The sequence below is a fragment of the Streptomyces sp. NPDC053560 genome (assembly GCF_044544605.1).
Lineage (GTDB): Bacteria > Actinomycetota > Actinomycetes > Streptomycetales > Streptomycetaceae > Streptomyces.
On record NZ_JBITXI010000008.1, the window covers coordinates 86192 to 197690 of the forward strand.

Sequence of the window (111499 nt, forward strand, 5' to 3'; positions counted from 1 at the left end):
GCCGCGTGCCCCGCTCGGGGGTCGGGGCCTCCTTGCACCCGCCCCGCCGGTCGGGCGGGGCGGGGGGCGGGGGCCGGGCGGCGGGGGGGGGGGGCCCCGCCCCCCCCCCGGGGGCCCCCCCCCCCCGCCGGCAGCTCGTACCGGAGCGACCTGCCGCTCTCGGTGACGGAGAAGGCCCGTGCCGAGCCGGTGGCGTTGAGCACCACGGAGACCCGCGAGCCGTCCGGGTTCTCGAAGGTCACGTTCTGCACCCCGCCGGAGCCCTGGCTGGTGGAGGCGATGCGGTGCGCGCCGCGGTCCACGAACTTGGCGACGTGGCCGAGGGTGTAGAACTCGGCGTTCCTGGTGACGGTGGAGCCGTTCACCTCCACGACGCCGTTGCAGCGGGTACCGCAGTTGCCGTAATGCGGTCCGCCGTTCTTGTCGAGGGCCACGTTCCACAGCACCACGGTCTCCGCGCCCGCGCGCATGCTGCGGATGACCAGGTTCTCGGTCTGCCACTTCAGCGAGTCCGCGAAGGTGCGCGACGGGTCGTCGCTGTCGGTGCCGGAGCACTCGGTGAAGAACACCCGCTTGCCCGCGTCCCGCACCTGCTGCTGGGCCTCGGGGCTGCCGCCGTAGCAATGGAAGGCCGCGCCCTGGACGCGGGCGATGTCCTTCGTGCGGTCCAGGACGGTGAGCGGGAAGTCCGAGCGGTCCCAGTTGTGGTCGTAGGCGAAGAGCTGGGTGGGCAGCCCCGCGGCGGTCAGCCGGCCGTCCAGGACCCGCAGGAAGTCGGCCTGCTCCTCGGCCGACATGCCCATCGAGGGGTACGTCGTCTGGAACAGCGGCTCGTTCTGCACGGTGAGGTCGTCGACGGCCACGCCGGCCCTGCCGTACGCCTGGACCGCCTTGACCAGGTAGTCGGCATAGTCCCCGTAGTGCTCGGGGGTGAGCTTGCCGCCCTCCAGCTTCCCGCTGTCCTTCATCCACGCGGGGGCCGACCAGGGCGTGCCCATCACGCGGATGCCGGGATTGATGCCCTTGGCCTGCTTCAGCAGCGGCAGGATCTCCTCGCCGTCCCGGCCGATCGAGAAGGACCCCTTGGTGTCCTCGTACGTGTAGTAGGGCAGCCGGGCGACGAAGTCCGTGCCGCCGAGGGGCTGGCGCAGGTAGTCCAGGCCGATGCCCGCGCCGTCCCGGGAGAAGAGGTCCTTCATCAGGGTGGTGCGCTGCCCTTCGGGCAGCCCGGCCACCAGGTGTGCCGAGGCCTCGGTGAAGGAGGCGCCCGCACCGGTGAACTCCTGGCTCTTCTCGCGGGAGTCCACGCTGATGTCGATCTGCTGCTTGCCGCCGTCGAAGGACACGTCGCCGGCTCTGCTGAGCTTCTTCGTGCCGTCCGCCGTGGTGACCCACACCTGCGCCGTGGTCGCGGCGGTCCGGCCGGGCCCGGGGGCGGCGTAGGCGTAGCCGGCGGCGGTCACGACGAGCGCGGCCGAGACGGCCATCACCCTCCTCCACCGTGTCCCGGGCGATCTTTTTTGGGCATGCTGATGGTGCCTGTGTTCCATGATGCGGCTCCTCCGACAGATGCGGGCCGTGTTGTGTACAGGCGTTGCAGAACCGCCCGGGCGCGTCGTGGCAGGGTTTGACGATCCGATGTGACGACGCGCCCGCGCGGGGCTTGTGGGGGTTATGCCGCGCGGCGCTCCCGGTTCCGGTGGGCGCGGACGATGTCGGCGTACCGGCGCCCGCTGTCCTTGATGGTGCGCCGCTGGGTCTCGTAGTCGACGTGGACGAGGCCGAAGCGCTTGTCGTAGCCGTAGGCCCACTCGAAGTTGTCCAGCAGCGACCAGGCGAAGTACCCGGCGAGCGGCACGCCTTGCGACACCGCGTCGGCGCACGCGGCCAGGTGCTCCTCCAGGTAGCGGACCCGCTCCGGGTCGTGCACCTGCCCGTCGGGGCCGACGGTGTCGGGGTAGGCCGAGCCGTTCTCGGTGACGTAGAGGCGCCGGGCGCCGTAGTCCTCCGTCATCCGCAGCAGCGTCTTCGTCAGCCCGGCCGGATGCACCTCCCAGCCCATGCCGGTGCGGCGGGAGGCCGGCAGCTCGATCTGCCGGGCGTACGGCAGCGAGCCGGCGGGATCGTCCGCGACGACGTTGCGGAAGTAGTAGTTCAGGCCGAGCCAGTCCAGGGGAGCTGCGACGGTCTCCAGGTCGCCCGCGCGGGCCGGCGGCTCGGTGCCGTACAGCTCCACCATGTCCTGCGGGTAGCCGCGGCCGTGCAGCGGGTCCATCCACCAGCGGTTGGTGTGCCCGTCGGAGCGGCGTGCCGCCGCGTGGTCGGCGTCGCTGTCGCTCGCCGGTTCGCAGTGCGTGAGGTTGTTGACGATGCCGACCTGCGCGCCGGGCACCGCGGCGCGGATCGCCTGCACCGCGAGGCCGTGCCCGAGGTGCAGGTGGAAGGAGGCGCGGACCGCGGCGGTGACATCGGTCAGCCCCGGCGCCATCCGCCCTTCCAGGTGGCCGATCCACGCGGAGCACAGCGGTTCGTTGAGGGTGCCCCACTGCGTGACGCGGTCGCCGAGCCGCTCGGCGACGACCGCGGCGTACGCGGCGAAGTGCTCGGCGGTCTCCCGCTCCGGCCAGCCGCCCCGGTCCTGGAGCGCCTGCGGCAGGTCCCAGTGGTAGAGCGTGACGTACGGCGTGATGCCTGCTTCCAGGAGGCCGTCGGTAAGCCGGTCGTAGAAGTCCAGGCCCGCCTTGTTGACCGGCCCGTCGCCGCCCGGCACGACCCGGGGCCAGGCCACCGAGAAGCGGTAGGCGTCGGCGCCGAGCTGCCCCATCAGGCCGATGTCCGCGCGCCAGCGGTGGTAGTGGTCGCAGGCCACATCGCCGGTGTCGCCCTTGTGGACCTTGCCGGGGGTGTGGCTGAAGGTGTCCCAGATGGACGGCGCGCGGCCGTCCTCGGCCGCCGCGCCTTCGATCTGGTACGCGGCGGTGGCCGTTCCCCACACGAAGTCGTCGGGGAGCGAGTCGAGGTACGAGTCGGACACGGAGTTCCTTTCCGCGGTGGTCACTTGACGGCGCCGGCCGTGAGTCCGGCGACGAGGTAGCGCTGGAGCAGCAGGAAGCCCGCGACGACGGGGACGCTGACGACGAGCGAGGCGGCCATGATCTGGTTCCAGTACACCTCGGTCTGGGTGGCGTAGCCCTGAAGGCCGATCGCGAGCGTGCGGGTGACGTCGTTGGTCATGACCGAGGCGAAGAGCACCTCGCCCCAGGCGGTCATGAAGGAGTAGATGGCCACCGCGACGATGCCGGGCACGGCGGCCGGCACGACGACCCGTACGAGGGCGCCGAGCGGCCCGCAGCCGTCGACCTGCGCCGCCTCGTCCAGGTCGCGCGGGATGGAGTCGAAGTACCCCACCAGCATCCAGATGGACAGCGGCAGGGTGAACGTCATGTACGTGAGGATCAGGCCGCCGCGCGAGCCGTAGAGCGCGACGCCGGTGGCGTTCCCGATGTTCACGAAGATCAGGAACAGCGGGAGGAGGAAGAGGATGCCGGGGAACATCTGGGTGGACAGCACCGTGACGGTGAACAGCTGCTTCCCCCGGAAGCGGTAGCGGCTGACCGCGTACGCCGCGAACACCGCGATCACCACCGAGCAGGCGGTCGCCGCGCCCGCGACGATCAGGGAGTTCACGAAGTACCGGCCCAGCGGCACGGTCTCCCAGATGTCCAGGTACGGCTGGAACGTCACCCGGCTGGGAAACCACCGGAAGGCCCCGGTCACGTCCTGCAGCGGCTTGAGCGAACTGCTGAGCATCACGTACAGCGGGGTGGCCGTGAAGAGCGTCAGCAGGGTGAGCAGTACCCGCCGGGTCCAGACGAAGGACCGGGGCGGCGCGGTGGGCGACTTGCCGGCCTCAGCCATGCTCGCCCCTCCTTCCACGGCCGGTGACCAGCAGGTACGCGGCCGTCACCACGAGCAGGAAGAGCAGCAGCAGGACGGACATGGCCGACCCCGAGCCGAAGTTCCAGGTCTCGAAGGACGCCTGGTAGATATGGATCGAGATCAGGTCGGCGGCCTCCGGGGCCGCCTTGCCGAAGAGCACGAACGGCACGTTGAAGTCGTTGAAGGTCCACAGGAAGAGGACCAGTACCAGGACCTGGTTGACGGGGCGGAGGGCCGGCAGGGTGATGTGCCGGATCTGCTTCCAGATCCCGGCGCCGTCCAGCTGCGCCGCCTCGTAGGACTCCCGCGGGATGTTCTGCAGCGCCGCCGTCAGCATCAGGAACGCGAACGGCCAGGTGCGCCATACCGACGTCACCACGAGCGCCGTGAAGCTGTTGTCGCCGACCAGCCAGAACGTGGCCGTCTCGGTGAGACCCAGCTGATCGTGGAGCACGTGGTTCACCAGCCCGTTGTCCCGCTGGAGCAGGAAGGACCAGGTGATGACGGCGGTGTAGACCGGTAGCGCGTACGGGGTGAGGAACAGGGCCCGCAGCAGACCGCGGCCGCGGAACCGGTCCTGCATGAGGATCGCGGCCGTCACGCCGAGCAGCCAGGCCAGCCCCACGGCGAGCGCGGTGAAGGCGCAGGTGACCGCGAAGGAGTGCAGCAGTGCCTTGCCGACCGGGGCGTCGAAGTCGACCGCGATGCGGAAGTTGTCCAGCCCTGCCCAGGGCGCCGCGCCCCAGTTGCGGATGTACTCGTGGGTGAGCTGCTTGAAGCTCATCGCGATGCCGATGACCATCGGCACGATGTGGATCAGCAGTTCGAGCGCGAGGGCGGGGAGCAGCAGGAGGTAGGGAAGGCCGCCGCGCCTGATCCGGTCGGGGAGGAGGGACCTGCGCGGCGGCCGGTGCTCGGGGGCGGTGCCGGACAGCGGCGTGCCCGGCGCCGCTGTCCCGGCCGCTTCGTGCTGTGCGGTGGTGGTCATGGCGGCGGATCTCACTTCTGCATCTGCTGCTGAGCCTCGGTCAGCTTCGCCTGGACCTCAGCGGTGCCGATCTTCTTGCCCGCCGCCGCGTCGGCCAGCAGTTCCTTCATCGCGCCGCCGACCAGCGTCTCGAACTGCGACTCGTCGGGGACCTGCGGCAGCGGCGCCGCGCTCTTGGCGAGCACCTCGCGCTGCACGGCCTCGTCCGGGTCCCGCGGCTTGCTCTTCTGCGCGTCCAGCACGGGGGAGAGCGCCCCGAACTTGGAGGTGAGGATCTGCTGTTCCTCGGTGGAGGTCATGAACTTCACGAACTTCAGCGCGCCGTCGATGTTGTCGGTGTTCTCGAAGACGGCCATGTTGATGCCGCCGACCATGGAGTTGACGTTGCGCCGGCCGCCCGTGTCGCCGGACTGGAAGGGCACGGGCGCCACCCCGTACTCGTCCGCCTTCATGCCGTGCGCGAGCAGCGAGGTGCGCGCGGCCTGCCACAGCAGCATTCCGGCCTTGCCGGTGGCGAAGTCCCGTACGGACTGGTTCTGCGCGTACTCGGCGTTGCCGGGCGCGGCGATCTTGTCCTTCGCCAGGAAGTCGATGTACTGCTTGACGGCCTTGACGTTCGCGGGCTTGTCGAAGGTGGGCTTTCCGGCGGCGTCGAAGAAGTCGGCGCCGTGCTGCTTGCCGAAGGCGAAGGCGTGGTGGGAGTTCTCCGCCACGTTGCCGCCCTCGATGGCCAGCCCGTACTTGCCGTCCTTGGTGAGCTTCTTCCCGTCGGCCACCAGCTCGTCCCAGGTGGTGGGCGGACGGGAGATGCCCGCCTCCTTGAACATCTGCTTGTTGTAGTACAGCGCGTACGTCAGCGAGTACAGCGGCACCGCCGCCGGGTCCTTCTTCGCCTCGCCGGTGGCGGCCATCGGGGCCGGTGCGAACCGTTCCTTGCCGCCGATCTTCTTGAAGGTCTTGTCGTCGAAGGCCAGCAGCGCACCGCTCTTCTGCAGCGACGAGGACCAGGTGTTGCCGATGTTGAGCACGTCCGGGCCCTGCCCGGAAGAGGTCGCGGCGAGGATCCGGTCGAGGATGGTGGCCCAGGGGATGACCTCCAGCTTGACCTTGATTCCGGTCTGCTGTTCGAACTTCTTCAGCTCCGGACCGAGCACCTTCTTGTCCGCCTCCAGGCTGGACCCCTGGTTGGTCGCCCAGTAGGTCAGCTCCTTCGGACTGTCGTTGTTGGCGCCGCCTCCGAGGGCGGTGCCGCCGCCACAGCCCGTGGCCAGGGCGGCGGTCAGTGCGGTGGTGAGCGCGGCGACTGCCGCCATACGGGTTCTACGCATGGTCGTTGTGGCCCCTCCGGGAGGCGAGCATCAAAGCTCTGAACGCGGCTCCGTATTAACTTAAGGCGTGAGTTAAGTAGTGAAAGAAGGGGTCGTCAAGACACTCGGCACCGGTAAGTTGCCGGGAGAGGAAGGAGCCACATGCCCGAACGCCACCGCCGGACGGTCCGTGATCTGCGCCGCGGCAACCGTGCGCGGCTGCTGCGCCGCCTGTATCTGGAGGGTCCGCTCAGCCGCCAGGAACTGGCCGCGCGGACCGGCCTGAGCTCGGCGTCCATCAGCAACGTCACGTCCGAACTCCTCGCCGACGGCCTGCTGGAGGAGGCCGGCTCGGTCGACTCCGACGGCGGGCGCCCGCGCATCCTGCTGCGGGTCGCGCCGGGCGCCGGATCACTCATCGGGGTGGATGTCGGCGAGACACGAATACGCGTGGAACTCTTCGACCTGTCGATGGCCGAGCTGGCCCGCTGCGAACATCCCTTGAAGGACGAGGGCCACAATGTCACCCACGTTGTCCGCCTGATAGCCGAAGGCCTGAAGGCGGTGAGCCGTACCGACGTCCCGCACGGACCGCTGCTGGGCATCGGCGTCGGCGTGCCCGGCATCGTCGAGGACGACCCGGCACGCGGCGGCGCGGTGGTGCACGGCCAGACCGTCGGCTGGGACGCCGTCCCGCTGGAGGCCCTGCTCCGCGAGGCCACCCAACTGGGCGACGCCGCGCCGCTGTTCGTGTCCAACGGTGCCAAGACGCTCGGTCAGGCGGAGATGTGGTTCGGTGCCGGGCGGGGCGCGCGCGACGCGGTCATCGCCCTCATCGGCTCCGGCGTCGGCGCCAGTGTGATCACCGACGGCAGCGCGTACGGCGGCGCCGCACACGGCGCGGGGGAGTGGGGCCACACCACCATGCAGCTGCGCGGCCGCCGCTGCCGGTGCGGCGCCCGCGGCTGCCTGGAGGCGTACGTCGGCGCCGAAGCGGTCCTGGAACGGTGGCGGGAGGCGGGCGGCGCGGCACCCTCCGGCGCCGACGAGGAGAGCGCGCTGGCCGCCCTGCTCGCCGCCGACGACCCGGCCACCGCCGAGGTGCTGGCCGAGACCGCCGAGTACCTCGGCGCGGGCATCGCCGACCTGGTGAACCTCTTCAACCCCGAACGCATCGTGCTGGCCGGCTGGGCCGGCCTCCTCCTCGGCACTCGCCTGCTGCCCGCCGTACGCGAGGCCACCGCGGCCTACGCGCTGCGCTATCCGGCGGCCCGCGCCACCATCGAACTCGGCCGCCTCGGCGCGGACGCGGTCACCGTCGGCGCCGCCACCCTGCCCCTGAGCCGCTTCCTCGACACGGGAGGGACCGCACCCGCACACGTGCCACGGACCGCACCCGCACCGCGCCGCGGCCCGGCCGCACAGCCCACCGCCGGCCTCGGTACCTGACGGGCTCCTCCCGTGCGTACCAACCGCTTTCGTGACGTGCGCGAACCGGACAGAGCGTCAGCGTGACCGTCATTCGTGTCACTCGTTTGCCTGGTGCGGAATTCGTCGTATCCGCCGGAGGGGGCGATCGGCATGTGGGGGCGAGGAGGGCGGCAGGCCAAAGGGACTGCCGCACGGATCAATGCGGAGCGGGCCGAGGCCGCGCTCATGGAGGCGTATCCGCAGCTCGTGCGGATCGCCTTCGTGGCGCTGCCGCCGGCGCTGGGCCGCCATCGGCGGGTGCTCGTGGCCCACGGGCTGGTGCAGCGGGCGCTGCCCGGACCGCTCGGCGCCGCGCTGCCGGCCGCCGGCGGCCCGCCCGGTGACCCGGCGGACCCCGGGCCGAAGCCCGAGTACGCCTGGGTGCGCGAGCGCGTCCTGACCGCGTGCCTGTCGTACGGCGCCCGGCCACGGCGCTGGCCGCGTCGGCTGCCGTGGCCACGGGCCCTGCGGCCCGCGCTGCCGGCCGTCTGGGGGCTGCGGCTCTTCCCGCGTGCGGGCAGCGGGGACACCACCTCGCTCGACCGGGCGCTGGCCGCGGCCTCCGCCCCGGCACGCGCGCTGTTCGCGCTGTGCTCGCTGGAGGACATGCCGAAGGAAGCGGCCCGCGAGCTGCTCACCCGGCTCGGTACACCGCCCGACGCGGCGGCGCGCCGCGACGCCGAACAGCTGCTGTACCTGAGCGCGCGGGCGACGGCGGACCTGGGCAACGCCTCCGAGTTCGACCCGTGCTCCGTGCAGACCCGGCCGACGGATCTGCTGCGCCGCAGACGACGGCGGCGGCTCGCCGGCCTCACCGCCGCACTGCTGGCCCTGGTGACGATATCCGTGCTGCCCGCCACGTCGGGCGACGGTTTCGTCGGGACCCCGAGCGCCGGCGACGCCATATCCGCGGACCTCGCCCCCGTCACGGACGCCGGCCGCCTGGTCCGGGCCCCCGGCGACCGGTGGGCCGACACCTCGCGCGTCGACTTCACCGCCTGGGCCCCGCGCGGCGCCCGCGTGGACGACACGGAACTGCTGCACCGCGCGCTCGCCGCCTGGGCCCACCCGGCACCCGGCACCGAGGTCACGTCGGCCGCCGCGACCACCGAAGAACTCCCGGCCACCCCACCCGCGTTGCTGTACGCCGGCGACATCGACGGCCGCGCTGTCGTCGTCCTCCACGACGGGCGCCGCATCGTCCGCTACACCGAGCCGAGCGACGGCGACGGCACGGCCGCGCTGGACTTCGCGCGGGCCGACGACGCCGATGTGACCACCGCGGCGGCGGTGGTCGTCAGCCGCACCGCGCGGCAGGTGCGCTTCCTCACCGCCCCCTGGATCGCCACCGCCGAACGGCGGGACCTCCGCCGCCCCGACACCCCGGCCCGGTCCGTACGCGTAGCGCGCGACGGCGTCACGGAGCCGGTGGCCCGGCCGAAGTACGGCGACTGCGGCGCCCGCCCCGCGCTGCAACTCAAGTCCTCCGCACGCATCGTGGAGCACCACACCTTCGTCGTCGCCGACCTCGGCGACCTGCTCCCGGCCCACCTCACCTACATGCCGCTGCCGGGCCGCGAGCGCCCGCGTCCCCCGCGCGAGGCCACGAGTACGGAGTCGCTGCGCGCCTGGGCGGCCTCGGCGTGCGGGATGAGCGGGTTGCGGGGCAAGGGAGTGCGGAGCGTCAGCATGTGGGACTTCGCCCGCCAGCGGCTGCCGGAGGACGGCGGCCAGGCAGTGTGGTCCTGCCGCCGGGCGGACACCTGGCGCGGCCCGGGCGACATCGAAGTGGGGCTGCGGCGCCCCGAGGCCGCGCCGGACGCCGATACCACGGTGGTCGCCCGGGACCGGGACACCGCCGCGTGCAGCCGCTTCGGCCAGCACGTCGTGGCGAGCACGCGATGGCGCAGCCCCTCGAAGAAGTGGTACCTCCTCGCCGCCGGCAGCCGCGCGGTCACCGGGCTGGAGGTGACCGGCGACGTACGGGCCACCACCGAAGAGCCGACCCTCGCCCGGCGCGCCCCGAAGGACGCCCGCACGCAGGTGACCGCCGACCTCCCGGAAGGGGAGCAACTCCGGCCTCCGGGCAGCGAGTAGAGCACATCTCCCGCCGGGGGCCGGGCGCCTGACCGACAGGCACCCGGCCCTCGGCGTTGTCGTCGAGTCCGTACTGCCTGACTGCGACGGCCCGTGCCGCCCGATCGCCCATGCCGTCGGGCGCATGATGCTTCCCCCGCGTCGTCCCGCGGGTGCCGCGCCGTACCCGCCGCCCTCCCGTGCCGCCGTACACCCCACCGGAGTGCGGCACGACGTCCGTGGCCGCCGTCGGCGCCTCGCTCGCCGGACTCTCCGCCGCCCGCTCGCTGCGCAAGCAGGGCTATGACGGACCCCTCGTCCGGCGCCGCGCCGACTCCGCGATGCTGCCGCTGGTGGCGCGCGCCGGGGTGCCGTACGTGGCGATGCACTGGCGCGGGCATGCCGACGGCATGCAGGCCAACGCGGGCTACGACGATGTCGCCGCCGGTGTGGCCGACGAGTTGCGGCTGCGCGTCGAAGCGGCTCTGCACGCCGGGATCGCGCCGGACCGCCTCGTCCTCGATCCGGGACTGGGCTTCGCCAAGACCCCCGAGCACAAACGGCAGTTGCTGGGCCGTCTCCGGGAAGTGACCGCGCCCGGGTACCCGGTCCTGGTGGGCGCGGCCCGCAAGTCCTTCCTGGGGGAGCTGCCGGCGGACCCGGCGACGGGCCTGGCCCGGCCGCCGCAGCAGCGGGACGCGGCCACCTCCGCGGTGACCGTCCTGGCCGCTACGCAGGGTGCCTGGTGCGTGCGTGTGCACGACGTGGCCTCGACTGCCGACGCGGTACGCGTGACCGCCCGCCGGGGGCTCGAAGCTTAGGGCGCGACGGTCCTGCCGGATTCGCCTGCGCAGAATCACACGGGCACCGGAGCGGGGCGGCCGGTCAGCGCAGGACGACCGTGCGGCTGCCGTTGACCATGATCCGGCTCTCGGTGTGCCACTTCACCGCGCGGGCGAGGACCTGCGCCTCGACATCGCGGCCGAGGGTGACCAGGTTGTCGGGCCCCTGCGCGTGGTCCACGCGGACGACGTCCTGCTCGATGATGGGCCCCTCGTCGAGGTCCGGGGTGACGTAGTGCGCCGTGGCACCGACGAGCTTGACGCCGCGCTCGTGCGCCTGGGCGTACGGCCGCGCGCCCTTGAAGCTCGGCAGGAACGAGTGATGAATGTTGATCGCCCGGCCTTCGAGCTGCTTGCACAGGTCGTTGGAGAGGATCTGCATGTAGCGGGCGAGGACCACCAGGTCGACGTCGAGTTCGTCGACGAGCTCCAGCAGCCGCGCCTCCGCCTCGGGCTTCGTCTCCCGCGTCACGGGGATGTGGTGGAACGGAATCCCGTGGCTCTCCGCGAGCGCTTCGAACTCCCGGTGGTTGGAGACGATCGCCGGGATGTCGATGTTGAGCGCACCGGTGCTGCGCCGGAACAGCAGGTCGTTCAGGCAGTGGCCGTACTTCGACACCATGATCAGCGTACGGGTCGGGGTCGACGCCTCGTAGAGGTTCCAGGAGATCCGGTACGCCTCGGCCACGGGGGCGAAGCCGGAGCGCAGATCGTCCAGCGACGTGCCCGGATCCGGGATTTCGAAGCGCATGCGCAGGAAGAAGCGGTCCTGGAGCCGGTCGTCGAACTGCCGGCTTTCCTGGATGTTCCCGGAGTGCTGGACGACGAAGCCGGTGACGGCATGGACGAGGCCGGAGCGGTCGGGGCACGAGACGGTGAGGACGTACTCGCGCTCGGGCTGCGGTCGAGGGGACATCGGGCCTCCAAGTAGAAGCGCAATACGCAACAGCGTGTTTGATGCGCAACATGGTCCGGGCGTGGCCGCCCGCGGTCAAGCCCCCGTTCCGACCTTGCTCACCTGGGAGTTGGTGTGCCGCGTACGTCGACGGATGCCGCTCCAACTCGCCTGCGGAGTACCGGGGATCACCTCTTGTTCCCGACGAGCCCGTGTGATGCCTCGCGGTTGAAGGCCGGCGGTCTGCCGCCAGCTCGTCCGCGCTGCCGCCGGTTGGCCCGCTGGTCGGCCCGTTCCGGAATCACCGCGCGGATGCCGCGGTTGCGCGGGTGGTCGCGGATCGCGCGGGAGGAATACGCCTTGTCGGCCAGGACCAGGTCCGGCCTGGTGCGGGGCCGTCCAAGAGGGCGGGGAACACGCAGGCGGGCCATAACGTCCGTGAAGGCGGGACCATCGCCGGCTCGACCGGCGGTGAGGACGAACGCCAGCGGCCGGCACCGGCCGTCGGTCACGAGGTGAATCTTCGTGGTCAGTCCGCCGCGGGACCGGCGATGGCGTGATCGTCCGGCTCGCCGGCCGGGGCGACGGTCCCGCCAGCGGCCACCCCGTTTCGGCGTTCGGTCCGGGAGCAACGGATCGATCCGTGCCCACTGCGCATCAGTCAACGGCACATCCGGACCAACGACCGGTTGATCCAAACAAAATGGCCTAGCGGACCCCTCGGAGGGGGCGCAGTCGGAAGGAGCCCGGTCCCGAGAGGGTGGATGCAGGCATCGAACGCTCCTGGAGGTGGGCACGGCCGGGGAGGGGCGGGCGATGCCGGGTCGCCCGTCCCTCCGTCATGGGGCCGGTCGGCTCAGACCGTCACGGGCTGCGGTTCAGGCGTGGCCGGTGCCGCGAGGCGGCCGGTGCGGTGCAGTCCGAAGAGGGCGGAGGCGCAGGCGAGGCCGAGGGCCAGCAGTACGAGCCACGGCAGCGCGGACATCCCTGCGGCCCGGGCGGCGTCGAGGGCAGCGCCGGTGAGCAGGTTTCCGAGCGTGATGCCGACACCGCAGATGGTGTTGTAGAGCCCGTAGTGGGTGGCCACGAGGCGGTCGCCGGAGAGCCGGACGATGGTGTCCATCTCGAAGGGGTACGCGACCATCGTGCCCAGCGCGAGCAGCAGTGCGGCGAGCGCCGGCGGGACGGCCGCCAGCAGCCACCGGCCGATGCCTGCCTCCGGCACGGGCAGGGCGGTGGCCGCCAGGAGCGGCAGGAACGCGAGCCCCATGAGGGCCAGGCCCCAGGTGAGTGCGCGCCCGGGGGCCATTCGGGCCTTGCAGCAGGCCGTCACCCTGGTCTGCAGCAGGATGGTGCTCAGTCCGGAGACGGCGAAGAGCAGTGCTACCGCCGCCGTGCCGGCCTCGCCGTCACCACCGAGCCGTCGTACCTCCAGCGGCAGGGACAGGTAGACCTGGAAGGACAGCACGTACGAGCCGATCATGGCGACCGAGAAGAGCAGGAACGGCGGGTTGGCCACCACCGAACGCCACTCGGACAGCACGCTCTCGCGCTTGCCGCCCTGCTGCTTGCCCGCGTCGTCGGCCCGGCGGGCGGGCAGTGCCCTGATCTGCACGATGCTCAGCAGAGCGAAGATGACCGCCGAGACCAGGCAGGTAACTCGGAAGTCGACGCCGGTCAGCACCATGCCCACCAGTGGGCCGAGCAGAATGCCCGCCTGGTAGAAGACGTTGAACAGCGCGAACGCCTCCACCCGGCGTTCCCCGGCGTCGGCGGCCAGGTAGGCCCGGACGGCCGGGTTGAACAACGCGCCGGCGAAACCGGTGGCGGCGGAGGCCGCCACCAGCGCGGGCAGCGAGTCCACCAGCGCGAGCGTGGCGAAGCCCAGGGTCCGCAGCACACAGCCGGCGACGATCAGCGGCTTGTAGCCGAACCGGTCGGCCAGCGTCCCGCCGACCAGGAACATCCCCTGCTGGCTGAAGTTCCGTACGCCCAGGACGAAGCCGACCAACCAGCCCGCCAGGCCGAGCGTCCCGGACAGGTGCGCGGCCAGGTACGGCATGAGCATGTAGAAGCCGAGGTTGATGGTGAACTGGTTCACCATCAACAGCTGAACGCTGCGTTCGTAGGAGCGCAGCTGCGCGAACGTGCCCTTCACCGGGTCTCCTCCTGGGTGTTGTCGGAGACGAGCTCGACGTCGGTGGGCCCCGCGGCTTCGGCCGGCGTCAGCGGGTCGACCACATCGGCGCACCGCGTCCAGCGCGTGACCTCCTTCTCGTCCAGGCGGCCCACCACCTCCGGTTCGGCGGCCGGCGAAGAGCCCAGCAGACCGTGCGCGGCGCAGTAGTCGTCGTCGTACACGGTGCCGAGGTAACGCTGCGGACCGTCCGGGAAGACCGCGGCGATGCGGGTGCCCACGGGCTCGGTGCGGGCCAGCCAGCCGGCGACCAGCGTGACCGCACCCACGCTCCAGCCCCCGGTGGCGTAGTGGGACGTGGCCAGCTGACGGCAGGTCCACACCGCCTCCGACGGAGCCACCCAGTGCACCTCGCTGAAGGCGTCGTAGGCGACGTTGCGCGGATAGATGCTCGATCCGAGACCGCGCATCAGCCGGGCCCTGGCGGGCTGCCCGAAGATCGTCGACCCGATGGTGTCCACGCCAATGACGCGCAGCTCGGGGTAGAGCTGGCGCAGGACGCGGGAGATGCCCGCGGAGTGGCCGCCGGTGCCCACGCTGCACACCAGGACGTCGATGTGGCCCAGCTGGGCGGCGAGTTCGAGGGCCAGCGGGGTGTAGGCCGTGGTGTTGTCGGGGTTGTTGTACTGGTCGGGGCACCACGAACCGGGGTGCCGGTCCAGCAGCTGGGTGACGCGGTCGCGGCGGGCCTGCTGCCAGCCGCCGGTCGGGTGCGGTTCGGAGACGATGTCGACCTGGGCTCCGTAGGCGGTCAGCAGCCGTGTCATCGACGGCTCCAGCCCCGGGTCGGTCACCAGCGTCACCGGATGCCTGTAGGTCATGCCGGCCAGGGCCAGGCCCAGCCCGAGCGTGCCGCTGGTCGATTCGATGATCCGACCGCCCGGGAGCAGTTCACCGCGGGCGCGTGCCCGCTCGACCATGTGGAGGCCGGGCCGGTCCTTGATCCCGCCCGGGTTGAAGCCTTCCAACTTGGCCCAGAAACCGCGGCCGGACGGGGTCAGTGGTTCGGAGACGTGCAGTACCGGTGTGTTGCCGACCAGTCCCGCCAAGCCCGGGGTGGTGTGGGAGGAGGGGTGGAGGCGCGGCCCGGCGGCAGCGGGACGGGTCGGAGCGGAAAGTGTGGGGGATTGCGAGTTCATGAGATGTGCCTTCAGTCGCTGTACGAGTGTGCGGGCAGCTCATTCGCGTGCGGCACGTGGCGATACGCGCGGCACGCGGCAGCGGGATCTAGATGAGCCACCGGCAGACCTGAGCGAGGGCTCTCTGCCCGGTCACGGATGCGTACGGAGCGGGCGGTATATGATCACGCGCCAGTTGGTGGGCAGGGAACGCGACGGCGCTTGAGAAGGGCGGACAAGGCGGCGTGGGGTGAGCCGTCGGTCCGAGCGGTGTCCCCGTCCGGCTGCGGGCAGGGTCTCCGCAGGCCGGGTCATGGTGAGAGTGCGGATCGTCGGGGACCGCCGCCTCCACGGGCGGTGCCGTCAGCGCCTCCCGTGGGGCAGGGGAGTGGCTGTCCCCGTGTGCGGCCAGCGGGCAGCCGAGCAGCAGAAGCAGCAATCCGCCCAGGACGATTCCCCACCGATGTCGTCGTCGCTGCGGCTGAGGAAACCCAATGCGGGACGCTCGGCTATTCGCTCGCGCGGCACAGGAAACCGACCGTTGAGAAGGCAAGGGAAAGGAGGAAAGGCGGCGGGAGAGATGTGTCACAGCACTCCGTACGTAACCACGCGACCGGATATCCGGGCGGCGGCAGGCAGGGACAAGCGGGGACGACGAAAGGGACCGACGGACAGCCGCTCGGTCTTTATCCATCGATTACATGGGGAGAAAGGCGGCCGAATAGGCGTCGGGAACTGGTGCATTCTGCAGGCAGCTCAAAGAGGCGGCCTGAGATTCCTCCCGAGAACCGGGAACCAGTTCGAAAAAGACAATCTACACCCGCAAAATGGCGGGATCCCTCGGCCCGTCTGACGCGGCGCCCAGCTCGGTCGTCCGGGCGGCGGCGAGGGTGCGGACATGCGTGACGGGCGTGACGTCGAGCGGCGTCATGCAAGGAGTCGGCAGGTCGGCGCCGTGCGGGGGCTGGCCGGACGCGCAGTGGTCCGCGGTGTGCCCCGTACCGTCGCCATCGTGGTGATGAGAGTCGCCATCGTGGTGGTGCGAGGCGGCGGGCTCCTGCGTGGCGGGCACTGTCGACGATGCGGATGCAGTGGCGCCGGGAGCGGCATGGGCTGCGGCGCTTTCGCCGCTCACGCCGTGCGTATACAGCAATCCCAGCAGGAGTGCGGCCAGCCAGAACACTCGCAGCGGGCCCGCCATCTGAGGGCGGGCCCGAAGCAGCGCTGAACTCCGGAGGGCCGTGACCATGCCGTGATCCTAGCGTCATGCCGGGGGTGCTGCGCAACGAAGTCGGTGAACGGGGAGTGAATTGGCCTATTGAAGTGACTGAAAGTGGACACATGTGCTTGCGCGCCCAGGTTCCGATCAAAGGGACCTGCATCCTCTGAATTGCGGGCGGCGGGTCGGGTGGGAACCGGCCGGCGTTATTCATTCGCCATTCATCGGCTGTCTGGGCCGGTACTCCGGATAGTGGCATCACTGCCCCGGCATCCGTGATCGCGACGGCAAGCCGGCGCTGCGGCTCCAGGGGCGCATCCCGGTATCGGCGGGTGTCCAGCACCGTCCTGATCGGCGGCGCGGCTCCGAAGAGAGACACCGCCACCGCCGTCTCGACGGTGAGGGCATGCGTGGCGGACTCCCCGACTCCAGCTGAACGACACGCACTTCGAGTTCGAGGGGCTCTTGGGGCCCATGGCCGCGGAGGGCGCGGTGCCGGTCCATCCCGGAGCGTCGGCGACCTTCATCAGTGCGCCCGCGACAGTGCGCCCGCGACCGCGCGAGTGCCGCAGCGTGAGACCGCGCAACGGTCCGCTGCCAGTTCCCGAGTCGCGAAGGCCTCGCGCAGGTGGGCGAGGAGCGGCGCCACGAAGAACCGTGCCGCGGACGTGTCGGTGCTGAGGGTCCTGAGCGGATCGCGGCCGCGCACATGTTCCTGTTCATGGGCGAGCGCCGCGCTCAGCTCCTGCGCTGTGGTACGCCTCAACGTGCCGCTGCTGACGGCCCCCTGGGACACAGCAGGCCATACGTGAACGCGCACGGCGCCGCGGCGTCGAACACGACCACTTCACTCTGCATCCCCGCCCGGAGAACCGCAGCCTTGAGCGCCCCGGCTTCGTCCGGCGTGCGCGCCGCGACCCGTTCCTGCAATTCGCGCCGCAGTCGCCGGCTCGCGCGCAGCCCCTGCCGCAGCCGTCCGGTCGGGCGGGCGGAGCCACCGACGGACAGCGCGAGCAGTGCCGCTCCCGCCCAGAACGGGAAGAACGGGCCGGAGCGGGGCGTATCCACTCCGCGGTGCGCGATCTGCCAGGCGAGAGCCATGACGAGACAGCATGTGACGAAGGTGATCGCAGCGCAGAGCCCGACGGTGACCAGCAGTCAGAACGCCCTGTTCCCTCCGCAGCGCACTGGCGGTGTGTCCGTCACGGGGTCTCCTCCAGCAACCGACGCAGCCGCTCACCCAGCTCCGGATCGAGGGAAGCCTCGGCCGCGAAGTGCGCGACCGCGTTCTCCCCGTGCGTGCGCAACACCTCTCGTACGGCGAGCGCAGCCTCGTCGGCGACGGCCGGTGTGTACTCGTACCCGCGGCCGTGACGCGACCGGTCGAGCACACCCTTCTCCGCAAGACGGGTCATGACGGTCATCACCGTTGTGTACGCGAGCGGCCGCGGACGGCTCTCGTTCAGCACGTCCAGCACCTGACGCACGGACATCGGTCGCTTCTCGCGTCAGCACGCCTGCATGACGTCGTTCTCCAGTGCCCCCAGGGCCACCGTGATCACCTTCCCGGGCCAGTGCCTACTATGCGAGCGCAGTACGCGGTTCGTGCGGGGAGGAGCTCCAGTTCAGCGGACGGGCGGCCCGCCGAGCAGTTCGAGCACCGGGCGGCCCGCCGAGCAGTTCGAGCACCGGGCCGCCCACGATGCCGAGGAGCACGGAGGCGCCCGCCCCCCCCACGGCACCCTTTTTCCTCTCGACCGGCGCGCTCAGCCGCCTTGCTCATCCCGACTCCCGACGAAGCCCTCGACCCTCTCCTGGGCCTCTCCACCGGCACACCTGGTGACCAGCAGGGAGCCGGCCGGAGTCCTTCGGTATGGTCGGGTGTGGAGGTCATATCTGTGCGTGTGAGCCGGAAGACGCAAGCGGCCGGTGCCTGGGGGCATCTGCTGCTCGTCGTCGTGCTCGCGCTGGGGATCTTCGTGATGCACACGCTGGGACACCCGAAGGACACCTCCGGGACCGGTACTCCCTTGGAGAGGGGAGCGGCCGCGCACGGTGCTGTCGCGAGCACCCACGCGGACCATGGCATGAATGCGGCGACGACACCGACAGTCGTCGTTTCCTCGCAGGCCGCGGAGCACGACGCGAAGGCGTCCTCGCACGCCCCCGGCATGGCGATGGACATGACCTCGCTGTGTGTGGCCGTGCTCGGCACGTGGGTCCTGACCGGCCTCCTCTGGGCGGCGCTCCGCCGCAGGACGGACTGGTTGGTACGGCTTCGTGCCGGTCTCCTGGCCGCCCTGCGTCCCGAGCCGCCACCGCGCAGACCCGTCCTCGCTCGCCTGTCAGTCCTGCGGATATAGGCCGAACAGCACCGCGGGCGCTTGCCGCTGCCCGCATCACCCGTTCGCCGCCCATTACGCAACGACAGACAAGTACGAGGTTTCCTGTCATGAACGCCATCAAGCGAAGCATCCACCGTCCGCGAACCCGCCGTATCGCCCTGGTCGGCACCGTCGCCGCCGCGGGGCTCCTCCTCGCCGCCTGCGGCGGCAACGACGACATGAGCGGCATGGACCACGGGAGCAAGAGCCCCTCGGCGAGTGCCACCTCCGGGAGCAACCCGGCACCGGGCGCGTTCAATGACGCGGACGTGATGTTCGCGCAGATGATGATCCCCCACCACGAGCAGGCCGTGAAGATGTCGCAGCTCGCCGACGGCCGCGCCAAGGACGCCGAGGTCAAGGACCTCGCCGGGGAGATCGAGAAGGCTCAGGGCCCCGAGATCGAGAAGATGGAGTCCTGGCTCAAGGCGTGGGGCAGGCCCACGTCGCCCAGCGGCGGCATGGAGCACAGCAGCATGCCCGGGATGGACCACGGCTCCGGCAGCTCCGAGGACTCCGGCATGTCCGGGATGATGTCCGACAAGGACATGAAGGAGCTCAAGGCCGTTAAGGGCACGGACTTCGACAAGATGTTCGCCAAGATGATGATCGACCACCACAACGGTGCGATCGATATGGCCAGGGACGAGCAGAAGAACGGCAAGAACACCACGGCGAAGAAGCTCGCCGATGACGTGGTCAAGGCCCAGTCCACCGAGGTCGAGCAGCTGAACAAGATCCTCGATCGGCTCTGACCAAGCGGTTCACGGGTCGGCCGCGGGCCTTTGCAGTTGGGGCCCGCGGCCGGCCCGTCGCTCTCGCCCTCATCCCCGCTGCCACCGGTCCGTCATCCCTGCCGGCACCGGCTCGCTGCGCATCGGTCCCTGTCGGCCACACGGTCATCAGGACCCTCCCATGAACATGCGCGGCAAGCTCTTCGTAGCTACTCACCAGGGCATCTACACCGCCGGGTAAGCACGGTGACCCGCAGCTCGTTGGCGAGCGCAATGGCGACTACATGGGCTTCACCGTGACCGGGGCCAGCACCTTCGTGGCCAGCGGTCATTTGGCGCCCGGAGACGACGACCCAGCAACTTCGGCCTCATCGAGAGCATCGGCGCCGGCAAGACCTGGAGGGACAAGTCGGTCGGCGGCGACCTCGACTTCCACGCCCTCGACGGTTCCCGGCGGGCAGCCGCAGGCCCGCACAACCTTCGACGCCAAGCACGTCATCGCCGCCACCCAAAATGGAGTCTTCGAACCGAAGGGCGGCGGTAGGACCGGACCTTCGCCAGGCGTCTCACCGTCGCATCCGGCGACGGTCACTGACAGACGTCGCCGTCGATCTGGCGTCCGCTCAGGTGGTGGTCTCGAAGGACAAACGCCTGAACTGCGACGATGTTGCAGCGGCCGTGTACGACAGCCGCGACCACGGGCATCACCACCCCGTCACTGCCAATGTTGTGTTCACCGACCGCGGCCAGCTGGAGGATGCCATCCGCAAGGGCATGCGCGCGCTCCAGCAGGCTCCACACCTGATCGACGGCTGCGTGACCGGCACCGGCCTACCACTTGACCCGGGTGTGACCCGCACCCGACAACCTCCGGGCTGGCGTGGAAGCCGCGCTGACCAGGTAGCGGGCGCGCACTGCGGGCCGGCAGGGCCGCCGGCCGCAAGGCACGGCGTCGTTCTGGTCCGCCAGGAGCTCGCCGGGGAGATGGCCTGATGCCCCAGGACCCGCGGCTCGGCGACGTCGACCCGGCCGGGGCCGCGCTCGGCGCGCTGGTCGCCGAGCGGGTGTGGGAGCTGCGTTGTGGGCGCCTGGGAGTCAGCGGCCGAAGCGGCGTTGACGGGTCGTGTAGGAGCGGAGCGCTCGGAGGAAGTCGACCTTGCGGAAGGCAGGCCAGCACCTCGGGCAGAAATAGAGCTCGGCCTGGTCGGCCTGCCAGGTGAGAAACCCGGACAGGCGTTGCTCGCCGGAAGTACGGATCACCAGGTCCGGGTCGGGCTGGCCGTGTGTGGCGAGCTGTTCCCCGAGGGATTCCGCGGTCAGCATATCGGCGATCGCCGTGGGATCTGTCTGATGCCGGAGGGCTGGACTGCGGAGGAAGTCCTGGACTGCGCGCACGATTTCCAGACGTCCGGTATAGCCCACGGCGAGGTTGACGGTCATGCCGATGCAGGCATCGGTTCTCTGGGCCGCCTTTTTGAAGAGGACTCTGCTCTCGGTGGGCAAGAGGTCGAGCGCACCCACGAGCTTGATCTGCCAGCGCTCCATATCGGCCAGCCCCTGGGCCATGCGTCCGGCGTGGGCGAGCAGTAACTCCACTTCGGGGGTGGTACGACGGAGGTTCCCGGCAGACAGGGTGTAAAAGGTGACGACTTCGATCCCGGCCTCGTCGCACCATTCGAGCACCTCAAAGGTTTTCTCCAGCCCCGGCCGGTACCCGTCCGACTTCTGCTTCTTCTGCTTCCGGGCCCAGGTCCGGTTTCCGTCCGGGATGATTCCGATGTGGCGCGGAAGCCGCGTGACATCGGTCCTGCGTGCCACGGCGCGCTCTGCGATGGTGCTCACCCCACGCACGCCGCACGCCTTCCCCTGCGGTCGGTCGCATACAGAGTCGTCTTCATCGCTCTGGCTCCGTGGTGGTGATGGCGTATGCGTCGGTAACGGTATGGAAGTGCGTCATGAACTTCAGAAACCGGTCGAGGTAGACGGCCTGACGTATGCCCGTGTCGATCAGCGGCTGCAGCAACTCGGCACAGTGAGCGTGCAGGTGGCCGAGGCGTCGGGCCACGTCATCCTGGGTGACGCCCGGCAGCAGAAGGGCATTGAGGTCCTTCCAGGCCCGATCGCGGTCGCAGGTGGCAAAGTCGTTCACCAGGCGCGCTGCCCGCTGCACTTCGTACGCCGCCGCCATCAGCACGTCGATGTTCTGGATCAATCCGGGTTCATCGGTGGAGATCCAGTGCGAAAGGGCGAGAAAGACGACCAGGACACTGTCTGCATTATCGAGGTACTGCTCCAAGGTCGGCAGCCGAGCACCACGCTTCGAGGCCGACTGGGCAGTTCGCCATTTCCACTCCCGTGCCATGGCCTCCAGCCCTCGCCGCAACGCCTGTGACCAGGCTGAGCCGAGCTGGGGGAACGCCGAGGAGGCGGCCAGACGGGCGCGGAGATCGACAAGGAACCCGGCCAGCCGGTCGTTCGGGGCGCAGTGCCCCTCCTCCACGGCCGTCATGCAACGGTGCACTACTGCCATGACGTGTTCGTATGAGTCCGCCGCGTAGTCGATCTCCCAGTCAACACGCAGTGCCCACAAGGTGGTGCGGCTGGTAGTACGCAGCTTCTCGTGGGGGAGCCACGGACTCATGACCGCCGGTGCCAGCGCTGTGGTCGTCAGCATCGCCTCGTCGCAGACAGGTGTGTGAAACAGCGGAGCGTAGGCCGTCACGCATTCCACCAGGTCCCGCACGCCCTCAACGCCCATCGCCACGGCGCGTCCGGCCGCCTCGGGGGAAAGGTTCGCGAGACTCGTGACCGCGCCCTCGGCCATGGACATGTCCGTGGGAGTGTCCGTCATCCCTCCACCACCGTCGTGCTGCAGGGCGCCTCCGCGCGGATATCCGTGACATAGACGGGCGTGACGCCCCGCAAGGCGAGGGGGTACCAATGCGCCCTGCCGAATGCAGTAAGTTCGGGCTCACCGGATGACGTCAGGGTCGGCCCGTCCCCCTCTCTGCGCACCATCGCCGCGTTGAACACGGTGTTGCCGTAGAGCCCCGTGTCTTCCACTCGGATCCGAGTGAAGCCGGCAACGCGCAGTGCACGCACGTAGTCGGCCGTTGAGCGGATCTCGCTGCGATAAGCCTGGTTCAGCTCCGCGAACGCCTGAGTCTCCACCGGGCTCAGCGGCCTGTCCTCCAGGAAGAGGTCCTTCACATACACGGAACCGTCGGGCTTGAGCACCCGCCTCGTCTCACGGAACAGGGACTCCAGGTCGGCGGAGTAACAAGCGGATTCCACGAAGTAGGCCGCCTCGAATGCGCCGTCGGGAAAAGGGAGGTGGTGGTAGTCGCCCACCGTGACGCGGACACGGTCGCCAAAGCCACAGGCTGCGACATACGCGCGTCCAGCCTCGGCCTGCACGGGCGACAGGGTGACTGCCTCGATCGATACCCCGGGCACGTGGCGTGCGATGTCAACCGCCGGACCGCATGCCCCGCAGCCGGCATCGAGCACCCGCATCCCGGGGCACAGTCCCGCCCGGTCGGCAATGGCCTGATTGGTCTCGCGTACCGGGCTGTCGCCAGCAGTTACAAGAGTGCCCGCCTGGTATGTATGCCCAAGGCCTTCAAGGATGACCGGAGTCATCGTGTCGTAGAGCCGTCGGACTTCCTCCACCGCGTGCGCGCACATTCCAACCACCCCGATACGACGCGTTGACCCACTCAGTCCGGCGCCCACAGCGGTGCTTGCGCTGCGCCGCTGGAGCAGGAGGTCCTGCCTTCGGTCCACCCGCTTCCGTGGCCTCGCTCCACGGTGGCTCCGTTCGGATCTTTCCCCGTCGGCACGAGCGCGATACTGAGAGTGCACGGTCGAATGAAGGTCTGGGGGAGCACACGGCGCATACAGGCACGCACCACGTGAGCCCGGGATAGCCACACGCTCCCCCGATGCCACGTGGGTCGAGCGCCAAGGGCCGCTTTTTCGCCAGCGAACCTTCACTGAGTACTGCCTCCACGGCTTGTGCCCGGTCTGCGGAAACGTGATCAGGCTGCGGCAGCGGCGCGACTCCGTCTACTGCTCGCCCCGGTGCCGTACGCGAGCCCGGCGGGCCCTGCAGGTGATCGTCCAGGGGGCCCGTGACGCTTCCGAACGGCCGTCGCAGCAGGCGCCACGGCGTGACGCCCGAGCGAAACGATGGATCTTCGCGATCTGGCAGCTGGGCCGCGTGCTGAGGCAGCATCGCCGCATCCTCAACTACGTGTGCCACCTCGGCGAGGAGGCCGACCACAGCCCGTTGCCGATCCAGGGTGAACCCCTCCACCCGGTCCGTGCGTCGGCCGCGTCCATGAACCGGGCGAGCACCTGCGCCCGTTGTCAGCGCGCCGTGCGCCCCTCAACCTCGTCCGAGCTCGCGCAGCCGGCACGCCTGTTGAGATGGAGGGCGACATGAGTGACGACACACGGACCGCCGCGCCGTCGCCGGAGGACGCGCTGCGCGAACCGGGCGGCCAGGAACAGGCCGGCGCGGCGCGACAGCCCCCGCCGGCGTGGGAGCTGAACGCCTTGACGCGGGTTCGGAGCCGCCCGCACACTGGCATCGCGCTGTTGCGCTGAACGCAATCCGTTTCACTATACGCACCGAGGTGTCATGATGATTCCCGCGTGCCGTCTCGTGGACCTGCCCCGAGGCGAGGCCTTCCGGCTCGACATCGATCCGCCCATCTCGGTATTCCATACCGACGACGGCGAGATCTTCGCCATCGACGACACCTGCACGCACCAGGACGCCTCGCTCGCCGACGGCTGGCTGGAGGGCTGCGAGGTGGAATGCCCCCTGCATTCCTCGAAGTTCGACCTCCGGACCGGAAGCGTCGACGCGCCGCCGGCCCGGCGTCCGGTCCGTACGCACGAGGTCCTCGTCGCGGACGGCATGGTCTACATCGAGCCGTCCACGGCAGCCCCCAACCTGCCGCCCTGCGTCGCGGCCCGCCTCACCGCGGGAAGCGTCTGAGGGGCAACGGCACCGCACGGCACCGAACCGCGGCCGAATTCACCTGGATGGGCTAATCGGGGTGAGGCCGGCCGGGCGCCGCATCTGTTGGGGGAGCGAGGATCCGCCGGCCCGCGGGGCGCATCGCGCCCGGTGACGAATTGCGGGCACCCGGCCGGCTGCCCAGCCTGAAAGCCGGAGACGCAGCCAACGCCACCGCGGTGTGCGCTCTCCGGCGAGGAGAGTGGGCGGCCGCCGGTTGTCGCGTCGTCCCGCGGGGCACCCGACCGAGGTTCGGTGATCCACGCGCATGTGCAGAATCTACGGACACTTCGACGCCCGGACCACACCGCACGAGCTCCGGTCGGTGGGCGCGCTCCAGCGGCACGGCGGCCCCGACGCGCAGACCCGTACGACCGGCGCCGGATGGGCCCTGGGCGTCGACCGGCTGGCCATTGTGGACCTCGACGGAGGTGAGCAGCCCTACACCTTGGGCGAGGGCATCGTGGCCGTCTTCAACGGCGAGATCTACAACCACGACGAGCTGCGCGACCTCCTCACCGCCCGCGGCCACACCTTCGCCGACCGCTGCGACGGTTCGGTGATTCCGGCGCTGTACCAGGAGTTCGGCCCCGCCTTCGCCGAACACCTCGACGGCATGTTCTCCGTGGCGGTCGTCGACCTGCGTACGGAACCCACCCTCTGGCTCGTCACCGACGACGTCGGCATGAAGCCGCTCTACTACCACTGGGACCAGGCGCGCGGACACCTGCACTTCTCCTCCGAGCTGCCCGCCCTGCTCGCCTTCCGCGCCGTCGCCGCGCGCCCCTGGGAACCGGGGCTGGACGCCTACCTCGCCACCAAGACCCCCTTCGGCGAACAGACCATGTTCGAGGGGGTCAAGGTGCTGCCGCCCGCTACCACCGCCCGCTTCACCCGCTCCGCCGGGCTCCGCCTCGTCCGGCGCTCGGCCGCCGGGCCGCCGGACGAGGACGACACGCAGCCGGACCCGGAGGAGGCCGCCGAACGCACGCTGGCCCTGCTGCGCCGCGAAGTCCACCGGCTCACCCGCGCCGACGTCCCGGTCTCCGCGGTCACCAGCGGCGGACTCGACTCCGGCCTCGTCACCGCGCTGGCCGCGGAGAAGGTCGCCGACCTGCACACCTTCAACATCGCCTACCGCGGCACCTGGCCCTACGACGAACGGGACTTCGCCCGCGAGGTCGCCGAACGCTGCGGCACCCGCCACCACCAGGTGGAGATCGACCCGGCGGACTTCCCCGGCCTGCTCCCGGACGTCATCTGGCACCTGGGCCAGCCCAACGCCGACCCGATCACGCTCAGCACCTACGCGTTGTTCCGTGCGGTGCGGGACGCCGGCTTCAAGGTGGCGCTCACCGGTGACGCGGCGGACGAACTCTTCGGCGGCTACGGCCGGATGAGGACCGCGGTCGACGCACCGTCAGGTACCGACTGGGTGGAACCGTACGTCGAGGCGCTGGCCGCCGTGCCCCGCGCGCTGCGCGAATCGCTCTACACCGAGGACTACCGCGCGTTCGTGCGGCAGGAGGGCTCCGTGGCCGACGGCATCGCCGAGCGGCTGCGCTCCGCCGGCACCGGCCGGCTGCGGACGCTCACGGACTTCGAGATCGCCTCCCGGATGCCGGCCTACCACCTGCGCCGCGTGGACCACCTGTCGATGTCGGCCTCGGTCGAGGTGCGGCTGCCGTTCTGCCAGCCGTCCCTCCTCCGGTACGCGCGTACCCTGCCGCAGGCGCTGAAGGTGGCGGGGGAGCAGGGCAAGAAGGTGCTCTACGGGGCGGCCGCCGGCCGGCTGCCCGACTCCGTGCTCCGCCGGCCCAAGCAGCCCTTCACCCTCCCGGTCACCGCCATGCTGCGGCCGGGCGAGGCGCTGATGGAGTACGCGCGGGAGCTCCTCACCGGCGAACGGCTGCGCCGCCGCGGCCAGTTGGACCCACAACGGGTGGCCGGGCTGTTCAAGCAGCAGGCCGATACGCCCAATGACACCGCCGCACTGGCCATCTGGTCGTTGCTGGTGCACGAGCTGTGGCTGGAGCAGTTCTGCCCCGCCGCCACCGGCCTGCCGGAAAGCGGCGGTGGTGGTGCCGTGGGGAGCCCGATGACCGCGCACATCGCGCAGGCGGAGGGCGCACCGTGCCCGACCGTGGTGCTGGACGCCGCCCGGCTGCCGCGGAACGAGGACGTGCTGCGGCCCGCGCTGACCACCGTAAGGGAGTGGCTGACCGACACCGGCCGGGGACATGTGCTCAAGATGGCGCTGGTGAACCCCTCGGAGCACCCGCTCTTCGACCTGGACTACCGCTTCGTCCAGGCGCTCCCCGGCGGATTGGACCGGTTCGACTTCCGGGGCAACTGCGGCCACTCCATCCTCGCGTCCATCGTCGCGGCGGAGGAACGCGGCTGGCTGCCGCGGCTGGCACCCGGCGGCCGCGTACGCGTCCGCGTACTCAACAACGGTGACCACGTGGTGTGCGAGGTGGACGAGGTACGCCGCCACAGCGGCAGTTTTACCGTGCACTTCGTCCAGGACACCGCGCTGCCGCTCACCCGGCTCCTCCTCACGGGCCGCACCATCGACCAGCTGCTGACCCGGGCCGGTGTGCACGATGCCTCGCTCGTCGCGGTGGGTAATCCGTATGTCTTCGTCGATGCGCGCTCGCTCGGCCTGACCAGCAAGGAAGCGTTGTTCGCGGCGGGGGAGCAGGTCTTCGGCCGGCTGCAGGACATCCGCACCGCCGCCACCGAACTGCTCGGCCTGCCCGGCGGCGGGGCCTTCCCCAAGATCGCGGCGGTGGGAGGTTACGAGTCGGGCAGGCTGGCCGTCCGGGCCGTCTCCGTACCCGGTTGGCACCCCAGCGTCGCGCTGACCGGGGCCACCTGCCTGGCCGCCGCGACCACCATCGCCGGTACCGTTCCGCACCGGCTGGCCACGGAAGCGGGCTGTCCCCGCGGCGCCATCGAGATCGACACCCCGAGCGGATCCACCGCCGCCACGGCGGCCGTCGTGCCCGCGGCCGACCAGGCACCCGGCGAGGACAACGAGTCCCTCGCGCTCCAGTGGGTCAGCGTCAGCCGTAAGCTCGCCCACCTGACCGGCAGCGCCCGCATCACCTCGCTGTGCGACTTCGACCCCCAGGAGGACCCGGTATGCCGGCCGCTGACCGCCTGACCAGGGGCGGCGACGCCGCCGCGAACGGGGGCCACGACCTCCTGGTGCGCAACGCGCGGGTGGTCACCCCGGACGGTGTGCTCCACGCCGGCGTGGCGGTCGACGGCGGCCGCATCACCGCGCTGACCGCACCGGACGCACGGACCGCCGCGCGGTCCGTACTGGACGCCGCGGGCCGCCACCTGCTGCCCGGTGTGATCGACTCGCATGTGCACTTCCGCACCCCCGGCCTGACGCACAAGGAGGACTGGGAGCACGGCAGCCGGGCGGCGGCGGCAGGGGGCGTGACCACCGTCATCGACATGCCCAACACCGAACCCCCGCTGACCGATCCGGAGCAGGCCGCCGGGAAGGCCGCGCTCATCGACGGCACCTCCCTGGTGGACTACCGCTTCCACTTCGGAGTGACCGAGGCGACCGTCGACCACCTCCGGCACCTCACCCCTCGGCACGCGACCTCGGTGAAGGTGTTCATGACCGGGCACCACACCGCACCACACGTCATCCGCGCCCCGGAGACCCTGGACAGGATCTTCGCCATCGCCGCCGAGCGGGGTCTCCGCCTGGTCCTGCACGCCGAGGACGACGGCGTGTTCACCCTGCTCGACGCATTTCTGGCCCCGCCGGACAGCTACGAGTCCTACGAGTCCCGCCGGCCGCGCAGCGGCGGAATCGTGGCCGCGGCCCGCGTCATCGAGCTGGTGCGCAAGCACGGCACCGCGGCGCACGTCGTGCACGTCTCCTCCGCCGAGGAGTCCGACCTGCTGCGTGCCGCGGCCGCTGCCGCACTGCCCCTCACCCATGAAGTCACCGCACACCACCTGTCGTTCTCCGCGTCCGACACCCGGCGGCTGGGCGCACGGCTGCGGCTCAGCCCGGCCCTCCGCACGTCCCACGACCAGGACCGGCTGTGGGCGGCGCTGATGGCCGGCGGCGTCGCCACGATCGGCAGCGACCACGCGCCGCACACCATCGAGGAGAAGGTACGGGCGGTGCCGGACGCACCGCCGGGACTGCCCGGCACGCAGGAGCTGCTGACCGCCGTCCACACCGGTATGCGACGCCGCCACCCGGGGCTGACGGCCGACGAAGCACTGCTGCGGGTCGCCCGGCTGGCCTCCGCAACGCCCGCCGACCTGTTCGGCCTGGCCGGGCGCAAGGGGCGCATCGTCCCGGGGCTGGACGCCGACTTCGTGCTCTTCGACGCCGAACGCACCTGGTTCCTGTCCGGGGAACACATCCGGTCCAAGTGCGGCTGGTCGGCCTACGAGGGCTGGACCTTCACCGGTCGCCCGGACGTCACCGTACGCCGCGGCGAGGTGATCTACGACGGCCGCGGCGCGCAGCCGTGGTTCGGCTCGCCCGACGGGATCTGGCTGACCGACGGAGTGACCGGCCCGGACCGCGCGGGCGCCGCCGGGGGCCCGTCCGGCAGCCGGTGAGCCCGGTGGCGCGGAGCGGCGCGCCACCGGGGCCCATCAGGCATCCACTCGGCCGGCGAGAGCCCGCGTCACGTCGCCGAGCACGGCACGCGCGGCGATCGGCCCGCCGGAGCTGTTCCACGGCCGAACCCTTGCTCACCACGGTGTGCTTCTCCCGCTCCGCCTTCAGCTTCGTGAAGTTCGCGACCTTCCGGGCCTCGCCGTACGCCTTCCTGCCGTCGGCCTGACTGCCGAGCGTGCCGAAGAACAGCTTCGCCGTCGATGGTGTCCAGCTTGGTTGGAGCATGGCGAGCTTCTCCATGTCGGGCTCGGCCACGGTGGCGACGACCTCGGCGTCCTTCGCCACCAGGTAGCTGGACACGCTCTGCTGGCCGCGTCCCGCGGTGGCCCCGACCGGCTGGCTGCCCAGCGCGAGCGCCGCGTCGAGGGTCGGCTCGCCCTACCTCGGCCGGCTGTTGTGGAACGAGCGCGAGCAGGGCCGCCTGCAGGGAGCACCGTCGGGCGCCCGGGGCGGGTGCACGGGGTTGTCCTATAGTGCCGCGCATGCGTACAGAAACACCCTGCGGTGCGGCCGTCGCACCGGACGGTCACCACCGTCCCCGCACCCCCGCCGAGCTGCACCTTCCGGCCCGGCGGGCGACATCATGACGCTGAATCAGCTGCGTGCTTTCGCCGAGGCGGAGCGGCTCGGTTCCTTCACCGCCGCGGCGGCCGCCATGGACATCGCGCAGGCCTCCGTGTCGGAGCTGGTGCGCCGTCTGGAGGAGGAACTCGACGCCGTCCTGTTCGTCCGCGGCAGCCGCCGGCTCGCCCTCACCGCGGCCGGGCGCGAGCTGCTGCCCTACGCACAGGAGACGCTGCGGGCGGCGGACAGCGGAGTGAAGGCGGTGCGGTCCCTCGGCTCGCTGGGCGGCGGCACCGCCACGTTCGGCGTCCTGCGCAACGCCGACTACTACCTCCTCGCCAACCTCGCGCAGACCTTCCACGCCCGGTACCCCGCCGTCCGCGTACGGCTCGTCGGCCAGAACTCCGCCGAGACCGCACACGCCGTCGCCGCAGGGAAGATCGAGGCGGGCCTGGTGGTGCTGCCGATCGACGACGAGGGCCTGGTCGTACGGCCGCTCATGCGGGACGAGGTCTTCTACGTCACCGCGGACCCGGAACGCGCCGCGGCGCCTGTGACCATCGAGGCCTTCGCCGCGGCGCCCCTCGTGCTGTACGACGCCCACTACGGCTGGCAGGACCCGACCCGGCGGCAGATCGCCGAGCGCGCCCAGCTGGCCGGCGTCCGGGTGGAACCGCTGATGGAGCTGGAACGCGTGGAAGCGGCGCTGAACCTCGCCGCCGCCGGGGTGGGCGACACCATCACCAGCCGTGCGGTGATCAACAGCCCCGGCTTCCCGGCCGGGCTGCACACCGCGCCCTTCGCCGAGCCGCTGTACGACACCATCGCCCTGGTCAGAAGGCGGGGCCACCCGCTGTCCCGGGCCACCCGCGAGCTCGCCCGCCTCGCCGAGGACACCATCCGCGAGCTTCGTGACGAGGCGCAGCGGGTGACGCCGGAACCATAGGAAAGAGCCATAGGAAAGAGCCATAGGGTAAACCTGTGGGAAGCCCAGGAATCACTCCTCTAGTCCTGTGACACAGCCGCGTCTACCGTCCCTGACATGCAGATCACGCACGACGAAGCGCAAGCACTCGCCCCGTTCCAGTGGCTCAAGAAGCCGGCCGTCGACGGCCCTCCCGCGCAGCGCGACCCCAAGGTCGTCGAGCGCGTCTCGGAGATGCTCTCCACCATCGAGCGCAAGGGCCTCGACGCCGTACGCGCCTACGCCGAGGAGCTCGACGGCTGGTCCGGGGAGCTGGAGATCGGCGCCGAGGAGCTGAAGAAGTCCGGCGACGCGCTCCCGCCCGACGTCCGCACCGCGCTCGAAATGGGCTACGAGCGGACGAACCGCTTCGCCACCGCTCAGCGCGAGCACCTGACCGACTTCGAGATCGAGCTCGCCCCCGGAGTGCGGGGCGGCCAGCGTTACGTCCCCGTCACCCGGGTCGGCGCCTACCTCCCGGCCGGCCGCTTCCCCCTGCTGGCCAGCGCCTTCATGACGGTCGGCGTGGCGAAGGCCGCCGGAGTACCCACCGTCGTGGCGTGCACCCCGCCCTCGGGCGAGCACGGTGCCCACCCCGCCGTGCTGTACGGCGCGTACCTCTCGCAGGCCGACCGGGTCTTCGCGGTCGGCGGCGTGCAGGCCCTGGGCGCGATGGCCTTCGGGCTGCTCGGCGAGGCCCCCGTCGACATGCTCGTCGGCGCCGGCAACGCCTTCGTCACCGAGGCCAAGCGGCAGCTCTTCGGGCAGGTCGGCATCGACCTGCTGGCCGGCCCCTCCGAGGTCGCCGCCATCGCGGACGACACCGCCGACCCGGCGTGGGTCGCCGCCGACCTGCTCGGCCAGGCCGAGCACGGGCCGAACTCGCCGGCCGCGCTGATCACCACCTCCGAGGAACTGGGCCGCAAGGTCATCGCCGAGATCGACCGGCAGCTCGAAACCCTCACCACCCGGGAGATCGCCGGCGCCGCCTGGCGCGATTACGGCTCCGTCATCGTCGTACGCAACGCCGACGAGGCCGTCGCCGTCTCCGACATCCTCGGCCCCGAGCACCTGGAGATCCAGACCGAGGACGACGACTTCTACCTCCGCAACCTGACCAACTACGGTTCGCTCTTCATCGGCCCCTGGAGCACGGTGGCGTACTCCGACAAGGGCATCGCCGGCACCAACCACGTCCTGCCGACCGGCAAGACGGCCCGCTACAACGCCGGGCTCTCGGTCTCCCGCTTCCTCAAGCCGCTGACCTACCAGCGGGCCGCCAAGGAGGGCACGGCAGCGCTGGCCCCGGCCGTCGAGCGGATCTCCGCCTTCGAGGGGCTGGCAGCGCACGGCGCCACCGCCACCCTGCGCATCGACGAGATCGGCCGGCACTCGGGTGCCTTCGACTCCGTCCCGGAGGCCCTGCGCGAGCAGCTGTAGCCTCGTCCGCCCCGCCTCCGCGGCAACCGGGAGGCGGGGCCCGTCACACTCCCCGAGGACCACCCCATGCCACACGAGTCACCCGTCCCACCGCCGTCCGGCGAACCCGGCAGAGCAGAACTCACCCAGGGGCTCAAGGGCCGCCAGATCACCATGATCTCCATCGGCGGGGTGATCGGAGCCGGCCTGTTCGTCGGTTCGTCCACCGCCGTCGCCACCGCCGGCCCCGCCGTCATCCTCGCGTTCCTGGCCGCCGCCGCGCTGGTGGTCCTGGTCATGCAGATGCTCGGCGAGATGGCCGTCGCCAACCCCGACACCGGCTCCTTCTCCACCTACGCCGACCGGGCGCTGGGGCGCTGGGCGGGATTCTCCATCGGCTGGCTCTACTGGTGGTTCTACGTCCTCGTCATCCCCATCGAGGCCATCGCCGCGGGCGAGGTCCTCGGCGGCATGGCCGGGGTGCCGGCCTGGATCCCCACCTTCGCGGTCATCGCCGTACTGGCGGGCACCAACCTGCTCGCCGTCCGGAACTACGGTGAGTTCGAGTACTGGTTCGCGCTGCTGAAGGTCATCGCGATCGTGGGCTTCCTGGTCCTCGGCCTCCTCGCGGTCTTCGGCGTGCTGCCCGGCTCCGGCACCAGCGGGGTGTCGAACCTCTGGAGCAACGGCGGATTCGCGCCCAAGGGCGGCATCGCCGTCCTCGCCGCCCTCCTCACCGCGATGTTCAGTTTCCAGGGCAGCGAGATCGTCACCATCGCCGCCGCCGAGTCGGAGGAACCGAAGAAGAACATCAAGAAGGCCATCAAGGCCGTCGTCTGGCGGCTCGGCCTCTTCTACATCGGGTCGATCTTCCTCGTGGTCAGCCTGGTGCCCTGGAATGCCGACGGGCTGGCCGCCGGCTCCTACCAGGCCGTCCTGGAGCGCATGAACGTCCCGGGCGCTCGCCAGATCATGGACGTGGTGGTCGTCATCGCGGTGTGCAGCTGCCTGAACTCGGCCATCTACACCGCCTCCCGCATGGCCTTCTCCCTCGCCAGGCGGAAGGACGCCCCGGCGGCCTTCGCGACGGTCTCGCGCGGTGGCGTGCCCCGCAACGCGGTCGCCGCCTCCACCGTCGTCGGCATCGTCGCGGTGACCGCCAACTACCTCGTGCCGCAGGTCTTCACGTATCTGCTGGCGTCCAGCGGCGCGATCGCCCTGATGATGTACCTGGTCATCGCGGTCACCCAGTACGCCACCCGGCGCCGGCAGGAGGAGCCCGCCGAGGTGCGGATGTGGCTCTTCCCGTACCTCACCGTGGCGACCATCGTGTTCATCGCGGGAGTGCTGGTGCTCATGGCGGTTCTGCCCGGGCACCGCCTGGAACTGTGGCTCTCGTTCGGCCTCGCCGCGGTCCTCGTCACCATGGGCATGCGGCTCCAGCGCAAGTACGGCAGCGGCACCGGCCACAACGACGGTGCGGGACCGCCGGACGACGGTGCCCACGACCCGGCCGCCCGGCACGGGACCGCGCAGCGGCGCTGACCGGCGATCCGGCGAGCGGTTCAGTGCAGGCGCGCGTGGGTCGCCCGGGGGACGAATTCGGTCGGCAGGACGAGGCGTTCACCGGCCGGGTCGGCCTCCCCGGCGATCCGGCGCACCAGCAGACGTGCCGCCTGGCGGGCCAGTTCCCGCAGGTCGTGGCGGACCGTGGTCAGGCGGAACACCTCCCAGTCCGCCATCGGGAGGTCGTCGAAGCCGATCACCGTCAGGTCGTCCGGCACCCGCAGCCCGGCCGCGATGGCCGCGTTCAGCACGCCGATGGCGACCACGTCGTTGCCGCAGAAGACGGCGGTGGGCGGCTCGTCGGCGTCCAGCAGCCGGGGGAGCGCTTCGTACCCCGTCGCGTACTCGAAGGCCCCGCGGACGACCCGGCTGTCCGGCAGGCCCAGGCCCGCTTCGGCCAGCGCCAGGCGGAAGCCGAGCTCGCGGTCCCGGCCGGTGGTCGTGTTGGGCGAGCCGAAGATGCCGGCGATGCGGCGGTGGCCCAGCTCGGTGAGGACGCCGGCGACGAGCCGGCCGCCGCCCTCGTTGTCCACGACGGACGCGTAGCCGCCCGGCTGTCCGGTGTCGCGGTTGAGGAACACATACGGGATGTCGCGGCGGTCCAGCTGGGCCGGCAGCCGGGACTCGGTGGTCGCGGTCGCCAGGACCACCCCGTCCAGGGACTGGTCCAGGAGCTTCTCGCCCGCCACCGCCTCGTCGGACCGCTCGGTGATCAGCATCATGCGGTAGCCGAGGGCCTGGAGCTCGTCGTGCAGCGGGGCGACGACATGCGGGTAGAACGGGTTCGTCAGATCGGTGACGATCACCCCGATGCGGCGCGTGGCGCGGGTGGACAGGGTGCGTCCTGCCTCGCTGGGGAAGTAGTTCAGCGCCTGCGCGGCCTGCCGGACCTTCTCGCGGGTGGCCGCGGAGACCCGGTGGTCGTCACGGAGCGCACGGGACACCGTGGCCTGCGAGACGCCCGCCAGCCTCGCCACATCGTGACTCGTGATCGCCACCCGAACTCATCCCCTCGCCCTGTTCCGCCGCACTGTCCGCACGGCCATGAGTATACGTATGTATCCACGGTGCGGGTGGCGGCCCTCAGGTCCGGCCTCGTGGTCCGACCCGATCAAGCATACGTCTGCAATCGATCTTCGCCGACCTCTTGACAGTGCAGGAGGCGTGACTGTCAGATCAATGCATACGTATTCCACGGGGAATTCCGAGAGAAGGAGCGACCGTGAACGACGCCGTCGTGACCACCGAAGAACTGGATCGCCGCACGATCCGCCGCAGCGACTTCGTCTCCTGCAACCAGGCCTTCATCGACTGCCGTACGCCGGGCTCGGACCGGAAGGAGAACTACGCGATGATCGGGCCCGGGGTCTCGCAGTCCTCCGGGCAGCACGTCAACCTCCGCCTGCCGCACGGCTTCCAGATCGGCGCCGCGGCCATGCCGAACGGCATCACCAACAACCTCCACCTGCACTACACCGCCGAGGTTTTCGTCTGCACCGAGGGCGAGTACCTGCTGCGCTGGGGCGCCGACGGCACCGAGGGTGAACTGACCCTCAAGGCCGGCGACGTGGCATCCGTCCCCACCTGGATCTTCCGCGGCTTCACCAACACCGGACCGGACGACGGCTGGATGTTCACCGTGCTCGGCATGGACAACACCGGCGGCATCATCTGGGGCCCCTCGGTGCTGCGCGAGGCGGAGGGCCACGGCCTGTACCTCACGGCCGACAACAAGCTCATCGACACGGTCGCCGGCGACGAGGTGCCCGCCGACACCGAGCTGACCAAGCCGATGGCGCAGGAGTACATCGACCGGCTGCGCAGCTACAGCCCCGAGCAGATGAAGCGGCGCATCGCGGCCTCCGACGAACTGGTCTGGTCCGACCGCCCCTTCCTCGACAGCACACTGCCCGGCGGCGGGGCGCGGCTGAGCTGCGTCATCGGCTACGGCATGACCGAGGACCTGCATCAGGAACCCCGGATCCACAACCCGCACGGCCACAACGCCGCCTGGCTGCGCGCCGAGCCCGGCCAGGGCGTCTCGCTGCACCGCCAGCAGGAGACCCAGACGCTGATCGTCAAGGACGGGCTCTGGGAGGTCACACTGAACCGCACCGACCCGGTCTCCGTACGTCTGGGGCCGCGCGACATCCTCTCCGTCCCCGAGGGCGCCTGGCGCACCTTCCGGAACGCGGGGGAGTCGGAGGGCGACGTCCTGATCGTCAACGGCGGGGACGCCCGGGTGCGCCTGGAGTGGGACGAGGAGGTCGTCAAGGCCGCGGCCGACGCCGGTCTCGGCGTCGACCACAACGGCTACGTCGCCCCGTACGCACTGCTGCCCCGCTCCGCGCGCCGCTGATGTCCACCGCACTTCCGGACGGGGCGCCCGGCGCGCTGCCGCTCGTGGTGGTGCCCGGCATGCTGTGCGACCACGGCCTCTGGTCCGGCGTGGCGTTCCCCGAGCACCACCAGGTCCGGCATGTCGCACTGACCAGGCCGGACATCGGCCGGCAGGCGGAAGAGGTGCTGTCGGCGGTACCCGGCCCCTTCGTCCTCGTGGGGCTCAGCCTCGGGGCGATCGTCGGCTTCGAGGTACTGCGCCGGGCGCCCGAGCGGGTCGCGGGATTCTGCGCGATGTCGACGAACGCGGGGGCGCCGCGCCCCGAGCAGTACGCCGCCTGGCGCGCCATGGACGGGCTGATCGCCGAGGGCCGTTTCGAGGAGGCCGTGGCGCAGACGCTGCCCGGCATGTTCGATGTGCCCTCCCCGCCGCCCGAACTGGCCGCCCGCTACCGGGACATGGCGTACCGGGTCGGCCCCGACACCGCCCGCGCCCAGCTCGCCGCCCAGGCCACCCGCGCGGACGCGCACGACACACTGCGCACTGCTCGCTGCCCCGTGACCGTCCTGTACGGCACGCGGGACGCGCTGTGCCCGCCGGACTTCCACCGCGCGATCGCCGACGCCGTACCGGACGCCCGGCTGACCGCGGTCCCCGGCGCCGGCCACCTGCTGCCGGTCCAGCAGCCGGAGCCCGTCACCACCGCGCTGCGCGCCCTGGTCGCGGCCGCGGAAGGGGCCCGGCCGGCGCTCCGTACGACCGGCGGGGCCGGGGCTTACCGGCCCGCGTGACCTGCGGGTTCGCTCGTCGCGCTGCCCATCACCCGAACACTCACCACCCACGCGCCCCACCACGTCACCGCTTTCGACACCCCCGCCGAGGAGAGTCCGTCATGCTCCGATGTCCACCACCCACCGAACCCACCGGAGAGGCATGCGTCCACAACGGCATGCCGCGACGCACCACCGGAGGTGCCGCATGACGGCCGGGACGGGACCACTGGCCGGGCGTACCGCACTCGTCAGTGGTGGCGGCAGCGGCCTGGGAGCCGCCATCACACAGGCCCTGCTGGCGGACGGCGCGCGGGTGGTGATCACCGGCCGCAACGAGCGCGCCCTGAAAGAGACCGCCGCGCGGCTCGGCCCCGGTGTCTTCCCCCGCGTCTGCGACGTGTCCGACCCGTCCGAGGTGGCCGCGCTCGCCGACAGCCTCGCCGCTGAGGAGATCTCGGTACTCGTCAACAACGCCGGCATCGCGGGGCCGGTGGCCCCGCTGACCGAGATCCGGGCGGACGACTGGGACGAGGTCTTCGCGGTCAACGTCCGCGGTGTGTTCCTGATGTGCCGCGCCTTCCTGCCCGCCATGACGGCGCGCGGCGCGGGCGACGTCATCAACATCGCCTCGGTGTCGGGGAAGCGGCCACTGTTGCGCCGCACCCCCTACTGCGCGTCGAAGATGGCGGTCATCGGCCTCACCACGACGCTGGCGGGCGAGGTGGGCCCGCAGGGCGTCACGGTGAACTCGCTCTCGCCCGGCCCCGTCTCCGGCCCTCGGATGGCGCGCAACTTCCGGCTGGAGGCGGAGCGGACCGGCAGCAGCTACGAGGAGGCCGAAGCGGCCTTCGTGTCCCGCTCGGCGCTCGGCCGGATGGTCACCGAGGAAGAGGTGGGCGCTGCCGTGACGGCGATGCTGCGAATGCCGGGCCTGTGCGGTGCCGACATCGACCTGTCAGCGGGGATGGTGGCGCGATGACGGAGGCGACGGAGGGGCGCCCGGCACCGCGGCCGCGTCCCACGCTCAAACAGCGGCTGGCCGCGGGGGAGCGGCTGTACGGCGCGCTGTTCCGGCTGCCGTCGGAGACGCTGGTGGAGATGGCGGGGGTGGCCGGCCTCGACTACGTGGTCATCGACTGCGAGCACGGCCCGGCCGACACGACGGCGCTCCAGCACCATCTGACCGCGGCCGCGGCGCAGGGCATCGACGTACTCGTCCGGGTCGGTTCCGCCGAGCCCGCGCTCGCCCTGCGCTGCCTGGATCTGGGGGCGGCCGGCATCATCCATCCGCACATCGACAGCGCGGCGGACGCCCGGCGGGCGGTGGCCGGGGACCGCTATCCACCGCTGGGGGAGCGAGGGTTCGCCACGTACAGCAGGGCCGGCCGTTTTGGCACGGTCACCGCGGCCGAGCATCTGGCGGCGGCGGAAGAGACCCTGGTCGTGGCGATGATCGAGACGGCGCGTGCCTGTGCGGCGGCCCCGGAGATCGTGGCTACGGAAGGCGTCGACGCGGTCCTGGTCGGCCCCGCCGACCTGGCCGTGGACTGCGGCTTCCCGCCGAAGGAGACCCTCGACGGGCTCATCGCCGATACGTACCGGGCGGCGCACGAAACCGGTACCGCGGTCATGTCCATCGTGCCCGGCACCGCCGCCGCCAGGGCCGCCGAGCGGGCCGGCGCGCGGCTGGTGCTCTACAACGCGACGCAGGTCCTGATGGACACCTTCCGGACCCTCACCGCGCCCGGTGCCGAGGCAGCCGGAGAAGACGGCCGCTGACCGCGTCGCACCTCTTGACGCTCCCCACCGCCCTCTCTAGTGTCGGCGCATCGCATTTCATACGTATGCACATCGCGTACGCGCACCCCCTCACCCCCCCCTGTGAATCCCCTCTGACTCCCCCATCGCGCGAACGGAGAAGCCATGTCCGCTGTAGCGCCACCCACAGCTGTCGACGGCACGCAGACCGCCGACCCCGAGAAGCGGAAGGCGATACGCCGGGCCATCGGCGCGGGCAGTATCGGCAATTTCGTGGAACAGTTCGACTACGGGCTCTACGGCTACCTGGCCCCGATCCTCGCCCCCTCCTTCTTCCCGGCGAGCAACCCCACCGTCGCGGTGCTCAGCACCTACGCGGTCATCGCGATCGCGTGCCTGTTCCGCCCCCTCGGCGGCAGCCTGGTCGGCCGCTGGGGTGACCGGGTGGGCCGCAAGAAGACACTGCTGTGGACCATCGTGGTCATGGGCGTGTCCACCGCCATGATCGGTGCGCTGCCGACGTACCATCAGATCGGGCTCGTCGCGCCGCTGCTCCTCCTGGTGATCCGCATCGTCCAGGGCATGGTCTCCGGCGGCGAGTACGTCGGTGCGGTGGCCTTCGTCGTGGAGTGGGCCGAACCCCGCCGGCGCGCCTACTACGCGTCGTACGCCTCGAACAGCTGCTTCTTCGGCATCCTCGCGGGGGCCGGCACCGCGGCGCTGACCAGCGCGGTGTTCCAGGGGGACGCGCTCGACTCCTACGGCTGGCGCATCCCGTTCCTGCTCGCCCTGCCGCTCAGCGCGGTCGGCGTCTGGCTGCGGAAGCGCATCGAGGAGACCCCCGAGTTCGTCCGCGCCACCGCGGACGGCGCCCAGGTCGTCAAGGCGCCGATCCGCGAGGCGCTCCGGTCCCAGCTACGGCCGATCCTCGTCTACTGCGGTGTCTCGATCATGCTGGCGATCCTGTCGTACAGCTGGGTCACCTTCTATCCCGAGTACCTGACGGGGACGCTGGGGCTGCCCCGCTGGATGGCGCTGGCGTCCAACGCGATCTCGGTCGCGGTCCTCATCCCGCTGCTGCCGCTCGCCGGTATCCTCTCGGACCGGATCGGCCGCAAACCGATGCTGATCATGGGTGCCGTCGCCTGCATCGGGCTGGTGCCGCTCGCCTTCTACGTCGGCGAGCGGGCCACCTTCGGCGCCGCGATCGCCAGCCAACTCATCTATATCGTCCCGGAGTTCTTCCTGACCGGCATCGTGACGGTCTGCCTCGCGGAACTCTTCGCGACCCGTACCAGGTTCAGTGCCGGCGCAATGGCGTACAACGCCTCGTTCTCCATCTTCATGGGCATCACGCCCTTCGTGGCGACGCTCCTGGTCTCCTCCTTCGGCACGATCTACGCCGTGTGGGTCTACCTCGCCGCGGCCGCGGTGCTGGCCCTCGTCGTGGTGACCTCCTTCATGACGGAGACGTACCGGAGCCACCTGGGTGCGGACAAGTTCGCGCGCTGAGCGCCATCGCTCGTGCGGTCCGACGCACCGTCAGGGACCGCGTCAAGCGCCCTGATCCGAACCACTCGACCGCCCCTCACATGCATACGCATTCATCACCGGAAAGGAACACCACCATGGCACTGGATCCCGTCGCCTACCGCCCCTACGAGGACCCCGACGACTTCATCCGCGAGGTCACCGACCGCATCTGGGTCGGCCGCGACATCTCCTACATCGTGGACAACTACGAGCCGGACTCGATCGTCCACACGAGCCTCGGCACCGTCGTCGGCCGCGACGGGGTGATCGAGGGCAGCACGATGCGCATGGGCAGCACGCCGCAGCACATCGGCCAGGCCGAGGACGTGGTGTGGGAGGCCCGCGGGGACGACGCCTTCCTCAGCTCGCACCTGGTCTTCTCCGCCGACGAGCACCTCGTCGACGGCAAGAACGTCCGGATCCGCAAGCGCACCATCCCCAACTGCCTCTACCGCAGGGGCCGGATGGTCGAGGAGTGGGTCGTCCGCGACGAACTCGCCGACTGCCTCCAGTGCGGCCAGGACCCGGACGAGGCGGCCCGCGCCCTGCGCTTCCAGGGCTGGACCGGCTCGATGCTCGACGCGCCGCCGAAGGACGTCCTCGCCGAGGGCGTCAGCGGGCCGCGCCCGGACGACTACCGGCCCGAGTGCGAGATGGTCCTCGAATTCATCGACGAGGTGTGGACCCAGCGCCGGCTGCAGAAGGTCAACGACTTCATGGCGCGGGACCTCTTCCTGCACACGATCGGCGACCGGACCGTCATCCGTCCCGAGCGCTACCAGCGTGACCTGCTGGCCATGGTCGGGCCGTTCCCCGACGCGCGCTTCGAGGTGCGGGACGTGCAGACCAACTACGCCGAGCGGTACGCGGGGCTGCGGGTGGCCGTCATGTGGACGATGCAGGGGACCTACCGCGGCAACCCCGAGTTCGGCCCGCTGACGGGCAGGCCGGTCACCGTGCTGGGCATGTCCCAGTTCCTGATCCAGGGCGGCCGGATCGTGAAGGAGGTCCGGGTCTACGACGAGATCGCGCTCCGGGCGCAGATCAACAGCACCCGCAGCGAAGGCGCGGGCGTCGACGCCAACATCTACTGATTTCTCGGCAGGCTGATCCCTCGACGGACCGAGGCCTCTCCGGCAGGATGCGAAAGGGCCCGGACTCTCTCAGAGTCCGGGCCCTTCCTGTCGGTGGCTCTCCGCGGCGTCACGGTACGTCCGCGCCCCTGTCGTCGCAGAGGCCGTTCTCCCAGCTCCAGGCGGCGATCTCGACGCGGTTGCGGGCGGCGAGCTTGCGCTGGACGTTGCCGAGGTGCGTCTTGACGGTGGAGAGGGTCACATACAGTTCGGCGGCGATCTCGTCGTTGGTGCGGCCGCGCGCGACGAGGCGTACGACGTCCCGCTCCCGCTCCGTCAGCGGTTCGGACGGTGCGGTGGTCCGGGGCGCGGCTCCCGCACGGGAACGGGCCGTGGTGCGGGGCGGCTCCGGCGGTGCCATGTGCCGGAGCAGCCGGACGGTGATGGTGGGGGAGATCAGGGAATTGCCCTTGGCCGCCGCCCGGACGGCCTCGGTGAGCAGGGCGGGGGAGCCGTCCTTGAGGAGGAATCCGCAGGCGCCGTTGCGCAGTGCCCGGTACACGTACTCGTCGAGGTCGAAGGTGGTGGCGATGAGGACGTGCAGGGGATCGGGGACGTCGGGCCCCGCCAGCAGCCGGGTGGCTTCCAGGCCGTCGAGCTCCGGCATGCGGATGTCGAGGAGGCAGACGTCCGGGCGGAGCGAGCGGGCCAGCTCCACCGCGGCAGCACCGTCCGCGGCCTCCGCCACGACCTGCATGTCCGGCTGGGAGTCCAGGATCATGCGGTAGGCGGACCGGATCATCTCCTGGTCGTCGGCAATGAGCACCCGGATCGTCATGCCGCCCATGATGACAGCCCTCGGCGGCGGGATTCTCCGACCCGGCTTGACCCTCACGTCGCGTGAGGCCGGAGAGTCGGGTGCATGAGCGACTACTACAACGCGTTCGAGATGAGCCCCGTGCCCACTCCCGGCCCGGACGCCGTTCCGCCGGAGCCGTTCCGCGGCATCTACGGCATGCCCGCGTTCCCGACGATCCCCACGAGCGACCTGGCGGCGTCGGTGGACTTCTGGACCCGCGGGCTCGGCTTCTTCGAGCTGTTCAGCATCCCCGGCCAGGTGGTGCATCTGCGCCGGTGGGCGTTCCAGGACGTACTCCTCGTCCCGGCGGCGAGCGTTCCGGAGCAGGCACCGGCGGTGAGCTTCAGTTTCGCGTGCGTGCTCAGTCAGGTCGATTCCCTTGTCGAGGCCTGTCGCGCACTGCGCCCGGACTCGGTCGACGGTCCGCGGGACACCCCCTGGAACACCCGCGATGTGGCGGTGACCACCCCCGAGAACGTACGGATCGTGTTCACCGCGGCGAAGCCCTTCGATCCGGCCGGCCAGGAGGCACGAGACCTTGCGGCCGTCGGGATCGCTCCACCGGGCGCCGGCCGCGGCGACAATGAGAAGCATGGATGATGCCACTGAGGCCGATGGCCTGACCGTCGGTCAGGTCTCGGCGCGGCTGGGCGTGACAGTCCGCGCGCTGCACCACTGGGACGAGATCGGTCTGGCGCGGCCGTCGCTGCGTACGGCTGCCGGATACCGGCTCTACACCGCCGGCGACCTGGAACGCCTGCACCGCATCGTCGTCCACCGCGAGCTCGGTCTCGGCCTGGACCGCATTCGGACCGTCCTGGACGGCTCGGCGGCGGACGTGCCCGGCGCACTGCGCGCGCAGCGCACCCAGGTCGCGGAACGGATCGACCGTCTCCAGCAGCTCGGTGCCGGACTGGACCGGATGATCGACGCCCACGAACGCGGTCTGCTGCTCACCGCCGAGCAGCAGGCCGCGATCTTCGGCCCCCAGTGGAACCCGGACTGGCCGGCTCAGGCCCGTCAGCGCTATGGAGACACTGCGCAGTGGCGGCAGTACGCCGAACGCTCGGCCTCGCGCGGCCCGGAGGAATGGCGGACCATCGCCGATACCGTTGCCGACTTCGAACGCACCCTCGGGGAGGCGATGGACGCCGGCGTCGCACCCGGCAGCCCGGAAGCGCATCGACTCGTCGAGCGGCACCGCGAGGTCTTTGCCTCCTACTTTCCCCTCACCCGGCGGATGCAGGTCTGTCTCGGCCGCATGTATGAGGCCGATCCGGGATTCGCCGCCCACTACGACGGCATCCGCGCCGGCCTTGCCACGTGGTTCCGGCACCTCGTCGACGCCAGTGCGCGCGCCCACGGCATCGACCCCGACACCGCGACCTGGGAGTAGCGCGACGGGGCACCCCTAGCGGCGTTCGGCCCCCAGCGGCAGGTCCGCGACGACCCGCCAGCCGCCGCCCGCCCCCGGCCCGGCGGTGAAGTGCCCGCCGGCTCCTTCGATCCGTTCGGCCAGGCCGAGCAGGCCGTAGCCGCCGTCGCCCCGCGTGCGGTGGCCCGGCCGGGCCGCCCGTCCGTCATCGGCCACGGTGACCTCCAGGCGGCCCGCGTCATCGGTGCTCAGCCGTACGTCGACGGTGACGCGGCCGACGTCGACGCCGTGCTTGCGGATGTTGGTCAGGCTCTCCCGGACCAGCCCGTGCACCGCCGTGGTGACAGCGGGCGGCAGCGTACGGTCCGCCAGCCGCGGGTCGAGGGTCAGCTCCGCCGGCGGGCCGGTCCGGGCGAAGTCCGCGACGAGCGGGCGGATCCGGGCCAGGGTGCCGCCGGGCCGGGTGTCGGCCGCGTCCGCCGAAGTGCGCAGGACGGAGACGATGCCCCGCATCGACTCCATCGCCTCGGAGCCCGCCTCCTCGATCCGGCCGAGCATGGTGTCCAGCTCGGCGGGGGCCGGCGCGTGCCCGGAGGCGGTGGCGAACCGTACGGCCTTGGTCTGCGCGACGATCGCGGTGATGTGGTGGGCCACGAAGTCGTGCAGCTCCCGGGCGTACTCCAGACGCTGATCCTGCCGGTCGGCCAGCCGCTCGCGCTCCCGCAGGGTGTCGAGCACGCGCAGGTACAGGCCCAGGACGACCGCCAGCGCCGCGCCGAGCAGGACGAACGGGGCGACGAAGGTGCCTGCCGTGTGCCATTCGGTGTCCGGCATCCGCAGCAGCAGGAGACCGGCGGCGCACGCCGCGGCGGGGACGAGCACCACGGCGCGCAGCAGGGGAAGCAGCCGGACGGCGCGGGCGATGAGCAGCAGCAGCGCGCACAGCTCGACCATGCCCGGCGTGTTCTCCGGACGGTGCGTCAGCTGCGTGGTGACCACGGTGAGGACGGCCGAAGCGGTCACCGCGACGGCCGCCGCGAGCGGAAAGCGGGCCGGCCGTACGACAAGGGCCGCCACGCACAGCGCGCCGGTCAGCACGGTGGCCACCGCGGTGGGCACGAAGCCGGTGTTCGCCCCCTCGGCGACGAGCAGGGCGAGCACGGCGGCAGCAGCCAGGAGGAGCAGGGCCTGCTGGAGTACGGAGCGGTTCCGGAACGTGCGGATCATGTCCTCGACGTTACGGCGCCCGGGCGCCGCCGGCCTCGGCCTTTCGGCCGACCCGGACGGACCGCACACCCCGCGGGCTCGGCAATACGGCTGATCCGCCGGGTGCGGGCGGCGCCGGATGATCGGATCGCGGGCCGATTCCGGTCCGCGCATCCCTGCCGGGGCACGGCCTCGGTCCCGCGACGCCGTGCCCCGATCGACCCACTGGAGCGTTCTCCCATGCAGCTGAGCCCTGCCACGGCCGCCGTGGCCACCGCGGCCGGCCTGACCAGGATCTACGGAAGCGATGACACCCGCGTCGTGGCGCTGGACGCCGTCTCGGTGGAGTTCCGGCGGGAGCAGTTCACCGCGATCATGGGACCGTCCGGCTCCGGGAAGTCCACGCTCATGCACTGCATGGCCGGCCTGGACACGATCTCGCACGGTTCGGCGCGGATCGGCACCACCGAACTGGGCACGCTGAAGGACAAGGAGCTCACCCGGTTGCGCCGCGAGCGGATCGGCTTCGTCTTCCAGGCGTTCAACCTGCTGCCGACGCTCACCGCCCTGGAGAACATCACACTGCCCCTCAGCATCGCCGGCCGTCGCCCCGACCGGTCGTGGCTGGAGCACATCATCAGCACCGTCGGGCTCGGCGCCCGGCTCGACCACCGGCCGAACCAGCTCTCCGGCGGCCAGCAGCAGCGCGTCGCGGTGGCCCGCGCCCTGGCAGCGCGGCCCGAGATCGTCTTCGCCGACGAGCCGACCGGCAACCTCGACTCGCGGTCCGGCGCCGAGGTGCTCGGCCTGCTGCGCGGCTCCGTACGGGAGCTGGGCCAGAGCGTCGTGATGGTCACCCACGATCCGATCGCCGCCTCGTACGCGGACCGGGTGGTCTTCCTCGCCGACGGCCGCATCGTCGACGAACTGGCGCGCCCGGACGCCGACTCGGTGCTGGAACGCATGAAGGCGCTCGACCACGCCGGCTGACCGCCCGCCGGTCACAACCCGGCCGTACGCCGACCCGCCGTCCGGTCACCGGCCGCCCGGTCGCACCGCCCCGACCCGCCCGTCCGTACTCGTCCGAAGGCCCTCCTCATGCTCCGCACCGCACTGCGCTCCTTGTGCGCCCACCGGCGCCGCTTCCTGCTGCCCGCCCTGGCTGTCCTGCTGGGGGTGGCGTTCACCTCCGGCGCCCTCCTCTACACCCAGTCCGTGCGTACGGTGCTGACGCAGGCGCGGACCGCGGCCCAGCCCGACGCGTCCGTGACCGTCCAGCCGGACCCCTCCCCAGAGGACACCGGCAAGGCCACGGCACCGGCGCTCGACGAGCGGCTGCTGAAGCGGCTGCGCGCACTCCCGGACGCGGCCGCCGCCCGCGGCACGGCGGAAGGCACCGCCTTCGTCGTCGGCCCCGACGGCGAACTGGTCGGCCCCCGGCAGACGGCGGGCGGCGCCAACTTCGTTGCCGTGCGCGGCGGCAGCGATCCGCGCTATCCGCTCACCGCCGGCCGCGGTCCCCGCACGGCGGGCGAGATCGCCCTGGACGAGTCCACGGCCCGCCGGGCCGGCCACCGCGTCGGCGACGACGTACGCATCGTCGTACGCGGCGGGGCTCGAACCGAGCGGCTGGTCGGCATCGTCACCGCCCACGACCCCCGGCTGGTCTCCGGCGGCACCCTCACCCTCTTCGACACCGGCACCGCACAGCGGTGGTTCGCCCCCGCGCCGGACGCCTACACCGCACTCACCCTCACCGCACGCGACGGCACCTCCGAGCAGCGGCTCGCCCGCGAGGCCGCGGCGGTGCTGCCGGACGGGCTGCGTGCCGTCACCCGGCAGGACCTGAACGCCGAGCAGGAGGCGGCGTCGGGTGGTGACGAGGACAAGCTGACCGGCATCCTGCTGAGCTTCGGCGCCATCGCGCTGCTGGTCGCCACCTTCCTCGTCGCCAACACCTTCACGATGCTCAGCGCGGCCCGCGCCCGCGAACACGCACTGCTGCGCGCGGTCGGCGCGTCCCGCCGTTACGTGCTCCGCCTGGTCCTGACCGAGGCGCTGCTGATCGGCACCCTCGCCGCGGTCCTCGGCCACCTCCTCGGCATCGGTGTGGCGACCGTACTGGGCCGCCTGTTCGGCGCCACCGACGGGCCCGGCGCCCCGCTCCAGGTCCTCGCGCCGCTTCCGCCGGCCGCCGCCTTCGGGGTCGGCATCGTGGTCACCCTGCTCGCCGCGTACGTACCGGCCCGCCGCGCCGCCGCCGTACCGCCCGTCGCGGCGCTGCGCGGCGGCGAGCCGCCCACCCCGGCCTCCCTCCGCCGACGCCACCTGGCCGGCGCGGCCGTCACCGTCCTGGGAGTGCTGCTGGTCGTCGCGGCATCCGGCACCGAGGACCTGAGCTTCGTCACGGTCGCCGGCGCGGTTCTGCTGCTCGGCCTGATCATCCTCACGCCCGCCGTCACGCTCGGTGTGACCGGCCTGATCCGCCGCCCCCTGACCCGGCTCACCGGCATCCACGGCACGCTCGCCGTCGAGAACGCCCGCCGCAACCCGCGCCGCACGGCCGCCACCGCGGCGATGCTGATGATCAGCCTCGCGCTGATCAGCGCCGTCACCGTGGCGGCCGCCTCGCTCAGCAACGCCTCCGCCGCGGAGGCCGAGCATGCCATGGTCGCCGACCTGCGGGTGACACCCGTCGACTTCGCCGAGCTGGACACCGGCGCCGCGGCGCGGATCGCCCGGCTGAAGGACGCCGCCGCGGTCACACCCACCGTCTCCGCGTACCTGGAACTGCCCGGCGGGGACTACCTGGACGCGACCGCCGTCGATCCCCGCACGGTCGAGAAAGCCACACGACTCACCGTCCTCGCAGGCTCGTTGGACCGGCTCGGTAGCGGTATCGCCGTCACGCGGGAGGAGGCGCGGGCGCACGGCTGGCACCTGGGCTCCCGGATCACCGGCACCGTCGAAGGCACCGGCGAGAAGATCGGGCTGCCGGTCGTCGCGCTCTACGACGGCCCCGGTGCGCTCGCTCCCGCCCTCCTGCCCCTCGGCGCCCTGCATGTCCCCACCGACCCCGCCGTACAGGGCCCGCGTACCGAATCCGTACTCGTCAAGGCGGCACCCGGACGCACCGCCGCCCTCCGCGAGGACATCCGCGCGACCCTGGACAACCCGGCCCTGCTCGTCCAGGACCGTGCCGAGGCCGGACGCGAGGCGGTACGCCCGTTCATCCCGCTCCTCAACATCGTGTACGCACTGATGAGCCTGGCCGTGCTGATCGGCTCCCTCGGCGTGGTCAACACCATGGCCATGGCCGTCTTCGAACGCGTCCGGGAGATCGGCACCCTGCGCGCCATCGGCCTCGAACGCGGCCGGGTCGCCGCCGTCCTGCGCCTCGAATCGCTCCTGATCTCCCTGCTCGGCGCCGCGCTCGGCATGCTGTCGGGCACCGCGATCGGGCTCGCCGCCGTGGCCGGGCAGGAAGGCGCCCCGTTCGTCCTGCCCTGGGGGCGGCTCGCCCTCTCCTTCGCGCTCGCCGCCGCCGTCGGCGTCCTGGCCGCCGCCTGGCCCGCCCGGCAGGCCGCCCGCGTGCCCGTACTGCGTGCCGTCCAGACGGATACCGAATGAGCCGGACGAGGCGGCGGAGGGAGCGCCGCTGACGCTCAGACCCCGGGCCCGTCACCAGGGCTCGGGGGCCTCCGGGGAGTCCACCACTCGACGAGCGCCCACTCCCCGAGCCCGAGTACGGCCACGGCCGCGAGCGCCGCGAGCCAGGGCCGCCCCAGCCAACGGTGGGCCGGCGCCCAGACCAGCAGTGGCAGCAGGGCGCCGCCGAGCAGGACGAGCGGCAGGTCGATAAAGAGCACGGCCGGGTCATGGGATTCGCCCTCGAATCCGCCGTGCACACTGACCGCGGCGTGCGGCGCCCACACCAGCGCCGCCGTCGCCGCACCGAGGGCGGCGAGGGAGCATCCGGCGCAGCCGGCGGCGTCCGAAGGGCCGCCCGTGCTCCGTATCCGTGATTTTCCGCTCATGCCGGCCACAGACGCGGGGACGGGGTGCGCGGTTCCCCCCGGGCCGCGTGCCGAAGCCGGATGCACCGTCAGCCGGCGGTCGTTGCAGGGGTGTTCTTCTTACGGGCCCGGTAGGCGTCGGCCGCGGTGCCCGTACCCAGCCCGGGGGACTTGCTGAACGTACGCCGGTCGATCATGCGCAGTCCTTCGCGTGTTCGATGAGTTGACCTGATGCGTGAGCCGGATGCCGGGATCGAACGACGGTTCGCGACGTCACCGCTCTTGCCGTGCGCCATGACTCTGGCTCGCGGCGCGTCACCGGTCGAGCCGGTGAGGCAAGCGGAGCGGAAGTGGGAGTCAGGCGTCCGGGGCCAGCGCCTCCCGGACCAGCTGGACCGGGTGCCAGGCCGTGCGTTCCGTGCCGTGGAAGATCTGCTGGCGGCAGGAGACGCCGGTGGCGACGACGACCGTGGCGGTGGGTTCCGCGGTGATGGCGGGGAAGAGGCGGTCGCTGCCGACGGTCATGGAGAGGTCGTAGTGCTCCGACTCGAAGCCGAAGGAGCCGGCCATGCCGCAGCAGCCGGCGTCCAGTTCGGCGACCTCGACGCCCGGGATGCGCGACAGCAGCGCGACCGTCGCGGCCGTCCCGACCTCCGCCTTCTGGTGGCAGTGCCCGTGGTACAGGAGCTTCCGCCCGCGCAGCCAGGAGTCGGCGCGCAGCCGCAGCCGGCCGTCGTCCAGCGCCTCGGTCAGCAACTCCTCCACCTGGCGGACGCGCCGCGCGACGTCCTGGACGGCCGTGTCGTCGGGGAGCAGCGCGCGGTGCTCGTCCCGCAGCGTCATGACGCAGGAGGGCTCGCAGCCGACCACGGGCGATCCGGGCGGCGCTGACCGGGCGATCCGGTGGGCGAGGTCTTTTGCCTTGTCGCGTGCGTCGTCGAGCAGTCCCTTGGAGAGGCTGCACCGGCCGCAGCAGCCGCCGCTCTCCAGCCGGACGTCCCAGCCCGCGCGTTCCAGGAGTTCGATGGCGGCCCGGCCGATCTCCGGCTCGGTGTAGGAGGTGAAGGAGTCGGCCAGCCAGGTCACCGTCCCCGCGGGCCGCGTGCCCGCCGCCACGGTACGCCCACGGAACCAGCGCACCAGGTTCCGCCGTGCGAAGCGGGGCAGCGGCCGGGCCGGTGCGATGCCGAGCCGGCGGTCCAGCAGCCGGCGCAGCACCCCGGTGCGGCCGGGCAGGTTGGACAGCGGTGCGGTGGCCGAACCGAGCCGGTTGAGGAAGCGGATCGCGCCGAACACACGGGAGCGCGGCGGTACGCCGTGCAGGTCGTGGTGGTGGGAGAGCGCCTCGGCCTTGAGCGAGGCCATGTCCACGCCGAGCGGGCACTCGCTCTTGCACGCCTTGCACATCAGGCACAGGTCGAGCACCTCGTGCAGCCGCTCGTCGCCCAGCGCGCGCTTCGGGTCGGGTTCGGACAGCGCCTTCACCAGGGCGCCGGCGCGCCCGCGGGTGGAGTCCTCCTCGTTCCGCGTCGCCATGTACGAGGGGCACATCGCCCCGGAGTCCGCCTTGCGGCACAGGCCGATGTTCATGCAGCGGTCGGCCGCGCCCCGCATGCCGCCGACCACCTCGAAGTCCAGCCGGGTGCGGAGAGCGGGCGCGGGCGGCAGCGCCGGGTCGCGGAGGTGGTCGGTGAGGGCCGGGGCGTCCACGATCTTCCCCGGGTTCATCCGGTTCTCCGGATCGAAGATGCCCTTCACCCGGCGCATCGCCTCGTACAGGTCCGGGCCGAACAGCTCCCGGTTGAACTCGCTGCGTGCCAGGCCGTCGCCGTGCTCGCTGGAGTTGACTCCGCCGTACTCGGCGACGAGGTCCTTGACCTCCTCGGCTACGGCCCGCATCGTCCGCTGCTGGTGGGGGTCGGTGAGGTCGAGGAACGGGCGGACGTGCAGACAGCCGACCGAACAGTGGCCGTAGAAGCCCGCCGTCAGCCCGTGCCGGTCCAGTACCGCCTTGAACCGGCGGGTGTAGTCCGCCAGATGTGCCGGGTCGACGGCGGTGTCCTCGACGAAGGCCAGCGGCCGTTTGGTGCCTTCGCTCGCCGCCATCAGCAGGCCCAGGCTCGACTTGCGGACCTTCAGCAGCGCGGACTGCTCCGCCGGGGTGACCGCCTGGAGCGTGTGGTAGCCGTGGCCGTGCCGGTCCCACAGCGCGGCCAGCCGCTTCAGCTGCCCGCGCAGTTCGGCCTCGTCGTCGCCGGTGAAGGAGACGAACAGCAGCGCTTCCGGATCGCCGTGCAGGATGGTGCCGAGCGAGGCGTACTCGATCTTCTGCCGGGACAGGTCGAGGATCGTCCGGTCCATCAGTTCCACCGCGGCCGGGTCGCAGGCCAGCGCGTCCTCGGTGGCGCCGATGGCCCCGGCCACGGAGGTGAAGTGGCCGACGGCGATGACGGTGTGCGCCGGTTTGGGGACGAGGTCGACGAGGGCCCGGGTGACGACGACGAGGGTGCCTTCGGAACCGACGACGAACTTCGCCAGGTCGAACGGGGCGTCCTCGCGGGCCAGCCGGTCGAGGCGGTAGCCGCCCGCGCGGCGCCAGAAGCGCGGGAATCCCTCCTCGATGGCGTCGGCGTTCTCCCGTACGAGGGCGGGGAGTTCGCGGTAGAGGCGGCCTTCGAGCGTGGCGGCTTCGGCGCGCCGCCGGCGTTCCTCCTCCGTCACCGGGCCGAGGCGGGCGGTCGTCGCGTCGGACAGCACCACGTCCAGGGCGCGGATGTGGTCGATGGTCATGCCGTAGCGCAGGGAGCCGCTGCCGGCCGAGTTGTTGCCGGCCATCCCGCCGATGGTGGCGCGGTTGCTGGTGGAGGTGTCCGGGCCGAACATCAGGCCGTGCGGCGCGGCGGCGCGGTTCAGCTGGTCCTGGACCACGCCCGGCTCCACCAGCGCCGTACGGGCCTCGGGATCCAGCTCCAGGATGCGGTTCATGTGCCGGGACAGGTCGAGGACCAGCCCGGGGCCGGTGGTCTGGCCGGCCAGGCTGGTGCCCGCCCCGCGCGGCAGCAGCGGTACGCCGTGCTCCGCCGCGGCCGCCACCGCGGCCCGTACGTCGTCCGCGTGCCGTGGGAACACCACCCCGAGCGGCGTGATCGCGTACATGCTCGCGTCCCGCGAGAACAGGTGGCGGGTGTACTCGTCGAACCGCACCTCCCCGTCGAGGTCCGCCCGCAGCCGCCGCTCCAGATCGCGGGCGTGACCGGCGGGCGCATCGGTGGCCGCGGTCCGGGGAGCGGGGGTGCCGTCGCTGATCGCTGTCATGGGGGCGACTCCAAGTGACCGAGTAGGACGGGCAGTTGGTACTGGGCGAGCGGATTGGTGCGGCCGCAGGCGGGTCCGCTCCGGGTCACGCCGCGCGCAGATGCGCCAGCGCGTCGAGGGTGCCGGCCGGGTCGACGGGTACGCCCGCGAGTTCCAGGCCCATCTGGACGCCCGCGAGCGTGCCCGCCAGCGTCAGGTCGTTGAAGTGGCCCAGGTGGCCGATGCGGAAGACCCGTCCGGCGAGCCGGCCGAGACCCGTACCGAGCGACATGTCGAAGCGTTCGAGGATGACCTTGCGTACGGCGTCGGCGTCGTGGCCGTCGGGGAGCAGTACGGCGGTGAGCGAAGCGGAGTGTTCGCGCTGGTCGGCGCAGAGCACTTCGAGGCCCCAGCCGCGGACGGCCGCCCGGGTCGCCGCGGCGTGCCGCTGGTGGCGGGCGAAGACGGCCGGCAGCCCTTCGTCGGCGAGCATACGCAGCGCCTCGTCGAGGCCGTAGAGGAGATTGGTGGCCGGGGTGTACGGGAAATGGCCCCGCTCGTTCGCCTCGATGACGGGGGCCCAGTCGAGGTACGCCCTGGGCAGCCGGGCGGTGCGCGCGGCGTCGAGGGCCTTGCCGCTGACGGCGTTGAAGGCCAGGCCCGGCGGGAGCATCAGGCCCTTCTGCGAGCCGGCGACGGTGACGTCGACCCCCCACTCGTCGTGGCGGTAGTCGATCGACCCGAGGGAGGAGATGGTGTCCACCAGCAGCAGGGCCGGGTGGTCCGCCGCGTCCATGGCCGTGCGGATGTCGGCCACCCGGCTGGTCACGCCGGTGGAGGTCTCGTTGTGTACGACGCAGACGGCCTTGATGCGGTGTGCGGTGTCGGCGGCCAGCCGGTCGGCGAGCGTCTCGGGGCTCGCGCCGTGGCGCCAGTCGCCGGGGACGAAGTCCACCTCCAGCCCCAGCCGGAGGGCCATCTCCCGCCAGAGGGTGGCGAAGTGGCCGGTCTCGAAGCACAACACCCGGTCGCCGGGGCTGAGGGTGTTGACCAGGGCGGCCTCCCAGGCGCCGGTGCCGGAGGACGGGTAGATCACCACCGGTCCCGTCGTGCCGAAGACCGGCTTGAGAGCCGGCAGCAGACGGTGCGTCAGCTCGGCGAACTCCGGGCCGCGGTGGTCGATGGTGGGTGCCGCCATGGCGCGGAGCACCTGATCGGGGACGTTGGTGGGGCCGGGGATCTGCAGGAAGTGGCGGCCGGTGCGGGAGGTCATACGGTCAACTCCCCTTCCACGCTTGTGCCGTGAGACGGCACGGCGTATCGTCTTGTGGCACGCGGAGCATAGGTGTGGTCCGTGGAGGGAGTCAACGGGTGCAGAACGTCCTCAACGCACTGCGGGCGCTGGAGGAGATCGCCGCCCGGCAGCCGGTCGGCGTCGCGGATCTCGCCCGGGCCATGGAGCTGCCCAAGAGCACCGCGCAGCGCACGCTCACGACGCTGCGCACCGCGGGCTGGATCAGGCCCGCGGCGGGCACGCCGACCCGCTGGGTCCTCACCACCAAGGCATTGCTGGTCGGGCGGCGGGCGGCCGGTGAACTCGGCCTGCGGGACGTGGCCGTACCGGTGATGGAGGAGCTGCGCCGCCGCACCGACGAGACGGTCCACCTGGCCGTTCCCGAGGGGGAGCGGATCATCCTGATCGAGCGGCTGGAGACGAGCCAGCCGGTCCGGATCATCCTGCCGCTGGGCCAGAACCTCCCCGCGCACGCCTCCGCCAACGGCAAGGCCGTCCTCGCCGCGCGCTCCGACGACGCCGTGGAGCGTTACCTCGCCGAAGGGCTCGCCGGCTATACCGGTACGACGATCACCGATCCGGCCCGGCTGCGCGCCGAGATCGAGGGGATCCGGCGGCACGGCTACGCCACGAACGGCGGGGAATGGCGCGCGGACGTCTCGGCGGTGGCCGCGGCGGTACGGAACGACGACGGTGTCCCGGTCGCGAGCATCAGTGTGAACGTGCCGACGAGCCGGATGGCCGCCACGTCCGAGGAGGAACTCGGTGCGCTGGTCGCCGCGGCGGCGAAGGAGGTCGAAGCCGCGCTCGGTCAACTCCCGGGCGGGCGCCGGGGCTGAGGGGTTCGTACGGAACCTCTTGACGCGGTGTGGCGCCGCTCACATACTCGCCCCGGATTGGAATAAATGTTCCGCCATGCGGAACATCTTTGGCGTGCGCGGACGCGCTCCGACGACGCCTGCCGCCGTGGCGGGCAGCCCGTCGGCACGGCCTGCCCCGTGACATGAAGGGGAGTCGCGTGCGCCTCTCCTCATGACCGTCGACCGAAGGCGAGGCAGCCTCGTGTCAGATCACGTCATCTCCATCATCGCGCTGGTGGTGGTGTTCGCCGTCGCCACCCTCACCTCCGTACACATGGGCGCCCTCGCCATCGTGGCCGCCTTCGTGGTGGGTACGGCCGTCGCGGGCGAGACCGCGGACGACATCTTCGGCGGCTTCCCCGGCGACCTGTTCGTCGTCCTCGTCGGCGTCACCTTCCTCTTCGCCATCGCCAGGAACAACGGCACCGTCGACTGGCTCATCCACACCGCGACCCGTGCCGTCCGAGGCCGCATCGCACTGATCCCCTGGGTGATGTTCCTGGTCACCGCGGTGCTGACCGGGGTCGGCGCGGTCGTCCCGGCAGCCGTCGGCGTCGTGGCCCCCATCGCCATCGGATTCGCCACCCGCTACCGCATCAGCCCCGTCCTCATGGGCCTGTTCGTCATCAACGGCGGCAGCGCGGGCGGCTTCTCCCCGATCAGCATCTTCGGCAGCATCACCAACGGCGTCGTCGCCCGCAACCATCTCCCGGGCGACCCCGTGCTGCTGTTCGTCGCCTCCTTCCTCTTCAACGCCGTGCTCAGCGTCCTCGCCTTCTTCCTCTTCGGCGGACGCAAACTGATCGGGCAGCGGGCCCAGGACGTCACCACCGGCGACCCCGGCACACCCGCAGCCGACGACGACCGGCCGACGGGCGGTACGGGAGCCCCGACCCGACCGGCCGCGTACCCCAGCGGCGGCACCGCTGCGACCCTCGCACCCGCGACCGCGCCCGCCGCGACCGGATCGGACGGCAGCCCGCTCGCCGCCGCGCCCGTCACCCTCGACCGGATGCGCGCCCTCACCCTCCTCGGTCTGCTCTGCCTCGTCGTCGGCGCGCTCTTCTTCGACCTCGACGTCGGCCTGATGGCGCTCACCGTGACCGTCGTCCTCGCCCTCTTCTCACCGAGCGCCGCCAAGGGCGCGGTCGACCGCTGCGCCTGGTCCACCGTTCTCCTGGTCTGCGGCATCGTGACCTACGTCAGCCTGATGGAGCGCATGGGCACCATCACCTGGCTGGGCGACAGCGTCGCCTCGGTGCAGGCCCCGCTGCTGGGCGCGTTGCTGATCTGCTTCATCGGCAGTGTGGTCTCCGCCTTCGCCTCCACCACCGGCATCCTCGGCGCGCTGATCCCGCTGGCCGTGCCGTTCCTCCTCGGCGGGCACGTCGGCGCGGTCGGCATGATCACCGCGCTGGCGATCTCGGCGTCCGTGGTGGACTCCTCACCGTTCTCCACCAGCGGCGCCCTGGTCACCGCGGCCGCCCCCGAACCCGTCCGGGACCAGGTCTTCCGGCGGCTCATGGCCTGGGGGATGAGCATGACGGTGGTCGCACCGCTGGCCACCTGGGCGGTTTTCGTCGTACCGGGATGGCTCTGAGGGTGCGCGCGCCGCGGCGGCAGGGGCGCCTCAGCGCCCCGTCCACCGCGGCGGCTCCTTGCGCAGGAACGCCTCGACGCCGTGGTGGAAGTCCGCGCTGCCGAACACGGTGGAGACGATGTCGTCACCGTCGGGCACGGCAGCCCGGCGCAGCCGCGCCACCGCCTCCTTCGCCGCCCACATCGACAGCGGGGCGTGCGCCACGAGCGTGCGTACGGTCTCCTCGACGGCCTCCTCCACCGTGTCGTCCGCGCACACCCGGGTGACGAACCCCGCGGCCGCCGCCTCCTCCGCGTCCAGCAGCCGGGCCCGCAGCAGCAGATCGAGCGTGCGCCCGCGGCCCAGGTGCTGGACCAGGAGCGACACGGTGTTCATGGACAGGCAGTTGCCGAGCGTCCGGGCGATCGGCGCGCCGAAGCGCGCGGCAGGTGTGGCGATGCGCAGATCGCAGACGGCCGCGAGGATCAGGCCGCCGCCGACACAGGGGCCGGTGACCACCGCAACGGTCGGCACGGTGACCGACTCCAGCCGGTCCACGACCTCGGTGATCCCCGCTTCGTACGCCACACCGTCCTGTCCGTCCCGGAACTCCCGGAACTGGCCGATGTCGGTACCGGCCACGAAGGCCTTCCCGCCGGCGCCGCGCAGCACCAGCACGCGGATGCCGTCCTCGCCGTCGGCCCGCTCGCAGGCCTTACGCAGCCCCTCGTACATCCGCCACGTCATGGCGTTGTGCTGCGCGGGCCGGTTGAAGGTCACGGTGAGCACCGGCCCGCGCCGGCCCACCAGCAGCTCGTCGTCCGGGGCCGTCTCATCCATCGCCGCGCTCCTGCCCGTCGTCGTCGCCGTGGTCCGGACCGTGCACGACCCCGGCCGCCACCAGCGCACTGATCCGCTCCGCCGGGTACCCCAGGTCCGCCAGCACCTCGGCGGTGTCCGCGCCGAGTACCGGTCCTGCCGTGTCCCGGCGGGTCGGGGTCGCGGAGAACCGCATGGGGGAGCCGAGCTGCCGCACCGGCCCCAGCAGCGGATGGCCGGCGTCCCACAGGAAGTCGCGCTCGGCCAGGTGCCGGTCCGTGAAGACCTGGTCGGTCGTCGAGATCGGCGCGCACGGCACCCCGGCCGCGTCCAGCCGACCGACGATCTCCGCGCTGTCGAGCGTCGCGGTGACGGCCTCGATCGCCGGGATCAGTGTGTCGCGGTGCGCGTGGCGGTCGGTGGTGGTCGCGTACCGGGGGTCGGCCAGCAGCTCTTCCAGCCCGAGCGCGGTGGCGAAGTCCTTCCAGGTCCGCGGCGTGATGGCACCGACCGTCACCCAGCCGTCCCGGGAACGCACCGCCTGGTACGGCGCGTTGGTCTGGTGCGCGGACCCCATCCGCTGTCCGGCCTCACCGGTCGCGAAGTAGCGGCCCGCCTCCCAGATGGTCAGCGACACGGCCGATTCGAGGAGCGACACGTCGATGTACTGCCCCTCGCCGGTGACGTCCCGGGCCCGCAGTGCGGACACCGCCGCCAGCGCGCCGTACAGCCCGCACACGAGATCGCACACCGGGATCCCCGCCTTCACCGGACCGCTGTCCGGCTCACCGGTGATGCTCATGATCCCGGACCGCGCCTGCGCCATGATGTCCAGCCCTGGCAGGTGGGCCAGCGGCCCGTCCTGGCCCCAGCCGGACGCGGAGACGTACACCAGCCGCGGACAGTCGGCACGCAGGTCGTCGTAACCGAGGCCGAGCCGCCGCATCGCGCCGGGGCGCAGGTTCTCCACCAGCACATCGGCGTTGCCGGCCAGATCCCGGAGCAGTTCGGCGCCCTGCGGGGCCTTGAGATCCACCGCCACCGAGCGCTTGTTGCGATTGAGCCGTACGAACGGCGAGCTCTCCGGCCCGACGAACGGCCCGTTGGCACGCGTGGGATCGCCGGTGCCGGGACTCTCCACCTTGATCACCTCGGCGCCGAGGTCGGCGAGCTGCATGGCCGCGAACGGGGCGGCCATGTACGCACCGATCTCGACGACCCGTACGCCGCTGAGCGGGGCTGTGCCGTCCGGGGAGGGGGGCATGCGCTACCTGCCTCTCAGCCGGGCCCGGCCCGGCGGTACGGTCGGTTCTGCTGCGCCGTCCCGTGTCTACAGTCGGCACAACCCCGAGGCAAGAGGGCGGTGTTGCCCGAGTTCCGGGCGGTTCAGCGGAACAGCGCGCCCGCCACCTCCGCCGCCCACTGCCACGGTGCCGCCGTGGCGCCCGGCTCGGAGTTGAAGTACTCCCAGCCGGCGACTCCGCCGAAGCCGCTGTACTTCGCGCGGAGATCCGCCACCGTCCGGGTGAGGGCCGGCACGTCGACGTAGCCGTTGCCGTTGCCCGGGGAGGTCAGTGCGCCGGCGACCACCTTGTCGGCGGGGATCAGACCGCGGCCGACGATCGCGTCGTAGTCGCGGGTGGCGGTCATGCTGCCCCAGCCGTTGTAGAACTGGGCGTTGAACCAGGCGATGTCGCCGCCGCGGTCCCGGTACAGCTGCTCGTAGTCGAAGCCGGAGAGGTTCCCGCCGCCGCCGAGAGCGCTTGCCACCGGCGCGAGCGTGATGAGGAAATCCGGCCCGAAGTCGGCGCGCAGCGCGTCGATGACCCGCTCGATCCCGGCGAGCGACATCCGCTCCTCGACATCGAGGTCCACGCCGTCCAGGCCGTAGGCGCGCAGGAAATCCCGCAGCAGCGGATAATACTTACTGAATTCGGAGTCCAGCCGTTGGAAGCTGCCCGGTGCCGCGCCGCCCAGCATCGCGAGCACGCGTACGCCCTGCCCCTGCATCGTCTTCAGGTCCCGCCACATGGGGGCGAACTTCGCCGCCTCCGGCGGATCGTCGTTGAGGTGGACCGGCGCGTACGGGCCATTGACGTCGTTGAGGTGAACTGCCGCCACCAGGAGGTGTGTTGTGCCCGTACCGTGCTCGGTGAGGCCGAGCGGGGAGACGTACGTGCCGTTCGTGTACTGCGTCTGGTAATAGACGGCGAGCCGCCGGCCCGGCGCGATGGAACCCGCCGCCCACGCCGGTGTCGCCGCGGTCATGGACAGCGCCATGGACGCGAGGAGTACGCCACGTCTGGTCATGTGCATCGGGTATCTCCCTCTTTCCGGACGAACACGGGCCGGGCCGCGGGCAATTCTGGCGAGGGAGGAATGCCGAAGGCCAGACCCCGGCGGCTACTAATGCGCTTTAGTAGCCGCCGGGCGTGGTGGCTCAGAAGGGCCGGGGCGGGAGCAGTACGGCGAGTTCCTGGGCCGCGCTCACCAGGGCGGGGCGGAACGCCAGGAGTTCGCCGAGCGGCATGCGGAAGGCGGGGGCCGCGATCGAGAGCGCGGCGTGCGCGACGCCGTCCGGACCGAGGATGGGGACGCCGAGCGCCCGGATCCCGGGCTCGTGCTCCTCGTCGGCGACCGCGTGCCCCTGGGCGCGTACCGCCTCGATCTCGGCCCGGAACGCGGCGCGGTCGGTGAGGGCGTGCGGACCCAGCGCGGTCAGTTCGACGTTCTCGACGAGCGCCTCGCGCACCTCGGGCGGGGCGAACGCGATCAGTACCTTGCCCATCGACGTGCAGTGGACCGGGCCGTGCTTGCCGGGCTCGCCGCGCACGCTCACCTGCTGCGGGCCTTCCACGTGGTGGATGTAGAGCTGTTTGTCGCCGTCCAGTACCGACATCAGGACCGCTTCCCGGCAGGCCTCGGCGAGCCTGCGCATCACCGGCAGCGCGACGCCCGTGAAGCCGTGCGCGTGCGAGACCCGCTGGCCGAGCTGGTACACCCGCAGGCCGAGCGTGTAGTGCTTCGCGCGGGCATCGAACTCCACGAAGCCGTCCCGGGAGAGGGACTTCAGTAGCCGGTAGCACGTGCTGGTCGGGAAGCCGGAAGCGCGGGCCAGCTCGGAGAGGGTGACGCCGGCCGGGCGTTCGCCGAGCAGGGTGAGGACGTGCAGGGCCTTGCCGACCATGTCGGACGGCGGAGCGGGGGAGGGGGCACTGGCGGACATGCCGCCAGTTTCGCACATCGTTTCTCGCATCGCGGCAAGGTTTTCTTCCATGCGGAAACAATCCGTTGACAGGCAGAAACGCGCCCGTCATTCTCTTTTTCAGCTTGCGGCATCTCTTGCCGCATCGTGGCAAAACTACTGCTCTCTCTGCCCACCTGCCGTCTCGGGAGAAAGGCCTCCTGGATGTCGACCCCGCCTCCGGCCGCCGCCCCGGCGCCCGCCGCGGCCCTCAGCCGCCGGCGCTGGACCCGGCTGATGCCCGTGGTCTTCGTGACCTACAGCTTCGCGTACCTGGAACGCTCCAACTTCTCCGTGGCCGCCGCCGGCGGCATGGCCGACGACCTGCACATCACCGGTTCGGTCTCGGCCCTGCTCGGCTCGCTGTTCTTCCTCGGCTACTTCGCCTTCCAGATCCCCGGCGCCATCTACGCCGAGCGGCGGAGCGTCAAACGGCTCATCGTCTGGTGCCTGCTGCTGTGGGGCGTGCTCGCCACCGCCCAGGGACTCATCCCGGACGTACGCGTGCTGATGGTGGTGCGGTTCCTGCTCGGCGTCTCGGAGGCCGCCGTGCTGCCCGCGATGGTCATCCACATCACCCACTGGTTCACCTCCCGCGAGCGCGGCCGCGCCAACACCTGGCTCATCCTCGGCAACCCCGCCACCGTCCTCTGGCTCACCGTCGTCTCCGGCTACCTCGTCGAATGGGTCGGCTGGCACGGCATGTTCATCGCCCAGGGCGTCCCCGCGCTGATCTGGGCATTCGTCTTCCACAAGACCATCGACGACCACCCGCGCGATGCCAAGTGGCTCACCCCCGAGGAGCGCACCGACCTCGAAGGCGCGCTCGCCGCCGAACAGCGCCGGCTGCCGCCCGGCGCCGGCGGCTACCTCGCCGCACTCCGCTCCCGCAACGTCCTCCTGCTCTCCCTCCAGTACTTCCTGTGGAGCCTCGGCGTCTACGGCTTCGTCTTCTGGCTGCCCTCCATCGTCCGCGCGGGCAGCGACGAGGGCATCGGCCTCACCGGACTGATCTCCGCGCTGCCGTACCTCTTCGCCTGCGCCGCGATGCTCTGGAACAGCCGCGCCTCGGACCGGGCCGGCGCCCGCAACCGGTACGTGTGGCCCTGGCTGCTGCTCGGCGCCGCCGGCTTCTACGGCTCCTACCTCCTCGGCGACGCCTTCTGGCTCTCCTATCCGCTGCTCTGCCTCGCCGCCGCCGGCATGTACGCGCCGTACGGCCCCTACTTCGCCACCATCCCCGAGCTGCTGCCGCAGAAGCTGAGCGCCGCCGCCGTCGGCCTCATCAACTCCTTCGGCGCGCTCGGCGGCTTCGCCGGCAGCTACCTGATCGGCACCCTGAACGACGTCACCGGTTCCACCGCCGCCTCGTTCCTCACCATGGCCGGCTGCCTGGTCCTCGCCGCGCTGCTGATGTTCGCGGTACGGGCACCCCGGAGTCCAGCGGTCCCGGAGCCCCGGCCCGTCCCCACTCCGAAGGACGCCTGACAGCAGCATGCGCATCGCTCGAATCGCCCACGCCGGCGGCACCGCACACGCCGTACTCGACGGAGACACCGCCGACCTGGTCGCCGACCCCTTGACCGGCCCTTCAGCGGCCGGGGGAGCGGCGGACGGCGCCGCCGGCCGGGCGCTCGTACGGCTCGGCCGCCGCCTCCCGCTCGCCGAGGTCCGGCTGCTCAGCCCCGTCGAGCCGCGCACGATCGTCGGCATGGCCCACAACACCGGTCCGGCCGACCGTGCCCTGCCGCCGCAGGCCTTCCTCAAACCCGCCCGCTCCGTCATCGGCCCCGGTGAGCCGGTGCACCTCCCGGACAGCATCGGGCGCGTCGACGCCGAGGCCGAACTCGCCGTCGTCCTCGCCGCCTCGCCCGCCGGACACACCCCCGACACCGTCCTGCGGACCGTCTTCGGCTGGACCGTCGCCAACGACATCACCGCCCGCGATCTGCAACGCAGCGACCCGCTGTGGACCGCCGCCAAGGGCCGGCCGGGCTTCACCCCGCTCGGCCCCTGGATCGAGACCGCCCTGCCCGCACCCGACGACACCGAGGTGGCCCTCACCCTCGACGGCGTACCCCTGCGCCCCGCTTCGACGGGCGGGCTCGCCCGCTCGATCACCGAAATCCTCTGCTACGTCGGTGAGTTGCTGCCGCTCGGCCCCGGTGACGTCGTCCTCACCGGCGCACCGGGGGAGTACGGCCCGCTCGTCCCCGGCGGCCGCGCCGACGCCACCGTCGCAGGCATCGGCACCCTGACCACCCCCGTACGCGCCGGAGGCCCCCGATGACCACCACTCTCGTACGCGCCGGAGGCCCCCGTTGACCCCCACCACCACTCCCGCAGCCCGGGCCCGGCTCGACGCGGTCACGTTCGGGGAGGTCATGGGGATGCTCGTCGCGGCCGACGCCGGACCGCTGGCCGACGTCACCCACTACACCCGCTCCCTGGCCGGCGCCGAGATCAACGTCGCCACCGGCCTGGTCCGCCTCGGCCACACCGCGGGGTGGGTGGGCCGCGTCGGCGACGACCCGCTCGGCGCCCACGCACGCGCGGCACTGCACGCGGAAGGCGTGGACACCCGCCAGGTGACCGTGGACCCCGAGGCCCGTACCGGCTTCCAGCTCAAGAGCCGCGTCCTGGAGGGCGACCCGGAGGTGGTGTACTTCCGCAAGCACTCCGCCGGCAGCCGCCTCGCCCCCTCCGAAGCCGCCGACGCCTACGTACGCGATGCCCGCCACCTCCACCTGACCGGCATCCCCGCCGCCCTGTCACCCACGGCCCGCGCCTTCACCCACCGTGCACTGGCCGCCGCCCGTGACGCCGGCCGCACCGTCTCCTTCGATCCGAACCTGCGGCCGGCGCTCTGGCCGGACCGGGCCGAGATGGTGCGGACCGTCAACGACCTAGCGGTGCGCGCGGACTGGGTGCTCCCCGGGCTGAGCGAGGGCCGGCTCCTCACCGGCGCGCGGGAACCGGCCGACGTGGCCCACTGGTACCTGGAGCGCGGCGTCCGCCGTGTCGTCCTGAAGGACGGCGCCCGCGGTGCCACCCTGTACGACGCCACGGGCGGGACCTGGGCGCAGCCGGTGTTCCCGGTCCGGGCCGTGGACACCGTGGGGGCGGGCGACGGTTTCGCGGCCGGGCTGATCAGCGCCCACCTGGACGGCCTCGGCCCGGCGGAGTCGCTGGTGAGGGCCGCCGCCGTGGGCGCGCTCGCCACCACCAGCCACGGCGACCGCGACGGCCTGCCCACCCGCGCCCGCCTGGAGGCCTTCCTCCACTCCCGTGCCGCCGCCTGACCCGCCCCGAAGTACTCGCGAAAAACTAGGAGTTGGCCCCATGGCCGTACAGCTGCAGATCGCCCTGGACCGGATGCCGCTGGCACGGGCGGTGCGGATCACCGAGGCCGTCGCGCCGCACACCGACTGGATCGAGGTCGGCACCTCGCTGATCAAACACTTCGGGATGCGGGCCGTGACCGAGGTCGCCGCGGCGGCCGGGCCCGTGCCCGTACTCGCCGACCTGAAGACCGCGGACGACGCGGTGTTCGAGTTCACCCTCGCCTACGACGCGGGCGCCGCCTCCGCGACCGTCCTCGGCACGGCCGCTGACGCCACCCTGGACGCCGCCGTACGCGTCGCCGCGGAGCGCGGCACCGAGACCGTGGTCGACCTGATGCAGACCACCGAGGAGCGGCGGGCAGCGCTCGCCGCGCGGCTGCCCGCCCATGCCGTGCTCGCCGCGCACGTCGGCAAGGACGCCCAGCGCACCGGCGGCAACCCGGCCGACCTCCTGGGGGACTGGCGGCACGGCCGCCGGGTCGCCGTCGCGGGCGGCCTGACCGCCGCCGATCTGCCGGCCTTCACCGGCCCCGACCCCGTACGCGTCATCGTCGGCTCCGCCGTGACGGCCGCCGGCGACCCCGAAGCGGCGGCCCGCTCCCTCGCCGCGGCCGCCGGCCGCTGACCCACCGACCCACCCACCGCTCAAGCCCACCCCACAGGCCCACCACCCAAGGAACCCTCACCATGGCCGACCGCCCCGAACTCCCCACCACCGCAGCCCTGCTGGACACCGTGCAGGACGAGATGCGCGGCGTGCTCGGCGCCGTCGACACCGCCTCGCTCGACACGCTCGCGACCGTACTCCTGTGCGCCCGCCGCGTCTTCGTCGCCGGCGAGGGCCGCTCCGGCTTCATGGCCAGGGCCTTCGCCATGCGGCTGATGCACCTCGGCCTGAACGTCCACGTCATCGGCGAGACCACCACCCCGGCCGTCGGCGACGGCGACACCGTCGTCGCCGTCTCCGGCTCGGGCACCACCGCCGGCACGGTGCGGGTGGCCGAACAGGCCGTCAAGACCGGCGCCGAGGTGCACGCCGTGACCACCGCGCCGGACTCCCCGCTCGGCTCCCTCGCCGCCACCGTCCTGCTGCTGCCCGCCGCGACGAAGTACCGCCGCGCCGGCGAGGCCGCCAGCGTCCAGCCGCTGTCCAGCCTCTTCGACCAGGCGACCCATGTGACCCTGGACGTGGTGGCCCTCCGCCTCGCGAACCTCCTGGAGGTGGACAACGACCGCGCCCGCGCGGCCCACGCGAATACCGAATGACCGGCAACACCGCAGAACCGGCGGCGACGGGCGCGCACTCGCGGTGCGCGCCCGTACCTCTGTCGTGACAGCCGCGCTCAGTCGTTGGCGGGATTGCCCGCCGTCAGTGCCGGGTCCCGGGTCGCCACCGGGGCCAGGATCTCCTCCATGGCCTTGAGCAGATCGGCCTCCAGCCGCACGCCGGCCGCCTCGACGTTCTCCGTGACCTGCTCGGGCCGCGAGGCACCGATGATCGCGGCGGAGACATTGCGGTTCTGCAGCACCCACGCCACGGCCAGCTGCGCGAGCGAGAGCCCCGCGTCCTCCGCGAGCGGCCGCAGCTGCTGGACCCGCTCCAGCACCTCGTCCCGCAGCCAGCGCGCGACGAACGTCGCACCGCCCTTCTCGTCCGTGGCCCGCGTCCCCGCCGGCAGCGCAGCGCCCGGCAGGTACTTGCCGGTCAGCACGCCCTGCGCGATCGGTGACCACACGATCTGGCCGATGCCCAGCTCCTCGCTCGCCGGCACCACCTCCGCCTCGATCACCCGCCACAGCGCCGAGTACTGCGGCTGGTTCGAGATGAACGGGATCTTCAGCTCGCGGGCCAGGGCATGTCCCGCGCGCAGCTGGTCGGCGGTCCACTCCGACACACCGATGTAGTGCGCCTTGCCGGAGCGGACCACGTCGGCGAAGGCCTCCATGGTCTCCTCCAGCGGTGTGGAGTGGTCGTACCGGTGCGCCTGGTACAGGTCGACATAGTCGGTGCGCAGCCGGCGCAGCGACCCGTCGATCGACTCCATGATGTGCTTGCGGCCCAGCCCCCGGTCGTTCCGGCCGGTGCCGGTCGGGAAGTAGACCTTGGTGAAGATCTCCAGGCCCTCGCGCCGCTCGCCCTGGAGCGCGGTGCCCAGCACCGACTCGGCCCGCGTCTCCGCGTAGACGTCGGCGGTGTCGAAGGTGGTGATGCCCGCGTCCAGTGCGGCACGGATACAGGCGGTCGCGGCGTCCTGCTCCACCTGCGAGCCGTGCGTCAGCCAGTTGCCGTACGCGATCTCGCTGATGGTCAGGCCACTGCGGCCCAGGCGGCGGTATTCCACGGTGTCAGCTCTCCATCCATCGGACGTGAAGTCCCTGCGGGGACCATCCTGCCCCGCTTCGCCCCGCCCATCCGGTACGCCCCGGCGATCACATCCGGCCACAGGAGTTTCCCGCGTGCCTGCATGACTCCGGCGTGCTGGGTACCCGGCGGACCGATCCCCGGGGCAGGCGCGTGGCGCGCCGGTCTTCACGCGTGCCTGCCATGACGCGGACCGCGTGCGCACGGTGGAAGGACGGGTGACCGGGCCCCGCGGCCGGACTGAAGGAGGTCCCTTGATCAGGAAGAATATCTTTGTCGTCGGTATGGACGAGGGAAACCGGAAGGAACTGGAAGCCGTTCCCGACGTCGCCGAATACGCTTTTCACGGCCTGCTCGCCCCCGAAGAACTGCAGGAGGGGGAGGTGTCCGTGCCGGAACTGCTGGAAAAGGCGTACGGAATTCTGGACGCCTTCGAGGGCAGCATCGACGCCATCGTGACCTATTGGGACTTCCCCGGCTCCACCCTCGTCCCGATCCTCGGCGAGCGGTACGGCACCCGCCACACCTCCCTGGAATCCATCGTCAAGTGCGAGCACAAGTACTGGAGCCGGCTGGAGCAGCAGAAGGTCATCGACGAGCACCCGCGCTTCGGCCGGGTGGACCTCACCGCCGACCACCCGGAACCGCCCGAGGGCGTACGGTTCCCGATGTGGCTCAAGCCCGCCCTTTCCTATTCCTCGGAGCTCGCCTACGGCGTCAAGGACGAGGCGGAATTCCAGGAGGCGGTCGAGAAGATCCGGCAGGGCATCAGCCGGGTGGGGCGTCCCTTCGAGTACATAATGGGCCAGCTGGAGCTGCCCCCGGAAATGGCCGGGGTCGGCGGCCAGGTCTGCCTCGCCGAAGAGGCGATCGAAGGAATTCAGGTGGCCGTGGAGGGCTACGTCCGCGACGGTGAGGTCACCGTGTACGGCACGCTGGACTCCATCAATTACCCGGACAGCTCCAGCTTCCTCCGCCACCAGTACCCGTCCACCCTGCCGCCCGAGGTCGTCCAGCGGCTGCGGGTCGCCAGTGAACGGGTGATGCGGCAGATCGGCATGGAAACGGCGACCTTCAGCATCGAATTCTTCTACGATCCGCACACCGACCGGATCAACCTGCTGGAGATCAATCCCCGGCACTCCCAGTCGCACGCCGAGCTCTTCCACTACGTACACGGCGAACCGAACCACCACGTCATGATCGCCCTGGCCCTCGGCAAGGACCCGGGGTGGACGCCCGGACCGGGCCCGTACCGCATGGCCGCCAAGTGGTACTACCGCTGGTTCACCGACGCGGTGGTGAAGAACGTGCCCACCCCGGCGGACATCGAGCGCATCGAACAGGAGATCCCCGGCGTCCAGATCGAGATGGTGCCGGAAGAGGGCAGGCGCCTCTCCGAGAGCTCGCAGCAGGACAGCTACAGCTGCGAGCTGGCACACATCGTCACCGGCGCCGACAGCGTCGCGGAAATGACCGAGAAGTACGACCGCTGCGTGGCCGCCCTCAACCGGCACTTCGAGGGCACCCCGCCGCCGGCGACCACCGCCGCCTGAAGACCAGGCCCGTCGGCACGGCGAGCGCACACCGGCACATCGGAAAGGAGCACGGCAGCCGCATGCAGTACGTGAGCGACCTGCCCCACGCGACCAAACAAGAGCACCACGTCGCGATCCCCATGCCCGACGGCACCCGGCTCTCCGCACACATCTGGCGCCCCGTCACCTCCGACGGGGAGCCGGTGCCGGCCGTCGTCGAGTACATCCCTTACCGCAAACGCGACCTGACCTCCGTCCGCGACTCGGTCCACCACCCCTACCTCGCCGGCCACGGCTACGCCTGCGTCCGTGTCGACCTGCGCGGCACCGGCGACTCCGAAGGAGTCCTGCTGGACGAGTACCTGGAACAGGAACAGGCCGACGCCGAAGAAGTGCTCGCCTGGGTCGCCGACCAGCCCTGGTGCGACGGCAGCACCGGCATGATGGGCATCTCCTGGGGCGCCTTCGCGGCGCTCCAGGTCGCCGCCCGGCAGCCCGCGAGCCTGCGCGCCATCGTCATCGCGTCCTTCACCGACGACCGGTACAGCGACGACATGCACTACATGGGCGGCACCCTCCTCTCGGACAACCTCGCCGAGGCCGGCACCATGTTCGCCTACGCCACCTGCCCGCCCGACCCCGCCGTCGTCGGCGACCGCTGGCGCGACATGTGGCACGAACGCCTGGAGGCCACCCGCCCCTGGGCCCTGGAATGGCTCCGCCACCAGCGCCGCGACGACTACTGGCGGCACGCCTCGGTCTGCGAGAACTACGACGCCGTACAGGTGCCCGTACTGGCCTCCAGCGGCTGGGCGGACGGCTACTCCAACGCCGTGAGCCGCCTCCTCGGCAACCTCGACGTACCCCGCAAGGGACTCATCGGCCCCTGGTCGCACAAGTTCCCCCACCTCGGCGAGCCCGGCCCCGCCATCGGCTACCTCCAGGAAGTCGTGCGCTGGTGGGACCACTGGCTCAAGGGCGCCGACAACGGTGCCATGGACGGCCCCATGCTCCGCACCTGGATGCAGGACAGCGTGCCACCCTCCACCGCCTACGAGGAGCGCCCCGGCCGCTGGGTCGGCGAACCCACCTGGCCCTCCCCGCGCATCCAGCAGACCGTGCACCCCCTCACCCGGCACCGCATCGGCCCGCCCGACGAAGACGCCGCGGCGGACGGCACCCGGGACGAAGCCCACGACAATGCCGTACGGGGCGACGCGCTGACCGTCGAATCGCCCCTCTCCGTCGGCCAGTTCGCCGGCAAGTGGGCCTCCTACAACGCACCCCCGGACCTCCCCTACGACCAGCGCGAGGAGGACGGCGGCTCGCTCGTCTTCGACAGCCCCCCGCTCAACGAACACCTGGAACTCCTCGGCACCGCCACCGTCGAGCTGGAGGTCTCCGTCTCCCAGCCGGTCGCCATGGTCGCCGCCCGGCTCTCCGACGTCGCCCCCGACGGCAGCGCCACCCGCGTCACCTACGGCCTGCTCAACCTCACCCGGCGGGACGGCACCGGCACCCCCCGGCAGCTCGAACCCGGCCGCCGCTACCGCGCCACCGTGCAGCTCAACTCCATCGCACAGGCATTCCCCGCCGGCCACCGCCTCCGCCTCTCCCTCTCCACCTCCTACTGGCCACTGGCCTGGCCGCCGCCCCGCCCCGTCCGGCTCAGCGTCTACGAAGGCACCAGCGCCCTCACCCTGCCGGTACGCCCCAACGACGTACCCGACGACGTACCCGAGCCCGCGTTCGGCGAGCCCGAAGGCACACCGCCGATCCCCACCACCCAGCTGCTCCCCGCCGAACAGCGCTGGGACGTCAAACGCGACCTGGTGAACTACCACAACGCACTGGAGATCGTGAAGGACGCCGGCCTCGTCCGCTACGAGGAAGCAGGCATCGACGTCGGCCGCCGCGCCTACGAGCGGTACACCTCCGTCGCCGACGACTTCTCCTCCGTACGCGGCGAGACCACCTGGACCATGCGCTTCCGGCGCGACGACTGGGACGTCCGCATCGTCACCAGCCAGGCCCTCCGGTCCGACGAGGACAGCTTCCACATCGACGCCACCCTCGACGGCTACGAAGGCGACCGCCGGGTCTTCTCCCGCACCTGGAACGAGACCGTCCCGCGCGACTCCCTGTGACACCGGGTACCCGGGCAGCGCGTCGACGGTGAAGGGGCGAACATGCGGTGTTTTGATGGCAGCATGGCGCGGCGCCGGATGCGGGACACGGTCGAGGTGGCGGTGTGGTGGGCCGCCCTCCTCGCCCTGTGGACCGTCCTCATCAGCACTGTCGGCACACTGGAGCTCCTGGTCGGGGCCGCAGTCTCCCTCGTGGGCGCGGTCGCGGCCGGAGCCGCCCGGCGGGCGGTGACCGGCCGGTGAACGGCTGGCTCGCGGCCGCCGCCGCCCTCATGGCACTCGGCGTCACCCCCGTCCTGTGGTACGCCGCCACCGGACCACTGCGCCGCCGCGTCGCCGCACAGAACACCGGCACCCTCCTCGTCTGCCTCGTACTCCTGCTGCTCGCCCGCGGCTACGACCGGCCCCCCTACACCGACGTCGCACTCGTCGTCGCCCTCCTCGGCCCCGTCGGCACCCTCGTCTACACCCGGCTGCTCGGCCCCGAAATGGGCGACGACCCCCAGCAGGGCCCCCGCACCACCGCCTTCGCCGTGGCCGCCACCCTCGCCGTCCTGCTGCCCCTGTGCCTCGCCGAGCCCCCCGGCCGCTCCCTGATCAAACTCCTCGTCATCGGCGCCCTCCTCGTCGGCGGCAACCTCGTCTCCGCCAAAGCCCTGGCCGGCGCCCGCCCCAAGGAGGCGGACGACCGTGGCTGACCTGCTCATCGCCCTCGCACTGCTGCTCGTCGCCGCGGCCGCCACCGCCGCAGTCGCCGTACGCGAACCCGCCCGCCAGGCCCTCGCCCTCTCCCTCCTCGGCCTCACCCTCACCCTCCTCTTCACCGTCCTCCAGGCCCCCGACGTCGCCCTCTCCCAACTCGCCGTCGGCTCCGCACTCACCCCCCTGCTCATCCTCCTCTCCGTACGCAAGGCCCGCCGCCGCTCCCTCGACCAGGTACGCGCCGAACAGGAAGCGGAGGAGCGGCCATGAGCCGACGACAGCGGTTGTGGGTACTCCTCCTCGGCCTCGCCGGCGTCGCCGCACTCCTCGTCGCCGCCGCCCTCCGGATCCCCGCCTTCGGCACAGACCACCACCCCTACGGCGACCGCGCCGTCCACGAAGCACTCGCCCGGCACACCGCCAACGCCATCGCCGCCGTCAACTTCGACCAACGCGCCTTCGACACCCTCGGCGAGGAATCCATCCTCTTCGCCGCCGTCCTCGGCACCGTCGTCCTGCTCCGCCAGGCCCGCGACGAACACCAGGTCGCCCCCGCGCCCGCCCGCGTCTCCGCACCCGTACGCCGCTACGCGCTCGTCCTGCTCCCCGTCACCCTCGTCACCGGGCTCTACATCGTCGCCCACGGCCAGCTCACCCCCGGCGGCGGCTTCCAGGGCGGCGTCGTCGCCGCCACCGCCCTCCACCTGCTCTACATCGCCGTGGACTACCGCGCACTCGAACGCATCCGCCCCCTGAGCGTCTTCGAAGTGGGCGACGCGGCAGGCGAAGCCGCCTACCTGATCACCGGCGCCGCCGGACTCCTCGCGGGCACCGCCTACCTCACCAACGTCCTGCCCTTCGGCACCCTCGACTCCCTCGCCTCCGGCGGCACCGTACCCCTGCTCAACGCCGCCATCGGCATGGAAGTCGCCTGCGCCGTCGTCGTCCTGCTCGCCCGCTTCCTGGACCAGGCCGTCGAGATCGAAGAGGAAGGCGAACACTCATGATGGACGTCCTGCCCTACCTAGTCGCAGCGTGGATCTTCCTGGTCGGCTGCTACGGCCTCGCCACCAGCCGCAACCTCATCCACGCCGTCGGCTGCCTCGCCGTCTGCCAGGCCGCCACCTACGTCCTGCTGCTCGCCGTCGGCTACCGCGACGGCGGCACAGCCCCCGTCTTCGCCGACATCGCACCCCACTCCCGCCCCGTCGTCGACCCCGTCGTCCAGGCCCTCGCCCTCACCGACGTCGTCGTCGGCGCCACCGTCACCGCGCTCCTCCTCGCCCTGGTCATACAGGTCGCCAAACGGCACCACACCCTCGACCCGGACGAACTCTCGGAGCTGCGCGGATGAACCACCTGCTGCCGCTCGTCATCGCCACCCCACTCCTCGGCGCCGCCCTCCTCGTCGCCGCCGGCCGCTTCGTCCCCCGCCCCGCCGCCGAAGCCCTCGCCTGCGCCTTCACCGCCGCCACCGCGGCCCTCGCCCTCCACCTGCTCCTGCACGCACCCGCACCCGTCATCGAATGGCTCGGCGGCTGGACACCCCGCAACGGACACAGCGTCGGCATCGTCCTCCACGCCGACCACCTCGCCCTCGGCATGGCGGCCCTCGTCTCCCTCCTCGTCCTCGCCGTCCTCGTCTACTCCTGGCGCTACTTCGACGAACCACCGCGCAAACACGCCGGCTCCTTCCCCGCCCTCGTGCTCCTCTTCCAAGCCGGGATGTGCGGCTTCGTCCTCACCGGCGACCTCTTCAACGCCTTCGTCTTCTTCGAACTCATGGGCGTCGTCGCCTACGCCCTCACCGGCTACCGCATCGAAACCGCCAAAGCCGTCCAGGGCGGTCTCACCTTCGGCGTCGTCAACTCCCTCGGCGCCTACGCCATGCTCATGGGCATCGGCCTGCTCTACTCCCGCACCGGCGAACTCGCCATGCGCCACATCGGCGCCGCACTCGACGCCCGCGGCGCCCCCGACGCACTCGTCCTCGCCGCCTTCGTCCTCCTCCTCACCGGACTCCTCGTCAAGGCCGCCGCCGTCCCCTTCCACTTCTGGCTCCCCGACGCACACGCCGTCGCCCCCACCCCCGTCTGCATGCTGCTCTCCGGCGTCATGGTCGAACTCGGCCTCTACGGCACCGCACGCGTCTACTGGACCGTCTTCGCCGGCCCCGGCGGCATCCCGCCCGAAGCCGTCACCCGCACCCTCCTCACCTTCGGCGTGCTCTCCGCCACCGTCGGCGCACTCATGTGCTGGTACCAACGCCACATCAAGCGGCTGCTGGCCTACTCCACCGTCGCGCACACCGGCCTCTTCCTCATCGGCCTCGCCCTGCTCACCCCCGAAGCCACCGGCGGCACCGCCCTCTACCTCCTCGGCCACGCCGGAGTGAAAGCCGCGCTCTTCGCCTGCGCCGGCATCCTCCTCGACCGCTACGGCTCCATCGACGAGTACGCCCTGCACGGCCGCGCCCGCGAACTCCGCCTCACCGCCGCCTACTTCACCGCCGGCGGACTCGCCCTCGCCGGACTGCCACCGTTCGGCACCGGACTGGGCAAGGCCGTCACCGAGGAAGCCGCCGGATCCTGGCTCACCGCCCTCTTCGTCCTCGTCTCCGCCGTCACCGGGGGAGCGGTACTCCGCGTAGCCGCCCGTGTCTTCGTCGGCCACGGCACCCCGCCCGCCCACGAGGAGGAGCGCGAGACCAGCGGCGAAGGCGAACAACCCGAAACCGAGCAGCAACTCACCCGGGTACCCGCCACCATGCTCGCCGTCCCCGGCCTCCTGCTCGCCGGCGCCCTCCTCACCGGCCTGCTGCCCGCCCTGCACAGCGCGGTGGGCAGCGCCGCCGACGAAGCCCTCCCGGGCGTCACCGTGGCCCTCACCCCACCGCACTGGTCGGCCGCCGGCCTCCTCCTCGGACTGCTCTCCGCCGCCGTCGCCGCCGGCCTCGCCACCCTCGCCGTACGCCGCCCCCAGCACACCCGCAGCCGCCACTGGCTCGACCCCCTCCGCCTCCTCCACTCCGGCCACATCGGCGACTACATCGCCTGGACCCTCGCCGGTACCACCCTCCTTGGCGCCCTCACCTCGACCGGCCTCCTCTGACCCCTTCAGCCGGTTGCCGGGGTCTTCACGCTTCCATACGCAGCAGGTGCTGCCCGCCCGGAGCCAGCGGGAGCCGCCGCGGCCTTGCCCGCAGCGCAGTACGACTCGGCCAGGCACGCGAAGCCGACGCCGGCTGGTCACTTCCCAGGTCCTGCCGCTGAGTTCGGCGCGTGTGAGCTCGACGGACCGTTTGTTGTGGTCCCGGCGGGTGAGTACCGCCCTACCGGCACGTCCCGCCGGCGCGGCTACCGGTGGTCAGCCGCCGGCCATCTCGCCCGGCCGTTCCCCGAAGCGTCACTCGCCACCGACGCGCCCTCGGCGCCCGCCGGGGCCTCCGTGATGTCCAGGAAGACGTGGTCCGCCTGTGGCCACGTGCGCTCGACCTCACGCTTGATCCGTACGCAGACGAGCTCCACCCGTTCGCTGTCCATCCCCGGCGCCAGATCGATACGGGCCGCCAGCAGCCAGCTGTCCTCGCCGAGGCGCATCGTCAGCAGCTCCGCGACGTTGTCCACCTCCGGCTGCGCCATCAGCAGCTTCTCGATGCTCTCCCGCGGCTCCGCGTCGACCGACTCACCGATCAGATGGTCCCGCGCCTCCTTGCCGAGCCGGTACGCCACGAACACCAGCAGCAACCCGATGGCGAAGGACGCCGATGCCTCCCACACCGCCTCGCCCGTCACCAGATGCAGCACCATCCCGGCCGCCGCCAGCAGCACACCCAGCACCGCCGCACCGTCCTCGGCGAGCACCGTACGCAGCGCAGGGTCGCTGCGGCCACCCTTCTGCACGCGCAGCTGGTACACCGCACGGACCAGCGAACTGCCCTCCGCGACGAACGCCACCCCCAGCACGATCAGACCGGCCGTATAACCGCTCGGGGTCTCGTGCGACCCCTCGCGCAGTGCGTCGATGCCCTGGAAGAAGGAGAAGCAGCCGCCCATCACGAAGATGCCCACCGCGGCGAGGAGCGCCCAGAAATAGCGCTCCATGCCGTACCCGAACGGGTGCCGGTGGTCGGCGGGGCGACGGCTGCGGCGCAACGCGGCGAGCAGAAAAAGCTCGTTCAGGCTGTCCGCGACGGAATGCGCCGCCTCCGACAGCAGCGCGGGCGAGGCGGACAGCAGACCGCCGACGGCCTTTGCGACCGCGATGAGGAGATTCGCCGCGAGTGCCACGACGACCGTCACGCGGGTCCGGCCGTCGGAATCCTTCCGCTTCACCATGAATCACCGCCGCCATTCGGGGGACGCGGGGGGTGCGATCGATCGGTAATACACATCAACGGAGCGTGTACCCGGTTCGATGAATGAGAACCGCGGAGGGATTTCCGCAACCAGCCGAATGCCGAAAAGGTGAGTGACGATGGTGGATGTCGGCTACACGATGATGACCGAACAGGCGGGCCCGCGCGAACTCGTCGACCATGTGGTCCTGGCCGAACGCGCCGGTTTTGATTTCTCGGTCACCTCGGACCATTACTTTCCCTGGCTGGCCTCGCAGGGCCACGCCCCGTACGCCTGGAGTGTGCTGGGCGCCGCGGCGCAGGCCACCTCGCGCATTCCCCTGATGACGTACGTGACCTGCCCGACCACCCGGTACCACCCCGCGATCGTCGCCCAGAAGGCGGCGACGATGCAGCTGCTCGCGGAGGGCCGGTTCCGGCTCGGCCTCGGCTCGGGCGAGGCCCTCAACGAGCACGTCGTCGGTCAGGGCTGGCCCACGGCGCCGGTCCGGCTGGAGAAGCTGGAGGAGGCCATCGAGATCATCCGGGCGCTGTTCTCCGGCGACGAGGTGACGTACCACGGCGAGTACTTCGACGTGGACCAGGCCGTGCTGTGGGACCTGCCGGACAAGCTGCCGGAGATCGGCGTCGCGGTGTCCGGCGGCCTGTCCTGCGAGATCGCGGGCCGCCTCGGCGACCTGGTGATCGCCACGGAGCCGAAGAGCGAGCTGCTGCGGAAGTTCGACGAGCACGGCGGCAAGGGCAAGCCGCGCATCGGCCAGATCCCGGTCTCGTACGACACGGACCGGGACGCGGCGATCGCCCGGGCGCACGACCAGTTCCGCTGGATGGTCGGCGGCTGGCCGGTCAACAGCGAGCTGCCGGGGCCGTCCGGTTTCAGCGGCGCGACGCAGTACGTACGCAAGGAGGACATCGCCGAGGCGTTCCCGTGCGGCGACGACGTCGAGACGTACGTGAAGGCGGTCAAGCAGTACGCGGACGCCGGCTTCACCGAGGTCGCCCTGGTCCAGATCGGCGGCGACCAGCAGAAACCGTTCATCGACTGGGCCCAGAAAAACCTGCTGGACGAGCTGCGGGCGCTGTAGGCGCTGTAGGGGGAGGGGGTGGGGAGCCTGGGGCTGTGGAGGGGGAGGGCGGTCGGCGGCGGACCGTTTCCGCCCTTCTTTCCCCATGGGGGTGCACGAAGTCCCCTTCTCAACACAGTAGTCGGGGGCACTGACACCGCCCCCGCCCCCGCAGCCCCGCCCCCGCAGCCTCGCCCCCCCGACCCCGCAGCCCCGCTCCGTACCCCCGGCCGCGTCCCGTACCCCAGCCCCTACGACCCCTCGCGTCGGCGTCGGGCCTCCCGTTGCGGCTCCACCGTGTACTTCGGGTCTTCCGCCGAGGCGATGCCTGCGTGGAAGACGGCGAAGCGGGTGAGGGCCGAGCCGGTGAGGAGGGCCAGGCCGGCCGTGACCGCCGCCGGGCGGCTGCGGCCGGCGAGCAGGCCGGCGGTTGCCGCGCCCGCCACCGTCAGCGCTTGCGCGCAGCGCATCAGCGTGCCGGCCTTTCCCGTGCGGTACGTCTCGGCCACCATCCCGAGCCGCCGTTCGGCCGCGGTCGTCGCCGCCTTGTCGGCCGCCGCGGCCAGCAGCGCGGCGTACCGCGCGGGCGCGTTCTCCCCGGTGGGGGACGCCACCAGGGCCATGCCCGAGGCGGCGGCGGTCGCGGAGGCGGCGAAGAGGTACGGGAGTTCACGGTGCGCGCCGTGCCAGGCGGGCACCGCCGTGTCGGCCGCGAGCACCGCGGTGTACGTCGCGACGGCCGGGCCGAGCAGCGCCGCGGCGCCGGTCGCGGCGGCTCCGGCGCGCGGCAGCCGGCCGGTCACCGCGCTCGCCGCCGCCGCACCCGCCATCGGCCCGTACCCCGCCAGCAGCCAGGAGCCGACGCTCATCGGGGAGGTCGGCTTGCAGACGCGGAGCATGTTGGCGAAGCGGGACGGGCGGCCCAGGTCGTTGACCAGGGCGGCGGTGGAGAGGGAGATGGCCGCGAGGGAGGAGACCTTCATCGCCCTGGCCAGCGTGGGGCGCCCGGTGAGGTGGGCTCCTGCGGCCAGTACGGAACCGGCGCCCGCCAGGCCGCCGGTGAAGAAGTACCCGGCGATGTCCCGGGCCGCCCACGACGGTGCCTTGATGACGGGCCGGCCGTAGTACGAGTCGAACTCGGCGCGCGGCACCATCAGTTCCTCGCCCTTGCGGCGCCGCCCGCCGCCCTTGGACCGGGTGCCGGTCGTCCCGCTCATCGCCGTCCCTTCCGTCGCAGGAGTGCGGGGAGTACGAAGGAGGCGGCGGCGCCGGCCGCCACCGACAGGGCCGCCGCGCCCGCGTGTTTCCACATTGCGGGCAGGTCGCGGGTGGTGACCACCGGGTCCGGCGGCAGCCCGTACACCTCCGGTTCGTCCAGGAGGAGGAAGAACGCGCCGTCGCCGCCCACGCCGTCCTCCGGGTCGTGCCCGTAGAGCCGGGCCTCGGGAGTGCCGGCCTCGTGGAGCTGGTCGACGCGGAGCGCGGCGCGTTCACGCAGTTCGTCCAGCGGGCCGAACTGGATGGAGTCGGTGGGGCAGGCCTTCGCGCAGGCCGGTTCCTGTCCGGCGCCGAGCCGGTCGTAGCACATCGTGCACTTGAAGGCCCGGCCGTCGTCCTTGCGCTGTTCGATCACGCCGTACGGACAGGCCGGTACGCAGTAGCCGCAGCCGTTGCAGATGTCCTCCTGGACGACGACCGTGCCGTACTCGGTGCGGAAGAGCGAGCCGGTGGGGCAGACGTCCAGGCAGGCCGCGTGCGTGCAGTGCTTGCAGACGTCGGAGGACATCAGCCAGCGGACGTCCCCGGCGGGCCGCTGCGGATCGTCCTCGGCCAGGGGCAGGGATGTACGGCCGTCCGCCGTGGGCGGCTCCGCCGGGACCTGGCGGGGTGCGGACTGTTCGATGAACGCGACGTGGCGCCAGGTCGAGGCGCCGAGGCCCTGGGTGTTGTCGTACGACATGCCGGTGAGCGACAGCCCGTCCTCGGGGATCGCGTTCCACTCCTTGCACGCCACCTCGCAGGCCTTGCAGCCGATGCAGACGGAGGTGTCGGTGAAGAAGCCCATGCGAGGGGGCGGGTCGGGGTGGCCGGCGTCGCCGGCCGGGTCCGGTTCCGGGCCGCTGAAGAGGCTGCCGGTTTCGAAGAAGACGCCGGTCATGAGGGCTGCTCGCCTCCGGTGTGCTCGGTGATACCGGCGCGCCGCCGGTAGTCGGCGACCAGCCGGGGCAGGTCGGGGCCGCGCGGCCGGCGGCCGGGGCGGATGTCGGCGGTCAGCGCCTTGTCTTCCTGAATGTGCGCGTTCGGGTCCAGCGCGATGGCCATCAGTTCGTTGGCGGCGTCGCCGGTCACCGTGCCGTTGGGGCCCCAGTGGAACGGCAGGCCGATCTGGTGCACGGTGCGGCCCTGTACGGTCAGCGACTTGATCCGCTCGGTGACCAGGACGCGGGCCTCGACGGCGTTGCGGGCCGTGACGATGGTCGCCCAGCCGGTGTGCGTGAGTCCGCGCTCGGCGGCCAGCGCCGGGGACACCTCGCAGAAGAACTCCGGCTGGAGTTCGGAGAGATACGGCGACCAGCGGCTCATGCCGCCCGCCGTGAAGTGCTCGGTGAGCCGGTGGGTGGTGACCACGTACGGAAAGACGTGCGCGCCGGGCTCGTCGCCGCTGGGGTGGTAGCGGTTGCCGGGGCGGGAGTGGAGCTGCCGGGCGGGGGACCGTGCGCGGTCCGGGTACAGGGCGTTGGTGAACGGGGAGTCCTGCGGCTCGTAGTGCGTGGGCAGCGGCCCGTCGAGCAGTCCGGCGGGCGCGAACAGCCAGCCCTTGCCGTCGGCCTGCATGATGAACGGGTCGTCGCCGCGCAGCGCGTCGACGCCCTCGGCGTCGTCCGCCGGGACGTAGCCCGGTTCCTTGTCGGGGACGAAGTCCGGGATGTCGTGCCCGGTCCACCGGCCGGTCTCGGCGTCCCACCAGATGTACGCCTTGCGGTCGCTCCACGGCGTGCCGTCGGGCGCGGCCGAGGCGCGGTTGTAGAGGATGCGGCGGTTGGCGGGCCAGGCCCAGGCCCATTCGGCGGCGACCCAGTCCTGTTCGGTGCCGGGCTTGCGGCGGGCGGCCTGGTTGACGCCGTCCGCGTACACCCCGCAGTAGATCCAGCAGCCGCAGCTCGTCGAGCCGTCGTCCTTGAGCTGGGTGTACGCGGAGAGCGGCGCGCCGTCCGGGCCGCGGCCGTTGATCTCCGCCAGTACGGCGTCGGCGACCGGCTCGTCCAGCTCGCCCTGGACCGGGTAGTCCCAGGCCAGGTCCTGGATCGCGCGGTCCATCGGGTCGGTGGAGGCGGCCAGCTTCTCCTTGATGCGGCGGCCGAGGTGGTACGTGAACCACAGGTCGCTGCGGGCTTCGCCGGCCGGCTCGACGGCGGCGTGGTGCCACTGGAGCCAGCGGTTGGTGTTGGTGAAGGAGCCGGACTTCTCGGTGTGCGAGGCGGCGGGGAGGAAGAAGACCTCCGTGCCGATGTCCTCGGTGCGCAGTTCGCCGGACTCGATCTCCGGGCCGTCCTGCCACCAGGTCGCCGATTCGATGAGGGAGAAGTCGCGGACCACCAGCCAGTCGAGGTTGGCCATGCCGAGCCGCTGGAGGCGGGTGTTGGCGGAGCCGACGGCCGGGTTCTCGCCCATGAGGAAGTAGCCCTTGCAGGCGCCGTCCAGCTGCGCGAGGACGATGTCGTACGCGCCGTGCGAGCCGGTGAGCCGGGGCAGGTGGTCGAAGCAGAAGTCGTTCTCGGGCTGGGCCGCGTCCCCGTAATAGGACTTGAGCAGGCTGACGAAATAGGCCCGCATATTGTTCCAGAATCCCTTGTCCGTACGGCTCGCCGTGACGAACGTGTCGAGATCCTCGTGGGCGTGGGCGTGCGGCATCGGAAGATATCCGGGCAGCAGGTTGAAGAGCGTGGGAATGTCGCTGGAGCCCTGGATCGAGGCGTGGCCGCGGAGCGCCTGGATTCCGCCGCCGGGCCGTCCGATGTTTCCCAGCAGCAATTGCAGGATGCTGGCCGCGCGAATGTACTGCGAGCCGACGGTGTGCTGCGTCCAGCCCACCGCGTACGCGAAGGCGCTGGTGCGGTCCGGGCCCGAGTTCTCGGTGAGGGCTTCGCAGACGCGCAGGAACGACTCCTTGGGGACGCCGCAGATCTCGGCCACCATGTCGGGGGTGTAGCGCGCGTAGTGCCGCTTGAGGATCTGGAAGACGCAGCGCGGGTGCTGGAGCGTCGGGTCCTGCTCGGGGTCGGACTCGGCCTGGGCGCCGCCCGAGCCGTGCGTCTCGGCGTGAGCCGCCTCGTGCAGCCGGCGGCCGGTCTCGGGCTCCTTCTGGAGTCGCTGGTCGTGCCGCTGTTCCACGTCGCCCGCCGGAGCCTGGACGCCGCCGCCCGCGTACTGCCAGGTCTCCGCGTCGTACCGGTGGTGTTCCTCGTCCAGCCCGGAGAAGACGCCGGCCAGGTCCTCGGTGTCCTGGAACTCCTCGCTGATCAGGGTGGCGGCGTTGGTGTAGGCGAGGACGTAGTCGCGGAACTCCTTGCCTTCGCTCAGGACGTGGTTGATGATCCCGCCGAGGAACGCGATGTCGGTGCCGGCCCGCAGCGGTACGTGCAGGTCGCACAGGGCGCTGGTGCGGGTGAAGCGCGGGTCGACGTGGATGAGGGTCGCGCCGCGTGCCTTGGCCTCCATGACCCACTGGAAGCCGACGGGGTGGGCCTCGGCGAAGTTGGAGCCCTGGATGACGATGCAGTCGGAGTGCTGGAGGTCCTGCATGAAGGTGGTCGCGCCGCCGCGGCCGAAGGATGTACCGAGGCCGGCGACCGTGGAGCTGTGGCAGACCCGTGCCTGGTTCTCCACCTGGACGATGCCGAGGCCGGTCAGCAACTTCTTGATCAGGTAATTCTCTTCGTTGTCCAGCGTCGCGCCGCCCAGGCTGGCGATGCCGAGGGTGCGGGCCACGCGCGCGCCCTCGGACTCCCACTGCCAGGTGTCGCGGCGGGTCTCGATCACCCGGTCGGCGATCATGTCCATGGCGGTGTCGAGGTCGAGCGGCTCCCAGTCGGTGCCGTGCGGCCGTCGGTACAGCACCTGGTGCCGCCGCGCTTCGCCGGTCGTCAGCTGGAGCGTCGCCGACCCCTTGGGGCACAGCCGGCCGCGGCTGACGGGCGAGTCGGCATCGCCCTCGATCTGCACGACCTTCTCGTCCTTGACGTACACCTGCTGGCCGCAGCCGACCGCGCAGTACGGGCAGACCGACTGCACCACCCGGTCGGCGGAGTCCGTGCGGGGCCGCAGCCGCTCGGTGTGCTCCGACATCGCGGCGCGTCCGCGGCCGAGCGGATCCTTGCCGGTGAGCTGCCGGTACACGGGCCAGTCGCGGATCAGCCGCTGTACGCCCATGGATCCTCCAGCTGTCGGCGCCTGCTGTGCGGGTGCGAGGGTCGGAACGAATGCCTCCAGGGTTGCCCCTGATGCGGACGGGTGCCCGGCGACATGCCGCTCACACCCGCCGATCGGGGGAGCGGGCGCGGAGCCGGAGGCCGGACGGATATCGGCGTGTCCGAGGTGAGAAGCGCGGCCCACCGGTCAACCCTGAAGGTGTGAGTACTACCGCCCTCATCGTCATCGACATGATCAATACCTACGAGCACGAGGACGCGGAGCTGCTGCTGCCGTCGGTGCGCAAGGCGCTGCCCGCGGTGGTCCGCCTCATCGACCGGGCCCGCGAGGACGGCGTACCGGTGATCTACGCCAACGACAACTTCGGGGAATGGCGCTCGCACCACGGCGAGATGCTGGAGACCGCGCTGGCCGGGCCGCACGCGGAGCTGGTGGACCCCGTCCGCCCCGACGACTCCTCGCTGTTCATCGTCAAGGCGCGGCATTCGATCTTCTTCGAGACCCCGATGACCTATCTGCTGTCGCAGCTGGGCATCGACCACGTCGTGCTGTGCGGGCAGGTCACCGAGCAGTGTGTGCTGTACTCGGCGCTGGACGCGCACATCCGGCATCTGAAGGTCACCGTCCCGCACGACGCCGTGGCACACATCCACCCGGACCTCGCCGACGCGGCGCTGCAGATGATGGAGCGCAACATGAACACGCACCTCTGCACGGTCGACACGCTGGACTGGGAGGCGGCGGCGCGACGTGATTGACCGCCGTCGTGCCGGGAACCCGGGGCGGGAAAGAAGCCGGGCGGAACGCGAGGCGCGTTCCGCGTCAGGAAGGGAGCGCATGATGCCCAGCGGCTCCAACGCCAAGCGTGAACGGCAGTACGAGCACATCAAGGAAGGCGCCGAGAAGCGGGGCACCTCCACCGGCCGGGCGAAGGAGATCGCCGCGCGCACGGTCAACAAGGAGCGGGCGCGCTCCGGCGAGGCGAAGAGCGCGAGCAAGGAGTCCACACGGGACCCGAAGTCCGCGCCGGAGCGGGGCGGCCGGCGGGCGGGCAAGGGCACGGGCCCGAAGGGCCCGACCAAGGACCAGCTCTACCGCGAGGCCAAGGAGAAGAACATCGACGGCCGCTCCTCGATGACCAAGGACGAACTGGCCAAGGCGCTCGGCCATTGAACCCCCGGGCGCCGCAGGTACCGCCGGCGTCCGCGTTCTGTTGCGTGTCCGGGAACCGTCCGTGCCGCAGAGGGCGCACGGTCGGCTATGCCCATCGCATCACCCGTGAGACGGTCACGGCCCAGCACCGCTTCCGTGTCGCCAGTGTCAGCAAGCCGATCACCTCGACCGTTGTTCACCTGCTCATCGACCGGAAGAAGCTCGCGCTGACGGACAAGGTGTTCGGTCCGGGAGCGCTGCTCGGCACCCATTTCGGTACGCAGCCGTACAGCGAGTGGCTGCGGGCCGTCACTCTTCAGCACCTGCTCGAACACTCGGCAGGCGGCTGGGAGAACCATGCGAACGATCCGATGCTCCGGCGACCCGAACTCGACCGGAGCGCGCTGATTTCCTGGACCCTGGACCATCAGCCCTGGTATGGGAGCCAGGCCGAAAATGGCTCTACTCCAAGGGCGTGGCGACAGCCCTTACGGTCTCCGCGTCGACCGCATGGACGCGCACGGCGGGTGGGCCGCGACCCCGGCTGACGTGCTGACTTTCCTCTTTTCGGTCGATGGCCTCGACTCGCCGCCCGACCTGCTGGGGGCGGCGAGGCGGACTGCGATGACCATGGCGTCGGCCGTGAAGCCGCCCTCCGCGACAGAGGCGGGTTACGCCCGCGGGTGGTCGGTCAACCGCGCCGGTACGGTCCGGCACGGCGGCACCCTGCCCGGCACACAGGCGATCCCCGTATGCCCGTCCGACGAGCGGGCCTGGTGTGCCGTCTGCAATACCGGACGACCGGGCGATCAGGCGTCTCAAGCCGAGTTCGACGATCTGATGTGGCAGGTCGAACGAGCCGTCTAGCGGGTGGAGCCAGGCAACTGCCGTTGCGCCAGGTCGTACGGGCGCGGGTACGGCCCTGGGCTGAAGGCGAGGTACCGCGCCGCCGTCGTCGGGTCGGACCGCCGCGCCTCCGCGTTGAGCGCGCCGGGCGCGGTGTCGCCCCAACGCCCGGTGCCGGCCAGGCGGTCGACCGTGTGCAGTGCGGCGAGCTGCTCGGCGGGGGTGAACGTGCAGTGCCCGGCGTTGTCGACGAACCCCTGGCGCAGCATCCCGCCGGTCCCGGCCGCGGTGACGGCCCGGCGGTGCGCCGAGGCGACCTGGACGGGGACCAGCGGGTCGCCGGTGGTGTGCACGTCCAGCTGCGGAGTGCGAAGCTTGCCGGTGAAGGCGATGTTGCGCGTCATGTAGTGGACGGCCGCGGGGTCGGCCTTGACGCGGGGCGCGCCCGCGAGCGTCCGCAGGTCCTTGCCCAGTGACAGCCCGGCCGCCGCGTACAGCGCCTCGACCTCCTTGTATCCGGCCGACCGGCGGAGCATCGCGGTGTAGTCCACGCCGGTGTTCCACGCCATGTTCCCGCCCGCCCGCTGCTCGGCCTCCTGGCGCCGCCGGAAGCCGGCGTCCACCAGCATCGTGCTGACGGCTTGGTACTGGTGGGCCTGCTGTGCCTCGTAGTCGTCCGGTGCGGGCCGCTCCTGCTTGGGGTCGTTCCAGCCGGGGATGTTGTGCAGCGCGGCGGCCAGCGCGATGCGGGCCCGGCCGGCGGCGCTGCCCTGGGCCCGGGAGAGGACGGCGCCGAGGCGCCCTGCGGCCCGGTCCGCCTCGTCCGCGTCGGCGAAGCCGGTCAGCGGGATGCCGGAGCCGGGTGCCAGCAGCGTCTTCAGCGCGAAGACCGGGTCGAGGGTGGAGTTCCAGTTGGCGACGCCGCCCTGGACGAGGCCGCACAGGGACAGCGAGCCGTCGATGCGGCCGGGGTGCCGCTCGGCGATCGCGGTGGTGACCAGGCCGCCGTAGGACTCGCCCCAGGCGAGCGTGCGGCGGGCCGGTCCCACCCGCCCGGCGAAGGCGTCGAGGGTGGCGACCTGGTCGGGCACGGCCTGTTCCACCGCCCAGCCGGTGGTGGCGTACGAGGAACCGGCGAGCGCGTAGCCCTCCTTCAGCAGCAGCTTCTTCGTGGCGTCGTCGGAGGCGTCAACGGCTTCGTTCGGGGCGCCTGCGGGCCGGTACCCGTGGCTGAACAGCAGCAGGGTGCCGTTCCAGCGGGCCGGGGTGTCGATGACGTACGTGGCGCCGGAGGGCAGGGTGCCTTCGAGGTGGCGGGGTCCGGCCGGCGCGGCGGTCGCGGGCGGCACCGCGGCGGTGAGGAGCAGCGCGGTGACGGCCGCGAGCAGCCCCGCCCGGTTACGTGCTCTCATCGGTGGGTTCCTTCCGGTGGGAACGGTTTTGTTGGTGCTGCTCGGCGCCGAACCGGTCGCGGCTGGTCTCCCTGACCCGCCACACGGTGAGCGCGGTGACGGCGGCGCCGGCGGTCAGCAGCAGGGCGACGGGCGTGCTGCTCCCGTACGCGGCGAGCAGGCTGCCGGCGATCAGCGGGGAGAAGCCGGCGCCGAGCAGGGTCGCGGTCTGGTAGCCGAGGGAGGCGCCGGTGTAGCGGACCCGGGTGCCGAACATCTCGGTGAGCAGCGCGCCCAGCGGCCCGTACATGGTGGACTGGGCGACGCCGTGCCCCAGGACGAGCGCGAGGATCAGCAGTCCGGGGCGGCCGGTGTCGACCAGCGCGAACACCGGGAACGCGGTGGCGGCCGAGAGGGCCGCACCGGCCAGTACGACCGGCCGCCGCCCGAACCGGTCGGACAGCGCCCCGGCGCACGGCAGCACGAGCAGGGCCGTGCAGGAGGCGAGGGTGACGCCGGTGAGTACCTGGGTGCGCGAGAAGCCGTGGCCGACCGCGTAGGACACCATGAAGCTGGTCAGCAGCGACTGGGCGGTGAACGCCCCGATGCCGGCGCCCGCGGCCATCAGCACGGCGCGCGGCCTGCGCACCACGTCGAGCAGTGGCAGCCGGGCCGGCGCCCGCTCCTCCTTCAGCGCGCGGAACAGCGGACTCTCGGTGACCTTCAGCCGTACGTACAGGCCCGCGAACAGCAGGACCAGGCTGAGCAGGAACGGCACGCGCCAGCCCCACGCGCGGAACTGCTCGTCCGGCAGCGCTGCGACGAGGGTGACCACCGCGGTGGACAGGACGGTGCCGAGCGGGGCGCCCAGCTGGGTGAGGCTGGTCCAGCGGCCGCGCGGCCGGCCGTCCGCGTGCTCGGCGACCATCAGCGTCGCCCCGCCCCACTCGCCGCCGATGGCGATGCCCTGCACCACGCGCAGCAGTACCAGCAGGACGGGTGCCCACACGCCGATCGTGTCGTACGTCGGCAGCAGCCCGATGAGGAAGCTGCCGACGCCCATCAGCACCATCGTCGCCAGCATCATCGACTTGCGGCCGAGCCGGTCGCCGAAGTGGCCGAAGACGATGCCGCCGAGCGGGCGGGCGACGTACCCGGCGGCGAAGGTGCCGAACGCCGCGACGGTGCCGGCGGCGGGATCGGCGGCGGGGAAGAACAGGTCGCCGAAGACGAGCGCGGCGACCGTTCCGTAGACCAGGAAGTCGTAGAACTCCACGGCCGTGCCGAGCAGGCCGGAGAGCGCGACCCGTCGCAGCTGCCGGGCGTCCGTGGCGTCGCGCACGGCGGTCATCCGTAGAAGCGGGAGAGGCTGCGCAGGACGCAGGCGGGCTTGGTGCCGTCCTCGATCTCCACCGTGCCGTCCACCGCGATCTGCACCCCGCCCTTGACCTCGTCGACCGAGGCGAGCGTGGCGGCCAGCCGGATACGGGAGCCGACCTGCACGGGAGAGGGAAAACGGACCTTGTCCAGGCCGTAGTTGACCTTGGTGGTGACGCCCTGCACGTCGAGCAGTTCCGTGAAGAGCGGGATGAACAGCGAGAGCGTCAGGTAGCCGTGCGCGATCGGCGCGCCGAACGGGCCCTGCGCCGCCTTCTCGGGGTCGGTGTGGATCCACTGGTGGTCGCCGGTGGCATCGGCGAAGGTGTCGATGCGGTCCTGGGTGACCTCGATCCAGTCGCTGGTGCCCAGGTCGCTGCCGGCGAGCTTCTTCAGTTCGTCGAGGCCGTTGACGGTGACGGTCATGTCGCATTCCTTTGGTCAGGAGTCGGCTGACCCGTAGTGCTGGCGCACCCGGGACTTGAGGAGCTTTCCGGAGGCGGTGCGGGGGAGTTCGTCAGCGAGCACCACCGACTTGGGAAGCTTGTACTTGGCGAGCCGGCCGGTCAGGGTGGCCAGCACCTCGTCGGGGTCCAGGGCCGTGCCCTCGCGCGGGACGACCACCGCTCGCGGGACTTCGCCCCACTTGTCGTGCGGCACGCCGATGACCGCGCACTCGACGATGTCGGGGTGGGCGAGGAGGAGGTCCTCGATCTCGGCGGGGTAGATGTTCTCGCCCCCGGAGATGATCATGTCCTTGAGGCGGTCGACGATGAAGACGTATCCGTCCTCGTCGATCCGGGCCGCGTCCCCGCTGCGGAACCAGCCCTCGGTGAAGGAGGCCGCCGTCTCCTCCGGCAGCCCCCAGTAGCCCGGCATGACATGGGGCCCGCGGACCACGACCTCGCCTCGCTCGCCGACGTCGACCGGGGTCAGGCCGGGCCCTGCCACGCGTACGTCGCTGAAGAAGTGCGGTACGCCCGCCGAGCCGGCCTTGCTGATCGCGTGCTCGGCGTCGAGGAACAGCGTGCCGGGGGACGCCTCCGTCATGCCGTAGCCCTGGAGGAAGGTCAGGCCCCGCTCTTGGTACGTGGCGATCAGTGGCGTCGAGACCGGTGAGCCGCCGCAGGTCAGGATGCGGAGGGAGGACAGGTCCGCGTCGGCCCAGCGCGGGTGCCGGGCCATCTGCTCGAACATCGTCGGGACCCCGAACATGAAGGTGATCCGGTGCTGTTCGATCAGGTCGAAGGTGGTCTCCGGGTCGAAGGCCTCGACCAGGACGCAGGTACCGCCCTTCAGGATGACCGGCAGGGCGAGCATGTTCAGGCCCGCCGTGTGGAACAGCGGCGCCGAGACCAGGGCGCGTTCGTCGGCGATCAGGTCGGTGTCGACCAGGACGTTGATCGCGTTCCAGGTCAGATTGGAGTGCGTGAGCATCGCACCCTTGGGGCGGCCGGTCGTCCCCGAGGTGTACATGATGATGCAGGTGTCGTCGGCGGTGACCGGTTCGTCGATCGGGTCGCTCGCCGCCGAGGCCAGCAACTCCTCGTATTCGGAGCCCACTTCGACGTATGTACGTACGTCGCCTGCGTCGGACAGGCCCGCGACGAGTCCGGTGTGGGACGGGCCGTACAGGAGGGCCTTCGCGCCCGAGTCGGTCAGCTGGTAGGCGATCTCGGGCCCGGTCAGCCGGGTGTTGAGCGGGACGAAGACGGCGCCCAGCACGCCGGCGGCGAACAACGTCTCCAGGAAGGAGGGGTGGTTGGGGCCGAGGTAGGCGATCCGGTCGCCGCGCCGGATGCCGGTGGCGCGCAGCGCGCGGGCCAGCCGGGTGGTGCGGTCGTGCAGCTCCGCGTAGGTGGTTGCCGCGCCTTCGTGGCGGACGGCGATGCGGTGCGGGGTCTTGCGGGCCCGGCGGGCGGGCCACGACCCCAGTCCCTCGTTGCGCACAGCGGCTCTCCTTGCGGTGGGGTCAGGCGAGCCCGAGCAGCCGGGCGGCGTTCTCCTTGAGGATCTTCGGCCGGACGGCTTCCTTGATCTCCAGCTTCTCGAAGTCCGCGAGCCAGCGGTCCGGCGTGAGTACGGGGTAGTCGGAGCCGAACAGCACCTTGTCCTTGAGCAGGGTGTTGGCGTACTGCACGAGCTGCGGCGGGAAGTACTTCGGCGACCAGCCCGACAGATCGATGTGCACGCCGGGCTTGTGCGTGGCGACGGCCAGCGCCTCGTCCTGCCAGGGGAACGACGGATGGGCCAGGATGATCTTCAGGTGGGGGAAGTCGGCGGCCACGTCGTCGACGTGCAGCGGGTTGGAGTACTTCAGCCGGATCCCGCCGCCGCCGGGCACGCCCGCGCCGATGCCCGTCTGCCCGGTGTGGAAGAGGGCGATGGCCCCGGTCTCCTCGATGACCTCGTACAGCCCGTACGCCAGCCGGTCGTTGGGGAAGAACGCCTGGATGCTGGGGTGGAACTTGAAGCCGCGTACGCCGTACTCCTCGACCAGCCGCCGGGCCTGCTTGACCGCCGCCCTGCCGCGGTGCGGGTCGAGCGAGGCGAACGGGATCAGCACGTCGGCGTTGTCGGCGGCGGCCTCGGCGACCTCCTCGTTGGGCACCGGTTCGGTGCCGGTCGCGGACTCGGCGTCCACGGTGAAGACGACGGCCGCCATCCGCCGCTCGCGGTAGTACGCGGCCATCTCCGGCAGCGTCGGCTTCCGGTTGCCCTCGACCTTGAAGTACGCGCTGGAGGCGTCGGCCAGCCCCTGGTCCAGGGACGCCTGTCCCTTGCTGGACACCTCGGCGTGCGTGTGCACGTCGATGGCCACCAGCTCGTCCACGTTCATCACGTTGCGGGTCATGGCTCACGCCTCCGGGATCACGGGTGCGGGGATGCCCACGGACTGCGGCTCGCGGCCCACGGACGTGTGCCAGGCCGCCGCGACGGCCTCCGGGCGCCAGCCGCCGTCCGCGTACGCCACCGCCACCTCCTGCGGGTGCGACCACAGCGCGAGCTTGTCGCCGCCGATGCCGACACACTGGCCGGTGACGTCCTTCGCGGCGTCCGAGGCGAGGAACGGCACCAGCGCGGCGCAGTCCTCGGCGGTGCCGAACCCCTCGCCCTTGCGCAGGAAGTCAGGCAACGGTTCGCCGCGCCGCATCGCCTCGATGTACGGCGCGAACGCCGGGATGGTCTCGGTCATCGCGGTCGCCGCGACGGGCACGACGGCATTCACCGTGATGCCCGCCCGCGCCAGCTCCATCGACCAGGTACGGGTCATGGCGGCGATGCCGGCCTTGGCCGCCGCGTAGTTGGTCTGGCCGAAGTTGCCGCGCTGCCCGGCGGGGGAGCCGACCAGGATCAGCCGGCCGCCGTCGCCCTGCTCCCGCATCCGCACGGCGGCAGCCCGGGCACAGGTGAAGGTGCCCTTGAGGTGGGTGGTGAGCACGGCATCGAAGTCGTCGTCGGTCATCTTCCACAGCACCCGGTCGCGCAGGATGCCCGCGTTGGTGACCATCACGTCCAGCCGGCCGAACTCCTCGACGGCGCGGGCCACCAGTCGGTCAGCGGCCTCCGCTGAGCCGACGGCGGCGGCCTCGGCGACGGCCCGGCCGCCGGCCTCCGTGATGCTCTTCGCGGCCTCCTCGGCCACGGCCTCGTCGAGGTCGTTGACGACGACGGAAGCACCGGCGGCGGCGAGCGCCGAGGCGTACGCGAGCCCCAGGCCACGGCCGGAACCGGTCACGACGGCGACCTTGCCGGTGAGATCCACGGGGGTGGGGGAAGCGGGTCCGGACATGGTGCGGTCCTCTCAACAGGCATGCGGAATACGGGTGTTGACGTCAGGGGGGAGGGGCGGGCCGGGTGCCGGTCGGGCCGGTGACCCCGCCGTGATCGAAGCTAAGACCAATCATTGTTGACGTCAATGGTTGTTCCCGTAATCAAAAATGCGGCATGCTGGGTCCGCTGGTGAGATGGAGAACCGGGAAGACCGCCCCGCACCGGGGGCACGGAACAGGGAGCGCCATGACCGCCCAGGGAACGCCCGCCGCGCAGGCCAGGCCCGTCGACGCCGACGAGCCGTGGATGCGGGGGCTGCACGCCGACACCGGATATCTGCTCTACCGGCTCGGCCTGCGCTCGGGGCAGCTCTTCAACGCCGCCCTCCAGGAATCTGGCCTCCGGCTGCGCCACTACGCGCTGCTGCGGTACCTCGCCACGGTCGAGGGCGCGCCGCAGCGGGAGCTGAGCGAACGGCTCGGCTACGACCCGAGCGCCATCGTCGGCCTCGTCGACGACCTCGAACGCCTGCACCTCGTGGAGCGCCGCCCGGCCCCCGCCGACCGGCGCCGTCGCATCGTCGTGCTGGCCGACGCGGGCCGTACGTACCTCCGCGACACCGACGAGGCCAGCCACCGCGTCACCGACGAACTGACCGGCCCCCTCACCTCCGAGGAATCCGCGACACTGCACGCACTGCTGCTACGGGTCGCGCAGACGGGCGACGCGTAGGCCCCGGGGGCGGTCTGCCGGTGATCGACGCGCCGCTCAGGCAGTGGGGATGCGGGTGAAGCGGCCCGCGATGTGGAGGTCCGCTTCGATGCCGGCCGCGGCGGCACGCAGCTCGGGGAGGACGTCCGTAAGGCACTCCTCGGAGCTGCGCCGGACGGTGTGCATGGCGACGTTCACCGCTGCCACCACCTCGCCCGCACCGTTGTGGACCGGCACCGCGAGCGACCGCAGGCCCTCCTCCAGCTCCTCCTCCACCAGTGCGTGGCCCTGGTCCGCGATCCGGTCGAGGAGCGCGGTGAGTTCGGCGGACCCGGTGACCGTGTGCGGGGTCAGTGGCCGCAGTTCGGTGCGGGCGAGCCGGGCGTGCCGCTCGGCGGGCGGCAGGCCGGCCAGCATCACCCGGCCCAGGGCGGTGGCGTACGCGGGCAGCCGGGTGCCGGTGGTGATGTTCACGCTCATCACGCGGGTGGTGGCGACCCGTGCCGTGTACTGGATGTCGTCCCCCGTGAGCACGGCCAGGGAGGCGGAGTCGTGTACGCGCGCGGCGAGCGTGGCGAGGTGCGGTGCCGCGATTTGGGGGAGCGTGGTGCGGGAGAGCGGGGGATAGCCGAGCGCCAGCACGCGCGGGGTGAGCCGGAAGGCGCGCCCTTCGGAGGCGACGTACCCCAGGTGCTCCAGGGTGATCAGGGCCCGGCGGGCGGTGGCCCGCGCCAGGCCGGTCGCTTCGGCGGCCGCGGACAGTGTCAGTTCGGCCCGGCCCGCGCCGAACGCCGTCAGCACCGTCAGGCCGCGGGCCAGCGACTCGATGAACTCCCGCCCCAACTCCTGCTTGGAGGCGGCCGTCCAGGCGGCGAGCGGCGCGGGCGAAGGGACTTCCGCCTCGCGTGGCGCCTCCTGTGCCTGAACCAGTTCCCGTTCCATCGCGGCCACCGTTTCGCGCAGCCGGGGCAGCAGTGTGTCGCGCAGGGACGCCGCACCGTGCCGGCTGGTGTGGCTCACCACGCTCGCCGCGCAGGCGACCGAGCCGTCCGGGGCGCGCACCGGCACGGCCAGCGCGACCAGCCCCGGCTCGATCAGCTGGTCGTCCAGCGCCCAGCCCTGCGCTCGCGCCTGCCGGGCGCGTTCCTCGAAGCCTTCGCCGTCCCTGTCCCCGTCGCTGTCGGCCGCGGCGCGGCCGGCGTCGAGCGGTGGCACCGCCGGGAAGCCGCGGTGCTCCGGATCGGCGGCCCGGCGCTCCCGCCAGCGTGCCCACTCCGCCTCGGACCATCCCGCGGCGAACAGCGAGCCCGGCGCGGTGCGCTCGGCGGGCAGCAGGTCGCCGATGCGGAAGCTCAGGGACATCGCGCGGCGCCGGGTCGCCTGGTGGAGGAAGCGGATGCCGTCCCGGTCGGGCACCGCGAGCGACACCGACTCGTCCAGCGCGTCGGCCAGCGCGTCGGCGTGCCCGCCGAGCAGGCCGGGCAGCCGCAGCGCGGCGAGGTAGGCGTTGCCCAGCTCCATGACGCGCGGGGTGAGCACGGCGTCCCGGCCGTCCAGCCGTACGTAGCCCATCCGCGCCAGGGTCGCGGTCACCCGGTCGACGGTGGAACGGGCGAGGCCGGTGGCGCGCTCCAGCTCGCTCGGGCTGAGTGTGCCGTCGGCCTCGGTGAGCCGGCGCAGCACGGCGATGCCGCGCATCAGCGGCGTGACGGCCTCGGCCGGCACCTCGTCGGTGGCGGCGGGCGGCGTGGTGTCGGTCGGTGGCATCGGCTCTCCGTCGCGGTCTGTGCAGGACACCGTAAGGAATGCGGACGGCCGCCCGCACCGGGGGTCCGCCGCGCGGCGGACCTGCACTGTTGCCGGCGAACCGTTGACAGGCGACAGCGTCGCGCGCAAACTCTGCGGAACGCCAGTGAATGATACTTCACCACGCGAACATCCTGCACAAGCCCGCTTCCTGGGACGACGGGGAGCGGGCCCGTCCTCGACGACGAGGAGAGACGTATGCACACCACCGTCGGGATCATCGGCGGCGGCCCCGCCGGCCTGCTGCTCGCCCGCCTGCTGCACACCGCCGGTATCGACAGCGTCCTGCTGGAACGCCGCGACCGCCAGTACGTGGAGCAGCGCCAGCGCGCCGGAATCCTGGAACAGGCCACCGTGGACGCCCTCCGGGCATGCGGTGCCGGGGCCCGGCTGGACGCCGAGGGCATGGTCCACGACGGGATCGAGCTGCGCTTCGACCGACGCGCCCACCGCCTCGACTTCCCCTCCCTCGCCGACGGTCGGCGGGTGACGGTGTACGCACAGACCGAGGTCGTCAAGGACCTCATCGCGCTCCAGCTCGCCGAGGGCGGCCCGCTGCTCTTCGAGGCCGAGGTGCACGCGATCGACGGCGCCGACACCGGCCGGCCATCGATCCGCTACACCCACGAGGGCAAGGAACAGACCCTCACCTGCGACTACGTCGTCGGGTGCGACGGCTTCCACGGGGTCGCCCGCAATGCCGTACCGGAACACCTGCGCACCACCTACGAGCGCGTCTATCCGTACTCCTGGCTCGGCATCCTCGCCGACGCGCCGCCCGCCGCCGACGAGCTGATCTACGCCCACTCCGACCGCGGCTTCGCCCTCGCCAGCATGCGGTCCCCGTCCGTCAGCCGGCTCTACCTCCAGGTCCCCAACGGCACCGACCCCGCCGACTGGTCCGACGACCGCATCTGGGACGAGCTGGACGCCCGCTTCGCCCTCGCCGCCGACCCCGGATGGCGCCTCAAGCGTGGCACCATCACCAGCAAATCCGTCCTCCCGATGCGCAGTCACGTCACCGAGCCGATGGCGTACGGCCGGGTCCTGCTGGCCGGCGACGCCGCCCACATCGTGCCGCCCACCGGCGCCAAGGGCCTCAACCTCGCCGCCGCCGACGTCATCGTCCTGGCCCGCGCCTTCGCGGACTGGGGCACCACCGGCGCCACCGACCTGCTGGACTCCTACTCCGACACCTGCCTGCGCCGGGTGTGGCGCGCCGAGCACTTCTCGTACTTCATGACCACCACCCTGCACACCGCCCCCGACCAGTCCCCCTTCGACACCCGCCTGCAGATCTCTCAGCTCGACCGCATCGCCACCTCCCCGCATGCGGCGGCCGAGCTGGCCGAGAACTACACGGGCCTGCCGCTGCCGGCAGCACCGGTGGTCTGACCCGTTCCGCCTCACCCGTTCGGACGGTGGTGGTCGGCGGTGGTGCGGGCGCGTGGTCAGGCTGTGACGGGTACGCGGGTACTCCGCAGTTCCCCGGACGGAAAGGCACATCCATGGCACGCGCGGCACTCTTCGACGTGGACGGCACGCTCGCCGACACCAACCATCTGCACGTCACGGCCTGGTGGGAGGCGTTCCGGCAGCGTGGGCACCAGGTGCCGATGACCGCCATCCACCACGCGCTCGGGCGCCCGTCGCACGACCTGATCGGCCACGTGCTGGGGGAGGACCGGGACGCCGGCCAGGATGCGGACATCAGCGCCGCGCACAAGACGCTGTACGGGACGTACTTCGACCGGCTGCCCGCACTGCCGGGCGCCGGCGACCTGCTGCGCGCCCTCGCCCGGCGCGGCTGGCACAACATCCTGGTCACCTCGGCGGGCGGCTACGAGCTGGGCGCGCTGCGCCGCGCCATCGACGCCGACGACGCCATCACCGACACCGCGAGCGCCGACGACGTGAAGGAGGGAAAGCCCGCGCCCGAGCCCGTGGAGTACGCCAGGGAGCTGGCCGGGGTGTCCGCCGGGCAGGCGGTGTTCGTGGGGGACTCGGTCTACGACATGCAGGCCGCGACCCGGGCCGGGGTCCGGGCCGTCGCCCTGCTGTGCGGCGGGATCCCGCGCGCCGACCTGGAGGAGGCCGGCGCCGCCGAGGTGTACGCCGACCCCGCGGAGCTGCTGGACCGGCTCGGCGACAGCGCCTTCGCCGAGGTGGCCGATCAGGAGGGCGCCGGGCGGAGCGCCCCGTGATGCCGGTTATGACGTGTCCCACCATCATGAGTTGAGGCCCCGCGCGGAGGGCACCCGGACGATCCCCGTAAGGACGGATCGGAGTGTTATGACTCGGAAGAGCGAGCAGAACGAGAACGGCCGCAGCGCGGCGAAGGGCGCGGGCCGGGGCGACCCCCGGGACCGCGACACCGCGGCGAAGGAGGTGCTGGCCGAGTTCGAGGACGCCGAGACCCGGGTGGCGGAGCCCGAGGAACGGCGGCATGTCGTCGGTGAGAGCGGCGACCCCCTGACCACCAGTCTGGACGCCCAGGAGTCCGTCGACGAGGACGAGCGCGCCGAGGCCGGCACCCGACGCGACCCCGAGCGGACCCGGCACACCCGCCCACCGCGCGCGGACGAGGACTGAGCACGGTGGCGGCATCCCTGCCCGCGCTGTCCTCCCTGTCCGACAGCACCCTCCCGCTCCTGGTGGAGGGGTACGCCTGGCTGCCCGACCGGCGGCGCCGCAACGGCGGCGCGCCGGTCCGTACCCGGCTGCTGGGCAAGCCGGCGATCGCCCTGCACGGCATCGACGCCGTGCGGTTCTTCTACGACGAGAGCCACATCCACCGGCGTGACGCGCTGCCGGGACCGGTCCTGGACACACTCTTCGGCCGCGGCGCCGTGCACACGCTGGACGGCGAGCGGCACCGCGTACGCAAGGCCCTCTTCGTGCACCTCCTCAAGGACCGGGAGAGCATCGCCGACCTGACCGAGCGCGCTACCGCCGAATGGGAGCGCGCCCGCGCCGACTGGGCCGGCCGGTCCCAGGTCGTCCTCTTCGACGCGTTCGGGCTGCTCCTCACCCGTACCGTCTGCGGCTGGGCGGGCATCCCGCTCGACGGCGAGGCGGCCCGGGAGACCGCGGACGACCTGGTCGCCATGGTGGACGGCTTCGCGACACCGGGACCGCGCCACTGGCGGGCCCGCCGCGCCCGCCGCCGCCAGGAGGAGCGGCTGGCCCGCCGTATCGAGGACGTCCGGCGCGGCGGCCCCGGCCACACCGAGCAGGGCGCCCCGGCCGGTGCGGCGCTGGCGGAGGTGGCCCGGCACCACGAGGCCGACGGCGCCCTGCTGGACCCGCACACGGCCGCCGTGGAGATCCTCAACGTCATCCGGCCGACCGTCGCGGTCGCCTGGTTCCTGACCTTCGCCGCGCACGCGCTGCACCGCCGGCCCGAGCAGGGCGCGCCGCTCGCCAAGGGGGACACCGGATACGCCCGCGCCTTCGCCCACGAGGTACGCCGCTTCTACCCCTTCGTGCCGTTCCTCGGCGGGCTCGCCGCCCGCGACCTGGAGTGGCGGGGCGAGCCCGTGGCGGCCGGCACGATGGTGCTGCTCGATGTCTATGGGTACCTGCACGACCCCGAGCTGTGGCCGCGCCCGTACACCTTCGACCCGACGCGCTTCACGGACGCGGAGCCGGGGCGCGACGACCTCATCCCGCAGGGCGGCGGCGAGGTCTCCGGCGGCCACCGCTGTCCGGGCGAGGACATCGTGCTCGCCCTCCTCCAGACGCTCGTCCCCCTGCTGGCCCGGCTGGAGTACCGGGTGCCGGAGCAGGACCTGAGCATCCCGCTGCACCGCGTACCCACCAGGGTGAACAGCGGCTTCGTCGTCACCGACGTGCACTGAGCGACCGCACACACGCGGGCGGTCCGGCACCCGCCGGACCGCCCGCCTCCGCCCGGATTCACGCTGCCCGGGGCTCCTCCCGTACGACCTCGGACGGCTTCTTGTCGTCGCGCAGGCCGAGGAAGCGGGGGTGGCGGAGCATGCCGTCCCTGGTCCACTCGGTGAAGCCGACCTCGGCGACCAGTTCGGGGCGCACCCAGTGCGCGCCACGCTCCCGTACCGCGTCCCCGAACGGCGAGCGGGCCTGCTCTCGGTCGTCGAGGAGGCCGCGGATGCGGTGCAGCGCCGCCTGGTCGTAGCCGGTGCCGACCTTGCCCGCGTACCGGAGCCTGCCGTCCGCGTAGTAGCCGAGGAGCAGCGCGCCGAAGCCGACGCGGCTGCCGGCCGGCTCGGTGAAGCCGCCGATGACGAACTCCTGGCCGCGGGCGCACTTCAGCTTGAGCCAGTCGCCGGAGCGGCGCGGCACGTACGGCCCGTCCGCCCGCTTGGCGATCAGCCCCTCCCAGCCCCGCTCGCAGGCGTCGGCCAGCTCCTCCGGGCCGCCCTGATTGCGGTGCGGGGTGAAGCGCAGCGGGGAGACGAAGCGCAGGGTGCGGCGGAGCAGTGACTTGCGGGTGCGCAGCGGCAGCCGGGTGAGGTCCTGGCCGTCCAGCCGCAGCAGGTCGAAGACGTAGTACGTGACCGCCACCGAGCTGGCGCGGGCCTGCGCGGGGTCGGTGATGCCCATCCGCTGCTGGAGGCGGGAGAACTCGGTGCGGCCGCCGGAGAACGCGACGACCTCGCCGTCCACGGCGAAGTCCCGGCAGTCCTGGGCGGCCAGTGCGTCGACGATCTCCGGGTAGGTGCCGGCCATGGCGCGGCCGGTGCGGGACAGCAGCTTCGCGCGGTCCCCGTCGCGTACGGCCAGCGCCCGGACGCCGTCGAGCTTGCGCTCGAAGATCCAGTCCCGGTCGAAGTCCCGGCGGTCGGAGAGGACCGCGAGCATGGGGTGGGCTGCCAGCTCCTCGCCCGGAGGCGCGGCCGCCAGCAGCCGCCGTTGCGCGCCGGGCAGCGACTCCAGCAGTTCTCCCGCCACGGTCAGCTCTTCCCGTCCGCTTCGGTGCCCTCGTCGGCCGCGACCTGCTTGAGCGTCCGGCCGCTGCGCGCCGACCTGGCCCGGCGCGGGTCCGGGGCGCCGCGCTTGCCGGCCCGCTCGTCGTTCTCCTTCACCAGCAGCCAGGACTCCCGGCCCTCGGACTCCGCCGTGCGGAAGCGGGTCAGCGCGTACCCGCCGTGCAGCTTCTCGCCGTCCATCCAGAACGTCACGTGCCCGTGCTCCAGCCGCTCCGCGAAGGAGGCCTCGCGGTCCTTGCGCTTCTTCGGCGGCAGCGGGCGGTACGTCCCCTGGTCCCACACGATGACCGTGCCGCCGCCGTACTCGTCCTGCGGGATCACCCCTTCGAACTCCCGGTACTCCATCGGGTGGTCCTCCGTGGGCATGGCCAGCCGCTTGTCGTGCGGATCCGTGGACGGGCCTTTCGGTACCGACCAGGACTTCAGGACGCCGTCCACCTCCAGCCGGAAGTCGAAGTGCATCGTGGAGGCGTCGTGGATCTGCACGACGAAGACCGGATCGGCGCCGTCGGCGGACGGCGCGCCGGCTTCCTGCTGCCCCCGCGGCTCACGGGTCCGCTCGAAGTCGCGCTTGCTCTGGTACGTCGTGAGGCCTCGCTCGCCCTGCACGCCAACCCCTTCCTGCCGGTGCCCGCTGTGGTCACTCTCGCGCACCGGCACGTACGGCGCATGCGGGAGCGGCGGTCCGGGCGGTCACGCGGAGCGCAGGGTGAAGGGATGGCCCGCGGGGTCCCGGAAGGTCCGCAGCTCCTCGGTGCCCTCGCTCCGCTGGGAGTCCATCGGGCTTCCGCCGTAGTCGATCACCTGGCGCTCCACGTCGTCCATGCGGTCCTTGGGCACCGTCAGGTGCAGATGGGCCTGCTGGGAGTCATCGGGCCGGGGCCAGGAGGACGGCGCCGCGCCGTGGTCCCGCCGGAAGGCCATCCGTGTGCCGTTCCTGCTGGTGATCTCGATGAGCTCGACGCCCAGCTCGGCCGGCAGCTCGGCGCCGAGGAGCTTGGCGTAGAACTCCGCGACCGGTTCGGGCTCCGCACAGTCCAGCACCAGTACCGCGGCGTCGACGTGGACGGGGGGTTCCTGGAAGGGGCCGGCGCCCGCGTTCTCTGTCATCACCTGTGTCTCCCGTTCCGGAGCCGTCCGGCGGTGCCGCCCGCCGGAGTGGGCCGCCCGGCCGTCGCCGGGTGGTGCCGGTCCGGGTATCCGCGTGCCGCCGCTTCATGCACCGGGCGGGTCTGGAGCGAGGCCGGGGGAGCCGTGCGTCGGCCGGTCCGCGCGCGGACCGGCCGAGCTGTCCGTTGTCCGGCTGGCGAGGTGCTTCCTTTCCTTGTTCCGCCCTCCGCTACGACCGCTTGCCGACTTTCGCGGCCGCGCCCGCACAGGTCATCCCGAGCAGCACGGTGAGGGCGCCGATGATGACGTTGTTCCAGATGACTCCCGCGTCGGGGCTGCTGCCGACGATCCACGGCGAGAGGACCAGCCACACGCCGATGGCGGACATGGCCCAGCTCATGCCGTACATCCGCTCCGGCGTGACGGTGAATCCGAGTGCCAGCAGGCCGAGCGCGATGCCCAGGATGAGGTTGTGGGCCACGAGGGCGGGCTGGTTCGCGGTGAAGTGGAGTGTCCACGGCGAGATGGCGCAGTACAGGCCGATGAGGAAGACCGGTCCGTCCACGAGCGCCACGTCGCGACCGCCGAGCATGCGGGCGTACCGGTCCCGCATCTCGGGAACATCAGGGTGACTGGCGATATCGCCTCTGGTGTGTGAGACGTCTGCCATCAGACTCGTCTCCTTCGATCTCTTTTCTGCGGCCCTGTCTCCTGAAGTGGCAAGCGCCGCTATGGCCATCTTGCGCTTATTTCGTCCTTGTGTGCAGCGGAGAGCGGTAGCCCCGGTTCCGGCCTGTCCGCTGCCCCGCGGTGCGGCCGGTTCCGGCCGTCTCGGGCGTCGGGGTACGGGTACTCGCCCGCCGTCCCGCACGACGAGACGAGAGGGGCCCGCACGACATGGCCGAGAAGCAGAAGAACGTCGTGGAGCTGCTCGAACAGCAGCACCAGCAGATCCGCCGCCTCCTGGACGACGTCGTGAACAGCAAGGGCGAGGACCGCAAGGCCGTCTTCCACCGCGTCGTACGTCTGCTGGCGGTGCACGAGACGGCCGAGGAAGAGGTCGTCCACCCGTACGTCCGCGATCACATCGAGGGCGGCGAGAAGGTGGTCGGTGAACGGTTGGAGGAAGAGAAGCGCGCCAAGGAGATGCTGAGCAGGCTGGAGGACATGGACACCGAGTCCCAGGAGTTCGTGGACCTCTTCAAGGAGCTCCGTACAGCCGTGCTGGAGCACGCCAAGGCGGAGGAGAAGAGCGAGTTCACCCACCTGCGCGCGGTCTCCGACCAGCGCGCGATGAGGGGGCTGGCCAAGGCGGTCGAGGCCGCCGAGGCCGTGGCGCCGACCCACCCGCATCCGGGCACCGAGTCCGGGCTGAAGGCCGCCGTCACCAGTCCGGTGGCCGCCGTGGTGGACCGCACCAAGGACGCGATTCGCGCCGCCATGGGCAAGCACTGACCGGGGGAAGACCCCGGGGAAGGACTGACCGGTCGGTGAACCCACAGACGGCCCCGCCGCCACGGCGGGGCCGTCGGCCCGTGGCGCCGGGACCCGGCACGCCAGGCACCACGGAGCTTTCCCGTCACCGGTCCTCACCGGTGGTCCCCCTACCGGTCTCCCACCGGTCTCCTACCGGTCCTCCTCCCGCGGCAGCAGTGAGCCGAGCGGGCCCAGGTCGAGGTTCAGTTCGTCCCGCCCCACGTCGTACCGCGTGCACAGCTCGTCCATCCGGCGCTCCAGCAGCATCAGCGTCATCCCGATGCGCTCCTCCTGGTCGTCGGAGAGGTCGCCCTGGTCGACGCGGCGCAGCGCCTGCCGCTCCATGAGCTGGTGCAGCAGCTCCACGACGGTCAGCACCAGCCGTACGAGATCCCGCTCGACGCTCTCCTCGTCCAGCTCCACCCGCCTGCTCACGGCCGCACCGCCTCCTCGACCCGCACCGTGGCGGCGGCGGGCCGCGAGGGGCCCGTCACCCGCGGCGGATCCGCCGCGGCCGGCTCCTTTGGGGCGAGCCCGGCGAACGGCGACGGCACGTTCTCGTTGACCGAGCTGATCAGGGCCCGCAGATCCACCCGCACCAGATCCACGTCGGCGATGCGCAGGGTCAGGTCCCCGGCGATCACCACACCCCCGGCCAGCAGCCGGTCCAGCAGATCGATCAGAGCCACGGGAGTGCTGGGGGAGGGGGTGCTCATGGTGCCTCCTCCGGCAGATCGGTGAAGGAGTACGGCGCCCACGGTCCGGTCAGCTCGATTCGCAGGGCGGGGGAGCGGGCCGCCAGCTCCCCGACCCGCTCGGCGAACTCCCCGGCCTGCTCGCGGCGGACCAGATAGGCGCCGTTCAGGAGGTTCGCGCCGCGGGTCACGGCGGCGCGGTTCCCGGCGGGCGCGTGGCCGTCGGCGTCGGCGGCGCCGGACGCAGCGACGGCCTCGGCCAGCCGCGGGTCCTGCGGGCGGTGCAGCCGGCTCTCCTCGGCGGCCTGCGTCAGTGTGTCGTGCACCGCCCGCGCCAGCCCGTCGGACTCCTGCCGCGCGGTGTCCCGGACCTTCCGGTCGCGCAGCCGCCGCCGCAGGAACTCCCGGCCGGACTCGGCGCCGGCCGGACTCGGCGCCGGCCGCGCGGCGGACTCGTGGCCCGCCGCCGCACGGGAGTCCTCCGACGCCCGGGCGTACGCCTTCACGCCCCACTCCAGCCGGCCGTCAAGCCGCGCCAGCAGCAGTTCGAACCGCTCCGCGTTCGCGGCCAGCACGGCCCGGACGGAGTCCTCGTCGCGGTACACCGTGACCAGCCGCAGCGGCAGCACGCCGACCTCCGCTGCGGTCTCGTCCACGACCCTGCGGTGCGCCCGTGCGGTCGATTCCAGCCACGCCAGGTCCTCCAGGCGTTCGCGGACCTGCGGCTGGTCGAACTCGGCCGTCGGCACCGTGGAGACCAGCGCCGCCAGCGGCCCCTCGGCCACGGTGTGCACGGGCGTGTCCCCGATGCCGAGCAGGCCGCCCGGCGGCCGCGCGCCGCTCCGGAGAACGGCGTAGGCGTACATCAGCCTGCCGTTGTCATGAGGCGTGGTCACGGTGCCTCTTCCTTTCCGTCCTCCAGGGCGTCCCGCCGGCCTTCCAGGGCGGCGATGCGCGCGCGCAGCTCGGCGTTCTCCCGGGCCAGTTCCTGCTGCTCCTGGTCCTCCCGGTCCAGCTCCCTGCGGCGGGCGCCGGCCGACAGCGACGGGTCGTCCCGCCACCAGTCGATGCCCATCTCTTCGGCACGTTCCACCGACGCCACGATGAGCCGCAGCTTGATGGTCAGGAGTTCGATGTCGAGCAGGTTGATGCGGATGTCGCCGACGATCACCACGCCCCGGTCCAGGACGCGTTCGAGGATGTCGGCGAGGTTGGCGCCGCCGCCGGCGCCGGTTGCGGGATACGACATGGGGCGCGTGCTCACCTCACCCGTTCCGGCTCGGGCTCGTCCTCGTACTCCTCGGCCTCGGCCTCGGCGTCGGCGTCTTCAGCGTCGGCGTCCTCGTCCTCGTACGCCTCCGGCTCCTCGTCGGCGTACCCCTCCTCGTCGCCGGCTTCCTCGTCGCCGAACTCGTCGTCGTCGTAGGCCTCTTCCGGCTCCTCCGGATCCTCGGAGCCCTCGAAACCCTCCGGGGCGTCCTGGTCCGCCGCGTCCGCGGGCTCCTCCCGCTCGTCCGCTGCCGCGTCGGGCGACTCCGGCTCCTGCTCCTCCTCGCGGTCCACCGCGTCCTCGTGGGACTCGACGACCTCACCGTCGCGGATCTCCCCGCGCCAGCTGCCGGTCGGCTCGCCGCGCAGCATCACAAAGCGGCGGAAGTGCTTCAGATCCAGCCGGGCCCGCCGCCCCTGCGCACGCCAGAGGTTGCCGGTCTTCTCGAAGAGACCCTTCGGGTAGTACTCGATGACCAGCAGGACGCGGGTCAGCTCCGGCGCCAGCTCGTGGAAGGTGACGACCCCCTTGAGGGACGCCTTCGCCCCCTGCGCCGTCCAGGCGATGCGCCGGTCCGGCACCTGCTCGGTGACGGACGCCTGCCAGCTGCGGGTGGACCAGAAGACCTTGGCGCGCCAGTTGGACGTGGTGTCGTCGGTGCGGTCCACGTTCTGCACGCCCTTGGCGAAGGTGCTGAACTCCTGGAACTGCGTCCACTGGTCGTACGCGGTACGTACCGGCACTCCGACGTCCGTGTCCTCGACGACGGTGACGAACTTGCCCTGTCCGGTGCCCGTCCGGCTGCCGCCACCCACCTTCTGCAGCGTCTCCTTGATCCGCTCCTTCGCGCCGGTCGCGCCGGCGCCGACGGCCGCCCGCAGCGGCCCCTCGCCCTCGGCGAGGCGACGGCCGCCGTCCAGCACCATCCGGCCCAGGCCGGGGCCGTTGCCCTCGGCCATGTCCTGCAGCCGGGTGGTGGCGGAGCCCAGCTTCTTGCCGCCGGCGATCAGCAGTCGCTGGGCCTGGGCCGCGGCGAACGCGGCGGCCTCCTCCTTGAGCCGGTCGGTCGCCGGGCTGCTGGCGATGGTGTCCTTCAGCCGGGTGGCGGTGCCACCGCCCTTGTCATCAGCCATCGCTGCGCTCCCGGCTCCGGCCGGACGACGACCGGGTACCGCCCGTCGTCCGGGTGCCGGCCTTGCCACCAGAGCCGGTGCCCGTCCTGCTCCCGGCCCTGCCCGTGGCCTTCGTACCGGCCCTGCTCGCGGCCTTCGTGCCGCTCTTCGCCGCGGCCCGCGCGGGGCGCCGGGCAGCGGTCGCCTTGCCGGCGGCCTGCTTGCGCGGCTTGCGCGGAGCGCGGTTCTCGGCCGGTGTGCGCTCCTCCTCCGGCTCGTCGCCCTCGGCTTCGTCGTCCGCCGCGCGGTCCGCGTCCTCGGGCTCCCGGTCCGGTGCCTCCTCGGCGTCGTCGTCCCGCTGCTGCGGGAGCGCGCCGCCGGCGATCCGGTCCTGGACGCCGAGGGTGCGTTCGTGGAGGCTGCTCGCCAGTCCGTCGATACGCCGGTTGACGAACGCGCCCGCTGCCGCGCGGCCCACGCCGCTCAGATCGTTCCGTAACTGGTCGCGCAGCTCCGCGAGTTGCGGATCCGCCTTGAGCCGTTCATCGACCAGACTCAGCAGCCGCTGCGGATCCAGTTGCAGTCGCCGTCCCAGAACCATGCCGCCGACGCTGAGCGCGAGTTTCATCTTCTTCGTGCGGCCCAGTGCGTATCCTCCGGCGACGGCCAGTGCCAGTGCCGCCCGGTTGTTCATCTCACTCGTCTCCTTGTATTCCCCGTCGGTCGTGTGATGCCTGTCCTCGCGATGTCTGTGGTGTGGGGGCCGGTCCTTGCGGTGCCTGTCCTCGTGCCACCGCGAGCCGGTCCAGCAGCTCGTCCTCGCGCCGGTCGAACTCCGCCTCGTCGATGAGACCGTCGTCCAACTGCCGTGCCAGCTCCCGGAGTTCCTGCTGGACGACCTGCGGGTCGTAGTACTGCCGCTCCGCCTCCGCCACGACCTGGCGCAGCACCCACGCGGTGCCGCGCACAGGAGCGGCGGGCAGCAGCAGTACTTCCTTGAGCAGGCCCATCAGCCCCGGCCCGACCCTTCCGGAGTCCGCTCCCGGGCCTCCCCGTCCGCGGCCGAGTGGGCCGGGCGGACGAAGCTGTACGGCGGGAGCGGGCCGTTCACCAGTAGCTCCAGGTGCGGCTGCGTCTCGGCGAGCCGGTGTGCTGCCTCGGCGAAGGACGCGGTGTCCGTGCGCGGCAGCAGGAAGGAGAGGTTGACCAGCCAGCCCGAGCCTTCGGGGCCGGGCGCCGACTGCTCCGCCAGCGGCGTCAGGGTGTGTTCGACCGTGTGCGCGTCCCGCACCTCGCGGGCCCGTACGCCGTTGGCCACCAGCTCGCCCAGCCGTACCCGCTCGGGATAGCTGCCGCCGCCGGCGGACTGGAGGGCCTCCGTGAGGCGGCGGACCTCCGGCTCGTCGTCGACGACGAGCCGCAGCACGGCTTCCTCGCGGTGCGCCGCCTTGACGTTGAACTCCACGCGGCCGGCCAGCTCGGCCAGCTGCGTCTTGTAGTGCTCGGTGTGTTCGCCGAGCGCGCCGCGCACCGCGTCGTCGTCCGTCGACAGCGAGCCGAAGCGCAGCGGCAGCACCGCCCCCGCGCTGCCCATCTCGGTCAGGACGTGCTGGTGGGCCAGCAGATCGCGGCGCTTGGGGCGCAGCCCGTCGGGGCAGTCGCTGACCACGGCGGCCAGCTCGCCGGCCCGCACGATGCGCACCGGGCGGGGCGGGTCACCGACGCCCAGCACCTGCTGCTCGGGCGTGGGGTGTTCGGCGTGCGCTATGCCGTAGACGTACGTGGTCATCAGCTCTCCTCCTTCTTGCGGGAGCTGGTGGTGCGCCGGGTGCGGCGCGGGGCTTCCTCGCCGTTGGACGCGGACGATCCGTTCCGTCCGCCGGCCGCTTCCCGGCCCTGGCCGATGGCGTCGGCGAAGGTCTCGGCGGCGCCGGAGAGGGCTCCCTTGCTCTTGCCGCGGGCCCCGGACTCGGTGATCTCGCCGACCAGGTCGGGGAGGCCGGGATCCTTCTTCGGCCCGGATTCCAGGTCGAGCCGGTTGCAGGCCTCGGCGAAACGGAGGTACGTGTCCACACTCGCGACCACGACTCGTACGTCGATCTTGAGGATTTCGATGCCGACCAGGGAGACACGCACGAAGGCGTCGATCACCAGGCCACGGTCCAGTACGAGTTCCAGGACGTCGTACAGGCCGCTGGAGCCGCCTCCTCCCCGGCCGTTCTCCTGCTGAGCGGGAACCACGGTCATCTCACTGGTTTCCTTTCGCTCGTTCGTAGCGACCGACGCGCCGGTACCCCGTGAGCAGGCCCTCGTGGTCCAGGACAAGCTCGTAGAGCGCCATGAGACTCATCGTGTCGGGCACCCTGGCCAGCTCCAGCACCTCCGCCTCCAGCAGCCAGCCGTCCTCGGTCTTCTCGAACCGGGTGACGGTCTCCGGCTGCAGGCCGGTGAGTTCGGCGAGCTGGGCGCGTGCCGCGCGCATCAGCTCGGGCAGTGCCGGGCGTTTCCTGGCGCCCCGCCGGTCGCCTTCGTCCGGTGTGTTCGTCGTGTGCGTCATGAGGCCGCCCCGATCGGGGTTCTCCGTCCGGGAGCCTCCGCAGGGAAGTCCATGAGGCACCGGGTACCGCTTCGGGACGAAAGGAAACCCGTCGGTCTCGGGTTCCGCCCGGTGTCCCGGGTGACGCCCGGTCGCCGATCCTGCCGCGCGCCCCGATGATGGGTTGAGGCCCGTCGGGCGGGGGACCCGTGGAGCAGCCGGAGGGGGCGGCTGACCACGGCACACGGTCAACGCGGAACAGGAGGCATCAGTGACCGCGCAACACCGAAACCACCACGACGACAAGGGGAACGGCGCCGCGAGCGGACAGCCGCGAAACCCCAGGGACAAGCACCCGCGGCCGGACTTCCCGCAGCAGGACCAGGAGCACCCGGGCTGGACCGGGCCGATGGACCCGCTGCCCGACCACGGTGAGGAGTCCTACCGCGGCAGCGGGCTGCTGACGGACCGCAAGGCGCTGCTGACCGGCGGCGACTCCGGCATCGGCCGCGCGGTGGCGCTGGCGTTCGCGCGCGAGGGCGCCGATGTGGTCTTCACCCACCTGCCCGAGGAGGCCGACGAGGCCCGGGAGACCGCACGGCTGGTGGAGGAGGCGGGACGCAAGGCGGTCGCCGTCGCCTGCGACATCCGCGAGGAGTCCGCGTGCCGGCAGCTGGTCGAGCGGACCGTCGCGGAGTTCGGACGCATCGACATCCTGGTCAACAACGCGGCGTACCAGATGTCGCAGCCGGACGGCATCCAGGCCATCAGCACCGAGCAGTTCGACCGTGTGTTGCGCACCAATCTGTACGGGATGTTCTGGCTGTCGAAGATGTCGCTGCCGCACATGCCCAAGGGCGGTTCCATCATCAACACCACGTCGGTGCAGGCGTACAAGCCCAGTCCGCATCTGCTGGACTACGCGACGACCAAGGGTGCCATCGTCACCTTCACGCAGGGGCTCGCGCAGATGCTCGCCCCCGACGGCATCCGTGTGAACGCGGTGGCACCGGGCCCGGTGTGGACGCCGCTGATCCCGGCGACGCTGCCGGACACCGCGGAGTTCGGCAAGCAGGCGCCGCTGGGCAGGCCGGCCCAGCCCGCCGAGATGGCGCCGGCCTATGTGTTCCTCGCTTCCGAGCACGCCGGGTTCATCACCGCGGAGATCGTGAACGCCACCGGCGGTACACCGCTGCCGTGACCTCGCGTGACGTACCGTCAGGAGGCCTTCTTCCGGCGGCGGTTCTTCGAGCCGCTGCCGGAGAGGGCCTCGATCAGTTCGTCCCGGTTCATCGACGAGCGGCCGGGTACGCCGGCGTCGGTGGCCCGCCGGTACAGCTCCGTCCTGGTGAGTCCGTCGAGGTCGTCCCGACCGGATCCCTGCCCCCGAGCGGACTTCCGTGCCCCTCCGGATTTCGCCTTCCCACCGGACTTCCGGCGGTCCTTCGCGCGGTCCACGCTGGCCTGGAGGGCCTCGCGCAGGTCGATGACGTTGGTCGGCTCCGGAGCGGGCTCGGCCTTCTCCACGGACTCGCCGGTGCGCTTGGCCTCGATGAGCCCGCGCACCTTCTCCTGGTACGTGTCCCGGTACTCCGACGGGTCCCACTCGACGGTCAGCGCGTCGACCAGCGCCACCGCGGTCTCCAGCTCTTTCCTGTCGGGTTCGGCGCGCCCCGGCAGCGTCGGCAGCTCCTCGTGCGGATCGCGCACCTCGTCGGCCCAGTGCAGTGTGTGCAGGGCCAGGATGTCGTCCTCGGCCTTCACGGCGACGAGGTACTCACGGTTGCGCATCACGAAGGTGGCGATGCCCGCCTTGTTGGCCTTCGCCAGCGCCTCCCTCAGCAGGCCGTAGACCTTGGCGTACTCCTTGCTCTTCGGCGCGAGGTAGTACGTCTTGTCGAAGTAGATCGGCTCCACCGCGTCGAGGTCGACGAACCCGGAGATCTCCAGCGACTTTGACCGGCCCGGCGCGATCTCGTCCAGCTCGTCCGGCTCGACGAGCACGTACTCGTCCCCGGCGTCCCAGCCCTTGACGATGTCGTCGTACCGGACTTCCTTGCCGGTGCGTTCGTTGACGCGTTTGTTGCGCACCCGGTCGGAGGTGCCGCGCTCCAGCTGGTGGAAGTGGATCGTGTGGCTCTCCGTCGCGGTCACCAGCTGCACCGGCAGGGCGACCAGCCCGAACGAGAGCGCACCGGACCAGACCGCGTGTGCCACGTATCGCCACCTCCTCCGCCCCATCGCACCCTGTACGGGCGGCGGCCGCATCCCGGCGGCCGCCGTACGGCGGTCCGGGGAGGGCGGGGGTTTGGGGCGCGGGGGAGCGTGGCACTCGGCATCCCGGCCGAGCGGCCGGCCAATGGGAGATGGGAGAGCGCCGGGCCGGAAGGGTGATCCGGCCCGGCGCACTCCTGCCCGGGTACGGCGTCCGCCGCGGTGGGCGCGCGGCGCTCGCCGGTCTGTGTCAGGTCCGCCGTTCCTCGACGAGTCGGCCGCTGTCAGGTCCGCCGTTCCTCGACGCCCAGGCCGAGCGCCCGGGCGATGTCCTGGACGTTGGCGAACGGCTGCCCGCCGGGGAGGTTCTCGGCCCGCGCCAGGACGCTGTCGGGCGCGTTGTTCCCGCGCAGCGACTCCAGCACCGTGGCCCGGTCGGCGGGGTAGATGCTGGGGTCGAGGTGGCGGGCCAGGTCCGAGCGGAGCTCCACGTCGTCCCCGGTCATGCCCGGCGGTGTGCCGCCTTCGAAGGCCCCCTCGGGGGAGCGCCGCACGGCGGGCTGGTCCTCGCCCGCGGGCTCGGGCTCGTGGTCCTCCTCCATCCGGATGCCACGATTGGCCCGCAGCTCGCCCTCCAGGCGCTTCTTCGCCTCGTCGTCGCGCAGCGGGCTGTCCGGCCCGCTCCCCTTGTCGGCCATGTCTTCCTCCAGAGGTTCGGTGCTGATGGGCTGCGTGCCGCCGGGACCGTCCGCTGCACGCGCACGGTGACGCGGTGACCGGCCCGCGGCGCTCCCGGAGTGCCCGGCACCCCGCCCCGGAAAACTCGTGAACGATCAAGTTCGGCCCAACGGCGCAGTGGCCCGGAGAGCGGCCCCGCGCACCCTGCCCGTCAGGCGGTTTTCGGCCGGGTCGCCAGCGGCGGCGTGGGCGCTCCGCTCGCGTTCCGCAGGCCGCTGAGCAGCGCGTCGACCGCCTCGGTCGCGGTGCGTTCCGGCCGCCAGCCCAGTTCCTCGCGCGCCCGGCGGCAGTCCATCAGCGGCAGCCCCAGTACCGCGTCGAACAGGTGCGGGGAGGCGCCCACCAGCCGCAGCCGCCAGCCGGTGCCGAGCGCGGCGCGGGCGGCCGCCGCGGGCATCCGTACCGTACGGGCCTTCAGCAGCCGGGCGAGGAAGGGCATGTCCACCGGCGGTTCGGCCGCCAGGTTGAAGGCGCCGCGGGCCTCGCCGAGGACGGCCAGCCGGTAGGCGTGGGCGGCGTCGTCGGTGTGCAGTACCTGGAAGCGCAGCCCCGGGATGTCCGGCAGGAACGGCAGCAGTCCGGGCCGGGCCAGCTTGCCGACCTGCGCGGGTGTCGCGATGCCGCCGAAAATGCGCCGCTGCTCGGAGGCCGACTCCTCCTTGAAGAGGAACCCCGGGCGCATGCGGACCACCCGCATGTCGGGGTGGGCGCGCTCGAAACCGTCCAGGACCCGCTCCAGATACGCCTTCTCGCGGCAGTACGCGGCGTCCGGCCAGCCGTGGGTCGGCCAGTCCTCGGCCACCTTGTGGTCCTTCGGGCCGGGGGAGTAGGCGCCGACCGACGAGGCGTGGATCAGCGCGGGCACCCCGGCCGTGGCCGCCGCTTCGAAGACCCGCATGCTGCCGAGCACGTTGGTGCGCCAGGTCTCCGGCGGGTGGTGGGTCGGCTGGAAGGCCCATGCGAGGTGCACCACGGCGGACGCGCCGGCGAAGTCGGCGGCGAGATCGTACTCCTCGTCCGCGATGTCGGCCGCGGTCCAGGTGGTCTTCTCCGGCGAGCTGCGCGGCATCCGGCGCGCGACGCAGTGGACCTCGTCGATCCCCGGGTCCTCGCTCAGCACACGGACCACACTGGTACCGACGTTTCCGGTGGCGCCGGTCACCACGACCCGCCGCTGGGAAGCACTGCTCATCAGCTGTTTCCTCTCTGCATGCACGAGGCCGGCGAGGGGGACGGACGGTGCCCGTGCTGGGTTCCCCGCGCGCCGTCCGCTACACGTCGGAGCCGAGGTCCAGCTGCTCCAGCGGGTGCAGCGCAGGACCCTGCAGCACCGTGCCCTCCGTGCCGAAGCGGGACCCGTGACAGGGGCACTCCCACGCCGTCTCCGCCGCGTTGAAGGCGACCAGACAGCCCAGGTGGGTGCAGCGGGCCGACACCGCCTGCACGGTGCCCTCCTCGTCCCGGTACACCGCCGCGCGCTGCCCGCCGACGCGGACCACCGCGCCGGTGCCCGGCGGGATGTCCGCGACGGAGTCCACGTGCGTGGTGCGCAGCCGGTCGCCGATGAAGTGCTTGCCGACCTTCGCCTGGTGGCTGAGGAACGCGGGCGCCTCGCGGACCGGACCCCACAGCCGCCGCGGGTCGTACAGCCCGGCCCACGGCGGCGGGTCCCCGGTGATCAGCCCGGCGATCAGGCGGCCCGCCATCACGCCGCCGCTCAGCCCCCAGCCGCCGAAGCCGGTCGCCACGTAGGTGTGCCGGGCGCCGGGGTGGAAGGGCCCGACCAGCGGCACCGTGTCGGTGGAGTCGTTGTCCTGGGCCGCCCACCGGTAGGCGATCTCGGTGCCGGGGAAGTTCCGCACCGTCCAGTCGGCGAGCTTCTTGAACCGCTCGATGGTGTCGCCCGCGCCGGGGGTGAAGGTCTCGCCGGTGACGACGAGCAGCCGGCGGTCCTCCCCGTAGGGGGCGGTGCGCACCGAGCGCTTCCCCTCCTCCTCGGTGATGTACATCCCGCCGATGTCCCGGCCGGCCTCGATGGGCGCGGCCACCACCAGCTCCCGGCGCGGCGCCAGCCGGGTGAACAACAGTGCCCGGTCGAACACCGGGTAGTGGGTGGCGACGACCACCTCGCGGGAGGTCACCGTGGCGCCGGTCTCGGTGGTCACCCGGCACGGCGAGCCCTCGTGCAGCCCGGTGGCGCGCGTGCGCTCGTACACCGCGCCGCCGTGCCTCCGCAGATCCTGGGCGAGCGCCAGCAGGTACTTGCGGGGATGGAAGAGGATCTGGTCCTCCACCCGCACGGCACCGGCCACGTCGAACGGCAGCTCCGTCCTGGTGACGTACGAGGCGGGCAGGCCCGCCTCCCGCGCGGCCTCGGCCTCGGCGCGCAGCTGGTCGGTGCCGGCCGGGTCGCGGACGTAGGTGAAAGCGGGAAACCGTTCCAGCTCGCAGTCGATGCCCAGCTCCTGCGCGACCTCGGCGACCCGCTCGACCGCACCCTGCTGCGAGACGGCGTACTGCAGCGCGGCGCCGCTGCCGCGGGTGCGGCGCAGCCGGTCGTAGACCAGGGTGTGCAGCGACGAGAGCTTGGCCGTGGTGTAGCCGGTGACGCCGGCGGCGATCCGGTCCGCTTCGAGGACGACGACACGCCGGCCCGCTCTCGACAGCTCCCACGCCGTGCAGAGCCCCGCGATGCCGCCCCCGATCACCGTCACGTCGGCGTCGGTGTCCTCGGTCAGCGGAACGTACGACGTGGTGTCCGCGCTGGCCATCCAGTACGACTCGTCGATGCCGGGAAGGTCTGAAGTGTGGAACATGCGGGGACGGGTGCCCCTCCCGGCCGGGACCGAAGCCCGCCGGGCCGGTGATGCGCCCGTACGGAGGGGCGGGGACGGGGCGTGCGGGGCACGTGCCCGGTGTTGCGGGTTCCGCCCGGTGCCGGACGATGGAGGGGAAGCAGAGAAGGGCGGCAACATGGGCGGCGACCTGCTCGCGGCGGTGCGGACTTCGGGGCGCTACCGGACCACGGCGGAGGCCGAGCGGGCGGTCCGGGAGGTGCTGGCGGTCTTCGCGGGACAGCTCACCGGTGAGGAGCGCGTCGCGGTGCTCGGCGCCCTGCCGCCCGGGACCGCGGCGACCGTCGCGGGGGCGGTGCGGGACGAGCGGCGCCGGACCGCCAGTGCGTTCGTGGACCGGGTGGCGGCCCGCACGGAGGGCGCCACGCACGCGACCGCGCGCTGGGACGCCAGCACCGTTCTCACCGCCGTCGGCGCCCACCTGGGTGTGGAGCTGCTGGAGCGGGTGCTGACGCAACTGCCCCGCGGATACGCCCTGCTGTTCGGCCGTGCCGATCTGACCCCCACCGTCTGACGCGTCCCACCCGCACCACCCCGGCCTGCCGGTGCCGGGGAATTTCCGGCGGGAGGAGGTTTGACCCCGGCGCGGCATGGGACCCGGACGCCGGGCCATGGGGTCCATGGGATGGGAGGCGCCGGGCCGGTAACCGTCGAGCCGGCCCGGCGCGCATCTTTGTGCCGGTGCGCACCTTCTTGCGTCGAAAGTGGCCTGTTCGGCCCAATCCTTTCCGATCAGTCGAGTTGCGGCGTTACGCCCCCGAGCTACCGGGAACTCGTCCGAGGGCGCCCGGAAGGACCGGTCGCGCCGCTGGCGAAAGGTGGCAGCACTCATGGGGCACGGCGGCGGCGACGTCATCCAGGAACTGACCACCGACCACCGAGAGGTGGCGGAGCTCTTCGGACGCATCGAGGGCGCCGTACCCGGGTCGGAGGAGCGCAAGCGCCTGGCCGACGAGCTGACGATCGAGCTGGTCCGGCACTCCGTGGCCGAGGAACAGCACCTCTACCCGGCCGTGCGCAAGCACCTCCCGGACGGCGACGCGCTCGCCGACAAGGAGATCGCCGACCACGGCCGGGTCGAATCGCTGCTGAAGGAGCTGGAGAAGACCGGA

At 71.8% G+C, this 111499-nt stretch carries 105 protein-coding genes and 3 pseudogenes (1 of these 108 only partly in view); 52 read left to right on the forward strand and 56 right to left on the reverse strand.

Going from position 1 to position 111499, the window contains the following annotated elements:
* From ACIGQF_RS20120 to ACIGQF_RS20140, 5 genes and pseudogenes are all read right to left on the reverse strand, one after another.
* Positions 1 to 1487 (reverse strand): annotated as a pseudogene (locus ACIGQF_RS20120) (glycoside hydrolase family 30 beta sandwich domain-containing protein); the annotation flags it as partial.
* Positions 1488 to 1672: 185 nt separating this feature from the next.
* A complete protein-coding gene (locus ACIGQF_RS20125; RefSeq protein WP_399711810.1) occupies positions 1673 to 3034 on the reverse strand; it encodes a GH1 family beta-glucosidase in 1362 nt (453 codons plus the stop codon).
* A gap of 20 nt (positions 3035 to 3054) precedes the next feature.
* Positions 3055 to 3918 carry a carbohydrate ABC transporter permease gene (locus ACIGQF_RS20130; RefSeq protein ID WP_399711812.1) on the reverse strand — a complete coding sequence of 288 codons (864 nt, stop codon included), beginning with the start codon at positions 3916 to 3918 and terminating at the stop codon, positions 3055 to 3057.
* Positions 3911 to 4927: a carbohydrate ABC transporter permease gene (locus ACIGQF_RS20135; RefSeq protein WP_399711814.1), complete on the reverse strand. Its 1017-nt coding sequence runs from the start codon at positions 4925 to 4927 to the stop codon at positions 3911 to 3913. Before ACIGQF_RS20135 ends, ACIGQF_RS20130 begins: the two co-directional genes overlap by 8 nt.
* Positions 4928 to 4938: 11 nt before the next feature.
* On the reverse strand, positions 4939 to 6255 hold the full coding sequence (locus tag ACIGQF_RS20140) for an ABC transporter substrate-binding protein (protein WP_399711817.1): 1317 nt from the start codon (positions 6253 to 6255) through the stop codon (positions 4939 to 4941).
* Positions 6256 to 6396: 141 nt separating this feature from the next.
* Here ACIGQF_RS20140 and ACIGQF_RS20145 point away from each other — a divergent pair, with 141 nt between their 5' ends.
* From ACIGQF_RS20145 to ACIGQF_RS20155, 3 genes are all read left to right on the forward strand, one after another.
* Positions 6397 to 7683, forward strand: a complete 1287-nt coding sequence (locus ACIGQF_RS20145) for an ROK family protein (protein WP_399711819.1) — start codon at positions 6397 to 6399, stop codon at positions 7681 to 7683.
* A gap of 132 nt (positions 7684 to 7815) precedes the next feature.
* A complete protein-coding gene (locus tag ACIGQF_RS20150) occupies positions 7816 to 9801 on the forward strand; it encodes a hypothetical protein (RefSeq protein ID WP_399711821.1) in 1986 nt (661 codons plus the stop codon).
* Between the two features lie 152 nt (positions 9802 to 9953).
* On the forward strand, positions 9954 to 10601 hold the full coding sequence (locus ACIGQF_RS20155; protein ID WP_399711823.1) for a dihydropteroate synthase: 648 nt from the start codon (positions 9954 to 9956) through the stop codon (positions 10599 to 10601).
* A gap of 64 nt (positions 10602 to 10665) precedes the next feature.
* On the opposite strand, the gene purU is transcribed toward ACIGQF_RS20155, so the two are convergent.
* From purU to ACIGQF_RS20195, 8 genes and pseudogenes are all read right to left on the reverse strand, one after another.
* Positions 10666 to 11538, reverse strand: a complete 873-nt coding sequence (purU, locus tag ACIGQF_RS20160) for a formyltetrahydrofolate deformylase (RefSeq protein WP_399711825.1) — start codon at positions 11536 to 11538, stop codon at positions 10666 to 10668.
* 218 nt (positions 11539 to 11756) lie between these two features.
* Positions 11757 to 12128, reverse strand: a pseudogene (locus tag ACIGQF_RS20165) (transposase); the annotation flags it as partial.
* A 245-nt stretch (positions 12129 to 12373) separates the two neighbouring features.
* Positions 12374 to 13675, reverse strand: a complete 1302-nt coding sequence (locus ACIGQF_RS20170) for an MDR family MFS transporter (RefSeq protein ID WP_399711827.1) — start codon at positions 13673 to 13675, stop codon at positions 12374 to 12376.
* On the reverse strand, positions 13672 to 14853 hold the full coding sequence (locus ACIGQF_RS20175; protein WP_399711829.1) for a PLP-dependent cysteine synthase family protein: 1182 nt from the start codon (positions 14851 to 14853) through the stop codon (positions 13672 to 13674). The genes ACIGQF_RS20170 and ACIGQF_RS20175 overlap by 4 nt, the downstream gene beginning before the upstream one ends.
* Before the next feature lie 793 nt (positions 14854 to 15646).
* A complete protein-coding gene (locus tag ACIGQF_RS20180; RefSeq protein WP_399711831.1) occupies positions 15647 to 16081 on the reverse strand; it encodes a DUF6153 family protein in 435 nt (144 codons plus the stop codon).
* A gap of 496 nt (positions 16082 to 16577) precedes the next feature.
* A complete protein-coding gene (locus ACIGQF_RS20185) occupies positions 16578 to 16817 on the reverse strand; it encodes a hypothetical protein (RefSeq protein ID WP_399711833.1) in 240 nt (79 codons plus the stop codon).
* Positions 16814 to 17152, reverse strand: coding sequence for a hypothetical protein (locus ACIGQF_RS20190; RefSeq protein WP_399711835.1), 339 nt, complete (start codon positions 17150 to 17152; stop codon positions 16814 to 16816). The genes ACIGQF_RS20185 and ACIGQF_RS20190 overlap by 4 nt, the downstream gene beginning before the upstream one ends.
* A gap of 101 nt (positions 17153 to 17253) precedes the next feature.
* Positions 17254 to 17544 carry a BlaI/MecI/CopY family transcriptional regulator gene (locus ACIGQF_RS20195; RefSeq protein ID WP_399711837.1) on the reverse strand — a complete coding sequence of 97 codons (291 nt, stop codon included), beginning with the start codon at positions 17542 to 17544 and terminating at the stop codon, positions 17254 to 17256.
* 411 nt (positions 17545 to 17955) lie between these two features.
* Between ACIGQF_RS20195 and ACIGQF_RS20200 the strand changes: the two genes are divergently transcribed.
* From ACIGQF_RS20200 to ACIGQF_RS20210, 3 genes are all read left to right on the forward strand, one after another.
* Positions 17956 to 18414, forward strand: a complete 459-nt coding sequence (locus tag ACIGQF_RS20200; protein WP_399711839.1) for a hypothetical protein — start codon at positions 17956 to 17958, stop codon at positions 18412 to 18414.
* Positions 18415 to 18503: 89 nt separating this feature from the next.
* Positions 18504 to 19190 (forward strand): DUF305 domain-containing protein, encoded by a 687-nt coding sequence (locus ACIGQF_RS20205; protein ID WP_399711842.1) that lies wholly within the window; start codon positions 18504 to 18506, stop codon positions 19188 to 19190.
* 609 nt (positions 19191 to 19799) lie between these two features.
* Positions 19800 to 20162 carry a hypothetical protein gene (locus tag ACIGQF_RS20210; protein WP_399711844.1) on the forward strand — a complete coding sequence of 121 codons (363 nt, stop codon included), beginning with the start codon at positions 19800 to 19802 and terminating at the stop codon, positions 20160 to 20162.
* A gap of 102 nt (positions 20163 to 20264) precedes the next feature.
* Here ACIGQF_RS20210 and uppS read toward each other — a convergent pair whose 3' ends face one another.
* The 3 genes from uppS to ACIGQF_RS20225 are packed head-to-tail and all read right to left on the reverse strand — an operon-like array spanning position 20265 to position 22856.
* Entirely contained in the window at positions 20265 to 21011 is a 747-nt protein-coding gene (uppS, locus tag ACIGQF_RS20215) for a polyprenyl diphosphate synthase (protein WP_399711846.1), read from the reverse strand.
* Between the two features lie 52 nt (positions 21012 to 21063).
* Entirely contained in the window at positions 21064 to 21999 is a 936-nt protein-coding gene (locus tag ACIGQF_RS20220; RefSeq protein ID WP_399711848.1) for a hypothetical protein, read from the reverse strand.
* Positions 22000 to 22016: 17 nt separating this feature from the next.
* A complete protein-coding gene (locus tag ACIGQF_RS20225; RefSeq protein ID WP_399711850.1) occupies positions 22017 to 22856 on the reverse strand; it encodes a methyltransferase domain-containing protein in 840 nt (279 codons plus the stop codon).
* A 756-nt stretch (positions 22857 to 23612) separates the two neighbouring features.
* On the opposite strand from ACIGQF_RS20225, the gene ACIGQF_RS20230 reads away from it, so the two are divergent.
* The 7 genes from ACIGQF_RS20230 (at position 23613) to ACIGQF_RS20260 (ending at position 33362) form a co-directional block, all read left to right on the forward strand.
* Entirely contained in the window at positions 23613 to 23780 is a 168-nt protein-coding gene (locus ACIGQF_RS20230) for a hypothetical protein (RefSeq protein WP_399711852.1), read from the forward strand.
* Between the two features lie 34 nt (positions 23781 to 23814).
* Complete coding sequence (locus ACIGQF_RS20235; RefSeq protein ID WP_399711854.1) at positions 23815 to 24177, forward strand: bifunctional 3-phenylpropionate/cinnamic acid dioxygenase ferredoxin subunit; 363 nt, start codon at positions 23815 to 23817, stop codon at positions 24175 to 24177.
* A gap of 289 nt (positions 24178 to 24466) precedes the next feature.
* Positions 24467 to 27367, forward strand: a complete 2901-nt coding sequence (gene asnB / locus ACIGQF_RS20240) for an asparagine synthase (glutamine-hydrolyzing) (protein ID WP_399711856.1) — start codon at positions 24467 to 24469, stop codon at positions 27365 to 27367.
* Positions 27346 to 28809, forward strand: a complete 1464-nt coding sequence (locus ACIGQF_RS20245) for a dihydroorotase family protein (RefSeq protein WP_399711858.1) — start codon at positions 27346 to 27348, stop codon at positions 28807 to 28809. Before asnB ends, ACIGQF_RS20245 begins: the two co-directional genes overlap by 22 nt.
* Before the next feature lie 644 nt (positions 28810 to 29453).
* Positions 29454 to 30380 (forward strand): LysR family transcriptional regulator, encoded by a 927-nt coding sequence (locus ACIGQF_RS20250; RefSeq protein ID WP_399711859.1) that lies wholly within the window; start codon positions 29454 to 29456, stop codon positions 30378 to 30380.
* Positions 30381 to 30476: 96 nt separating this feature from the next.
* Positions 30477 to 31838 (forward strand): histidinol dehydrogenase, encoded by a 1362-nt coding sequence (gene hisD, locus ACIGQF_RS20255; RefSeq protein ID WP_399711861.1) that lies wholly within the window; start codon positions 30477 to 30479, stop codon positions 31836 to 31838.
* Between the two features lie 66 nt (positions 31839 to 31904).
* Entirely contained in the window at positions 31905 to 33362 is a 1458-nt protein-coding gene (locus ACIGQF_RS20260; RefSeq protein ID WP_399711863.1) for an amino acid permease, read from the forward strand.
* Positions 33363 to 33382: 20 nt separating this feature from the next.
* Here the strand turns inward: ACIGQF_RS20260 and ACIGQF_RS20265 are convergent, their stop codons facing one another.
* Entirely contained in the window at positions 33383 to 34381 is a 999-nt protein-coding gene (locus tag ACIGQF_RS20265) for a LacI family DNA-binding transcriptional regulator (protein ID WP_399711865.1), read from the reverse strand.
* A gap of 224 nt (positions 34382 to 34605) precedes the next feature.
* Here ACIGQF_RS20265 and ACIGQF_RS20270 point away from each other — a divergent pair, with 224 nt between their 5' ends.
* The 6 genes from ACIGQF_RS20270 to ACIGQF_RS20295 all read left to right on the forward strand — a co-directional run bounded on the left by ACIGQF_RS20270 (position 34606) and on the right by ACIGQF_RS20295 (position 40882).
* A complete protein-coding gene (locus ACIGQF_RS20270; RefSeq protein WP_399711867.1) occupies positions 34606 to 35742 on the forward strand; it encodes a cupin domain-containing protein in 1137 nt (378 codons plus the stop codon).
* Positions 35742 to 36515 (forward strand): alpha/beta fold hydrolase, encoded by a 774-nt coding sequence (locus tag ACIGQF_RS20275; RefSeq protein WP_399711870.1) that lies wholly within the window; start codon positions 35742 to 35744, stop codon positions 36513 to 36515. Before ACIGQF_RS20270 ends, ACIGQF_RS20275 begins: the two co-directional genes overlap by 1 nt.
* 187 nt (positions 36516 to 36702) lie before the next feature.
* A complete protein-coding gene (locus ACIGQF_RS20280; RefSeq protein ID WP_399711872.1) occupies positions 36703 to 37476 on the forward strand; it encodes an SDR family NAD(P)-dependent oxidoreductase in 774 nt (257 codons plus the stop codon).
* Entirely contained in the window at positions 37473 to 38276 is an 804-nt protein-coding gene (locus ACIGQF_RS20285; RefSeq protein ID WP_399711874.1) for an HpcH/HpaI aldolase/citrate lyase family protein, read from the forward strand. Before ACIGQF_RS20280 ends, ACIGQF_RS20285 begins: the two co-directional genes overlap by 4 nt.
* Before the next feature lie 144 nt (positions 38277 to 38420).
* A complete protein-coding gene (locus ACIGQF_RS20290) occupies positions 38421 to 39767 on the forward strand; it encodes an MFS transporter (protein ID WP_399711876.1) in 1347 nt (448 codons plus the stop codon).
* A gap of 116 nt (positions 39768 to 39883) precedes the next feature.
* Entirely contained in the window at positions 39884 to 40882 is a 999-nt protein-coding gene (locus tag ACIGQF_RS20295) for an ester cyclase (protein WP_399711878.1), read from the forward strand.
* Between the two features lie 109 nt (positions 40883 to 40991).
* On the opposite strand, the gene ACIGQF_RS20300 is transcribed toward ACIGQF_RS20295, so the two are convergent.
* Positions 40992 to 41708 (reverse strand): response regulator, encoded by a 717-nt coding sequence (locus ACIGQF_RS20300; RefSeq protein WP_399711880.1) that lies wholly within the window; start codon positions 41706 to 41708, stop codon positions 40992 to 40994.
* Between the two features lie 75 nt (positions 41709 to 41783).
* On the opposite strand from ACIGQF_RS20300, the gene ACIGQF_RS20305 reads away from it, so the two are divergent.
* The gene (locus tag ACIGQF_RS20305) at positions 41784 to 42320 is read left to right on the forward strand and encodes a VOC family protein (protein WP_399711883.1); all 537 of its coding nucleotides are present in this window, start codon (positions 41784 to 41786) and stop codon (positions 42318 to 42320) included.
* Positions 42313 to 43116, forward strand: a complete 804-nt coding sequence (locus tag ACIGQF_RS20310) for a MerR family transcriptional regulator (RefSeq protein WP_399711885.1) — start codon at positions 42313 to 42315, stop codon at positions 43114 to 43116. Before ACIGQF_RS20305 ends, ACIGQF_RS20310 begins: the two co-directional genes overlap by 8 nt.
* A 15-nt stretch (positions 43117 to 43131) precedes the next feature.
* On the opposite strand, the gene ACIGQF_RS20315 is transcribed toward ACIGQF_RS20310, so the two are convergent.
* Positions 43132 to 44322, reverse strand: coding sequence for a sensor histidine kinase (locus ACIGQF_RS20315; protein ID WP_399711887.1), 1191 nt, complete (start codon positions 44320 to 44322; stop codon positions 43132 to 43134).
* Between the two features lie 219 nt (positions 44323 to 44541).
* Between ACIGQF_RS20315 and ACIGQF_RS20320 the strand changes: the two genes are divergently transcribed.
* Complete coding sequence (locus tag ACIGQF_RS20320; RefSeq protein ID WP_399711889.1) at positions 44542 to 45291, forward strand: ABC transporter ATP-binding protein; 750 nt, start codon at positions 44542 to 44544, stop codon at positions 45289 to 45291.
* 108 nt (positions 45292 to 45399) lie between these two features.
* Positions 45400 to 47931, forward strand: coding sequence for an ABC transporter permease (locus ACIGQF_RS20325; RefSeq protein ID WP_399711891.1), 2532 nt, complete (start codon positions 45400 to 45402; stop codon positions 47929 to 47931).
* Between the two features lie 35 nt (positions 47932 to 47966).
* Here the strand turns inward: ACIGQF_RS20325 and ACIGQF_RS20330 are convergent, their stop codons facing one another.
* The 3 genes from ACIGQF_RS20330 to ACIGQF_RS20340 form a co-directional block, all read right to left on the reverse strand.
* Positions 47967 to 48338: a hypothetical protein gene (locus ACIGQF_RS20330; RefSeq protein ID WP_399711893.1), complete on the reverse strand. Its 372-nt coding sequence runs from the start codon at positions 48336 to 48338 to the stop codon at positions 47967 to 47969.
* A gap of 336 nt (positions 48339 to 48674) precedes the next feature.
* Positions 48675 to 51632: an FAD-binding and (Fe-S)-binding domain-containing protein gene (locus tag ACIGQF_RS20335; RefSeq protein WP_399711895.1), complete on the reverse strand. Its 2958-nt coding sequence runs from the start codon at positions 51630 to 51632 to the stop codon at positions 48675 to 48677.
* An 85-nt stretch (positions 51633 to 51717) separates the two neighbouring features.
* Positions 51718 to 52884 carry a pyridoxal-phosphate-dependent aminotransferase family protein gene (locus ACIGQF_RS20340; protein WP_399711897.1) on the reverse strand — a complete coding sequence of 389 codons (1167 nt, stop codon included), beginning with the start codon at positions 52882 to 52884 and terminating at the stop codon, positions 51718 to 51720.
* A gap of 98 nt (positions 52885 to 52982) precedes the next feature.
* On the opposite strand from ACIGQF_RS20340, the gene ACIGQF_RS20345 reads away from it, so the two are divergent.
* Together ACIGQF_RS20345 and ACIGQF_RS20350 are read left to right on the forward strand one after the other, a co-directional pair.
* Positions 52983 to 53744: an IclR family transcriptional regulator gene (locus tag ACIGQF_RS20345; RefSeq protein ID WP_399711899.1), complete on the forward strand. Its 762-nt coding sequence runs from the start codon at positions 52983 to 52985 to the stop codon at positions 53742 to 53744.
* Positions 53745 to 53967: 223 nt separating this feature from the next.
* A complete protein-coding gene (locus ACIGQF_RS20350) occupies positions 53968 to 55365 on the forward strand; it encodes an SLC13 family permease (protein WP_399711901.1) in 1398 nt (465 codons plus the stop codon).
* Positions 55366 to 55395: 30 nt separating this feature from the next.
* Here ACIGQF_RS20350 and ACIGQF_RS20355 read toward each other — a convergent pair whose 3' ends face one another.
* The 4 genes from ACIGQF_RS20355 to ACIGQF_RS20370 all read right to left on the reverse strand — a co-directional run bounded on the left by ACIGQF_RS20355 (position 55396) and on the right by ACIGQF_RS20370 (position 59389).
* Positions 55396 to 56184, reverse strand: coding sequence for an enoyl-CoA hydratase (locus ACIGQF_RS20355; RefSeq protein ID WP_399711903.1), 789 nt, complete (start codon positions 56182 to 56184; stop codon positions 55396 to 55398).
* Positions 56177 to 57427, reverse strand: a complete 1251-nt coding sequence (locus ACIGQF_RS20360; protein WP_399711906.1) for a CaiB/BaiF CoA transferase family protein — start codon at positions 57425 to 57427, stop codon at positions 56177 to 56179. The genes ACIGQF_RS20355 and ACIGQF_RS20360 overlap by 8 nt, the downstream gene beginning before the upstream one ends.
* Before the next feature lie 122 nt (positions 57428 to 57549).
* Positions 57550 to 58473 (reverse strand): glycosyl hydrolase family 18 protein, encoded by a 924-nt coding sequence (locus ACIGQF_RS20365; RefSeq protein WP_399711908.1) that lies wholly within the window; start codon positions 58471 to 58473, stop codon positions 57550 to 57552.
* A 130-nt stretch (positions 58474 to 58603) separates the two neighbouring features.
* Positions 58604 to 59389 carry an IclR family transcriptional regulator gene (locus ACIGQF_RS20370; protein WP_399711910.1) on the reverse strand — a complete coding sequence of 262 codons (786 nt, stop codon included), beginning with the start codon at positions 59387 to 59389 and terminating at the stop codon, positions 58604 to 58606.
* A gap of 183 nt (positions 59390 to 59572) precedes the next feature.
* Between ACIGQF_RS20370 and ACIGQF_RS20375 the strand changes: the two genes are divergently transcribed.
* The 5 genes from ACIGQF_RS20375 to hxlB all read left to right on the forward strand — a co-directional run bounded on the left by ACIGQF_RS20375 (position 59573) and on the right by hxlB (position 64017).
* Positions 59573 to 60895 carry an MFS transporter gene (locus tag ACIGQF_RS20375; RefSeq protein ID WP_399711912.1) on the forward strand — a complete coding sequence of 441 codons (1323 nt, stop codon included), beginning with the start codon at positions 59573 to 59575 and terminating at the stop codon, positions 60893 to 60895.
* A gap of 7 nt (positions 60896 to 60902) precedes the next feature.
* The gene (locus ACIGQF_RS20380; RefSeq protein WP_399711914.1) at positions 60903 to 61697 is read left to right on the forward strand and encodes a fumarylacetoacetate hydrolase family protein; all 795 of its coding nucleotides are present in this window, start codon (positions 60903 to 60905) and stop codon (positions 61695 to 61697) included.
* A gap of 31 nt (positions 61698 to 61728) precedes the next feature.
* Positions 61729 to 62709 (forward strand): sugar kinase, encoded by a 981-nt coding sequence (locus tag ACIGQF_RS20385; RefSeq protein ID WP_399711916.1) that lies wholly within the window; start codon positions 61729 to 61731, stop codon positions 62707 to 62709.
* A gap of 40 nt (positions 62710 to 62749) precedes the next feature.
* The gene (locus ACIGQF_RS20390) at positions 62750 to 63376 is read left to right on the forward strand and encodes an orotidine 5'-phosphate decarboxylase / HUMPS family protein (protein WP_399711918.1); all 627 of its coding nucleotides are present in this window, start codon (positions 62750 to 62752) and stop codon (positions 63374 to 63376) included.
* Between the two features lie 62 nt (positions 63377 to 63438).
* Positions 63439 to 64017, forward strand: a complete 579-nt coding sequence (hxlB, locus tag ACIGQF_RS20395) for a 6-phospho-3-hexuloisomerase (protein ID WP_399711920.1) — start codon at positions 63439 to 63441, stop codon at positions 64015 to 64017.
* A 77-nt stretch (positions 64018 to 64094) separates the two neighbouring features.
* On the opposite strand, the gene ACIGQF_RS20400 is transcribed toward hxlB, so the two are convergent.
* Positions 64095 to 65093, reverse strand: coding sequence for an aldo/keto reductase family protein (locus ACIGQF_RS20400; protein ID WP_399711923.1), 999 nt, complete (start codon positions 65091 to 65093; stop codon positions 64095 to 64097).
* Between the two features lie 304 nt (positions 65094 to 65397).
* Between ACIGQF_RS20400 and ACIGQF_RS20405 the strand changes: the two genes are divergently transcribed.
* The 8 genes from ACIGQF_RS20405 (at position 65398) to ACIGQF_RS20440 (ending at position 72611) form a co-directional block, all read left to right on the forward strand.
* Positions 65398 to 66669, forward strand: coding sequence for an acetyl-CoA carboxylase biotin carboxylase subunit family protein (locus ACIGQF_RS20405; RefSeq protein WP_399712599.1), 1272 nt, complete (start codon positions 65398 to 65400; stop codon positions 66667 to 66669).
* A 62-nt stretch (positions 66670 to 66731) separates the two neighbouring features.
* On the forward strand, positions 66732 to 68798 hold the full coding sequence (locus ACIGQF_RS20410) for a CocE/NonD family hydrolase (RefSeq protein WP_399711925.1): 2067 nt from the start codon (positions 66732 to 66734) through the stop codon (positions 68796 to 68798).
* Between the two features lie 42 nt (positions 68799 to 68840).
* On the forward strand, positions 68841 to 69041 hold the full coding sequence (locus tag ACIGQF_RS20415) for a hypothetical protein (protein WP_399711927.1): 201 nt from the start codon (positions 68841 to 68843) through the stop codon (positions 69039 to 69041).
* Positions 69038 to 69496, forward strand: a complete 459-nt coding sequence (locus ACIGQF_RS20420) for an MrpF/PhaF family protein (RefSeq protein WP_399711929.1) — start codon at positions 69038 to 69040, stop codon at positions 69494 to 69496. Before ACIGQF_RS20415 ends, ACIGQF_RS20420 begins: the two co-directional genes overlap by 4 nt.
* The gene (locus ACIGQF_RS20425) at positions 69489 to 69770 is read left to right on the forward strand and encodes a Na(+)/H(+) antiporter subunit B (RefSeq protein ID WP_399711931.1); all 282 of its coding nucleotides are present in this window, start codon (positions 69489 to 69491) and stop codon (positions 69768 to 69770) included. The genes ACIGQF_RS20420 and ACIGQF_RS20425 overlap by 8 nt, the downstream gene beginning before the upstream one ends.
* Entirely contained in the window at positions 69767 to 70507 is a 741-nt protein-coding gene (locus ACIGQF_RS20430) for an MnhB domain-containing protein (RefSeq protein ID WP_399711934.1), read from the forward strand. Before ACIGQF_RS20425 ends, ACIGQF_RS20430 begins: the two co-directional genes overlap by 4 nt.
* Entirely contained in the window at positions 70504 to 70854 is a 351-nt protein-coding gene (locus ACIGQF_RS20435; RefSeq protein WP_361562115.1) for a sodium:proton antiporter, read from the forward strand. Before ACIGQF_RS20430 ends, ACIGQF_RS20435 begins: the two co-directional genes overlap by 4 nt.
* Positions 70851 to 72611 (forward strand): complex I subunit 5 family protein, encoded by a 1761-nt coding sequence (locus ACIGQF_RS20440; RefSeq protein WP_399711936.1) that lies wholly within the window; start codon positions 70851 to 70853, stop codon positions 72609 to 72611. The genes ACIGQF_RS20435 and ACIGQF_RS20440 overlap by 4 nt, the downstream gene beginning before the upstream one ends.
* A 245-nt stretch (positions 72612 to 72856) precedes the next feature.
* Here the strand turns inward: ACIGQF_RS20440 and ACIGQF_RS20445 are convergent, their stop codons facing one another.
* Entirely contained in the window at positions 72857 to 73837 is a 981-nt protein-coding gene (locus ACIGQF_RS20445) for a cation diffusion facilitator family transporter (protein WP_399711939.1), read from the reverse strand.
* 139 nt (positions 73838 to 73976) lie between these two features.
* Between ACIGQF_RS20445 and ACIGQF_RS20450 the strand changes: the two genes are divergently transcribed.
* Positions 73977 to 74942, forward strand: coding sequence for an LLM class F420-dependent oxidoreductase (locus ACIGQF_RS20450; protein ID WP_399711941.1), 966 nt, complete (start codon positions 73977 to 73979; stop codon positions 74940 to 74942).
* A gap of 230 nt (positions 74943 to 75172) precedes the next feature.
* Here the strand turns inward: ACIGQF_RS20450 and nrfD are convergent, their stop codons facing one another.
* From nrfD to fdh, 3 genes are read right to left on the reverse strand one after another with little or no spacing between them, the layout of a single operon-like run.
* Positions 75173 to 76138 carry an NrfD/PsrC family molybdoenzyme membrane anchor subunit gene (gene nrfD / locus ACIGQF_RS20455; RefSeq protein WP_399711943.1) on the reverse strand — a complete coding sequence of 322 codons (966 nt, stop codon included), beginning with the start codon at positions 76136 to 76138 and terminating at the stop codon, positions 75173 to 75175.
* Positions 76135 to 77079, reverse strand: coding sequence for a 4Fe-4S dicluster domain-containing protein (locus ACIGQF_RS20460; RefSeq protein WP_399711945.1), 945 nt, complete (start codon positions 77077 to 77079; stop codon positions 76135 to 76137). The genes nrfD and ACIGQF_RS20460 overlap by 4 nt, the downstream gene beginning before the upstream one ends.
* The gene (fdh, locus tag ACIGQF_RS20465; protein ID WP_399711948.1) at positions 77076 to 80351 is read right to left on the reverse strand and encodes a formate dehydrogenase; all 3276 of its coding nucleotides are present in this window, start codon (positions 80349 to 80351) and stop codon (positions 77076 to 77078) included. The genes ACIGQF_RS20460 and fdh overlap by 4 nt, the downstream gene beginning before the upstream one ends.
* Before the next feature lie 200 nt (positions 80352 to 80551).
* Here fdh and ACIGQF_RS20470 point away from each other — a divergent pair, with 200 nt between their 5' ends.
* The 4 genes from ACIGQF_RS20470 to ACIGQF_RS20485 all read left to right on the forward strand — a co-directional run bounded on the left by ACIGQF_RS20470 (position 80552) and on the right by ACIGQF_RS20485 (position 82370).
* On the forward strand, positions 80552 to 81109 hold the full coding sequence (locus tag ACIGQF_RS20470) for an isochorismatase family cysteine hydrolase (RefSeq protein WP_399711950.1): 558 nt from the start codon (positions 80552 to 80554) through the stop codon (positions 81107 to 81109).
* Between the two features lie 82 nt (positions 81110 to 81191).
* Positions 81192 to 81524: a plasmid stabilization protein gene (locus tag ACIGQF_RS20475; protein ID WP_399712601.1), complete on the forward strand. Its 333-nt coding sequence runs from the start codon at positions 81192 to 81194 to the stop codon at positions 81522 to 81524.
* 44 nt (positions 81525 to 81568) lie between these two features.
* Positions 81569 to 82051, forward strand: a complete 483-nt coding sequence (locus tag ACIGQF_RS20480) for a serine hydrolase domain-containing protein (RefSeq protein WP_399711952.1) — start codon at positions 81569 to 81571, stop codon at positions 82049 to 82051.
* Positions 82014 to 82370, forward strand: a complete 357-nt coding sequence (locus ACIGQF_RS20485) for a serine hydrolase (protein WP_399711954.1) — start codon at positions 82014 to 82016, stop codon at positions 82368 to 82370. The genes ACIGQF_RS20480 and ACIGQF_RS20485 overlap by 38 nt, the downstream gene beginning before the upstream one ends.
* Here ACIGQF_RS20485 and ACIGQF_RS20490 read toward each other — a convergent pair.
* Genes ACIGQF_RS20490 through ACIGQF_RS20515 form a run of 6 tightly spaced genes read right to left on the reverse strand, consistent with a single transcriptional unit; the run spans position 82367 to position 88910 of the window.
* The gene (locus ACIGQF_RS20490; protein ID WP_399711956.1) at positions 82367 to 83761 is read right to left on the reverse strand and encodes an alpha/beta hydrolase family protein; all 1395 of its coding nucleotides are present in this window, start codon (positions 83759 to 83761) and stop codon (positions 82367 to 82369) included. The two genes, ACIGQF_RS20485 and ACIGQF_RS20490, sit on opposite strands and share 4 nt — an antisense overlap.
* Complete coding sequence (locus ACIGQF_RS20495; RefSeq protein WP_399711958.1) at positions 83748 to 85091, reverse strand: MFS transporter; 1344 nt, start codon at positions 85089 to 85091, stop codon at positions 83748 to 83750. The genes ACIGQF_RS20490 and ACIGQF_RS20495 overlap by 14 nt, the downstream gene beginning before the upstream one ends.
* Entirely contained in the window at positions 85088 to 85543 is a 456-nt protein-coding gene (locus ACIGQF_RS20500; protein WP_399711960.1) for a MaoC family dehydratase, read from the reverse strand. Before ACIGQF_RS20500 ends, ACIGQF_RS20495 begins: the two co-directional genes overlap by 4 nt.
* Positions 85544 to 85558: 15 nt before the next feature.
* Entirely contained in the window at positions 85559 to 87067 is a 1509-nt protein-coding gene (gene menE, locus ACIGQF_RS20505; RefSeq protein WP_399711962.1) for an o-succinylbenzoate--CoA ligase, read from the reverse strand.
* 22 nt (positions 87068 to 87089) lie between these two features.
* Positions 87090 to 87956, reverse strand: a complete 867-nt coding sequence (locus ACIGQF_RS20510; protein WP_399712604.1) for an amidohydrolase family protein — start codon at positions 87954 to 87956, stop codon at positions 87090 to 87092.
* An 18-nt stretch (positions 87957 to 87974) separates the two neighbouring features.
* A complete protein-coding gene (locus ACIGQF_RS20515; RefSeq protein WP_399711964.1) occupies positions 87975 to 88910 on the reverse strand; it encodes an SDR family NAD(P)-dependent oxidoreductase in 936 nt (311 codons plus the stop codon).
* A 227-nt stretch (positions 88911 to 89137) separates the two neighbouring features.
* On the opposite strand from ACIGQF_RS20515, the gene ACIGQF_RS20520 reads away from it, so the two are divergent.
* The gene (locus ACIGQF_RS20520) at positions 89138 to 89623 is read left to right on the forward strand and encodes a MarR family winged helix-turn-helix transcriptional regulator (RefSeq protein ID WP_399711966.1); all 486 of its coding nucleotides are present in this window, start codon (positions 89138 to 89140) and stop codon (positions 89621 to 89623) included.
* A 36-nt stretch (positions 89624 to 89659) separates the two neighbouring features.
* Here the strand turns inward: ACIGQF_RS20520 and ACIGQF_RS20525 are convergent, their stop codons facing one another.
* Positions 89660 to 91369, reverse strand: a complete 1710-nt coding sequence (locus ACIGQF_RS20525; RefSeq protein ID WP_399711969.1) for an IclR family transcriptional regulator C-terminal domain-containing protein — start codon at positions 91367 to 91369, stop codon at positions 89660 to 89662.
* Positions 91370 to 91606: 237 nt separating this feature from the next.
* Here ACIGQF_RS20525 and ACIGQF_RS20530 point away from each other — a divergent pair, with 237 nt between their 5' ends.
* From ACIGQF_RS20530 to ACIGQF_RS20545, 4 genes are all read left to right on the forward strand, one after another.
* A complete protein-coding gene (locus tag ACIGQF_RS20530) occupies positions 91607 to 92803 on the forward strand; it encodes a 4-hydroxybenzoate 3-monooxygenase (protein ID WP_399711971.1) in 1197 nt (398 codons plus the stop codon).
* 113 nt (positions 92804 to 92916) lie between these two features.
* Positions 92917 to 93612 carry an HAD family hydrolase gene (locus ACIGQF_RS20535; protein ID WP_399711973.1) on the forward strand — a complete coding sequence of 232 codons (696 nt, stop codon included), beginning with the start codon at positions 92917 to 92919 and terminating at the stop codon, positions 93610 to 93612.
* An 88-nt stretch (positions 93613 to 93700) separates the two neighbouring features.
* Positions 93701 to 94000, forward strand: a complete 300-nt coding sequence (locus ACIGQF_RS20540; protein WP_399711975.1) for a hypothetical protein — start codon at positions 93701 to 93703, stop codon at positions 93998 to 94000.
* Between the two features lie 35 nt (positions 94001 to 94035).
* The gene (locus ACIGQF_RS20545) at positions 94036 to 95268 is read left to right on the forward strand and encodes a cytochrome P450 (protein ID WP_399712606.1); all 1233 of its coding nucleotides are present in this window, start codon (positions 94036 to 94038) and stop codon (positions 95266 to 95268) included.
* 58 nt (positions 95269 to 95326) lie between these two features.
* On the opposite strand, the gene ligD is transcribed toward ACIGQF_RS20545, so the two are convergent.
* The 4 genes from ligD to ACIGQF_RS20565 form a co-directional block, all read right to left on the reverse strand.
* Positions 95327 to 96343 (reverse strand): non-homologous end-joining DNA ligase, encoded by a 1017-nt coding sequence (ligD, locus tag ACIGQF_RS20550; RefSeq protein WP_399711977.1) that lies wholly within the window; start codon positions 96341 to 96343, stop codon positions 95327 to 95329.
* A gap of 2 nt (positions 96344 to 96345) precedes the next feature.
* Positions 96346 to 96990 (reverse strand): DNA polymerase ligase N-terminal domain-containing protein, encoded by a 645-nt coding sequence (locus ACIGQF_RS20555; RefSeq protein WP_399711979.1) that lies wholly within the window; start codon positions 96988 to 96990, stop codon positions 96346 to 96348.
* 84 nt (positions 96991 to 97074) lie between these two features.
* Positions 97075 to 97491 (reverse strand): VOC family protein, encoded by a 417-nt coding sequence (locus ACIGQF_RS20560; RefSeq protein ID WP_399711981.1) that lies wholly within the window; start codon positions 97489 to 97491, stop codon positions 97075 to 97077.
* Positions 97492 to 97720: 229 nt separating this feature from the next.
* A complete protein-coding gene (locus ACIGQF_RS20565) occupies positions 97721 to 98161 on the reverse strand; it encodes an SPW repeat protein (RefSeq protein ID WP_399711983.1) in 441 nt (146 codons plus the stop codon).
* A 227-nt stretch (positions 98162 to 98388) separates the two neighbouring features.
* On the opposite strand from ACIGQF_RS20565, the gene ACIGQF_RS20570 reads away from it, so the two are divergent.
* A complete protein-coding gene (locus ACIGQF_RS20570; protein WP_399711985.1) occupies positions 98389 to 98946 on the forward strand; it encodes a hemerythrin domain-containing protein in 558 nt (185 codons plus the stop codon).
* Positions 98947 to 99117: 171 nt separating this feature from the next.
* On the opposite strand, the gene ACIGQF_RS20575 is transcribed toward ACIGQF_RS20570, so the two are convergent.
* The 10 genes and pseudogenes from ACIGQF_RS20575 to ACIGQF_RS20620 all read right to left on the reverse strand — a co-directional run bounded on the left by ACIGQF_RS20575 (position 99118) and on the right by ACIGQF_RS20620 (position 104601).
* A complete protein-coding gene (locus ACIGQF_RS20575; RefSeq protein WP_361562138.1) occupies positions 99118 to 99402 on the reverse strand; it encodes a gas vesicle protein K in 285 nt (94 codons plus the stop codon).
* Positions 99403 to 99506: 104 nt separating this feature from the next.
* Positions 99507 to 99683: pseudogene (locus ACIGQF_RS20580) on the reverse strand (gas vesicle protein); the annotation flags it as partial.
* On the reverse strand, positions 99680 to 100558 hold the full coding sequence (locus tag ACIGQF_RS20585; RefSeq protein WP_399711988.1) for a GvpL/GvpF family gas vesicle protein: 879 nt from the start codon (positions 100556 to 100558) through the stop codon (positions 99680 to 99682). The pseudogene ACIGQF_RS20580 and the gene ACIGQF_RS20585, both read right to left, overlap by 4 nt.
* Positions 100555 to 100911 carry a gas vesicle protein GvpJ gene (gene gvpJ, locus ACIGQF_RS20590; protein WP_399711990.1) on the reverse strand — a complete coding sequence of 119 codons (357 nt, stop codon included), beginning with the start codon at positions 100909 to 100911 and terminating at the stop codon, positions 100555 to 100557. Before gvpJ ends, ACIGQF_RS20585 begins: the two co-directional genes overlap by 4 nt.
* A gap of 11 nt (positions 100912 to 100922) precedes the next feature.
* Entirely contained in the window at positions 100923 to 102065 is a 1143-nt protein-coding gene (locus ACIGQF_RS20595; RefSeq protein WP_399711992.1) for an SRPBCC family protein, read from the reverse strand.
* Positions 102058 to 102738, reverse strand: a complete 681-nt coding sequence (locus ACIGQF_RS20600) for a DNA primase (RefSeq protein WP_399711994.1) — start codon at positions 102736 to 102738, stop codon at positions 102058 to 102060. Before ACIGQF_RS20600 ends, ACIGQF_RS20595 begins: the two co-directional genes overlap by 8 nt.
* Before the next feature lies 1 nt (position 102739).
* Complete coding sequence (locus ACIGQF_RS20605) at positions 102740 to 103054, reverse strand: gas vesicle protein GvpG (protein WP_399711996.1); 315 nt, start codon at positions 103052 to 103054, stop codon at positions 102740 to 102742.
* On the reverse strand, positions 103054 to 103833 hold the full coding sequence (locus ACIGQF_RS20610; RefSeq protein WP_399711998.1) for a GvpL/GvpF family gas vesicle protein: 780 nt from the start codon (positions 103831 to 103833) through the stop codon (positions 103054 to 103056). The genes ACIGQF_RS20605 and ACIGQF_RS20610 overlap by 1 nt, the downstream gene beginning before the upstream one ends.
* The gene (locus ACIGQF_RS20615; protein WP_399712000.1) at positions 103833 to 104291 is read right to left on the reverse strand and encodes a gas vesicle structural protein GvpA; all 459 of its coding nucleotides are present in this window, start codon (positions 104289 to 104291) and stop codon (positions 103833 to 103835) included. Before ACIGQF_RS20615 ends, ACIGQF_RS20610 begins: the two co-directional genes overlap by 1 nt.
* Position 104292: 1 nt before the next feature.
* Positions 104293 to 104601, reverse strand: coding sequence for a gas vesicle protein (locus tag ACIGQF_RS20620; RefSeq protein WP_361562147.1), 309 nt, complete (start codon positions 104599 to 104601; stop codon positions 104293 to 104295).
* 250 nt (positions 104602 to 104851) lie between these two features.
* Here ACIGQF_RS20620 and ACIGQF_RS20625 point away from each other — a divergent pair, with 250 nt between their 5' ends.
* Positions 104852 to 105781, forward strand: a complete 930-nt coding sequence (locus ACIGQF_RS20625) for an SDR family oxidoreductase (protein WP_399712003.1) — start codon at positions 104852 to 104854, stop codon at positions 105779 to 105781.
* A gap of 17 nt (positions 105782 to 105798) precedes the next feature.
* Here the strand turns inward: ACIGQF_RS20625 and ACIGQF_RS20630 are convergent, their stop codons facing one another.
* The 4 genes from ACIGQF_RS20630 to ACIGQF_RS20645 form a co-directional block, all read right to left on the reverse strand.
* Positions 105799 to 106797: a Ku protein gene (locus ACIGQF_RS20630; protein WP_399712005.1), complete on the reverse strand. Its 999-nt coding sequence runs from the start codon at positions 106795 to 106797 to the stop codon at positions 105799 to 105801.
* Between the two features lie 281 nt (positions 106798 to 107078).
* Positions 107079 to 107492: a DUF2795 domain-containing protein gene (locus ACIGQF_RS20635; RefSeq protein WP_399712007.1), complete on the reverse strand. Its 414-nt coding sequence runs from the start codon at positions 107490 to 107492 to the stop codon at positions 107079 to 107081.
* Between the two features lie 191 nt (positions 107493 to 107683).
* Entirely contained in the window at positions 107684 to 108724 is a 1041-nt protein-coding gene (locus tag ACIGQF_RS20640) for an SDR family oxidoreductase (protein WP_399712009.1), read from the reverse strand.
* Positions 108725 to 108803: 79 nt separating this feature from the next.
* Entirely contained in the window at positions 108804 to 110348 is a 1545-nt protein-coding gene (locus ACIGQF_RS20645; RefSeq protein ID WP_399712011.1) for an FAD-dependent oxidoreductase, read from the reverse strand.
* Positions 110349 to 110466: 118 nt separating this feature from the next.
* On the opposite strand from ACIGQF_RS20645, the gene ACIGQF_RS20650 reads away from it, so the two are divergent.
* Positions 110467 to 110901, forward strand: a complete 435-nt coding sequence (locus ACIGQF_RS20650) for a DUF2267 domain-containing protein (protein WP_399712013.1) — start codon at positions 110467 to 110469, stop codon at positions 110899 to 110901.
* 316 nt (positions 110902 to 111217) lie between these two features.
* Positions 111218 to 111499: the 5' portion of a hemerythrin domain-containing protein gene (locus ACIGQF_RS20655; RefSeq protein WP_399712015.1), read on the forward strand. It continues 279 nt past the right edge of the window; 282 of the gene's 561 nt are visible here — the first part of the coding sequence; it begins with the start codon at positions 111218 to 111220; its stop codon lies beyond the right edge, outside the window.

Bases quoted from the DNA above. Each gene is read 5' to 3' on its own strand.
- ACIGQF_RS20130 (WP_399711812.1), bottom strand. From the start codon at position 3,918: ATGGCTGAGGCCGGCAAGTCGCCCACCGCGCCGCCCCGGTCCTTCGTC.
- ACIGQF_RS20135 (WP_399711814.1), bottom strand. From the start codon at position 4,927: ATGACCACCACCGCACAGCACGAAGCGGCCGGGACAGCGGCGCCGGGC.
- ACIGQF_RS20140 (WP_399711817.1), bottom strand. From the start codon at position 6,255: ATGCGTAGAACCCGTATGGCGGCAGTCGCCGCGCTCACCACCGCACTG.
- ACIGQF_RS20145 (WP_399711819.1), top strand. From the start codon at position 6,397: ATGCCCGAACGCCACCGCCGGACGGTCCGTGATCTGCGCCGCGGCAAC.
- ACIGQF_RS20150 (WP_399711821.1), top strand. From the start codon at position 7,816: ATGTGGGGGCGAGGAGGGCGGCAGGCCAAAGGGACTGCCGCACGGATC.
- purU (WP_399711825.1), bottom strand. From the start codon at position 11,538: ATGTCCCCTCGACCGCAGCCCGAGCGCGAGTACGTCCTCACCGTCTCG.
- ACIGQF_RS20175 (WP_399711829.1), bottom strand. From the start codon at position 14,853: ATGAACTCGCAATCCCCCACACTTTCCGCTCCGACCCGTCCCGCTGCC.
- ACIGQF_RS20180 (WP_399711831.1), bottom strand. From the start codon at position 16,081: ATGGTCACGGCCCTCCGGAGTTCAGCGCTGCTTCGGGCCCGCCCTCAG.
- ACIGQF_RS20190 (WP_399711835.1), bottom strand. From the start codon at position 17,152: ATGGCTCTCGCCTGGCAGATCGCGCACCGCGGAGTGGATACGCCCCGC.
- ACIGQF_RS20195 (WP_399711837.1), bottom strand. From the start codon at position 17,544: ATGTCCGTGCGTCAGGTGCTGGACGTGCTGAACGAGAGCCGTCCGCGG.
- ACIGQF_RS20205 (WP_399711842.1), top strand. From the start codon at position 18,504: ATGAACGCCATCAAGCGAAGCATCCACCGTCCGCGAACCCGCCGTATC.
- ACIGQF_RS20220 (WP_399711848.1), bottom strand. From the start codon at position 21,999: ATGTCCATGGCCGAGGGCGCGGTCACGAGTCTCGCGAACCTTTCCCCC.
- ACIGQF_RS20225 (WP_399711850.1), bottom strand. From the start codon at position 22,856: ATGTGCGCGCACGCGGTGGAGGAAGTCCGACGGCTCTACGACACGATG.
- ACIGQF_RS20230 (WP_399711852.1), top strand. From the start codon at position 23,613: ATGAGTGACGACACACGGACCGCCGCGCCGTCGCCGGAGGACGCGCTG.
- ACIGQF_RS20235 (WP_399711854.1), top strand. From the start codon at position 23,815: ATGATGATTCCCGCGTGCCGTCTCGTGGACCTGCCCCGAGGCGAGGCC.
- asnB (WP_399711856.1), top strand. From the start codon at position 24,467: ATGTGCAGAATCTACGGACACTTCGACGCCCGGACCACACCGCACGAG.
- ACIGQF_RS20245 (WP_399711858.1), top strand. From the start codon at position 27,346: ATGCCGGCCGCTGACCGCCTGACCAGGGGCGGCGACGCCGCCGCGAAC.
- ACIGQF_RS20250 (WP_399711859.1), top strand. From the start codon at position 29,454: ATGACGCTGAATCAGCTGCGTGCTTTCGCCGAGGCGGAGCGGCTCGGT.
- hisD (WP_399711861.1), top strand. From the start codon at position 30,477: ATGCAGATCACGCACGACGAAGCGCAAGCACTCGCCCCGTTCCAGTGG.
- ACIGQF_RS20260 (WP_399711863.1), top strand. From the start codon at position 31,905: ATGCCACACGAGTCACCCGTCCCACCGCCGTCCGGCGAACCCGGCAGA.
- ACIGQF_RS20275 (WP_399711870.1), top strand. From the start codon at position 35,742: ATGTCCACCGCACTTCCGGACGGGGCGCCCGGCGCGCTGCCGCTCGTG.
- ACIGQF_RS20280 (WP_399711872.1), top strand. From the start codon at position 36,703: ATGACGGCCGGGACGGGACCACTGGCCGGGCGTACCGCACTCGTCAGT.
- ACIGQF_RS20285 (WP_399711874.1), top strand. From the start codon at position 37,473: ATGACGGAGGCGACGGAGGGGCGCCCGGCACCGCGGCCGCGTCCCACG.
- ACIGQF_RS20290 (WP_399711876.1), top strand. From the start codon at position 38,421: ATGTCCGCTGTAGCGCCACCCACAGCTGTCGACGGCACGCAGACCGCC.
- ACIGQF_RS20295 (WP_399711878.1), top strand. From the start codon at position 39,884: ATGGCACTGGATCCCGTCGCCTACCGCCCCTACGAGGACCCCGACGAC.
- ACIGQF_RS20300 (WP_399711880.1), bottom strand. From the start codon at position 41,708: ATGGGCGGCATGACGATCCGGGTGCTCATTGCCGACGACCAGGAGATG.
- ACIGQF_RS20305 (WP_399711883.1), top strand. From the start codon at position 41,784: ATGAGCGACTACTACAACGCGTTCGAGATGAGCCCCGTGCCCACTCCC.
- ACIGQF_RS20310 (WP_399711885.1), top strand. From the start codon at position 42,313: ATGGATGATGCCACTGAGGCCGATGGCCTGACCGTCGGTCAGGTCTCG.
- ACIGQF_RS20315 (WP_399711887.1), bottom strand. From the start codon at position 44,322: ATGATCCGCACGTTCCGGAACCGCTCCGTACTCCAGCAGGCCCTGCTC.
- ACIGQF_RS20320 (WP_399711889.1), top strand. From the start codon at position 44,542: ATGCAGCTGAGCCCTGCCACGGCCGCCGTGGCCACCGCGGCCGGCCTG.
- ACIGQF_RS20325 (WP_399711891.1), top strand. From the start codon at position 45,400: ATGCTCCGCACCGCACTGCGCTCCTTGTGCGCCCACCGGCGCCGCTTC.
- ACIGQF_RS20330 (WP_399711893.1), bottom strand. From the start codon at position 48,338: ATGAGCGGAAAATCACGGATACGGAGCACGGGCGGCCCTTCGGACGCC.
- ACIGQF_RS20335 (WP_399711895.1), bottom strand. From the start codon at position 51,632: ATGACAGCGATCAGCGACGGCACCCCCGCTCCCCGGACCGCGGCCACC.
- ACIGQF_RS20340 (WP_399711897.1), bottom strand. From the start codon at position 52,884: ATGACCTCCCGCACCGGCCGCCACTTCCTGCAGATCCCCGGCCCCACC.
- ACIGQF_RS20355 (WP_399711903.1), bottom strand. From the start codon at position 56,184: ATGGATGAGACGGCCCCGGACGACGAGCTGCTGGTGGGCCGGCGCGGG.
- ACIGQF_RS20360 (WP_399711906.1), bottom strand. From the start codon at position 57,427: ATGCCCCCCTCCCCGGACGGCACAGCCCCGCTCAGCGGCGTACGGGTC.
- ACIGQF_RS20365 (WP_399711908.1), bottom strand. From the start codon at position 58,473: ATGACCAGACGTGGCGTACTCCTCGCGTCCATGGCGCTGTCCATGACC.
- ACIGQF_RS20370 (WP_399711910.1), bottom strand. From the start codon at position 59,389: ATGTCCGCCAGTGCCCCCTCCCCCGCTCCGCCGTCCGACATGGTCGGC.
- ACIGQF_RS20375 (WP_399711912.1), top strand. From the start codon at position 59,573: ATGTCGACCCCGCCTCCGGCCGCCGCCCCGGCGCCCGCCGCGGCCCTC.
- ACIGQF_RS20380 (WP_399711914.1), top strand. From the start codon at position 60,903: ATGCGCATCGCTCGAATCGCCCACGCCGGCGGCACCGCACACGCCGTA.
- ACIGQF_RS20390 (WP_399711918.1), top strand. From the start codon at position 62,750: ATGGCCGTACAGCTGCAGATCGCCCTGGACCGGATGCCGCTGGCACGG.
- hxlB (WP_399711920.1), top strand. From the start codon at position 63,439: ATGGCCGACCGCCCCGAACTCCCCACCACCGCAGCCCTGCTGGACACC.
- ACIGQF_RS20405 (WP_399712599.1), top strand. From the start codon at position 65,398: ATGGACGAGGGAAACCGGAAGGAACTGGAAGCCGTTCCCGACGTCGCC.
- ACIGQF_RS20410 (WP_399711925.1), top strand. From the start codon at position 66,732: ATGCAGTACGTGAGCGACCTGCCCCACGCGACCAAACAAGAGCACCAC.
- ACIGQF_RS20415 (WP_399711927.1), top strand. From the start codon at position 68,841: ATGCGGTGTTTTGATGGCAGCATGGCGCGGCGCCGGATGCGGGACACG.
- ACIGQF_RS20430 (WP_399711934.1), top strand. From the start codon at position 69,767: ATGAGCCGACGACAGCGGTTGTGGGTACTCCTCCTCGGCCTCGCCGGC.
- ACIGQF_RS20435 (WP_361562115.1), top strand. From the start codon at position 70,504: ATGATGGACGTCCTGCCCTACCTAGTCGCAGCGTGGATCTTCCTGGTC.
- ACIGQF_RS20440 (WP_399711936.1), top strand. From the start codon at position 70,851: ATGAACCACCTGCTGCCGCTCGTCATCGCCACCCCACTCCTCGGCGCC.
- ACIGQF_RS20445 (WP_399711939.1), bottom strand. From the start codon at position 73,837: ATGGTGAAGCGGAAGGATTCCGACGGCCGGACCCGCGTGACGGTCGTC.
- ACIGQF_RS20450 (WP_399711941.1), top strand. From the start codon at position 73,977: ATGGTGGATGTCGGCTACACGATGATGACCGAACAGGCGGGCCCGCGC.
- nrfD (WP_399711943.1), bottom strand. From the start codon at position 76,138: ATGAGCGGGACGACCGGCACCCGGTCCAAGGGCGGCGGGCGGCGCCGC.
- ACIGQF_RS20460 (WP_399711945.1), bottom strand. From the start codon at position 77,079: ATGACCGGCGTCTTCTTCGAAACCGGCAGCCTCTTCAGCGGCCCGGAA.
- fdh (WP_399711948.1), bottom strand. From the start codon at position 80,351: ATGGGCGTACAGCGGCTGATCCGCGACTGGCCCGTGTACCGGCAGCTC.
- ACIGQF_RS20475 (WP_399712601.1), top strand. From the start codon at position 81,192: ATGCCCAGCGGCTCCAACGCCAAGCGTGAACGGCAGTACGAGCACATC.
- ACIGQF_RS20485 (WP_399711954.1), top strand. From the start codon at position 82,014: ATGGACGCGCACGGCGGGTGGGCCGCGACCCCGGCTGACGTGCTGACT.
- ACIGQF_RS20490 (WP_399711956.1), bottom strand. From the start codon at position 83,761: ATGAGAGCACGTAACCGGGCGGGGCTGCTCGCGGCCGTCACCGCGCTG.
- ACIGQF_RS20495 (WP_399711958.1), bottom strand. From the start codon at position 85,091: ATGACCGCCGTGCGCGACGCCACGGACGCCCGGCAGCTGCGACGGGTC.
- ACIGQF_RS20500 (WP_399711960.1), bottom strand. From the start codon at position 85,543: ATGACCGTCACCGTCAACGGCCTCGACGAACTGAAGAAGCTCGCCGGC.
- ACIGQF_RS20510 (WP_399712604.1), bottom strand. From the start codon at position 87,956: ATGAACGTGGACGAGCTGGTGGCCATCGACGTGCACACGCACGCCGAG.
- ACIGQF_RS20515 (WP_399711964.1), bottom strand. From the start codon at position 88,910: ATGTCCGGACCCGCTTCCCCCACCCCCGTGGATCTCACCGGCAAGGTC.
- ACIGQF_RS20520 (WP_399711966.1), top strand. From the start codon at position 89,138: ATGACCGCCCAGGGAACGCCCGCCGCGCAGGCCAGGCCCGTCGACGCC.
- ACIGQF_RS20525 (WP_399711969.1), bottom strand. From the start codon at position 91,369: ATGCCACCGACCGACACCACGCCGCCCGCCGCCACCGACGAGGTGCCG.
- ACIGQF_RS20530 (WP_399711971.1), top strand. From the start codon at position 91,607: ATGCACACCACCGTCGGGATCATCGGCGGCGGCCCCGCCGGCCTGCTG.
- ACIGQF_RS20535 (WP_399711973.1), top strand. From the start codon at position 92,917: ATGGCACGCGCGGCACTCTTCGACGTGGACGGCACGCTCGCCGACACC.
- ACIGQF_RS20540 (WP_399711975.1), top strand. From the start codon at position 93,701: ATGACTCGGAAGAGCGAGCAGAACGAGAACGGCCGCAGCGCGGCGAAG.
- ACIGQF_RS20560 (WP_399711981.1), bottom strand. From the start codon at position 97,491: ATGACAGAGAACGCGGGCGCCGGCCCCTTCCAGGAACCCCCCGTCCAC.
- ACIGQF_RS20565 (WP_399711983.1), bottom strand. From the start codon at position 98,161: ATGGCAGACGTCTCACACACCAGAGGCGATATCGCCAGTCACCCTGAT.
- ACIGQF_RS20570 (WP_399711985.1), top strand. From the start codon at position 98,389: ATGGCCGAGAAGCAGAAGAACGTCGTGGAGCTGCTCGAACAGCAGCAC.
- gvpJ (WP_399711990.1), bottom strand. From the start codon at position 100,911: ATGTCGTATCCCGCAACCGGCGCCGGCGGCGGCGCCAACCTCGCCGAC.
- ACIGQF_RS20595 (WP_399711992.1), bottom strand. From the start codon at position 102,065: ATGGCTGATGACAAGGGCGGTGGCACCGCCACCCGGCTGAAGGACACC.
- ACIGQF_RS20600 (WP_399711994.1), bottom strand. From the start codon at position 102,738: ATGAACAACCGGGCGGCACTGGCACTGGCCGTCGCCGGAGGATACGCA.
- ACIGQF_RS20605 (WP_399711996.1), bottom strand. From the start codon at position 103,054: ATGGGCCTGCTCAAGGAAGTACTGCTGCTGCCCGCCGCTCCTGTGCGC.
- ACIGQF_RS20610 (WP_399711998.1), bottom strand. From the start codon at position 103,833: ATGACCACGTACGTCTACGGCATAGCGCACGCCGAACACCCCACGCCC.
- ACIGQF_RS20615 (WP_399712000.1), bottom strand. From the start codon at position 104,291: ATGACCGTGGTTCCCGCTCAGCAGGAGAACGGCCGGGGAGGAGGCGGC.
- ACIGQF_RS20620 (WP_361562147.1), bottom strand. From the start codon at position 104,601: ATGACGCACACGACGAACACACCGGACGAAGGCGACCGGCGGGGCGCC.
- ACIGQF_RS20635 (WP_399712007.1), bottom strand. From the start codon at position 107,492: ATGGCCGACAAGGGGAGCGGGCCGGACAGCCCGCTGCGCGACGACGAG.
- ACIGQF_RS20640 (WP_399712009.1), bottom strand. From the start codon at position 108,724: ATGAGCAGTGCTTCCCAGCGGCGGGTCGTGGTGACCGGCGCCACCGGA.
- ACIGQF_RS20645 (WP_399712011.1), bottom strand. From the start codon at position 110,348: ATGTTCCACACTTCAGACCTTCCCGGCATCGACGAGTCGTACTGGATG.